The sequence below is a fragment of the Streptomyces sp. MI02-7b genome, assembly GCF_033793585.1.
Classification (GTDB): Bacteria; Actinomycetota; Actinomycetes; order Streptomycetales; family Streptomycetaceae; genus Actinacidiphila.
In genome coordinates, this window is the sequence record NZ_JARAWX010000001.1 from 345,704 (window position 1) to 459,443 (window position 113,740).

Annotated in this window: 105 protein-coding genes and 3 pseudogenes (2 of these 108 cut by a window edge); 64 read left to right on the forward strand and 44 right to left on the reverse strand. The window is 72.1% G+C overall.

Annotation, left to right across the window (positions count from 1 at the left end; all coding sequences use genetic code 11):
- The 3 genes from PV364_RS01390 to PV364_RS01400 all read right to left on the reverse strand — a co-directional run.
- Positions 1–947, reverse strand: the 5' portion of a protein-coding gene (locus tag PV364_RS01390) for an anhydro-N-acetylmuramic acid kinase (protein ID WP_319657677.1). The gene continues 238 nt to the left of window position 1, outside the view; only the first 947 of its 1,185 coding nucleotides appear in the window; its start codon is at positions 945–947; its stop codon lies off the left edge, out of view.
- A gap of 142 nt (positions 948–1,089) precedes the next feature.
- Positions 1,090–2,661: a sodium:solute symporter gene (locus PV364_RS01395; protein WP_319657678.1), complete on the reverse strand. Its 1,572-nt coding sequence runs from the start codon at positions 2,659–2,661 to the stop codon at positions 1,090–1,092.
- Positions 2,662–2,663: 2 nt separating this feature from the next.
- On the reverse strand, positions 2,664–3,692 hold the full coding sequence (locus tag PV364_RS01400; protein ID WP_319657679.1) for an N-acetylglucosamine kinase: 1,029 nt from the start codon (positions 3,690–3,692) through the stop codon (positions 2,664–2,666).
- Positions 3,693–3,909: 217 nt separating this feature from the next.
- Here PV364_RS01400 and PV364_RS01405 point away from each other — a divergent pair, with 217 nt between their 5' ends.
- The 3 genes from PV364_RS01405 to PV364_RS01415 all read left to right on the forward strand — a co-directional run bounded on the left by PV364_RS01405 (position 3,910) and on the right by PV364_RS01415 (position 6,702).
- On the forward strand, positions 3,910–4,854 hold the full coding sequence (locus tag PV364_RS01405; RefSeq protein ID WP_319657680.1) for a MurR/RpiR family transcriptional regulator: 945 nt from the start codon (positions 3,910–3,912) through the stop codon (positions 4,852–4,854).
- A 57-nt stretch (positions 4,855–4,911) separates the two neighbouring features.
- Positions 4,912–5,826 (forward strand): N-acetylmuramic acid 6-phosphate etherase, encoded by a 915-nt coding sequence (gene murQ, locus PV364_RS01410; protein ID WP_319657681.1) that lies wholly within the window; start codon positions 4,912–4,914, stop codon positions 5,824–5,826.
- A 243-nt stretch (positions 5,827–6,069) separates the two neighbouring features.
- Positions 6,070–6,702 (forward strand): hypothetical protein, encoded by a 633-nt coding sequence (locus tag PV364_RS01415; protein WP_319657682.1) that lies wholly within the window; start codon positions 6,070–6,072, stop codon positions 6,700–6,702.
- Here the strand turns inward: PV364_RS01415 and PV364_RS01420 are convergent.
- The 3 genes from PV364_RS01420 to PV364_RS01430 form a co-directional block, all read right to left on the reverse strand.
- Positions 6,660–7,076 (reverse strand): SRPBCC family protein, encoded by a 417-nt coding sequence (locus tag PV364_RS01420; protein WP_319657683.1) that lies wholly within the window; start codon positions 7,074–7,076, stop codon positions 6,660–6,662. The two genes, PV364_RS01415 and PV364_RS01420, sit on opposite strands and share 43 nt — an antisense overlap.
- 48 nt (positions 7,077–7,124) lie before the next feature.
- On the reverse strand, positions 7,125–8,138 hold the full coding sequence (locus tag PV364_RS01425) for an aldo/keto reductase (protein WP_319657684.1): 1,014 nt from the start codon (positions 8,136–8,138) through the stop codon (positions 7,125–7,127).
- A 72-nt stretch (positions 8,139–8,210) separates the two neighbouring features.
- On the reverse strand, positions 8,211–8,981 hold the full coding sequence (locus PV364_RS01430; protein ID WP_319657685.1) for an SDR family oxidoreductase: 771 nt from the start codon (positions 8,979–8,981) through the stop codon (positions 8,211–8,213).
- A 318-nt stretch (positions 8,982–9,299) separates the two neighbouring features.
- Between PV364_RS01430 and PV364_RS01435 the strand changes: the two genes are divergently transcribed.
- Positions 9,300–9,743 (forward strand): SRPBCC family protein, encoded by a 444-nt coding sequence (locus PV364_RS01435; RefSeq protein WP_319657686.1) that lies wholly within the window; start codon positions 9,300–9,302, stop codon positions 9,741–9,743.
- 59 nt (positions 9,744–9,802) lie between these two features.
- On the opposite strand, the gene PV364_RS01440 is transcribed toward PV364_RS01435, so the two are convergent.
- Positions 9,803–10,651 (reverse strand): RNA polymerase sigma factor SigF, encoded by an 849-nt coding sequence (locus PV364_RS01440; RefSeq protein ID WP_319657687.1) that lies wholly within the window; start codon positions 10,649–10,651, stop codon positions 9,803–9,805.
- Between the two features lie 124 nt (positions 10,652–10,775).
- Entirely contained in the window at positions 10,776–11,207 is a 432-nt protein-coding gene (locus PV364_RS01445; RefSeq protein WP_319657688.1) for a response regulator, read from the reverse strand.
- A 40-nt stretch (positions 11,208–11,247) separates the two neighbouring features.
- Between PV364_RS01445 and PV364_RS01450 the strand changes: the two genes are divergently transcribed.
- Positions 11,248–11,547, forward strand: a complete 300-nt coding sequence (locus tag PV364_RS01450) for a hypothetical protein (protein ID WP_319657689.1) — start codon at positions 11,248–11,250, stop codon at positions 11,545–11,547.
- A gap of 224 nt (positions 11,548–11,771) precedes the next feature.
- Complete coding sequence (locus PV364_RS01455) at positions 11,772–12,278, forward strand: DUF6328 family protein (protein WP_319657690.1); 507 nt, start codon at positions 11,772–11,774, stop codon at positions 12,276–12,278.
- Positions 12,279–12,342: 64 nt separating this feature from the next.
- Here the strand turns inward: PV364_RS01455 and PV364_RS01460 are convergent, their stop codons facing one another.
- The 5 genes from PV364_RS01460 to PV364_RS01475 all read right to left on the reverse strand — a co-directional run bounded on the left by PV364_RS01460 (position 12,343) and on the right by PV364_RS01475 (position 16,302).
- Positions 12,343–12,975, reverse strand: coding sequence for a UdgX family uracil-DNA binding protein (locus tag PV364_RS01460; protein ID WP_319657691.1), 633 nt, complete (start codon positions 12,973–12,975; stop codon positions 12,343–12,345).
- 138 nt (positions 12,976–13,113) lie between these two features.
- Positions 13,114–13,698 carry a DUF6479 family protein gene (locus tag PV364_RS41190; protein ID WP_415924515.1) on the reverse strand — a complete coding sequence of 195 codons (585 nt, stop codon included), beginning with the start codon at positions 13,696–13,698 and terminating at the stop codon, positions 13,114–13,116.
- Positions 13,699–13,733: 35 nt separating this feature from the next.
- On the reverse strand, positions 13,734–14,603 hold the full coding sequence (locus PV364_RS01465) for a hypothetical protein (RefSeq protein WP_319657692.1): 870 nt from the start codon (positions 14,601–14,603) through the stop codon (positions 13,734–13,736).
- Between the two features lie 204 nt (positions 14,604–14,807).
- Positions 14,808–15,779: a TIGR03557 family F420-dependent LLM class oxidoreductase gene (locus PV364_RS01470; RefSeq protein ID WP_319657693.1), complete on the reverse strand. Its 972-nt coding sequence runs from the start codon at positions 15,777–15,779 to the stop codon at positions 14,808–14,810.
- Between the two features lie 352 nt (positions 15,780–16,131).
- Positions 16,132–16,302: a DUF5670 family protein gene (locus PV364_RS01475; RefSeq protein WP_319657694.1), complete on the reverse strand. Its 171-nt coding sequence runs from the start codon at positions 16,300–16,302 to the stop codon at positions 16,132–16,134.
- A gap of 243 nt (positions 16,303–16,545) precedes the next feature.
- On the opposite strand from PV364_RS01475, the gene PV364_RS01480 reads away from it, so the two are divergent.
- From PV364_RS01480 to PV364_RS01490, 3 genes are all read left to right on the forward strand, one after another.
- Positions 16,546–16,719, forward strand: a complete 174-nt coding sequence (locus tag PV364_RS01480; protein WP_319657695.1) for a CsbD family protein — start codon at positions 16,546–16,548, stop codon at positions 16,717–16,719.
- 285 nt (positions 16,720–17,004) lie between these two features.
- Entirely contained in the window at positions 17,005–17,352 is a 348-nt protein-coding gene (locus tag PV364_RS01485) for a winged helix-turn-helix domain-containing protein (RefSeq protein ID WP_319657696.1), read from the forward strand.
- A gap of 526 nt (positions 17,353–17,878) precedes the next feature.
- On the forward strand, positions 17,879–18,916 hold the full coding sequence (locus PV364_RS01490) for a magnesium and cobalt transport protein CorA (RefSeq protein WP_319657697.1): 1,038 nt from the start codon (positions 17,879–17,881) through the stop codon (positions 18,914–18,916).
- Positions 18,917–18,980: 64 nt separating this feature from the next.
- Here the strand turns inward: PV364_RS01490 and PV364_RS01495 are convergent, their stop codons facing one another.
- Positions 18,981–20,075 (reverse strand): hypothetical protein, encoded by a 1,095-nt coding sequence (locus tag PV364_RS01495; protein ID WP_319657698.1) that lies wholly within the window; start codon positions 20,073–20,075, stop codon positions 18,981–18,983.
- A gap of 62 nt (positions 20,076–20,137) precedes the next feature.
- On the opposite strand from PV364_RS01495, the gene PV364_RS01500 reads away from it, so the two are divergent.
- The 4 genes from PV364_RS01500 (at position 20,138) to PV364_RS01515 (ending at position 22,813) form a co-directional block, all read left to right on the forward strand.
- On the forward strand, positions 20,138–20,575 hold the full coding sequence (locus tag PV364_RS01500; RefSeq protein ID WP_319657699.1) for a MarR family winged helix-turn-helix transcriptional regulator: 438 nt from the start codon (positions 20,138–20,140) through the stop codon (positions 20,573–20,575).
- Positions 20,576–20,891: 316 nt separating this feature from the next.
- Complete coding sequence (locus PV364_RS01505; protein ID WP_319657700.1) at positions 20,892–21,563, forward strand: hypothetical protein; 672 nt, start codon at positions 20,892–20,894, stop codon at positions 21,561–21,563.
- A 237-nt stretch (positions 21,564–21,800) separates the two neighbouring features.
- The gene (locus PV364_RS01510; protein WP_319657857.1) at positions 21,801–22,283 is read left to right on the forward strand and encodes a hypothetical protein; all 483 of its coding nucleotides are present in this window, start codon (positions 21,801–21,803) and stop codon (positions 22,281–22,283) included.
- Between the two features lie 5 nt (positions 22,284–22,288).
- Positions 22,289–22,813, forward strand: coding sequence for a PP2C family protein-serine/threonine phosphatase (locus PV364_RS01515; RefSeq protein ID WP_319657855.1), 525 nt, complete (start codon positions 22,289–22,291; stop codon positions 22,811–22,813).
- Between the two features lie 3 nt (positions 22,814–22,816).
- Here the strand turns inward: PV364_RS01515 and PV364_RS01520 are convergent, their stop codons facing one another.
- The 4 genes from PV364_RS01520 to PV364_RS01535 form a co-directional block, all read right to left on the reverse strand.
- On the reverse strand, positions 22,817–23,806 hold the full coding sequence (locus tag PV364_RS01520; protein WP_319657701.1) for a helix-turn-helix domain-containing protein: 990 nt from the start codon (positions 23,804–23,806) through the stop codon (positions 22,817–22,819).
- Positions 23,807–24,040: 234 nt separating this feature from the next.
- Complete coding sequence (locus PV364_RS01525; protein WP_319657702.1) at positions 24,041–24,838, reverse strand: maleylpyruvate isomerase family mycothiol-dependent enzyme; 798 nt, start codon at positions 24,836–24,838, stop codon at positions 24,041–24,043.
- 13 nt (positions 24,839–24,851) lie between these two features.
- Positions 24,852–25,760 (reverse strand): NAD(P)-dependent oxidoreductase, encoded by a 909-nt coding sequence (locus PV364_RS01530; RefSeq protein ID WP_319657703.1) that lies wholly within the window; start codon positions 25,758–25,760, stop codon positions 24,852–24,854.
- Between the two features lie 89 nt (positions 25,761–25,849).
- Entirely contained in the window at positions 25,850–27,232 is a 1,383-nt protein-coding gene (locus tag PV364_RS01535) for an NADP-dependent succinic semialdehyde dehydrogenase (protein ID WP_319657704.1), read from the reverse strand.
- 755 nt (positions 27,233–27,987) lie between these two features.
- On the opposite strand from PV364_RS01535, the gene PV364_RS01540 reads away from it, so the two are divergent.
- From PV364_RS01540 to PV364_RS01595, 12 genes and pseudogenes are all read left to right on the forward strand, one after another.
- Positions 27,988–29,055, forward strand: a complete 1,068-nt coding sequence (locus tag PV364_RS01540) for a maleylacetate reductase (protein ID WP_319657705.1) — start codon at positions 27,988–27,990, stop codon at positions 29,053–29,055.
- Entirely contained in the window at positions 29,048–29,935 is an 888-nt protein-coding gene (locus tag PV364_RS01545) for a dioxygenase (protein WP_319657706.1), read from the forward strand. The genes PV364_RS01540 and PV364_RS01545 overlap by 8 nt, the downstream gene beginning before the upstream one ends.
- Positions 29,936–30,088: 153 nt before the next feature.
- Positions 30,089–30,568 carry a flavin reductase family protein gene (locus tag PV364_RS01550; RefSeq protein WP_319657707.1) on the forward strand — a complete coding sequence of 160 codons (480 nt, stop codon included), beginning with the start codon at positions 30,089–30,091 and terminating at the stop codon, positions 30,566–30,568.
- Between the two features lie 131 nt (positions 30,569–30,699).
- A complete protein-coding gene (locus PV364_RS01555) occupies positions 30,700–32,244 on the forward strand; it encodes an AAA family ATPase (RefSeq protein ID WP_319657708.1) in 1,545 nt (514 codons plus the stop codon).
- Between the two features lie 35 nt (positions 32,245–32,279).
- Entirely contained in the window at positions 32,280–32,999 is a 720-nt protein-coding gene (locus PV364_RS01560; RefSeq protein ID WP_319657709.1) for a helix-turn-helix transcriptional regulator, read from the forward strand.
- A 144-nt stretch (positions 33,000–33,143) separates the two neighbouring features.
- Positions 33,144–33,434: pseudogene (locus tag PV364_RS01565) on the forward strand (nitroreductase family protein); the annotation flags it as partial.
- A gap of 48 nt (positions 33,435–33,482) precedes the next feature.
- Positions 33,483–33,662: a hypothetical protein gene (locus PV364_RS01570; protein WP_319657710.1), complete on the forward strand. Its 180-nt coding sequence runs from the start codon at positions 33,483–33,485 to the stop codon at positions 33,660–33,662.
- A gap of 233 nt (positions 33,663–33,895) precedes the next feature.
- Positions 33,896–35,671, forward strand: a complete 1,776-nt coding sequence (locus PV364_RS01575) for a serine hydrolase (RefSeq protein WP_319657711.1) — start codon at positions 33,896–33,898, stop codon at positions 35,669–35,671.
- A 64-nt stretch (positions 35,672–35,735) separates the two neighbouring features.
- Positions 35,736–36,656, forward strand: coding sequence for a MurR/RpiR family transcriptional regulator (locus tag PV364_RS01580; RefSeq protein ID WP_319657712.1), 921 nt, complete (start codon positions 35,736–35,738; stop codon positions 36,654–36,656).
- A 191-nt stretch (positions 36,657–36,847) separates the two neighbouring features.
- Positions 36,848–38,002: a CapA family protein gene (locus PV364_RS01585; RefSeq protein ID WP_319657713.1), complete on the forward strand. Its 1,155-nt coding sequence runs from the start codon at positions 36,848–36,850 to the stop codon at positions 38,000–38,002.
- Between the two features lie 565 nt (positions 38,003–38,567).
- Positions 38,568–39,512: a septum formation family protein gene (locus PV364_RS01590; protein WP_319657714.1), complete on the forward strand. Its 945-nt coding sequence runs from the start codon at positions 38,568–38,570 to the stop codon at positions 39,510–39,512.
- A gap of 221 nt (positions 39,513–39,733) precedes the next feature.
- Complete coding sequence (locus PV364_RS01595; protein WP_319657715.1) at positions 39,734–40,072, forward strand: hypothetical protein; 339 nt, start codon at positions 39,734–39,736, stop codon at positions 40,070–40,072.
- Between the two features lie 23 nt (positions 40,073–40,095).
- Here PV364_RS01595 and PV364_RS01600 read toward each other — a convergent pair whose 3' ends face one another.
- Positions 40,096–40,722, reverse strand: a complete 627-nt coding sequence (locus tag PV364_RS01600; protein WP_319657716.1) for a class I SAM-dependent methyltransferase — start codon at positions 40,720–40,722, stop codon at positions 40,096–40,098.
- Positions 40,723–40,784: 62 nt separating this feature from the next.
- On the opposite strand from PV364_RS01600, the gene PV364_RS01605 reads away from it, so the two are divergent.
- Positions 40,785–41,447: a helix-turn-helix domain-containing protein gene (locus PV364_RS01605; RefSeq protein WP_319657717.1), complete on the forward strand. Its 663-nt coding sequence runs from the start codon at positions 40,785–40,787 to the stop codon at positions 41,445–41,447.
- 16 nt (positions 41,448–41,463) lie between these two features.
- Here PV364_RS01605 and PV364_RS01610 read toward each other — a convergent pair whose 3' ends face one another.
- Positions 41,464–41,847, reverse strand: a complete 384-nt coding sequence (locus PV364_RS01610; RefSeq protein ID WP_319657718.1) for a VOC family protein — start codon at positions 41,845–41,847, stop codon at positions 41,464–41,466.
- A gap of 284 nt (positions 41,848–42,131) precedes the next feature.
- Here PV364_RS01610 and PV364_RS01615 point away from each other — a divergent pair, with 284 nt between their 5' ends.
- The 4 genes from PV364_RS01615 (at position 42,132) to PV364_RS01630 (ending at position 46,991) form a co-directional block, all read left to right on the forward strand.
- A complete protein-coding gene (locus PV364_RS01615; RefSeq protein ID WP_319657720.1) occupies positions 42,132–44,495 on the forward strand; it encodes a glycosyl hydrolase family 95 catalytic domain-containing protein in 2,364 nt (787 codons plus the stop codon).
- Between the two features lie 400 nt (positions 44,496–44,895).
- Positions 44,896–45,327 (forward strand): hypothetical protein, encoded by a 432-nt coding sequence (locus tag PV364_RS01620; protein ID WP_319657721.1) that lies wholly within the window; start codon positions 44,896–44,898, stop codon positions 45,325–45,327.
- Positions 45,328–45,613: 286 nt separating this feature from the next.
- Positions 45,614–46,213: a hypothetical protein gene (locus PV364_RS01625; protein ID WP_319657722.1), complete on the forward strand. Its 600-nt coding sequence runs from the start codon at positions 45,614–45,616 to the stop codon at positions 46,211–46,213.
- 121 nt (positions 46,214–46,334) lie between these two features.
- A complete protein-coding gene (locus PV364_RS01630) occupies positions 46,335–46,991 on the forward strand; it encodes a class I SAM-dependent DNA methyltransferase (protein ID WP_319657723.1) in 657 nt (218 codons plus the stop codon).
- 36 nt (positions 46,992–47,027) lie between these two features.
- On the opposite strand, the gene PV364_RS01635 is transcribed toward PV364_RS01630, so the two are convergent.
- Positions 47,028–48,140 carry a zinc-binding alcohol dehydrogenase family protein gene (locus PV364_RS01635; RefSeq protein WP_319657724.1) on the reverse strand — a complete coding sequence of 371 codons (1,113 nt, stop codon included), beginning with the start codon at positions 48,138–48,140 and terminating at the stop codon, positions 47,028–47,030.
- A gap of 253 nt (positions 48,141–48,393) precedes the next feature.
- Between PV364_RS01635 and PV364_RS01640 the strand changes: the two genes are divergently transcribed.
- The gene (locus PV364_RS01640; protein WP_319657725.1) at positions 48,394–49,170 is read left to right on the forward strand and encodes a maleylpyruvate isomerase family mycothiol-dependent enzyme; all 777 of its coding nucleotides are present in this window, start codon (positions 48,394–48,396) and stop codon (positions 49,168–49,170) included.
- Positions 49,171–49,311: 141 nt separating this feature from the next.
- Here the strand turns inward: PV364_RS01640 and PV364_RS01645 are convergent, their stop codons facing one another.
- Positions 49,312–49,719 carry a transposase gene (locus PV364_RS01645; RefSeq protein ID WP_401975764.1) on the reverse strand — a complete coding sequence of 136 codons (408 nt, stop codon included), beginning with the start codon at positions 49,717–49,719 and terminating at the stop codon, positions 49,312–49,314.
- A 262-nt stretch (positions 49,720–49,981) separates the two neighbouring features.
- On the opposite strand from PV364_RS01645, the gene PV364_RS01650 reads away from it, so the two are divergent.
- Positions 49,982–50,761 (forward strand): IclR family transcriptional regulator, encoded by a 780-nt coding sequence (locus tag PV364_RS01650; protein ID WP_319657726.1) that lies wholly within the window; start codon positions 49,982–49,984, stop codon positions 50,759–50,761.
- Between the two features lie 89 nt (positions 50,762–50,850).
- Here PV364_RS01650 and PV364_RS01655 read toward each other — a convergent pair whose 3' ends face one another.
- A complete protein-coding gene (locus tag PV364_RS01655; protein ID WP_319657727.1) occupies positions 50,851–51,927 on the reverse strand; it encodes a PP2C family protein-serine/threonine phosphatase in 1,077 nt (358 codons plus the stop codon).
- A 1,002-nt stretch (positions 51,928–52,929) separates the two neighbouring features.
- Here PV364_RS01655 and PV364_RS01660 point away from each other — a divergent pair.
- The 4 genes from PV364_RS01660 (at position 52,930) to PV364_RS01675 (ending at position 55,592) form a co-directional block, all read left to right on the forward strand.
- Positions 52,930–53,925 (forward strand): helix-turn-helix domain-containing protein, encoded by a 996-nt coding sequence (locus PV364_RS01660; RefSeq protein WP_319657728.1) that lies wholly within the window; start codon positions 52,930–52,932, stop codon positions 53,923–53,925.
- A 312-nt stretch (positions 53,926–54,237) separates the two neighbouring features.
- Positions 54,238–54,480 (forward strand): hypothetical protein, encoded by a 243-nt coding sequence (locus tag PV364_RS01665; protein WP_319657729.1) that lies wholly within the window; start codon positions 54,238–54,240, stop codon positions 54,478–54,480.
- Positions 54,480–55,145, forward strand: coding sequence for a helix-turn-helix domain-containing protein (locus PV364_RS01670; protein WP_319657730.1), 666 nt, complete (start codon positions 54,480–54,482; stop codon positions 55,143–55,145). Before PV364_RS01665 ends, PV364_RS01670 begins: the two co-directional genes overlap by 1 nt.
- A 138-nt stretch (positions 55,146–55,283) precedes the next feature.
- Complete coding sequence (locus PV364_RS01675; RefSeq protein WP_319657731.1) at positions 55,284–55,592, forward strand: SDR family oxidoreductase; 309 nt, start codon at positions 55,284–55,286, stop codon at positions 55,590–55,592.
- A gap of 582 nt (positions 55,593–56,174) precedes the next feature.
- Here the strand turns inward: PV364_RS01675 and PV364_RS01680 are convergent.
- Positions 56,175–56,612, reverse strand: a complete 438-nt coding sequence (locus PV364_RS01680; RefSeq protein ID WP_319657732.1) for a helix-turn-helix domain-containing protein — start codon at positions 56,610–56,612, stop codon at positions 56,175–56,177.
- A gap of 290 nt (positions 56,613–56,902) precedes the next feature.
- Between PV364_RS01680 and PV364_RS01685 the strand changes: the two genes are divergently transcribed.
- Positions 56,903–57,886: a nitrilase-related carbon-nitrogen hydrolase gene (locus tag PV364_RS01685; protein WP_319657733.1), complete on the forward strand. Its 984-nt coding sequence runs from the start codon at positions 56,903–56,905 to the stop codon at positions 57,884–57,886.
- 95 nt (positions 57,887–57,981) lie between these two features.
- Here PV364_RS01685 and PV364_RS01690 read toward each other — a convergent pair whose 3' ends face one another.
- Positions 57,982–58,857 (reverse strand): PIG-L family deacetylase, encoded by an 876-nt coding sequence (locus PV364_RS01690; RefSeq protein ID WP_319657734.1) that lies wholly within the window; start codon positions 58,855–58,857, stop codon positions 57,982–57,984.
- Between the two features lie 211 nt (positions 58,858–59,068).
- On the opposite strand from PV364_RS01690, the gene PV364_RS01695 reads away from it, so the two are divergent.
- Positions 59,069–60,484 (forward strand): MFS transporter, encoded by a 1,416-nt coding sequence (locus tag PV364_RS01695; protein WP_319657735.1) that lies wholly within the window; start codon positions 59,069–59,071, stop codon positions 60,482–60,484.
- 195 nt (positions 60,485–60,679) lie between these two features.
- Here the strand turns inward: PV364_RS01695 and PV364_RS01700 are convergent, their stop codons facing one another.
- Positions 60,680–61,096 (reverse strand): VOC family protein, encoded by a 417-nt coding sequence (locus PV364_RS01700; protein ID WP_319657736.1) that lies wholly within the window; start codon positions 61,094–61,096, stop codon positions 60,680–60,682.
- A 760-nt stretch (positions 61,097–61,856) separates the two neighbouring features.
- Between PV364_RS01700 and PV364_RS01705 the strand changes: the two genes are divergently transcribed.
- Positions 61,857–62,315 carry a helix-turn-helix domain-containing protein gene (locus PV364_RS01705; RefSeq protein WP_319657737.1) on the forward strand — a complete coding sequence of 153 codons (459 nt, stop codon included), beginning with the start codon at positions 61,857–61,859 and terminating at the stop codon, positions 62,313–62,315.
- A gap of 141 nt (positions 62,316–62,456) precedes the next feature.
- Positions 62,457–62,972, forward strand: coding sequence for a carbonic anhydrase (locus tag PV364_RS01710; protein WP_319657738.1), 516 nt, complete (start codon positions 62,457–62,459; stop codon positions 62,970–62,972).
- A gap of 16 nt (positions 62,973–62,988) precedes the next feature.
- Here PV364_RS01710 and PV364_RS01715 read toward each other — a convergent pair whose 3' ends face one another.
- The gene (locus tag PV364_RS01715) at positions 62,989–64,233 is read right to left on the reverse strand and encodes an MFS transporter (protein WP_319657739.1); all 1,245 of its coding nucleotides are present in this window, start codon (positions 64,231–64,233) and stop codon (positions 62,989–62,991) included.
- A gap of 133 nt (positions 64,234–64,366) precedes the next feature.
- Here PV364_RS01715 and PV364_RS01720 point away from each other — a divergent pair, with 133 nt between their 5' ends.
- Positions 64,367–65,329, forward strand: coding sequence for a LysR family transcriptional regulator (locus PV364_RS01720; RefSeq protein WP_319657740.1), 963 nt, complete (start codon positions 64,367–64,369; stop codon positions 65,327–65,329).
- Positions 65,330–65,752: 423 nt separating this feature from the next.
- Here PV364_RS01720 and PV364_RS01725 read toward each other — a convergent pair whose 3' ends face one another.
- From PV364_RS01725 to rph, 5 genes are all read right to left on the reverse strand, one after another.
- On the reverse strand, positions 65,753–66,316 hold the full coding sequence (locus tag PV364_RS01725) for a hypothetical protein (protein ID WP_319657741.1): 564 nt from the start codon (positions 66,314–66,316) through the stop codon (positions 65,753–65,755).
- A gap of 77 nt (positions 66,317–66,393) precedes the next feature.
- The gene (locus tag PV364_RS01730; RefSeq protein ID WP_319657742.1) at positions 66,394–70,050 is read right to left on the reverse strand and encodes a S8 family serine peptidase; all 3,657 of its coding nucleotides are present in this window, start codon (positions 70,048–70,050) and stop codon (positions 66,394–66,396) included.
- Between the two features lie 457 nt (positions 70,051–70,507).
- On the reverse strand, positions 70,508–73,393 hold the full coding sequence (locus PV364_RS01735) for a helix-turn-helix transcriptional regulator (protein WP_319657743.1): 2,886 nt from the start codon (positions 73,391–73,393) through the stop codon (positions 70,508–70,510).
- A gap of 207 nt (positions 73,394–73,600) precedes the next feature.
- The gene (locus PV364_RS01740) at positions 73,601–73,813 is read right to left on the reverse strand and encodes a dehydrogenase (protein WP_319657744.1); all 213 of its coding nucleotides are present in this window, start codon (positions 73,811–73,813) and stop codon (positions 73,601–73,603) included.
- Positions 73,810–76,452 carry a rifamycin-inactivating phosphotransferase gene (rph, locus tag PV364_RS01745; RefSeq protein WP_319657745.1) on the reverse strand — a complete coding sequence of 881 codons (2,643 nt, stop codon included), beginning with the start codon at positions 76,450–76,452 and terminating at the stop codon, positions 73,810–73,812. The genes PV364_RS01740 and rph overlap by 4 nt, the downstream gene beginning before the upstream one ends.
- A gap of 479 nt (positions 76,453–76,931) precedes the next feature.
- Between rph and PV364_RS01750 the strand changes: the two genes are divergently transcribed.
- Entirely contained in the window at positions 76,932–77,882 is a 951-nt protein-coding gene (locus PV364_RS01750; protein ID WP_319657746.1) for a hypothetical protein, read from the forward strand.
- A gap of 325 nt (positions 77,883–78,207) precedes the next feature.
- On the opposite strand, the gene PV364_RS01755 is transcribed toward PV364_RS01750, so the two are convergent.
- Positions 78,208–78,669 (reverse strand): hypothetical protein, encoded by a 462-nt coding sequence (locus PV364_RS01755; protein ID WP_319657747.1) that lies wholly within the window; start codon positions 78,667–78,669, stop codon positions 78,208–78,210.
- A 176-nt stretch (positions 78,670–78,845) separates the two neighbouring features.
- On the opposite strand from PV364_RS01755, the gene PV364_RS01760 reads away from it, so the two are divergent.
- Positions 78,846–80,255: a S8 family serine peptidase gene (locus PV364_RS01760; protein WP_319657748.1), complete on the forward strand. Its 1,410-nt coding sequence runs from the start codon at positions 78,846–78,848 to the stop codon at positions 80,253–80,255.
- Positions 80,256–80,284: 29 nt separating this feature from the next.
- The gene (locus tag PV364_RS01765; protein WP_319657749.1) at positions 80,285–80,818 is read left to right on the forward strand and encodes a DUF4232 domain-containing protein; all 534 of its coding nucleotides are present in this window, start codon (positions 80,285–80,287) and stop codon (positions 80,816–80,818) included.
- Between the two features lie 102 nt (positions 80,819–80,920).
- On the opposite strand, the pseudogene PV364_RS01770 reads toward PV364_RS01765, so the two are convergent.
- Positions 80,921–81,867: pseudogene (locus PV364_RS01770) on the reverse strand (MIP/aquaporin family protein).
- 393 nt (positions 81,868–82,260) lie between these two features.
- Here PV364_RS01770 and PV364_RS01775 point away from each other — a divergent pair.
- Positions 82,261–83,799: a carboxylesterase/lipase family protein gene (locus PV364_RS01775; protein WP_319657750.1), complete on the forward strand. Its 1,539-nt coding sequence runs from the start codon at positions 82,261–82,263 to the stop codon at positions 83,797–83,799.
- 149 nt (positions 83,800–83,948) lie between these two features.
- On the opposite strand, the gene PV364_RS01780 is transcribed toward PV364_RS01775, so the two are convergent.
- Positions 83,949–84,560 carry a DUF2218 domain-containing protein gene (locus PV364_RS01780; RefSeq protein WP_319657751.1) on the reverse strand — a complete coding sequence of 204 codons (612 nt, stop codon included), beginning with the start codon at positions 84,558–84,560 and terminating at the stop codon, positions 83,949–83,951.
- Between the two features lie 504 nt (positions 84,561–85,064).
- On the opposite strand from PV364_RS01780, the gene PV364_RS01785 reads away from it, so the two are divergent.
- Entirely contained in the window at positions 85,065–86,330 is a 1,266-nt protein-coding gene (locus PV364_RS01785) for an alpha/beta hydrolase (RefSeq protein ID WP_319657752.1), read from the forward strand.
- Between the two features lie 48 nt (positions 86,331–86,378).
- Here PV364_RS01785 and PV364_RS01790 read toward each other — a convergent pair whose 3' ends face one another.
- Entirely contained in the window at positions 86,379–87,086 is a 708-nt protein-coding gene (locus tag PV364_RS01790) for a B3/4 domain-containing protein (RefSeq protein ID WP_319657753.1), read from the reverse strand.
- Between the two features lie 633 nt (positions 87,087–87,719).
- Between PV364_RS01790 and PV364_RS01795 the strand changes: the two genes are divergently transcribed.
- The 7 genes from PV364_RS01795 (at position 87,720) to PV364_RS01825 (ending at position 95,300) form a co-directional block, all read left to right on the forward strand.
- Positions 87,720–88,340, forward strand: a complete 621-nt coding sequence (locus tag PV364_RS01795) for an XRE family transcriptional regulator (RefSeq protein ID WP_319657754.1) — start codon at positions 87,720–87,722, stop codon at positions 88,338–88,340.
- A 709-nt stretch (positions 88,341–89,049) separates the two neighbouring features.
- A complete protein-coding gene (locus tag PV364_RS01800) occupies positions 89,050–89,436 on the forward strand; it encodes a hypothetical protein (protein ID WP_319657755.1) in 387 nt (128 codons plus the stop codon).
- A 224-nt stretch (positions 89,437–89,660) separates the two neighbouring features.
- Complete coding sequence (locus tag PV364_RS01805; protein WP_319657756.1) at positions 89,661–90,878, forward strand: serine hydrolase domain-containing protein; 1,218 nt, start codon at positions 89,661–89,663, stop codon at positions 90,876–90,878.
- A gap of 534 nt (positions 90,879–91,412) precedes the next feature.
- Positions 91,413–92,036 (forward strand): hypothetical protein, encoded by a 624-nt coding sequence (locus PV364_RS01810; RefSeq protein ID WP_319657757.1) that lies wholly within the window; start codon positions 91,413–91,415, stop codon positions 92,034–92,036.
- A gap of 41 nt (positions 92,037–92,077) precedes the next feature.
- Positions 92,078–93,217, forward strand: coding sequence for a lysylphosphatidylglycerol synthase transmembrane domain-containing protein (locus tag PV364_RS01815; RefSeq protein WP_319657758.1), 1,140 nt, complete (start codon positions 92,078–92,080; stop codon positions 93,215–93,217).
- Between the two features lie 222 nt (positions 93,218–93,439).
- Positions 93,440–94,582 carry an ABC transporter permease gene (locus tag PV364_RS01820; protein ID WP_319657759.1) on the forward strand — a complete coding sequence of 381 codons (1,143 nt, stop codon included), beginning with the start codon at positions 93,440–93,442 and terminating at the stop codon, positions 94,580–94,582.
- A 76-nt stretch (positions 94,583–94,658) separates the two neighbouring features.
- Complete coding sequence (locus tag PV364_RS01825) at positions 94,659–95,300, forward strand: sigma-70 family RNA polymerase sigma factor (protein WP_319657760.1); 642 nt, start codon at positions 94,659–94,661, stop codon at positions 95,298–95,300.
- Positions 95,301–95,439: 139 nt separating this feature from the next.
- Here the strand turns inward: PV364_RS01825 and PV364_RS01830 are convergent, their stop codons facing one another.
- Entirely contained in the window at positions 95,440–96,042 is a 603-nt protein-coding gene (locus PV364_RS01830; protein ID WP_319657761.1) for a TetR/AcrR family transcriptional regulator, read from the reverse strand.
- Positions 96,043–96,277: 235 nt separating this feature from the next.
- Here PV364_RS01830 and PV364_RS01835 point away from each other — a divergent pair.
- Positions 96,278–96,934, forward strand: a pseudogene (locus PV364_RS01835) (nitroreductase); the annotation flags it as partial.
- A gap of 37 nt (positions 96,935–96,971) precedes the next feature.
- On the forward strand, positions 96,972–98,081 hold the full coding sequence (locus tag PV364_RS01840) for an acyltransferase family protein (RefSeq protein WP_415924516.1): 1,110 nt from the start codon (positions 96,972–96,974) through the stop codon (positions 98,079–98,081).
- 3 nt (positions 98,082–98,084) lie between these two features.
- Here the strand turns inward: PV364_RS01840 and PV364_RS01845 are convergent, their stop codons facing one another.
- Entirely contained in the window at positions 98,085–98,810 is a 726-nt protein-coding gene (locus tag PV364_RS01845) for a class I SAM-dependent methyltransferase (protein ID WP_319657763.1), read from the reverse strand.
- Positions 98,811–98,820: 10 nt separating this feature from the next.
- Positions 98,821–99,270 (reverse strand): GNAT family N-acetyltransferase, encoded by a 450-nt coding sequence (locus tag PV364_RS01850; RefSeq protein ID WP_319657764.1) that lies wholly within the window; start codon positions 99,268–99,270, stop codon positions 98,821–98,823.
- A 193-nt stretch (positions 99,271–99,463) separates the two neighbouring features.
- Here PV364_RS01850 and PV364_RS01855 point away from each other — a divergent pair, with 193 nt between their 5' ends.
- The 3 genes from PV364_RS01855 (at position 99,464) to PV364_RS01865 (ending at position 101,447) form a co-directional block, all read left to right on the forward strand.
- Positions 99,464–99,934 carry a hypothetical protein gene (locus PV364_RS01855; protein ID WP_319657765.1) on the forward strand — a complete coding sequence of 157 codons (471 nt, stop codon included), beginning with the start codon at positions 99,464–99,466 and terminating at the stop codon, positions 99,932–99,934.
- Between the two features lie 180 nt (positions 99,935–100,114).
- Complete coding sequence (locus PV364_RS01860; RefSeq protein ID WP_319657766.1) at positions 100,115–100,894, forward strand: DUF4241 domain-containing protein; 780 nt, start codon at positions 100,115–100,117, stop codon at positions 100,892–100,894.
- A 13-nt stretch (positions 100,895–100,907) separates the two neighbouring features.
- On the forward strand, positions 100,908–101,447 hold the full coding sequence (locus tag PV364_RS01865) for a hypothetical protein (RefSeq protein ID WP_319657767.1): 540 nt from the start codon (positions 100,908–100,910) through the stop codon (positions 101,445–101,447).
- A 66-nt stretch (positions 101,448–101,513) separates the two neighbouring features.
- On the opposite strand, the gene PV364_RS01870 is transcribed toward PV364_RS01865, so the two are convergent.
- Both PV364_RS01870 and PV364_RS01875 read right to left on the reverse strand, forming a co-directional pair.
- The gene (locus tag PV364_RS01870) at positions 101,514–102,161 is read right to left on the reverse strand and encodes a DUF1707 domain-containing protein (RefSeq protein ID WP_319657768.1); all 648 of its coding nucleotides are present in this window, start codon (positions 102,159–102,161) and stop codon (positions 101,514–101,516) included.
- Between the two features lie 234 nt (positions 102,162–102,395).
- Positions 102,396–103,034: a TetR/AcrR family transcriptional regulator gene (locus PV364_RS01875; RefSeq protein ID WP_319657769.1), complete on the reverse strand. Its 639-nt coding sequence runs from the start codon at positions 103,032–103,034 to the stop codon at positions 102,396–102,398.
- A gap of 110 nt (positions 103,035–103,144) precedes the next feature.
- Between PV364_RS01875 and PV364_RS01880 the strand changes: the two genes are divergently transcribed.
- Positions 103,145–104,008 carry an oxidoreductase gene (locus tag PV364_RS01880; RefSeq protein WP_319657770.1) on the forward strand — a complete coding sequence of 288 codons (864 nt, stop codon included), beginning with the start codon at positions 103,145–103,147 and terminating at the stop codon, positions 104,006–104,008.
- A 21-nt stretch (positions 104,009–104,029) separates the two neighbouring features.
- Here PV364_RS01880 and PV364_RS01885 read toward each other — a convergent pair whose 3' ends face one another.
- A complete protein-coding gene (locus PV364_RS01885; RefSeq protein ID WP_319657771.1) occupies positions 104,030–104,983 on the reverse strand; it encodes a GNAT family N-acetyltransferase in 954 nt (317 codons plus the stop codon).
- Between the two features lie 157 nt (positions 104,984–105,140).
- Complete coding sequence (locus tag PV364_RS01890) at positions 105,141–106,220, reverse strand: hypothetical protein (RefSeq protein WP_319657772.1); 1,080 nt, start codon at positions 106,218–106,220, stop codon at positions 105,141–105,143.
- Positions 106,221–106,336: 116 nt separating this feature from the next.
- Here PV364_RS01890 and PV364_RS01895 point away from each other — a divergent pair, with 116 nt between their 5' ends.
- From PV364_RS01895 to PV364_RS01905, 3 genes are all read left to right on the forward strand, one after another.
- Positions 106,337–107,137 (forward strand): SDR family oxidoreductase, encoded by an 801-nt coding sequence (locus PV364_RS01895; RefSeq protein WP_319657773.1) that lies wholly within the window; start codon positions 106,337–106,339, stop codon positions 107,135–107,137.
- Positions 107,138–107,214: 77 nt separating this feature from the next.
- Positions 107,215–107,793 carry a sigma-70 family RNA polymerase sigma factor gene (locus PV364_RS01900; RefSeq protein WP_319657774.1) on the forward strand — a complete coding sequence of 193 codons (579 nt, stop codon included), beginning with the start codon at positions 107,215–107,217 and terminating at the stop codon, positions 107,791–107,793.
- Positions 107,790–108,377, forward strand: coding sequence for a hypothetical protein (locus tag PV364_RS01905; RefSeq protein WP_319657775.1), 588 nt, complete (start codon positions 107,790–107,792; stop codon positions 108,375–108,377). Before PV364_RS01900 ends, PV364_RS01905 begins: the two co-directional genes overlap by 4 nt.
- Before the next feature lie 43 nt (positions 108,378–108,420).
- Here PV364_RS01905 and PV364_RS01910 read toward each other — a convergent pair whose 3' ends face one another.
- Positions 108,421–109,203 (reverse strand): DUF899 domain-containing protein, encoded by a 783-nt coding sequence (locus PV364_RS01910; protein WP_319657776.1) that lies wholly within the window; start codon positions 109,201–109,203, stop codon positions 108,421–108,423.
- Between the two features lie 645 nt (positions 109,204–109,848).
- Here PV364_RS01910 and PV364_RS01915 point away from each other — a divergent pair.
- Together PV364_RS01915 and fxlM are read left to right on the forward strand one after the other, a co-directional pair.
- A complete protein-coding gene (locus PV364_RS01915; protein ID WP_319657777.1) occupies positions 109,849–111,870 on the forward strand; it encodes an ABC transporter ATP-binding protein in 2,022 nt (673 codons plus the stop codon).
- Positions 111,871–111,943: 73 nt separating this feature from the next.
- A protein-coding gene (fxlM, locus tag PV364_RS01920) for a methyltransferase, FxLD system (protein WP_319657778.1) crosses the window boundary here: on the forward strand, positions 111,944–113,740 show its 5' portion. Its footprint extends 540 nt past the window's final position; 1,797 of the gene's 2,337 nt are visible here — the first part of the coding sequence; the start codon lies at positions 111,944–111,946; its stop codon lies off the right edge, out of view.

A 113,740-nucleotide genomic window follows, 5' to 3' on the forward strand; every position in this document is an offset into this window, starting at 1 on the left:
CCCGGAAGCTCCTCGCCGATCATGCCTGTCAGCACCGGGTTGCGGACGCCCCCGCCCGAGACGACGAGTTCGGTGACTCCGTGGGCGCGGCAGGCGTCGGCCACGGTGACGGCGGTGAGACGGGTCAGGGTGGCCAGCACGTCGTCCGGGCCCGGGCCGGGCGCGGGCAGCGCGTCCAGGGCCCGCAGCAGGTAGGGCAGGTGGAAGAGCTCCTTGCCGGTGCTCTTCGGGGCGGGCCTGCGGTAGTAGGGGTCGTCGAGGAGCAGCGAGAGCAGCTCGGGGACGGTACGGCCGGCCGCGGCCCTGCGCCCGTCCTCGTCGTACGCGGCCGCCCCGCCGGTGAAGTGCCGCACCGCGGCGTCCAGCAGGGCGTTGGCGGGGCCGGTGTCGAAGGCCAGCGGCTCGGCTCCGGGAGCGACGACGGTGACATTGGCGATGCCGCCGAGGTTCAGCGCCGCGGGCGTGCCGGGCAGGGCGCGCAGCAGCAGGGCGTCGGTCATGCCGACCAGCGGGGCGCCCTGGCCGCCCGCGGCGACGTCCCGGCTGCGCAGGTCGGAGACGACGGGCAGGCCGGTAGCCTCGGCGATCCAGGCGGGCTGGCCGAGCTGGAGCGTGCCGCGGACAGTGCCGTCCTCCACCCAGTGGTGCATGGTCTGGCCGTGCGAGACCACGAGGTCGGCGGCGCCGTCGCACAGTTCGCGCAGGGCGCGTCCCGCCGCCCCGGCGAAGGCCTGGCCGATGCCGGTGTCCAGGGCGCAGATGTCCTGCGTCGTCGTGGCCGCCGGGGGCAGCGTGGCGGCGATGAGGTCTCGCAGGCCGTCGGGGTAGGGCACCGAGAGGTGGCCGAGCGGCCGCAGGACCAGGGTGTCGCCGTCCAGGGTGAGGTCGGCGGCGGCCACCTCGATGGCGTCGTAGGAGGTGCCTGACATGAGGCCGATCACACGCACGACGCCTCCTGACGTAGGTGCCGCGGGTGCCGCGGGCCGGGCCGGTTCGGCATGACTTCTCCCTTGTCCCTTCGCTGGTGCTGAACGGGGGCGTGCGGGGCCGCCGGGACGGGCGGCCCCGCACTTCACGGCAGGGGCGTCGTCACTCCCGGCCGACGGCCGCCGCGACGCGGTCCGGGCCGGAGCCCGGCTCGGCGTCGCCCGCGGGGACCGCGGCGGTCTCGGGGGCCCGGTGGAACAGGCTCATCACGCCGCCGACGACCAGGGTGACCACCACGCCGATGGGCACCAGCCACTGGGCGGCGATCGCCGTCGGCACGGTGGCGCCGGCCACGGTGACGTCGATCTTCACACCGCGCACGATGTACGTCATCACACCCACCGTCACCAGGAACGCCACGATGGAGTCGATCTCGTTGGCGCGCCGGATGAGCCGTCCGAGCAGGAACGCGCCGAGCAGGGCACCGTAGGTGTAGCCCGCGATGGTCAGACCGGTCAGATAGACGTTGCCCGTGTTCGCGCTGAAGGCGCAGGCGAAGACGGCCATGAGCACCGCCCACACCAGGGTCATCACCCGGGCGAGCTTGAGCAGGTTCTCCTCGGAGGGCGAGCTGCGGAAGAAGCTGTGGATGATGTCCGACACCGTCGAGTTCGACATCGAGTTCAGCGCCGAGGACAGCGAGCCCATCGCGGCGCCGAGGATGCCGGCCACCAGCAGGCCCGAGATCACCACGGGCAGGCCGTGCAGGATGAAGTTCGGGTAGAGGTTGTCGGAGCTGGCCAGACCCAGGTCCGCGAAGCCCTTGCCCTTGTTGTACGACCACAGGAGCGCGCCGACCAGAGAGAAGGCCGCGAACTGCACGGTGACGAAGACGCCGGAGGCGATCATGGCCTTCTGGCCGTCGCGCAGCGTGCGGGTGGTCAGGATGCGCTGGACGATCAGCTGGTCGGAGCCGTGGCTGGCCATCGCGAAGATCGCGCCGCCGATGATCGCGGTCGGCAGGGCGAACGGGCTGGTGAGGATGTGCGCGAAGTCGAAGTTGGTGTCGAAGAGCTTGAAGTGGCCCGAGTGCAGGGCGCTGGAGAAGCCGGCGCCGCCGACGTGGCCGGAGAGCACGGCGATGGCGAGGATCGCGCCGCCCAGGTACAGGCCCATCTGGATGGCGTCGGTCCAGATGACCGCCTTGATGCCGCCGAGGTAGGTGTAGACCACGGTGATCACCGTGAGCACGATGATGATGACGCGGTAGCCGGCGTGCACACCGAACTCGTCGAGCAGCAGCTTGATCGGGATCGCCGAGGCGAAGAGCCGGACGCCTTCGGCCAGGAGCCGGGTGAAGACGAACGTCACCGAGGCCAGGCCCTGGAGTTTCAGCCCGAATCTGCTGCCCAGGTACTGGTAGGCGCTGACGAATCCACCGCGCTTGTACAGCGGGATCAGCACGGTGGCCACGATGACGCGGCCGATCACGTAGCCGAGGGCGAGTTCGACGTTGCCGAAGCCCTGGCCGCTGTAGGCACCGCCGGGCACGCTGATGACGGTGAGCACGCTGGTCTCGGTCGCCACGACGGAGAACGAGACCGCCCACCACGGCATGTGGCCTTCGCCGACGAAGTAGTCCTTCGCCGTTTTCTGCCGTCCGGCCTTGCGCAGTCCGATCACCGCGATCGCGATCAGATAGACGACGACCACCACGAGGTCGAGTTGGCGCACGCTCACTCCTGAATAACGGCCGGCGAGGTCACCGGCGGGGTGGGGACAGTGGGGAGGGCCGTCGTCCGCCGCAGGCGGGCGACGTGGGGTTCGTGCGGTGCCGAGGCGTCGAGCGCCAGCAGGCGTGCGCCGTCCAGCGGGTCCCCGAGCGGGGGGCGCAGGTGGAGCGGGCGCGGGGAACCGGTGAGTGCCGCGGTGAGCGGTCCGGTGAGCGGTTCGCCGAGACCGGTCAGTCCGCCGGTGACGGTGACCGGGAGGGCGTCGCCGCCGGCAATGCGGCGGGCGGCCGTGAGCGCGGCCTCGCCGAGAGCGGCGGCTGCGTCACGGACGATCGTGGTGGCGATGTCGTCGCCCGCGGCGGCGGCGCGGGCCACCTGCGGGGCGAAGGACGCCGCGGTGCGGGCGGGATTCCCGTCCCGGCCCAGGGCCGCGGGCAGCCGGTCGGGGTCGCCGAAGCGCTCGGCGGCCGCGGCCAGGAGCGCGGTGTGCGGTCCACGGCCGTCGTGGGCGCGGAGCGCGGCCCGCAGGCCCGCGGCGCCGATCCAGGCGCCGCTGCCCTCGTCACCCAGCCAGGGTCCCCAGCCGTCGACGCGGGCGTACGAGCCGTCCTCCCCGATGCCGATGGCGACGGAACCGGTGCCGATCGCCAGCACCACGCCGGTGCGGCCGCCCAGGGCGCCGGCGTGAGCGGTGACGGCGTCGCTGGTGACGGCCACTTCGTCGGCGGGCAGGTCCTCGATGAGCAGTGCGGCCAGGGCGCGGGCCGCCTCCGGAGCGGTAGCCGCCCCGGCCGCGCCCACACAGACCGCGTCCAGCCGGCCGCCGTGCTCGCCCTGGAGGCGCGGGAGCAGCGGGAGGACGGCCGCACGGACGGCGGCACGGGCCGCGGCCACGCCGTTGTCGGCGGCGAGCCCGGGGGCCCCGGGCACCTCGTGGACGTCGTGGGCGAGTCCGGCGTCTGCGGTGCCGCCGGTCCACAGCACGGCACGGCAGCCGGTCTTGCCCAGGTCCACCGCCACTGCTGCTGTCATTCGGCACGCCTTCGTGTCTGCAGGGATCCGACGCGTCGGGCGGTCACGGGACAGCCGGAAGGCCGGGTGACCGGCGCGGATCGCGGTGCAGCGAGTATCGGAAGGCCGACCTCCGTATGTCAATAAGTAACTTCGCGTAATGCGATTCGTAAATTTTTGACGCACCCCAGATGGGTGGTTAATGTGTCGCCCACGCCACCAGGAGGGACCCCGGCCCATGGCCCGCCAGGAACCACCCCGCACACCGGCACAGTCCACGGACGATGCCGCCGGCGGCACCTTGGCGCGCATCCGCGCGGCGCTGCCGTCCCTGGCACCTTCGGAACGCCGGGTGGCCGACGCCGTCCTGGCCGATCCGGGCCAGGCGTCCGAGCTGTCCATCAGCGCCCTGGGCGAGCGGGCCGACACCTCGGTCGCCACGGTGATGCGGTTCTGCCGGGCGATAGGGATCACCAACTACCCGCAGCTGCGCCTGGCGCTCGCCGCGGCCGCTGCCCGCGAGCACGCGCTCGGCGGCGAGCGTCCGGCCCCGGGCACCGACATCAGCGCCACCGACACGCTCGACCAGATCGTCAGCAAGATCGTCTACAACGAGGTCCGCGCCCTGGAGGACTCCGGGGCCGAGCTCGACATCGCGGCCCTGGGCCGCGCGGTCGACGCCGTCGCGGGCGCCCGGCGGATCGACATCTTCGGCATCGGTGCCAGCGCCTTCGTCGGCCAGGACCTGCACCAGAAGCTGCACCGCATCGGTCACATGGCCTTCATCTGGACCGACCGGCACGCCGCCCTCACGGCGGCGGCCCTGCTCGGACCCGGGGACGTGGCCCTGGCCATCTCCCACTCCGGGGAGACCGAGGACACCGTCGAACCCCTCCAGGCCGCCGCCGAACGCGGCGCCACCACCATCGCCCTCACCAACGTCGCGCGCTCCACCCTGGCGGAGAGCGCGGAACTCGTGCTGACGACCTGCGCCCGGGAGACCCCCTTCCGGTCCGGTGCGACCGTCAGCCGGATCGCCCAACTCGCCCTCATCGACTGCCTGTTCGTCGGCGTGGCCCAGCGTTCCTACGACGCCACGACCGCCGCGCTGCAGAAGACCTACGGGGCTGTCCAGCGCCGCAAACGCCCTCAGCCGCCGCGCCGCCCTCCGGCCGCCGACTGACCGCAGGCCATCCCCGAGCACCACCATGAGCACCGCCCCTGAAAGGACGACCGCGCCGTGGACCTCACCGCACTCGGCACTCTCGGCACTCTCGGCACCGAGATCCGCAACGACCGGACCGCCGAACTGGACCGCATGCCGGTCTCCGAACTGCTCTCGGTCATGAACGCCGAGGACCAGACCGTCGCCCTCGCGGTACGCGACGCGCTCCCGCAGATCGGTGACGCCGTCGAGGCGATCACGGAGTCGCTGCGCCGGGGCGGCCGGCTGATCTACCTCGGCGCCGGCACCAGCGGCCGCATCGGCCTGCTCGACGCCGTCGAGTGCCCGCCCACCTTCGGGACCCCGCCCGAGCAGGTCGTGGGTCTACTCGCCGGCGGCCCGGGAGCCTTCATCGTGGCCGTCGAAGGCGCCGAGGACGAGCCCGCGCGGGCGGTCGCCGACCTCGACGGGATCGGCGTGAACGAGCGGGACACGGTCGTCGGCCTCGCCGCGAGCGGCCGCACCCCCTACGTCGTCGGCGGCCTGCAGCGCGCCGCGGCCGCGGGCGCCGTCACGGTGTCGGTGGCCTGCAACCGCGACGCCCTCGTCAGCCGCTACGCCGACATCCCCATCGAGGTCGTCACCGGCCCCGAGGTCCTCACCGGCTCGACCCGCCTCAAGGGCGGCACCGCCGAGAAGATGGTCTGCAACATGCTCTCGACCGCCTCGATGGTGCGTCTGGGCAAGGTCTACGGGAACCTGATGGTCGACATGCGGGCGACCAACGACAAGCTCGTGGACCGGGCCCGCCGCATGGTCTCCCAGGCCACCGGCGCCGACACGGACACCGCCGCCCAGGCCCTCGACGCGGCGGGCGGCCACGCCAAGACCGCCATCGTCATGCTCCTCGCCGGCTTCACCGCCGAGGAGGCCGCCGAGCGTCTCGCCCGGGCCCAGGGCGACACGCGGACGGCCGTCGCCCGCTCCTGACCCACCTGACACGCCAGGAGCGGCGCACCGTGCGGGCCCCCGGAGAACCGGGGGCCCGCACGGTCGGCACGACCGACCAGCAGATCGCCCGTGACCGGCGTTGGGCGGGACGGCGGCGCGGACGGCGGAATGTGGGGACCCCATGAAGGTCACCCCTGCCCCCGGCCTGACGGTGGATCCATGAGCCCTCGGTGGCGCATGATGGGCGGGCCCGTCCCATCGGAAGACAGGTGGCGCGTCCCGATGAAACGCAAGACCGCAATCCTCCTCGCGGGTCTGGCCTCCGTGGGCGGCGCCGTCGGCGCGGGGCTGCTGCACAACCGCCGGTCCGATCGCCGGGAACACCTCCATGTCACGGTCTTCGGCGAGCCGGGCTACAGGGGCCGGAACCAGACGCTGACCTGGACCGGCGGCAAACGCGAGGTCGTCCCGCTCACCCGGGTGCGACTGCCGCGCATCGGCTCGATCAGGCTGGAACGGCTCGTGTACCACTTCCGGCCCGATGTCCGGCTGCCCAACCCGTACATCCTGTGGCACGCCCTCACCGATCGCCCGGACCCGGGGGACCCCGAGAGCGGCCTGCCCAGCTTCATCGCCGTGCACCAGCTCGCCGGCATGTTCTCGTTGGGCATGTGGGAGCCGGTCCGCGAGTCCGAGGCGCGGTCGGGAGTGCGGCTCTGGGCCGGGCGCCCCGGCCGTCCGCCGGCCGCGCACACCGACGCGGACCCTTCCGGTGCCCGGCCCTGGCACGACGTCCTGGCCGACACCCCCGACCTCGGCTCCTGGAGCACCCGCACCCGCTGGCTCGAACTCGGCTACCACGACAGCGGTCCTCAGCCCAGCGCCTTGTCCAGGGCCTCCAGCCCGTCGCGGTAGATGCCGGTGAACAGCGCCACCACCTCGTCGTCGCTCGCTCCCTCGGCGACGAAACGGCCCGACCACTGGACCTCGGCGATGTCGTCGTTGCCGCTGACGGCGTGGACGCGCAGGGTGGAAAGGTAGTCCACGACCGGGAACGGTGCCTGAAGGATGGCGTAACTGTACTGGCGCTCGTCCTCGTTGAACGCGATGAGGCGTTCGACGATGACCTCGCCGTTGGGGTTGGCCAGCCGCCGGGTGCGGCCGCCCTCCTCCAGGGTGCTGCTCGGGATGTAGGGCAGCCAGTCGGGCAACGAACCGAAGCCGCCCACCAGTTGCCACACGCGGTCCGGCGAGGCCGGGACGATCCTGCTCACCGAGGTCGAAGCCATGAGGTACCTCCGGGCTCTGGTCGGAAGGGGGTTGGCGGACTGCGGGGTCTACGCCCCGCCCGGCAGTGGCGCCAGGGGGCTGACCAGGCCGGAGGCACGCAGGGCGGACCAGAAGTCCGCGGGGACGTCCTCGTGGAACGCGGCGCGGTCCTCGACGGTGTGACGGGGCTTGGTCGCGCCGGGGATCACCGCGGCGGAGACGGGATGGGCGAGGGAGAAGTGCAGGGCCGCGGCCTTGATGCTCACGCCGTGCTCGTCGGTGAGCTGCTTGAGCCGCCGGACCTTCTCCACGATCTCGGGCGGCGCCTCCACGTACTCGAAGTGGCTGCCGCCGGCGAGGATGCCGGAGCTGTAGGGGCCTCCGACGACCATCCCCACGCCCTGTTCCTCGGCCATGGGCAGCAGCCGCTGCAGCGCGTGCGCGTGGTCGAGCAGCGAGTACCGGCCGGCCAGCAGGAACCCGTCCGGCTGCGGCTCCTCGAGCGCGAGGGTGAGCTCGATGGGCTCGGTGCGATTGACGCCCAGCCCCCAGGCCTTGATGACGCCCTCGTCACGCAGCCGGGTCAGCACCCGGAAGGCGCCCGTGCGGGCCTCTTCGAACTTCTGCAGCCATACGTCACCGTGGAAGTCCTGGGCGATGTCGTGCACCCAGACGATGTCCAGGCGGTCGGTCCGCAGCCGTTTCAGGCTGCCCTCGATCGAGCGCTCGGTGGCGTCGGCCGTCCACTCGTGGACCATCTTGTTCGGGCGGCCGAACTCGAAGAGGTTGCCCTTCTCGCCCAGGTCCCGTGCGGCGGGATCCTCCGTCTCGTCGAGGATGACACGTCCCACTTTGGTGCTCAGCACGTACTCGTCACGCGGGCGCCCGGACAGTGGCTCACCGAGGCGTATCTCCGCCAGGCCGGAGCCGTAGAAGGGCGCGGTGTCGAAGTAGCGCGTGCCGTCCTCCCAGGCGGCGTCGACCGTCGCCGCGGCCTCTTCGTCGGGAACAGCCCGGAACATGTTCCCGAGCGGCGCACTGCCGAATCCGATGCGCGCCGGGAGGATGTGATCGAGTTTCATGACGTGTCCCTTCACGATGGCCACTTCGTCCCCGCCGGGCGAACCACGGGAGCCTGCGTCGGCCGGAGGGGGTCAGGGAAAGATCGTGGGCGTCAGGCCGCCGTCCACGCTCAGTGCCGCACCGGTCGTCGCCGAGGCCTGGTCGGACACCACATACGCGACCAGGCTGGCCACTTCCTCCGGCCGTATCAGACGCTTCAGGAGCGACGTCGCGGCGCGTCCCGAGGCCACGTACCGGCGTTCTCGCTCGTCGTCGGCCAGGTCCGGGTACAGCCGGGACAGCATGGATTCCACGCCCTTGGTGAGGGTCGGCCCCGGCAGCACGCAGTTGACGGTGACGCCCGTGCCGGCGACCTCCTGGGCCGTTCCCCGTGACAGCGCCAACTGCGCTGATTTCGTGACCCCGTAGTGCACCATGTCCGTCGGCGTCTGGATTCCGGCCTCACTGCTCACGAAGACGACCCGCCCCCAGCCGCGGGAGACCATGCGCGGTGTGTAGTGCCGTGACAGGCGTACCCCCGAAAGCACGTTGACCTCGTAGAACCGGAGCCACTCGTCGTCGGGGATCTCGAAGACCGGCTGGGTGCGGAACACCCCCGCGCTGTTGACCAGGATGTCGACGTCCGGCAGTTGCTCCACGAGGGCCGCGGTCCCGCCGGCGTCGCCGACATCGGCGGCGATGCCGCGCACTCCCAACTCCTCGGCCACTTCGGCCACTCGCTCCGGACTGCGCCCGTTGACGACGACATCGGCTCCCGCCGCCGCCAGGGCGGCGGCGATGGCCTCACCGATTCCGGAGGTCGAGCCGGTGACGAGGGCGCTGCGCCCGCTCAAGTCGGTCATTTTCGGGCTTCTCCTTGTCCTGAGCCCGGCTACCGGCCGCCCATCGCCGCGGGACCGGTGCGCACGGCTTCGTGCCTTCCGCATCGCGCGTGCGCTCCGTGTGGAGGGAGATGCGCCCGTCATCCGGGCAACGGCCTCGTCCGTGGTTCCCCACAGGCCTCTCTGTCATGCTAGGTACGCACACGTCCCGATGCATCCGGAGGTGGCTCCCCACCTCGCGCGGCGAGCCGTTGCGGCGCGGCGGCCGGGCGGACGGCATGCCACCGCGGACGGGCGGGCACGAGGGCCGCAAGGCCTTCTCGAGCTCAGGAGAGCGCCATGGTCCAGATCCGCCGTTCCTTCACCGTCTCCCGGCAACTGACCGACGTGGTCGACTATCTCGCGGACTTCGCGCACGCCGTCGACTGGGACCCCGGCACCCGGGAATGCACCCGGACCCACGGCCGGGGCGAACCGGCCGAGGGCGCCACGTGGCACAACGTCTCGCTGTTCCGCGGTCGCCGCACCCAGCTGGACTACCGGCTGGAACGCCGCGAGGCCGGCCGCCTCACGTTCGTCGGGACCAACAGGACCGCCACCTCCACCGACGACCTCACCTTCGAGCCCACGGACACCGGCACCCGGATCACCTACAACGCCACGATCCGCTTCCACGGCGCGGCACGGCTCGCCGACCCCTTCCTCCGCAGGGAGTTCGAGCGGCTCGGCGACGAGATCACCCGCACGATGCCGGACGCCGTCCATGCGGCCCTGCCGCGATGACGGCCCTGCCGCGCCGCATGAGGCCCCGGTACGGGGCCCCGGCGTGAGGGAAGCGCCGGCTACTGCAGCGCCCGGGTGCGCAGACGGCCCAGGATCCGGGTCAGGAGACGGGAAACCTGCATCTGGGAGACTCCCAGCTCGGCACCGATCTGCGCCTGGGTCATGTCCTGCACGAAGCGCAGCGAGAGGATCAGCCGTTCCCGCTCGGACAGCTGCCGGATCAGCGGCTTGACCGCCTCGATCTCCTCCACCTTGCCGAAGGCGCCGTCGTCGTAGCCCAGCCGGTCCGCCCACGCGCTCCCGTGGTCGCCCTCCTCGGTGGCCGGGGCGTCCAGGGAGGCGGCGGAATAGGCGTTGGCGGCCGTCATCGCCTCCACGACCTCGTCCTCGCCGATCTCCAGCCGGGCCGCGAGCTCGGCGACCGTGGGCGCCCGGTCCAGCTCGACCGCCAGGAGGTCGGTGGCCTTGGCCAGGTCGATTCGCAGCTCCTGGAGCCGCCGCGGTACGTGGACCGACCAGCTGGTGTCGCGGAAGAACCGCTTCATCTCCCCCAGGATGGTCGGCAGTGCGAAGGTCACGAACTCCACCCCGTAGTCGGGGTCGAACCGGTCGACCGCCTTGATCAGGCCGATCGTGCCGACCTGCAGGATGTCCTCCATCTGGTCCGCGCGCTGGGAGAAGCGGCGGGCCGCGAAATGCACCAGCGCCGTGTTCATCTCGATCAGCGTGTTGCGGACGTACTGGTAGTCGGCGGTGCCCTCTTCCAGCGTCTGCAGGCGGGCGAACATCACCTTGGAGACCTGCCGGACCTCCGGGGCCGTCATCGTGCCGGACACCTCGGGCAGCCCGTCGACGGCGTCGAAGTCCTGCGTCGCGCTGACAGCGTTGTCGGCCACTGCGATCTGCATCTCAGCAACCCTCCTCGTCTGTGACGTGCTCCCGTGTGCCGCGCTACCTGCGCTTTACCCGCCTACCCCGTGCGAAGCGCGGCATTCCCCCTCTTTTCCCGCGTGCGAAGTGCCCTCTTCGGTGCTACGCCCGCGGGAGCCTGGTGACGGTGTCGAGGTAGAAGGCGTCGATGCTCTGCACGGCGCGCTCGAAGTCGTCCAGGTTGACGGGCTTGGTGACGTACGCGTTCGCGTGCTCCCGGTAGGCGCCGCTGACGTCGTCGGGCGCCGAGGAGGTGGTCAGGACCACGACCGGGATCGTCCGCAGGCCCTCGTCGCGCTTGACGACGGCCAGCAGCTCGCGGCCGTTCATACGCGGCATGTTGAGGTCCAGCACGATCAGGTCGGGGCGCCGGCTGGCCGTGTCCCGCAGGTAGTCCAGGGCGGCGACGCCGTCCTCCACCTGGGTGAGGTTGCGCGCGCCGCAGGCGGTGAGGGCGTCCTCGATGAGCATGGCGTCAGCGGCGTCGTCCTCCACCAGCAGCACGTCGAAGGGACGGACGGGGGCGATCATCATCGAGGGCTCCGGGGGGCGGGGAGGCGTGGGGGGCGGGGTCTTGGGTGATCAGTCCCGGCCAGCGGCGACGGGCGCCCTGCCGGGTCATGTTGGACGCCCTGCCGATCTGCGGGTAACCGGCACCGGCGTCGGCCGCCTCGTGCGCGGCGGTCTCTTCCAGGCGCTCGATGGCCTGCCGGAGATGGACCAGCATGTGCAGGTGCGCCAGGGCTTCCGACTGAGCTGGCGCCTGCTCGCCCCCGGGCAGGCGCTGGAACGCGCGACCGACGAGTTCGCGGACGAGGCCGTCGACCGCCCCCGCGGTGAGCGCGGCGATCTCCTCCTCACTCATCCGCAATGAGAAGTGAATGCCAGGCATGGGCCACACTGTAGGCGCCCGCGGCACCGGGCGACAACCAGGGTTGTCGACATCTCGATGACGCCCTTCCGGACGGCGCCGCGGTCGGAGCCGCCCGTCGAGGCGGAGGCGGCCCGACGGGGCGACGCCGTGCCTGCGATCGGTATCCGGCCGCATCCGGGTACACGCACCGGACAGGGGCGGCATCGGGCACGCGGGAGGGCGACATGAGTTCCGACGGCAAGGACATTTCCCCCAAGGCATCCGGGCGCGGGCGCGACGAGACCCACGACGAGCGCGCGGACCGTCAGTGGGGCGAACTCATCCAGGAGGTGCGCGTCGCGCAGACCGGCGTGCAGATCCTCTTCGGCTTCCTGCTGACGGTCGTGTTCACCCCGCACTACCCGCAACTCGGCGACACCGAGAAGGTCATCTACCTCGTGACGGTCGTCCTCGGCGCCTCGGCGACCGGAGCGCTGATCGGCCCGGTGTCGTTCCACCGCCTGGTGTCGGGGCAGCGGATCAAGCCCCAGGCCGTGCGCTGGGCCTCCCGGCTCACCTTCGTGGGGCTGGTCCTCCTGCTGGCCACCATGACCTCGGCGCTGCTCCTGGTGCTGCGCGTCGCCACCCACGACGCGTACGTGCCCTACCTGGTGGCGGCGATCCTCGCCTGGTACCTGCTGTGCTGGTTCGTGCTTCCCGTGTGGGCACGGATCCGGTTCTCCGAGGACTGATCCCGCACACCCGCCGGGGTGGGACCCGCCGGGCCGCGGTGCGCTCGGGTGCCGCCCGCGGCGGTCAGGACAACTGCTCGGCGACCACGCGCAGATCGGTCACGAGGCTCTCGTACATGGCCTCCCGGCCCTCGCCGGCGCGCAGCACCGCCGACGGGTGGACGGTCGCGAGCACCTGCGCCCCGTCGAGGGGTGGGTCCGGGGTGAGCAGTTTCCCCCGCTGCCGGGTCACCCGGAAGTCGGGGCCCATCAGGGCCTTGGCGGCGGTGGCGCCGAGGGCCACCACCACCTGCGGTGCGATGAGTTCGAGCTCGGCCGTCAGCCACGGCCGGCATGCCGAGACCTCGCGCAGTGACGGCTGTTGGTGGATGCGTCGCTTGCCGCGCTCCGGCACGGTGAACTTGAAGTGCTTGACCGCGTTGGTGACGTACACGTCGTCCGGGTCGATCCCCGCGTCGTCCAGCGCGCGGGTGAGGACCTTCCCCGCCGGACCGACGAACGGCTCGCCCTGACGGTCCTCCTGGTCCCCCGGCTGCTCCCCCACCAGGACCGCCCGCGCCGACGACTCGCCCCGCCCGAAGACGGTCTGCGTGGCGTCCGCGTACAGCGGGCACCCGCGACATCCGGCCGCCGCTTCCCGCAGGGCCGACACGTCGGCCCCGTCGGGCACGTACGGAACGGCGTCGTATGCGGTCATGACGGACGCATACCCGCGACAACCGGCACAAAGCAGGCGCCGGGAGCGCCGTGGGACAGGTCCACTCCCGGTCCGCCGCAAGGCCACTCCACCGGAGCGGCCCCGCGCGCCCGCGGACCGGAGCGGCCGCCGGCGCCTTTATCGCGGGTCGGCCGGCGGCCGCGGGTCCCGCTCCGCACGGGCGCTCCCGCCCGGCGCACCTGCCTCACCGACACCGTGCGAGCCGAAGTTGCCGAAGCCCTTCATCTCCCGGGGCCGGCGCCGACGCTCCCCCGCGGGCCATTCGTCCGGCTCCCGCCGCTCCGTTCGACCGTGGCGGACGCCGTCCTGATGGCCGGGACCGTGGTCCGACCGCGGAGCCGTCCCTCGCTCTTCACGCGTGCTCCACGCCTTGGCCCGCGGCTGGGCGCCCTGCTCAGGAGCCGGCTGCCGCGCCCGGTACCGTCGACCGACCACGACCGCCCCTACGAGGACCACCACGAGGATCACACCCACGATCAGCTGCACGTGCCGACCACCAAGTCGTGCGAAACGGCGAGCTGGATTTCGTTCAGTGATCGCATGTGACTCGGGTACCCCTGCGGCCGCGTTCAACGCCGCGGCCCCGCCGCCCGGACCGGAGGGCGTCAGGTCCCGACGACCCCTTCGGCCTCGCGTGGGCGCGGGCTGGGACCGTGCCATTCGGGAGCATGGAGCGGATGTCTCCTGTTCCTGCTCGGCCATGCCCGGTCTCCGTCCCGGCGCCCGTGCCCGTCCGGTCAGGACGGGGAGGAAGCCGCCCGCGCCTTGTCGACGGCCCGCAGGACCTCGGGGCGCCTGGCGTGGGCACGTTCATACCCTTCGACCCACGCCAGTTCCGCGGACGACAGGCCGTGCAGCCTTCCTGCGATCTCTGCGCCGGTCATCCGGCCGTAGCGAGCGATGGGCAGGGCCTCCTCCCGGCTCGCGGCCCCCTGCGCCTTGCCCGCCGCCCGCCGCGCACCGGCGACGCCCGCGCCCACCCAGTCCCTCCTCGCGCCGTCCCAGGCGGAGACCGCTTTGCGGGTGACCGCGCCGAGTAGGCCCCCGAACGGCGCTCCCTGGCCCCCGCTGCGGGCCAGGGCCGCGGCGTGTTCGGTCAGACTGGCCCCCAGGACCTTCAGGACCTGCTGGTCCTCACGGCGCAGCGCGGCGAAGAGGTCGAGGGCGACGTCGTCGCCGGTATGGGAGGCGACGGTCTCCCCCGCCTGGCTGGCGGCCAGAGCGCGGGCGGTGATGCCGTACTCGTCAGCCACGTTCCTCAGGAGCCGTCTCCCGTCCGCCGGCCCCCGCCCGCGCCCGCGCAGTGCCGCCGCCCCCATCCGCGACGCCATGGCCACGGGCATCCGTCCGACCAGCACGGCGTCCTGGGCGATGCGGCGGGCGGGGCCGAGCAGGTCAGGCCGCACGCGGCGCCCCCGCAACCGCTGGAGGCAGCCGTCCATCAACGTCATGCAGGCCTGCACGTAGGCCACGTGCTCCTCCAGCACCTGCCGGTGCGGCCCCTCCGGTGTGACCGCCAGATCGGCCACGAAGCGCGCGATGACAGCGGAGTGGGCCCGCCGGGCATCCTCCAGTACGGACGTGAGGGCATCGGTTGTCGCAGCCATCGCATGGTCCTCGCATACGTCGTGCGGCGGGCCGCGGGCCGGGCGGCACCCATGGCACCCTCCGGACCGGGCTGTACGCCGGCCCGCGCCCGAAGGAGCCCGCGGCCGGTTTCGCTCCATCCTGCGGGCACCCGCCGCAATCCGCTCGGTGGGAAGCGCCGGGCAGGCCGTGCCCGGCGCCCCGGTCCTCGCGGACGCCCATGGTCAGCCGGCGGACGTGCCCTTACGCAGCCGGGGAAGGACCTCGGCGCGGTAGAAGTCGAAGAACTGCTTCTGGTCGGGGCCGATCTGGTTGACGTAGACCTCGTCGAAACCGGCCTCGGAGTAGGTCCTGACGGCTGCGACGTGCTCGTCCGTGGCGTCGCCGCAGACGACGGCGTCGGCGATCATGTCCTCGGTGACCAGGGTGGCCGCCTGCTCGAAGTGCTCCGGGGTGGGGAGGATCTGGGCCAGCTCGCCCGGAAGCTGCTCGCTGGGCCACAGCCGGTGCACGGTCCTCACCGCGCGCGCCCGGTCGGTGTCCCAGCAGACCTTCAGTCCACCGATGACCGGCTTGCTCCCTCCGCCGGCCCGACGGAACTGCTCCACCAGTGTCGCGTCGGGCTTCATCGTCACGAAGCCGTCCCCGATACGGCCGGCCAGCGCCGCGGCCTCCGGCCCGAAGCCGGAGACGTACAGCGGAACGGGCTCCTCGGGAACGGTGTAGAGGCGGGCGTTCTGCACCGTGTAGTGCGTTCCGTGGTGGGTGACGCGCTCTCCGGTGGACAGTTTCCTGATGACCTGCACGGCCTCCTCGAGCATCTGCAGGCGCTCCGCGGCCTCGGGCCAGGCGTCGCCGAAGATGTGTTCGTTGAGGGCCTCCCCGCTCCCCAGACCGAAACGGAACCGCCCGTTGGTCAGCACGGCCGCTGTCGCGGCGGCCTGGGCGTTGATCGCCGGGTGGACGCGGACGGTGGGGCAGGTGACCAAAGTCGTGATCGGCAACGACGTCACCTGGGACAACGCTCCGATCATGGACCAGACGAACGGGCTCTGACCCTGTTCGTCGTTCCATGGGTGGAAGTGGTCGGAGATGGCCAGCGCCTCGAAACCGGCCTGCTCGGCCATGCGCGCCTGCTCGAGCAGTTCCGCGGGGACGAACTCCTCCGAGGACAGGAAGTATCCGTAGGCGGTCATGGAATCCCTTCGAACGGGTTGACGATCGGACAGGACCGGGTCGGCGAGCGGGCTGTCCCCGGGGCCCACGGCGCGGCGCCCGCGCTGCCCCCTCCCGATTCTCCTCACCGGGTCCGTTCCGGGGCGCAGGCACGCTTCCGGCGCCGTCCGGTTACGCCGCAGGGGTCAGGCGCCTCAGGGCCGCGGATACGGCGCGGGGCGAGCAGTCGCACGACCGGAGTCCCGTTCCGGTGCTCGCCATCGTTCCGCGCCACCGACTCCACGCCCCAGCAGCCCGCGCTCCGCCGCACCGAACGCGGGCGGGGGCCCGGCCGAGATCGGCCGGGCCCCCATGGCTGGTGGCGTGACACTTCTACCAGCGGTACCAGCGGCCCTTGCGGCCGCCGCTCCCGGTGGACCGCGCGACGAAGCCGAGCAGCCACAGGACGAGAACGATCACCGCGATCCACCACAGCGCCTTCAGGGCGAAGCCCGCACCGAACAGCACCAGGGCCAGAAGCAGAACCAGAAGCAGGGGAACCATCGTTATCAACCTCCTGACCGCCGCCTGCCCTTGTCCCGGCCCGGCAAGCACACGAAGATCACGTTACTTTCACGGGATGCGGGGAAACCACGTGCGCGCCCGCTGCCCCTTTCCCTCGATCCCACGCGCCCGCGCGGCACACTGCGCCCTGTGATTCTCGTTCGAACTGCCCACGTTTGCGGCACGGTTCACCGGTCAGACGAACCAACAGCACACGACGTCAAGCCAGAGAAGGTGAGCACCATGGCCGAGAACGAGAAGGCCAAGGCCAAGACCGAGCAGACCGTCGGCAAGGTCAAGAAGACCGCCGGCGAGGCCGTGGGCAACGAACGGCTGACCGCCGAGGGCCGGGCCGAGCAGGCCGTGGGCGATGCGCGTGAGGCCAAGGAGAAGATCAAGGACATCGGCCGGCACTGACCGCCGGAACAGCGACGCCTTGGGGCGGCCCCGCCGGGGCCGCCCCAAGGCGTTGTCGGCTGCACGGGCCCGTCCGCCACGGGGCGCGCGCCTCCGTTGGAGTGAAAGCGCAGGCCCGGCCGCCGCGCCACACGGCCGCACCGCCACCGGTCGACTTCAGTGGACGGAGCGCATCGGTGTCATCGTCGCTGTCGATGCGCGCCGCGGAGCCCCTCAGGCCGTCACAACCCCGAGCGGGCTCCGCGCCTCATCACCTCGCGCCCCCGGCCCCTTCGCCTGCGGGCGGTGCTCCGCCGGCCGACCGCGGAAGAGCCCTCGCCCCTGATCGCGCACATCGGCGAGTGGACGGTCGACCTGGGCCGCTCCACCGTGCGCCGTGCGGACGGCGACGAGGACGAGCTGCGGCTCACCCCGACCGAATGGGCCGTCCTCGACGTCATGCTGCGGCACCCGCCGGGCAGGCTGGTGACCAGCCGTCAGATCCTGCGGCACGTCCGGGGGCCGGACCACGAGAACAACACGAACTACCTGCGCATCTACTTCGCGAGCCTGCGGCGGAAGCTGGAGCCCGATCCGGCCGGCCCCCGCCACCTGCTCACCGAGCCCGGCATGGGCTATCGCTTCAGACCGTGAGACCTCGTGCCGAACGCCACGACGCGAGGGGGACTGCCCAGGGTGCGGGGGTCACGCCTGGTCAGGCCCGCGAACGTGAGCGCGGGGGAACGGTCCGCCCCGGGCGGGGCAGCGTCATGTACAGCCGCGGACCCGGCACCGGGGCCGCGGCCGGCTCGCCGACGGAAATGGCGGCGGAGGCTGCGACGGCGGCCTCCTCGTCGACGTCCCCGTCAGCGTAGGAGTAGCGGGGCGTGCAGCCGACGGAACCCGACCGGACCGGCACGAGGGCAGACCCGGCCGGGTCCGGTTCGGCAGGCTCGGGGTCTTCCCCGTAGACACGCAGACACATGGTGTTCCTCCCGGAACGAAGGCGGTACGCGACCCGGGCCAACGGCGGCCCGAGTGCAGCAATGACGCTATGCCCGCAGGTCAGGCACCGATCCCGGTCCACACGGAACCCTGACGCCGCCCTGACGCCGGAGGGGCGGCGGCGTGGTCATGATGGAAGGCGCATCCGCCCCCGAGCGGCCCGAGAGGAGAGGTCATGACAGCGCCGGTCCCGGCACCGCGCCCCGACGGCCGCCCGGTCCCTGTGGTCGACTGCGCCCTGTACGAGGACGGCGAGCGCCGTCCGGGGCTCCTGCCCCTCACCGAGGCCATGGGCGCGTGCCACCGGAGCACGGGCAGCTTCGTGTGGATCGGGCTGCGGGAGCCCACCGTCGACCAGCTCCAAGTCGTGGCCGACGCGTTCGGCCTGCATCCGCTCGCCGTGGAGGACGCGGTCCACGCCCATCAGCGCCCGAAGCTCGAACGCTACGGCGACACCCTGTTCCTCGTCCTGAAGACCGCCGCGTACGTCGAGCACGACCGGCTCACGCCCACCAGCGAAGTCGTCTCCACCGGGCAGATCATGATCTTCGCGGGCCCGGACTTCGCCGTGGTCGTCCGGCACGGCGACTCCCCGGACCTCCGCGTCGTACGCCGACAGCTCGAAGCGGAGCCGGAGTTGCTCGCCCATGGCCCGGCCGCCGTCGTGCACGCCATCGCGGACACCGTCGTCGACGGGTACCTGGAGGTGATCCGCGCCGTCGAGGCCGACGTCGAACAGGTGGAGGCCGACGTCTTCTCACCCGAACGCACCGACGACGCGGGGCGCATCTACCAGCTCAAGCGGGAGATGCTGGAACTCCGCCGCGCGGTGCTGCCGCTCGCCCTGCCGCTCCGCGACCTGGCCGAAGGGAGGGTGCCGGGATGCGACCCGGAGATCCGCGCGTACCTGCGGGACGTGCGCGACCATCTCGACCAGGCGTCGGAGCGCATCACCGGCTTCGTCGAACTGCTCGACAGCGTGCTGTCCGCCAATCTCGCCCAACTCGGCATCCAGCAGAGCACCGACCTGCGCCGGATCAGCGCATGGGCCGCGATCATCGCCGTACCCACCATGATCGTCGGCATCTACGGCATGAACTTCGACCACATGCCGGAACTGCGGTGGACCTTCGGCTATCCCCTCGTCCTGGTGGTCATCGTCATCGCCTGCACCCTCACGTACCGCTCGTTCCGCCGCAACGACTGGCTCTGACACGGCGAAACGGCACGGCACGGCGCGGAACGGCACGGCGCGGGTCGGCGCGGCCGGGTGGGCGTCAGACGGCGACGGCCTCGCCGATCTCCTCCTCGGCCTCGCGTTCGGCCGCCGGCAGCGGGGCGGGCGGCGCCCCGGCCCGGCGGGCGCGCCGTTCCGCGGTGTCCGCCGCGGCGAGCGCCACGAGGCCCGCGCCGAGCCACAGGACGAGAGAGGTGACGCGGCCGGCCAGGCCCGCGCCGGAGGGGAAGTAGAGGAGGCTGCGGACGCCCTCGACGAAGCCCGCACCGTTCCAGAAGGCGTGGAGCGCGCCGAAGAAGCCGTTCTGGAGTTCGGGGCGGAAGATGCCGCCCGAGGTGGTGAAGTTGAGCATGACGAAGAGCGTCATCATCGTCAGGGTGGTCCACCGCTTGAGGAAGGTGTGCAGGCCGATGCCGATGGCGACGATGCCTGCCGAGTAGAGCCACGCCATGGCCCACACGCCGACGAGGTCGTGATCGACGATGTGGAACAGCGGTCCCGCGAGCACCGTGCCGATCACGCTCACCACCAGTGAGGTCGCCAGGCCGATGGCGGCCCGGGTCCACAGCCGCAGCGTGGCGCCCGCCGCGCCGATGGCGGCGACACTGGCGTACGAGCCGATGCTGATGGTGACCAGGACGAAGAAGAGCCCCTGCCCGGTGGGGTCGCCCTGCGAGGTGGGCGCGACGTCGGTGACGTCCAGGGCGATCCCCTTCCCGTCGGCCACCAGGCGGAAGACGGTCTCGGCGGCCGTGGCGGTCGTGTCGGAGTTGGCCTTGGCGACCAGCAGTCGCGGGTGCTCCGTGGACGGGAGGTAGGCACCGGCCAGATCGCGGTCCATCAGTTGGTGCACCGCGGCGGCGCGCGTGGGGACCGTCCTGACGTCCAGCGCGTCGCCGGCCTTGTCCTTGAGCGTCTGGGCGAGGACCTGCGCGCGCGGCCCGTTCCCGACGACGGCCACCTTCATCCCGTGCGGCTCGGGGGCGTGGAAGGCACCCAGGTAGGCAAGGCCCATGCCCAGGCACATCAGCAGCGGGGTCACCAGGTGGAGAACGATGTGCCCCGCGCTGTGGCGCAGTCGGGGGGCCGCGTGCGCATGGGCCCCTCCCGAGGCGGCGGCCGGGGATGCGGTCATGGGGAAGGCACCTCTCAATATGATTGGCAAATACAACCTTTTTCATTGTACGATACATCTAAATGAAGGAGGTCCAGATGCCGGCCCGTGACACAGCCATCGACACGATCCAGCGCGAACTCACCGCGTTCGCCCGCCGCGCCCGGACGCGCGCCACGCAGATCCACCCCGAACTGTCCCTGGTGGCCTACGGCATGCTCGACTACATGAAGGAGCGCGGCGGCTGCCGCGGCACGGACCTGGCCTCGCACTTCCTGCTCGACAAGTCCACCGTCAGCCGCCAGATCGCGATGCTGGAACGCGCCGGGCTCATCGCGCGCGGATCCGACCCGCAGGACCAGCGCGGGCAGATCCTCCGCCCGTCCGAACAGGGCCTCAGGCTGCTGGCGGAGGCGAACGAACGACGCCGGATCGCCTTCGCGGGGCGGTTCGCCGACTGGGACGACACGGACGTGCAGCAGCTGGCCGACCACCTCCAGCGCTACAACGCGGCCGGCTGAATCAGGCAAGGCGTCCCCCGGTCGGCTACAGAATGTGCACCGGGTCACACCCAGGGCGACTCTTGTGGTGGGCTCGCTGCCGTCCACGGCATCTCTCCCGCCCAGGGAGGGGAGGCGGCACAGGCCGCTCGTCGAAGAGCCAGCCCCTGGAGGTGGCGTGTTGTACCGAATTGCCGGACCCCGGGTGTCGCCGCGACGGCACCGAGTCCGTGCGCGCGCGTGGACGATTGCGGCGAGTGTGGCGCTGGCCTCCGGCGCCGTGACGGGTACGGCGTCCGCGGGAGCCGTGGAACGTGGGGCCGCGACGGGTGGCGCGGTGCGCGACACGCCCGGGCCGCAGGGGCATGCCGAACCGGTCGATCCGGTCGATCCGGTCGATCCGGTCGATCCGGCGGGGGCCAACGCCGTGCACGGCACGCAGGAGTTCACCACCAGCGGGGCCTTCGTGCCCCCCGGCGGCGTCAGCACGATCCTCGTCCAGGTGTGGGGCGCGGGCGGAGGCGGCGCGGGTGGCGGCGACGACGGCAGCGGGGGCCAGGGCGGCGGCGCCGGCGGATTCGCCTCGTGCGCCGTCCACGTGCAGCCCGGCGAGGCCCACTTGGTCGTCGTCGCCGGGGGCGGCGCCGGGGGCGTGCCCGGGGCTCCCGGCGCCACCGCCGGGTTCACCTACCTGACCGCGCCGCCCTCCGGCGCGGCGGTGGCTGTCGCCCGGGGTGGCGGCGGCGGCTCCGATCCCCGCTTCCCCGGAACCGGCGGCACCGGCGCCTGTGACCCCGCCGCCGGCGACGGCGGCCTCGTCCACCAGGGCGCCCCCGGCCTGACCACCGGCGAAGGGGGCAGCCCCGCGGTGGACGGCACGGTCGCTCCCCCCGGTCCGGTCACCGCCCCCTTGGCACCGCCGCGGAACGCGGGCGTGGGCGGCGACGGCGGACCCGCGGGAGGCCCGGGCGCCGACGGAGGCCCCGGGTACGTCGTCATCCGGTGGTAGCCGGCACCACCTGCCGCGGAACGGCCCGGCGCGTCGAGAGGGGCGCCGGGCCACGCCTGTACGGGCGTTGCGTGGTCGGTCAACGTGTCATGCGCTGCGAGGCAATTCCCCCGTCGCGGCCTCGCCTACGGTCAGGCATCGACCACCACTCGACGCCCGATGTACGGGAGACCCGCGACCACGACGCGCCGCCGCCTCCCGGCCGCGCCGGACGTCACGCACGGCGGGAGGGCAGCCATGACCGACCCGGGAGAGTTCGCGGACAGGTCGGCGAAGCGGCCCTGGGTGCGGCACGTGATGGTCGCGGGGACGCTGCTGGGCACCCTCGCGGTGTGCGCGGCCGTTCCGCCGGGTTGCCACCCGGGTCCCGCTTCCTACGCCCTGCGGCTGGTCCCGGCCTCGGAGGCCGCGGTGGCCTGCGGCTGGCTGCACCGGCGGTGCCGACGGCTGGTGGCGGATGCCTGTGCGGTCTCCGACGCCGTGCAGGACGTGCTGCTGCGGCCGCTCCCGTCACGGGTCGGCGGCCTGGCTCTCGCCTCGGTCTACCGTGCCTCCGGCGGTCGGGCCCGGGTCGGCGGGGACCTCTACGCGGTCGCCCGGGCCGACGCGGCCACCCGGGTCATCATCGGCGATGTGCGAGGGAGGGGACTGTCCTCGTTCCTGGACGTCCCGCCGTCCTCGGGGCATTCCGTGAGTGGGCGCCGCAGGCCCCCAGCCTGACCGAGCTGTCCGCCCGCCTGGAGGCGAGCTTCCTTCGGCACCTCGCCGACGCGCACGACGACGCCGACGAACGCTTCGTGACCGCGCTCCTTCTCGAGGTGCCGGACCGCGAGCCCCTCGCACACATGGTCAACTACGGTCATCCGCCGCTGGTGCGGGCCCGCCGGGGGGACGTGGCCCTGCTTCCGGGGCATCCCTGCCCTCCCCTGGGACTGAGCTCCCTGTGTGACGTCCGGGCGCACGAGAGCGTCTTCGAACTCGGCCCTGACGACACGCTGTTGCTGTACACCGACGGTCTCATCGAGGCCCGTGACCGCGCCGGGGTGTGCTTCCCGTTGCTGGAGCGGGCCGCCACCTGGACGTGGAACGACCGGCTCAGGCGCAGTCAGGACCGTCTGCGCGGCGTCCTCGGGCAGATCCTCGACGACGTCGTCGCCCATTGCGGCGCGCTGCCGGCCGACGATCTCGCCCTGATCGCGCTGGCCCGGCGCGGAGAGGAGGGGACGGCGGCACTCCCCCGCCGGTCGTGACCGTCACCCCGGAAGCCTGGAGTGGCCGGCTCTGCAGCGCCATTCGCCCGGAGTCATGCCGTAGGCCGCACGGAAGATCCGACTGAAGTGCGCCGGGCTCGCGAAACCCCGTCGGTGCGCGATGGCCGCCACCGTCGCCCCGGCCAACTCGGGACGCGAGAGATCATCACGGCAGGCCTCCAGCCGCAGGTGCTGGACCCACCGGCCGACGGTCATGTCCTCGCCACGGAAGAGCAGGTGCAGATACCGGACGGAGATGTGGTGCGCGGCCGCGATCGTCGCCGGGGAGAGTTCCGTTCGGTCCAGGTGCGCCCTGACGTACACGCGGATCTGCCGCAGCAACGCCTCCTCCGCGGTCGGCGTGGCACCGCTGCCCCGTCGTACCTGATGCACGACCAGCGCGTTCAGGACGTCGGCCATCCCCCGCTCCAGGTATCTCTTCGGACCGGGCGGGCAGACGCCCACCTCGGCCGCAGCGGCAAGCCGGCTCATGTACGCGGCGAGGATCCCGCCGATGTAACTGCCGGTGGAGCATGCCCGGCCGGTGGCGAGCAGCAGACACGCGTCGGAGACGTCCAGCAGCCCACGGGGAACGGCGGCGACGTCCTGACGCACATCACTGGGGAAATCCTGGACGTAGGGACGCCGGGAATCCAGCAGGACCAACTCTCCGGCGACCAGCGGTGTTTCCCTCCCGTCCTGGACCACGACACTGCTGCCCGTCTCCTGCAGGCTCACGATGAGCAGGCCGCTGGGGTCATTGGCGATGATCCCGCGGGTCCGCGCCATGCGCTGGGGGCTCGCCTCGACGTGGGCCACATGGATGTCGCCGATGGAGATCCGCCGGAGCGAACCGCGCACCGCGGCGCCGTCGTGCGGCCTGACCTCCAGCCGGGTGAGCGATCGGTGGACGGCGTCCGTCCAGTACTGCGCCCTCTCGTCGGGCGGAAGGATGTCGGTACAGAATGCCTTGATCACGATGTCCCCGCGCACGTCGGAACCACGTCCTCGGCCGAGCGCCGCAAGCCGCGGCACTCGGTGCCACTGCTTGGTTCAGCCGAGTGCCGCGCCGAATAATTTCGGCGCGCCGGGGACGATTCGGAGGCGGCTCAACACTGCGGGATGCCCGCAGGAAAACGCGGCGGGAGCTGCGGAAAGGCCGCGGCGGTCGCGCGTTCTCGCCGGCCCGACGGCTCACCGGCCGGGGCCGGTCCCGCGGTGCCGCCTTCAGATGATGTCCAGTCGGTCGAGGAACGGGGCCGCGGCGGAGGTGTCCCCCGTGATGCGGCAGTGGTCGCGCCAGGATTCGCGGGTGGTGGCCCACGCGATGAAGTCGAGTGCCGTGCTGGTGATCCGGGTGGTGGCGTCCGCGCCGGGTACGACGGTCAGTTGCGCGTCCGGCCCGGCCGCGGGGTAGACGGTGACCGTGGTCGCGCCCGGTCCTGTCAGGTCGAGGACGAGGGGCCGGTCGACCGCCGAGGTGAGCTCGGGGCCCTGCATCTGGGGAAGGCCGGCGAGCATGAACTCGACAGCGGGCGCCACGAGGCCGTCGGTCGGTTCCGGCACCGTGAAGGGGAGCGGGCCGTCCGGGGCGAGCATGTCGTGGCGCAGGTGGCAGAAGACGTTGAACGCCATCGTGTTCGCCAGCAGATGGCGCGGATAGGTGCCGAGCCCGGGCACGTCGACCGGCTCCGTGGCCCTGGGGGGTTCCTGCGCCGCTTCCAGGAGGTCGAGCTGCCGCGGGGTGCTGCGCCGCCACTCGTCGAGGACCTCGCCGTGGCTCCAGGAACGGCGTTCGTCGACCCGCAGGTCGTGGTAACGCTCGCGGTTCTCCGGCAGCGAGGGGTCCGGCGGCGGCGGATCCACCGCCTCGGTGGCGAGAGCCGCGAGGTGGGCCATGACGTCGATGACACGCCAGCCCGCGCACGCCGACGGCAGGTCCCACTGGTCGTCGGCGACGCGCGGGACGATCTCCGCGAGTTGCGCCGTGCTCGAACGCGCCGCGGCGATGCCGGCACGGGTCATCGTTCCTCCCGGGTCAGGACGCGGCCCGGCGGGACGTGCGGTAGGTCGCGGCGACGTCCGCGCGGCCCAGCCCGTCGTCCGCCGCCAGGTGGAGGCGTTCGCGCACGACCTCCGCGATGCCCAGGCGCAGGCCGGCGGCGCGGGCGGCGTCGGTGATCAGACCGGCGTCCTTGGCCGCCGCCTCGAGGGGGAACGAGGGGGTGTCGAGGTCGTCGTCGAGCATCTTCGGGCCCTTGCTCTGCACGTACGTGCTGTTCAGGCCGCTTCCCCCGATGACGTCGATGACCAGGTGGGGGTCGACCCCGAGGGTCTCGGCGAGGGTGAGGGACTCCGCGATGCCCTCGACGGTGGTCAGGACCCAGGCGTTGTAGGCGAGTTTCAGGCCGCTCGGCTGGCCGACCTCGTCGAGCCACACGGTGCGTGAGCCCACCGCGTCCAGGACCGGCCGCACTTCGTCCCGCGCCTCCTTCCGGGGGGAGGCGGCCAGGACGGTCAGGGTCCCGGCGACGGCCGGTTCCTTGGTGCCGAGGAGCGGGGCCTCGACGTAGGCGACGTCCAGGCGGTCGGCCTGCTCCGCGAGACGGCGGCCGCCGTCAGGGGAGACCGTGCAGGTCTGCACCCACACCGGGTGGCCGTCCAGCCCGTCGCGGGCCTGGTCCATCACGTCGGCGACGACTCTCTCGTTCGCCAGCGCGGTCAGGACCACGTCCGCGCCGCGGCAGGCCTCGGCCGGCGTGTCGCACACCGCGGCGCCGACGTCGGCCAGCGGTTCGGCGGCGTCGCGAGCCCTGTTCCACGCACGCAGACCCAGCCCCGCGGCCGCGATGTTGCGGGCCATGGCGTCCCCCATGGTGCCCGTACCGAGCACCGCGACCACCGGTCCTCCCTGCCCGGACGAGGGCGTCCGGACCGCTGTGCTCATCGTCGCGCCTCCCTTGGCTCGGCCCGGCCGCGCGCCCTGCTCCCGGCCGGCGCGCGCCCGTGGTGTCGACCGCGTCAGGACCGGGGGGTTCAGGCGTCCTGGCCGATCCAGACGGTCTTGGCGTTCATGAACTCCCGCATGCCGAGGTCGGACAACTCCCGACCGTAGCCGCTGCGTTTCACGCCGCCGAAGGGGATCTCGGGATAGCTGGTCGTGTTGCCGTTGATGAAGGCCATACCGGACTGCACGTCGCGGACGAAGAGCTCGCGTTCGGCCTCGTCCTCGCTCCACAGATTCGAACCCAGGCCGTAGGGGTGCCCGTTGGCCTCCCGCAGGGCCTCCTCCAGGGAGGGAACCGCCCACACCTGCGCCACGGGGCCGAAGACCTCCTCGTGGTACATCCGCATTTCCGGAGTGACACCGGTCAGCACGGTCGGCGGGTAGAACCAGCCCGGCCGGTCCGGGCGTTCGCCGCCCACCAGCGCCGTCGCGCCCTTGCCGACGGCGTCGTCGACGTACGACTCCACGTCACGCCGGCCGGACTCGGTGGCCAGCGGACCGACGTCGGTGTCCGCGTCCATCGGATCGCCCACCACCAGCGCGCCCATCTTCGCCACGAACATCGCGATGAACTCGTCGGCGATGTCCTGGTGGACGAAGAACCGCTTGCCGTTGATGCACGACTGCCCGTTGTTCAGGCACCGTGCCTTGACCGCGACATCGGTGGCACGGTCCAGGTTCGTGGACGGCATGACGATGAACGGGTCGGAACCGCCCAGTTCGAGGACCACCTTCTTGATCTCGTCGCCGGCGATGGCGGCCACCGACCGTCCCGCCGGCTCGCTGCCCGTCAGCGTCGCGGCCGCCACACGCGGGTCGCGCAGCACCTGCTCCACCCGCCCCGAGGAGATCAGCAGGGTCTGGAACACGTCGTCCGGGAAGCCCGCGTCCCGGAAGAGCTCTTCCAGGTACAGGGCGCACCGCGGCACGTTCGAGGCGTGCTTGAGCAGGCCCACGTTCCCCGCCATCAGGGCAGGCGCGGCGAACCGCATGGCCTGCCACAAGGGCAGGTTCCACGGCATCACCGCGAGCACCACGCCGATCGGCTGGTACGTCACGAACGTCTGCTTCGCGCCCACGCGCTCCGCGTCGCGGTCCAGGTCACGCAGGAACGCGGGTCCTTCGGTGGCGTAGAAGCGCAGCCCGTGCACGCACTTGACCACTTCCTCCTCCGCCGCCCGGAAGGTCTTGCCCATTTCCGTGGTGATCATCTGGCTGACGCTCTCGATCTCCTTCTCCAGACGTTCGGCGGCGTGCTGCAGCCACCCCGCCCGCTCGTCGGCGCTCGTCAACCGGTATGTCGCGGCCGCGGCCGCCGCCCGGGCGAGCTTGTCCTCCAGTTGCTCGGGCGTCAGTTCGTCGAACCTCTCGAGAACCTCGCCCGTCATGGGACTCGTCGTTGCGATAGCCATGAATCAACCGTATGACCGGGGGAGAAGGCGGGCAATTCACCCGTTTGCTCCCATCATGGCCACCGGCGTCACGACGGCAACGGACGGCGGGAGGCCGGCCGGATCCGGCCGCCGCCGCACCCCCCGCGGAGCGGATGACCGCCCCAGGTCGGGGGCGATCCGGGCGCGTCCGGCCGCCTCCGGGCGCGGACTCGCCACTGGTCCGTGAAGTCGGCAACACCCCGCCGCCCGCGCTGCCGGTTCCTGTCCGGACGAAATACGCTACGTCCGGAATACGGTCCGGGTCCGGCATTACGGCAGGACGTTCTCCCGCGCAAAAGAACTGCCGAATCAGCAGCCGGGAGCGGCGACTGCGGGCCGCCCGGCACGAATGCGGCCACGGTCCCCGGCCGCCGGTACGGTGCCAAAGGAAAGGCGAATCGCGGGGCGCATTGCCGTGCCCGCTCCGCCGGGGACGGCGAGGCGGACGACCTCGCCGGCTCTCCCGGTGCGGCCTCCGGCACGTGGAACCCGGTGGCGCACGGGCCATCGGCCTGCCGGAGGACACGTCACCCGTATGAGGGATATCGGGCGACGAGAAGCGCGCCGGTCGTCAGCCGAGTGTCGCGCATACAAGGTAATCGTCGCCTCCCAGGCAATTCGATTCGAAGGATTCATTGACGCGACCCCGGCGGTCTGACGACACTCCAATCGCTGTTGATCATCCTCTAGAGGGCGACGATGAGAGCATTTGTACATCGGGGCCAGGTCAGGAAGTGGTATTCGGCACCGGGACGCGAAACGGAATTGCCGATGAAGTCCGGGCCCTGGGGTGCGACCGGGCGCTGGTGCTGAGCACCCCCGGACAGACCGGTCAGGCCCACGAGGTGCGGGAACTCCTCGGGCCGCTTGCCGCGGGCGTCTTCGACCAGGCGGCGCCGCACACGCCCGTCGCGGTCACCGAGAAGGCGGTCGGCGCGGTCCGGGCAGCCGGCGCGGACTGTGTCGTCGCCGTCGGCGGCGGCTCGGCCATCGGCCTGGGAAAGGCCGTCGCCCTGCGCACCGGGCACGCGCACATCGCGCTGCCCACGACCTACGCGGGCTCCGAGATGACGCCGATCCTGGGAGAGACCCAGGGCGGCGCCAAGACCACCCGGCGGCTGCCCGAGGTGCTGCTGAGAACCGTCGTCTACGACGTCGACCTCACCCTCGCACTGCCGCCCCACGTCGCGGCGGTGAGCGGGCTCAACGCCATGGCCCACGTCGTGGAGGCGCTGTACGCCCAGGATCACGACCCGCTCGCCCTCCTCATCGCGGGTGAGGCCTTGGACGCCCTGGCGACGGCGCTGCCGGACGCCGTGCGCCGTCCCGCCGAGCCCGGCGCACGCGCTACCGCCCTGTACGACGCCTGGCTGGCCGGCACCTGCCTCGGCACCGTCGGCATGGCACTGCACCACAAGGTCTGCCACGTCCTGGGCGGCACCTTCGACCTTCCCCACGCCGAGACCCACGCTGTGGTGCTCCCGCACGTCGTCGCGTACAACGCACCCGCGGCCGCACCGGCCATGGAACGGATCGGCCGGGCTCTGCCCGGCCCCGACCCCGCCGCCGCGGTCTTCGCCTTCGCCGCTCGGCTCGGCGCCCCACGCGCGCTCAGGGACCTCGGCATGCCCGAGTCGGGCATCGCGAGCGCCGCCGACCTGATCGTCCGCGACGGCTACTGGAATCCACGGCCGGTGGACCGGGAAGCCGTGCGCGGCCTCCTTCGCCGGGCCTGGGCGGGCGAGCCGCCGCGGGCCCCTTCCCCTCACCCCGACGACGCGACGGGAGCCCGTCATGCGTGACCTCACGGACGACACCATCACCGAGGCGGTCCTCTCGACCGTGCGCGGCGCGAAGGACGCACGCCTCGCGGAGATCCTCGGCGCACTGGTCAGGCACGCCCACGACTTCGTGCGCGAGACCGGTCTCACCGAGGAGGAGTGGGCGCGGGGCGTGGACTTCCTCACCCGCACCGGACAGCTGTGCACGGCCACACGGCAGGAGTTCATCCTCCTCTCCGACGTGCTGGGGGTGACGATGCTGGTCGACGCCCTCGGCAACCGGCGTGCGGCCGGGTCGACGCAGAACAGCGTCCTCGGGCCCTTCTTCCGCGACGACCGCCCCGCGCTGCCCGACGGGGCCGACATCTCCGAGGGACTGCCGGGCACACCCTTCTTCTTCGAGGGGTCGGTGACCGACGCTCAGGGAGCGCCGGTCGGCGGCGCCCAGGTCGATGTCTGGCACAGCGACGCGGACGGTCACTACGACGTGGACGTCCCCGGTCTGTCCGACCCGGCCATGAGGGCGCTGCTCCGCACCGGCGGCGACGGCGGTTTCCGCTTCCGCTCCGTGCGCCCCTCCTCGTACCCCATCCCCGACGACGGCACCGTGGGCGAGCTGATGCGCGCCACCGGGCGGTCCGTCATGCGGCCCGCGCACCTGCATCTGCGGATCACCGCCGCGGGGTTCCAGAAGGTGACCACCATGCTGTTCCCCTCCGACGACGCCCACCTCGACCAGGACCCGGTCTTCGGCGTCAAGCAGTCGCTCGTCACGGAGTACGCGCGCCACCGGGCCGGCACCGGACCGTACGGCACCAGCACCCAGGAGCCGTACACCCTCCTGCGGCACACCTTCGTGCTCGAACCCGTGGAGCCGGCCTCCGGCGCCCGGCACCTCTGAGGGCGTCGACCCGCCCGGACCCCTGGCACGTGTCGTCCCCCGGCCGCGTGGGACCTGTTGCAGGCCCGGGGCGTCCGCCGGTCCCCCGGCGAACCCCCTGGCGGCCCGATGACGTCGCGGGCACGAAATCACTCCACTCGTACGGAGGCCACCATGCCTGACACCCTCGACATGACGCTCGCGTTCCGGTCCACGATGGGCCGCCTCGCCACCGGGGTCAGCGTCATCACGACGCAGACCGGAAGCACGCCGGTCGGAATGACGGCGAGCGCCGTCGCCGCCCTGTCGCTGGACCCGCTGCAACTCATCGTCTGCATCGGCAACCACCTGTTCACCCGCACCGCCATCGCCGAGCACGGGCGCTTCGCCGTCAACGTCCTGGGAGAGGACGGTGAAGGGCTGGCCCGCTGCTTCTCGGCCCGGGTACCCGACCGCTTCGCCGGCGTGGCGATCGACGAGGACCACGGCGTGCCCGTGCTCAGGGACGCCATCGCGTCGGTCGTCTGCGACGTCTCGCAGGCCCTGCCCGGTGGCGACCACACCATATTCGTGGGCGACGCGCGGCACTTCGAACACAAGGGGGAGGGCCGTCCGCTCCTGTACTTCGCCGGCGGGTTCGGCTTCATGAGGTAGCCCCTCGCCCGGCCCCCGTCCCCCTCTTCGCGCACCGCCGTGAACTTCCCCACGTCCCCCCGGTGCCCGGTGCATCCGTCGTGCCCACCGGGCATCGGGGGCCCATCCTGCCCGGTACGACGGGAGGCACCGTGAGCACCATCCCCGACCACAAGCTCCACCCGCCGGTACGGCCCCCGTGGTTCGTGCCGCGTCCCCGGCTGCTGAGGCTCCTGGATGCCTTCGCCGAACCCGTCGTGGTCGTCTCGGCGCCGCCCGGGGCCGGTAAGAGCGTGCTGCTCGGCGACTGGGCGCACGTGCTGCGGGCCCGTGGCTCCCACGTCGCCTGGCTCGGCCTCGACCGCTACGACAACACGCCGGCACGGCTGTGGGCGGGGATTCTGGCGGCGCTGCGGCCGTTTCGGCCGGGGCTGCCGGTACCCCCGCCCGCCGGGGCCTGGACGCGCGATGTCTGGGCCGAGGATCTGCTGCCGCGAACGCTGGCGGGACTCGCGGGCGAGCGGCCGCTCACCCTCGTCCTGGACGGCGTGGAGCGGCTCACCGACGCCGCACTGCGCAGTCTGGGAGACCTGCTGACGGCGCTGCCCGACGGCCTCCAGGTCGTACTGGCCACCAGGTACGTGCCCGGCGCGCCCGTCCCCGGCCTGCGGGCACGGGGTCTGATCGGCGAACTCGGCCCGGCCGAACTGCGCTTCACCCCCGACGAGGCCGACACGCTGCTGACGGCCCGGTCGGGCGGGCGGGCCATGGACGAGGAGAGGCGCCGCGGGCTGTACGACCTGGCCGAGGGATGGGCGGCCGGCCTGTTCGTCACGGCGAGCGCCGGCGGGACGCCGGAGCACGCCTTCGAGTCGTCCGCGGACGCGCCGGGTTCGGGCCCGGGCGTCTCTGATCGCGCGGCCCACGCGGCCGCCGACTACCTCGTGACCGAGGTACTGGACCGGCTGACCACCGAGCAGCGCGCCTTTCTGCTGCGCACCAGCGTGCTCGACGAACTGCGCCCCGACGCCTGCCGAGCCGTCGCGGACACCGACCGTGCGGGCGTCCTGCTGCGCGAACTGGCCCGCACCGTGCGGTTCCTCGAACCCACCGGCACCGGGCCGGGCGGGTACCGGTGCCACCGTGCGCTGCGCGCCGTGCTCAGCGAGGTCCTGGAGGCCGAGCACCCGGACGGGACGGCCGCGCTGCACCGCGCGGCCGCCGACTGGTACCGCGCGGCGGGACGGACAACCGCCGCGGTACGCCACTTCGCGTCGTGCGGCGATTCCGCCGCGGTGGCCGCGATCGTCCTGGACGCATGGGAGGAGACGATCGCCGCGGGGCGGGCGCAGGAGGTCGCGGGGTGGCTCGATCTGCTGCCCGCCCGAGCGGTCCGCGCCGACGCGCGCTTGTGCGTCGTCGCGGCGATGACGGAGCTGTCGCAGGGCGACGCGGGCGGCGCCGCGCGCTGGCTGGAACTGGCGCGGGCCCGCCCGAGCGGCGTGGACACCGTCGGGGAGGGCAGCTCCGTGAGCGAGGCGGCGTCGGTCGCCCACGCGCTCGTCCGCTGCCTGCGGGGCGAGTCCGGCGCCGCCGGCCCGCTCGGCGCGACGGCCGCCGGGCGACGGCCGCCGGGCGCCCTGAACCCTTCACCCCGTGGCGGGCGCTGGCCTGTGTCGCCAGTGGAACCGCCCTGATGTGGCAGGGGCGTTGGGAGGAGGCTGAGGACCGTTTGCGCGAGGCGGTTCGCGAGGCGCACGGGGCCCGGCACGCACTCGTTCTCGTTGGCGCCCTGGGCTCCCTGGCCCTGTGCGCCTACCTCACCGGGGACCGCGGGCAGGCCGCCGCGCTGGCCGACGAGGCACTGCGCACGGCCCGCTCCGCGGATGTGACGGGCCACTTCGTGGCCGTGGCCGCCCACCTGTGCCGCGCCGGACTTCTCCTGGAGGACGCCAGGGCCCTGGAGGCCGGTGAGTCGCTGGCCCGCGGTGAGGCGGCCATGGCAGCGTGCGCCTTCGGCGGTGAACCGCATCAGCGGGCCCTGGCCCGGGCCGTCCGGGCGGCGCTGCCCCGCGCCGCCGGTGACGACGCCGCCCCCTCGGGTGAGTTCGACGGCGTCGCCGGGGCACCGGCGCTGAGCGGGCTGCTCGCGCGCCTGCGCACGCTCGGCGTCGTTCCGGCCGGCGTCCCGGAGCCGCCGCCGCGGATCCGGGATCTGTCGCCCGGCGAACGCCGCATTCTGCGCGCGCTGTGCGGCCCGCTGACGCTCCGGGAGATCGCCGATGAGCTCCATGTTTCCCGGAACACGGTGAAGAGCCAGGTCAGGGCGGTCTTCAAGAAGCTCGACGCGCACAGCCGCAGTGGTGCGGTGGCCCGGGCCCGTGAGCGCGGTGTGCTGCAGCCCGGGCCCGCGAGCGGCACCCGCTACGAAGCGTCCTGCCGCCGGGCGTAGTCCGCCTGGGCCGTGTACGCGGTGTCCTGCTCGTCCTCAAGGCTCTCGATACCGCACACCCTCCGCGCGAGGCCGGCGGCCGGGCCCCTCGGGGAGAGCTCGGCGCGCTTCATCGTGAGCGTCCGGATCGCCAGCAGGGGCGTCCCGCACTTCCCCCAGGCCAAGGACGTGTTCTTCGCCGAGCGTCCGGTCCGGGAGCGCTCGGCGGCCCTCAACGCCGCGCTCCAGGTCGGCTACTTCATCATCGGCGTCCGTGCCGCCGGCCTCGCTGCCGGCCCGATGACGGGCTTCGACGCGGAGGGACTCACCAAGGAGTTCTTCCCCGACGGGAACCACTCCGTCCTGGCCGTGGTCAACATCGGCAACCCGGGTGAGGACGCCTGGTTCGCCCGCAGCCCGCGGCTCGCCTACGACGAGGTCGTCAGCACGGTCTGACCACGCCGATCAGCGGGTGCCACGGCCCCGACCGCCCGCGTCGGTGCCATGGCGCCCGGCCCTCGCCAGGGCCAGGACTCGCGCGGCGAACCGCCGTCCCGCGCGACCGGCGCCCTGGCCGGGCAACTGGGCACCCGGGTCCGGCACTTCCCCGGCGGCCACATCGGCCCGATCACGCATCCCGGCGCGTTCGGCGCACCCGTGCGGAAGGTGTTCCTCGCCCGGTGACCGTACGTCCGACTCGTCCCGACGGGTTCCGCCGGGGATCCCGGCCTCGTGCGAGCCCCTGGTCGCGCCGCGGCAGGAAGCGGCGGTATGCGTGTTGACCACCCTTCATTCGGTTACTAACTTACGGATATTGCTTCGTGTCAGTAACTTAGTTCCGGCCGCCGGACCGGACCCTTGCCGGTGTCCGGAGGCACGCCGCACAGCGAACCCATCTCCTCACCGACGAGGTACCCATGCGGATTCCAGTCATCGCACTCACCGCGGCGTCAGCCCTGGTGACCGCCCTCGCCCTGCCAGCCGGCGCCACGCCGGTCACAGCCGCCACGGCCGGGACCCGCGACGGCGGCGGCTTCGACCGGCCGCACTCCGGGTTCGCGCCCGCGAGCACCGTGCTGCGACCGGCGTCCCCGCGGGCCGCGGGGCTGCTGCCGGCCCCGATCGCCGCCTTCGAGCGGCAGGTCGCCGCCTGGACCGACCCGGCGAGCGGGACCGGTTACCTCTTCCCCGGTGCCACCACCCTGATGGTCCACGACGGCAAGGTCGTCGAGCGCGGCGCCACCGGGTACGCCATGCGCTACTCGGCCCCGCAGACCGAGTTGCCCGAGGACCAGTGGATACCCGCCCGCACCGACACCATCTACGATCTGGCGTCGCTCTCGAAGCTGTTCACCTCCCTGGTGGCCGTCCAGCAGCTGGAGGCCGGGAGCATCCGGCTCGACGCCCCGGTCGCGGCGTACCTGCCCGAGTTCGCGGTGAACGGCAAGGGCGCCATCACCATCAGGCAGCTGCTCACCCACACCTCCGGCCTCGCACCCGACCCCGAGCCGGCGCTGTGGCAGGGCTACCCCGACATCCCGTCGCGGGTGAAGGCGATCCTGGACACCACGCCGGTGGACCCGGCGGGAACCGCCTACACCTACTCCGACCTCAACATGCTCACCATGCAGCTGGTCCTGGAGGAGGTGACCGGGCGGAGCCTCGACACCCTCGTGCACGAGGGCATCACGGGGCCGCTGCGCATGACCGACACCGGCTACAACCCACCGGCCTCGAAGCTGTCCCGGATCGCCGCGACCGAGTACGAGACCAGCCCCGCGCGGGGTCTGGTGCACGGTCAGGTGCACGACGAGAACGCCTGGGCCATGGGCGGGGTCGCCGGGCACGCGGGCGTCTTCTCGACCGTCGACGACCTCGCCGTGCTGGCCCAGGCCATCCTCAACGGCGGGACCTACCGGAACCACCGAATCCTCAGCCGTGAGGGCGTCTCACTGCTGGAGGAGAACTTCAACCAGGCCTTCCCCGGCGACTCCCACGGTCTCGGCTTCGAGTTGGACCAGATCTGGTACATGGGCGGGCTGTCCGGTCCGCGCACACTGGGCCACACCGGCTTCACCGGGACCTCGCTGGTGATCGACCCCGCGTCGCGGTCGTTCGCCGTCCTGCTGACCAACCGGGTGCACGCGTCGCGCAGCACCCCCTCCACCAACCCCGCCCGGCGCGGTATCGCGCAGGCCCTCGCCCAGGCGATGCCGGTCGAGGCGCCGGGCGGCGGCCGCTCGTGGTTCTCCGGACAGGGCGGCGGTACCACCAGCACCCTGACCACCGGTCCGCTGGACGCCTCAGGAACGGTCGACGTCGACTTCAGGACCTTCGTCAACACCGAGTCGACGGACCTGGTCCGCCTCGAGGCCAGCTCCGACGGCGGAGACACCTGGCTCCCCGTGACGCTCCACGTCACCGGTCCCGGTGCCCCCGTCGACGGCGTCACCGCACTGTCGGGCCAGGACGTACGCGCCTGGTGGCGGGTGCACGCCGAGCTCCCGGACGCCGTACCCGGTCTCGCACTGCGCTGGCGGTACACCACCGACTCGTCCTACGAGGGGCGCGGTGTGAACCTCAGCGGGCTGCGGGTCACCGACGGCTCGCACGTCCTGCTGGACGGCGACAGGCCCGGAGCCCCGCTGATGTCGGCCGGCTGGCAGGCACTGCCGGCGGACGGACGGCGCTGACCCCCGCCGTGGAGCCGTCGTCCGCGCGTTGACCCGCGCGGACGTCCCTCAGTACGTTTCCCGCGTGGTATCCGAGAGCACGGCCGACGACGTGCGGGACTCCGGCCTCCTGGTGCGCATCCGCTCGCTCCTGCCCGGCCTCGCCCGGGCGGAGCAGCGGGTCGCCCGTGCGGTGCTGGACAGCCCCGCCCTGACGTCCCGGCGGAGCATCTCCGAGGCGGCCGCGGCGGCGGGCACCAGCGAGACCACGGTGATCCGGTTCTGCAAGGCGATCGGCCTCGACGGCTACCCCGCGCTCCGGATCGCGATGGCAGCGGAGGCCGCCCGCGCCGGGATACGCGCCGAGAGCCACCCGGGCAGCGACATCACGTCCGCCGACGACCTCGCCGGCATCGTCGGCAAGGTCGCCTTCGCCGACGCCCGGGCGGTGGAGGAGACCGGCGCGCAACTGGACGTGGCGGTCCTCGGCGACGTGGTCGACGCGATGGCGCGCGCGGGACGCGTCGACGTGTACGGAGTGGGCGCGAGTGCCTTCGTGGCGGCCGACTTCCAGCAGAAGCTGCACCGGATCGGACGGGTCGGCTTCGCCTGGAGCGACACGCAGATCATGCTGACCTCGGCGGCGGTGATGGGTCCCGGCGACGTGGCCTTCGGCCTCTCCCACACCGGCGCGACGGCCGACACCGTCGAGGCCCTGCGGGTGGCCCGGCGGCACGGAGCCACCACGGTGTCCCTCACCAACTTCCCCCGCTCGCCGATCACCGAGGTCTCCGACCACGTGCTGACCACCGCGGCGCGCGAGACCACGTTCCGGTCGGGCGCCATGGCCAGCCGGATCGCCCAGCTGACCGTCGTCGACTGCCTGTTCATCGGGATCGCCCAACGGCATCCGGAGCGGTCCGGAGAGGCCCTGGCGGCGACGTACGAGGCCGTGAGCGGGCAGCGCCTCGGCCCCCGCCCGGCCGGCGGCAGGCGACGGGACTGAATGAGATCACAGCCCCGGGTGCGCGGCCCCCGCACTCGTTGCCGTTCCGTGACCGCACGCGCTCACGGCGATCGCAAACGGAACGCAGCCTGGGTGTCGGCCGCCCCACGTGCCCGACCGGGCATGCCCGAGGAGCGACATGTCCCGGGACCCCTGGAACGTCATGAACGAGTCGATCGTACAGTTGTCCGATGCATGAACCGCGCTCGCGCCATGCCGCCCGCCGCACCCGGCAGCGCCGCCGCCGCAGGAACGCCGCGCTGGGCGCCGGCGTGGTCGTCGTGGCTGCCGCGACGACCGCGTACCTGACGGCGGGGCGCGGCGGCACTCCCACCGACGCCGCCCCGGCACATATCAAGGCGTCGACGGTCGTCGGCCCGTCCACCACGGCCCCCGCGCGTCACCGCGAACCCGCCGGCACGGTCACCCTCGCCTTCGCCGGTGATGTCCACTTCACCCAGCGCACCGCGGGACGGCTGGGGGTCGACCCCGCCCTCGGCCCGCTGTCCCCCGTACTGTCGGCCGCCGATTTCTCCATGGTCAACCTGGAGTCGGCGATCACCACCCGGGGGACACCGGAGCCGAAGCTGTACCACTTCCGGACCCCGCCGCAGGCCCTGGACGCGTTGCGCCGCTCGGGCGTCGACGCGGTCACGATGGCCAACAACCACGCGGTCGACTACGGCCCCCAAGGCCTGACCGACACCCTTGCCGCCGCGCACGCCTCACCGATACCCGTCGTGGGCATCGGCGCCGACGACACCGAGGCCTACCGGCCCTACCTCACCGAGGTCAACGGCGTCCGCCTCGCCGTACTCGCCGCGAGCCAGGTACAGGACCTCACGAACGCCCGGTTCCGCGCGGGTCCGGGAAGCCCGGGAATCGCCTCGGCCCTGGACCGGCCCCGGCTCGTGCACGCGGTCCGCGCCGCGCGGGCGCGGGCCGACGTCGTCGTGGTCTACCTGCACTGGGGCACGGAGGGGCAGAGCTGTCCCGGCCCTGAGCAGCGTTCCCTCGCCGCCGAGTTGTCGGCCGCGGGCGCCACGGCCGTGGTCGGCACGCACGCCCACGTCATGCTCGGCTCCGGCATGCTCGGACCGACCTACGTCGCCTACGGTTTCGGCAACTTCCTGTGGTACGGCTCCTCCCCGTACCCGCACTCGGACGAGACCGGCGTGACGACCCTCACCGTGACGCACGGCAGGGTCACCGCGGCCGCCTTCGCTCCCGCGCTCGTGGACGGACACGGCGTACCGGCCCCGCAGACCGGCGCCGCGGCAGAGCGCATCACCACCCGTCACGAGCAGTTGCGGCAGTGCACGGGACTGGCGCCGGCTCCCCGCTAGGCCCCGTCGTGTGTGGCACGGCTGTGGCACGTCGACACGGACCCGCACCCGTCTGACGCGCAGCGCCCCGGCAGATAGCCCGCGAAGCGCGTCATGCATCATTCCTCGGGCGGCGCTGGACGGCCCTGCGGAACGAAGAACCAGAACATGCCCGATCGACCCGGACCCCTTGAGTTCACCGACGGGAAGTGGGTGATCGGTGATCCCGCTGGAGACCATGCAAGGCTGAGGGCGGACGGCCTCTCGCACTGGGTGCAGGGCGTCGAGACTCAACAGATTCCGTGGGCCCGCGTGATGGACATCGTGCTCGATGTCCAGCCCCTTCGACGAGACCACTCGAAGTGGCTGCGTAAGGTAGCGGTGATCCTGTCGTGGCTCGGCCAGCCGACTGAGCACGTAGGGCTCCCGGCTTCCATCGGGGGCTTGCGCGCTTTCCCTATGGCGTTGGTCGTCGTTGTGTGCCCTCGCACGGCCCAGTGACGGTCCAGCGATCGGTCACTCGCCGTGGGAGACCAGCGGGGTGACAGAGACGCCTGGTCGTGTGCGAGGATTCCGGCTCGCTTACGTGTTCGCCGAGTTCGACCGGAGATCCATGTCCGCCATATCGCTGCTCACGTCGTCTGGGACTGGCTCCAAGCGCAACCGGAAGGGCCGCGAACCGGCGATCGCGGGAGTGCTGGCGCTCGGTGGGGTCGCGCTGGCGATGACACTGGTCATCGGGGGTGTCTCCGGTCACGTCGACGAAGATCCGGACCAGCGGATGTCCGGCGCAGGGGACCGGTCGGCCGTAAGCCTCGCGGTGGGCGACTGCTTCACTAGCTCGCAGCACGGAGAGGTCTACTCCGCGGTACCCGTGCCGTGCTCCCAGCCACACGACGGCGAAGTGTTCGCCACGGTCGCTCTCACCGGGTCCAGCGGCGCCGGCGACGCCCTCGCAAAGCAGTCGTACCACCAGTGCAGCGATCGGCTGACCGGCTACGTCATGGACGACTGGTCCCTGCCCCACACGATGGGCGTCAACTACTACTACCCGACCCGTGAGGTCCAGTCGGGTAGCAGGACCGCCACTTGCTTTGCGGCCGACACGGACGGCCGGACCACTGGCAGCGTACGCGAGCGGGAAACCAGCCTGACGGCAGACCAGCTTGCCTTCCTCAGGCTGGAGCTGGCCTCCGCGCGCGTCCTCAAGACTTATCCGCACCTGGGCAGCGTGGCCGACAATCGTGCCTGGGCTGCGAAGATGGCGGCCGCGCTGGACCATGAGGCGGATGGCCTCGAAGCCGTCAACTGGTCCGTCGGCGCCAGGCCCAAGGTCACCGCCTACGTCGGAGAGCTTCGAAGGAGCGCCGAGCTGTGGCGCAAGGCCGTGGCGGCACGTTCGGACAACAATTACGGGGACCGTTCTGACGACGCCTGGGACCACCCTTCCCACGAGTATCAGCGGGAGGTCCGGAAAACCCTGGGGCTGGCTTCGGATGTCCCCGCCACCTCCTTCGGGCCGCCGTTCTAGACGCGGGCACGGTGGTCCGGTCGGCGGACCGGGCACACACGGGCCGGCACGGAGCCGGCGGACCATGACGCAACGGACGGCACCGCGTGGGCCCGTCGGCGGCCGGCCTCCGTCACACTGTCCTGGACGCCGTGCCGTGCGGCGCACCTCACGGGTACGGGGTCGTCGTCCGGCTCGACCACACCGACCCGGCCGCCAGTCGGCCGCGAGGGGAGTTCGGCATGGCCCACCCCATCAGCGACGACGACATGCGCGCCGCGATGGCCGCCGCGAAGGAGTACACCGCGGTGGTCCTGGAGGCCGGACCCGCGTACGGGACGGCCGAGGCGGGCCCGGTGATCCGGGAGCACGGCCGCCGCAACTTCGCCCTGCGTGCCGAAGGCGTTCTCCCCATTGTCTGCCCCGTCACGGACGACGGCGAGGTCCGCGGCATCGGCATCCTCGACACCGATCCCGACACCGCCCGCGCCCTCATGGCCGAGGACCCCGGCGTGAAGGCCGGAGTGTTCACCTTCACCCTCCACCCGGTACGTTCCTTCCCCGGCGACCGGCTCCGCTGACGGCGTGCCGGGAGGCGGCCGGATCAGACCGCGGCGGCGGTACGCAGCAGCGTGAACCAGAACGTCGGGAACGGGTTCGTCCCCGGTGTCACGTCGGCCAGCTCCCACCCGGCGAACCTGGCGCGGAGTTCGTCCGCGGTGACGCCGGAGATCACGTCCTCGGGGCCGTCGGGGCCGTACCCGAACATCAGCAGGCGCGCCCCCGGGGCGGCGCGCGTCGTGAGACCGGCCACGTAGCCGTCGCGGCGGTGCGGCGGGATGCCGCAGTAGCAACTCAGGTCGAAGAACAGGTCGTACGGGCCGGGCACGCCCACCTCGTCCAGCCGGGTGGCGTCCCCGCACAGCACCGTGACGTCCACCCCCGCCGCCTCCGCCTTCTCCCTGGCCTGCCGGACCGCGCGGTCGACCAGGTCGACGGCTTCCACCCGCCAGCCGTGCCGGGCCAGGTACACCGCGTTGGTCCCGGTGCCGCAGCCGAGTTCGAGGACGTGACCGGGCGTCAGCGCATCGGGGCCCTCCACCAGGGCCACCAGCTCGGGCGGGGTGACGCCGCTGTCCCACGGCGGCTTGCCGTCCCGGTAGTAGTCCTCCAACGAGCGGCGTACGGCGGCCTCTTGGTCGAGCTCCGCAGCCGTGCGAGTCTCACTCATCACTGCCCTCCAAGAATCTAGAGTCCAACTCTAGTGACTGACTCTAGAGATAGACTTCCGGCATGGACGCGGTCAAGGGGTCCGACAAGCGGACCGTCAAGCCTCCCGACAAGCGCGCCGAACGCTCACGGCGCACCCGCGAGAAGATCGTCGCGGCGGCCCGGGAGCTGTTCGTCGCCCAGGGCTACGGGGCGACGAGCCTTCAGGAGGTCGCGGACCACGCCGGGGTGGCCGTCCAGACCGTCTACTTCGTGTTCCGCAACAAGCGCGCGCTGTTCAAGGACGTCGTCGACACGTCCATCGCCGGCGACGCCGAACCGGTCGCCACGATGGACCGCCCCTGGTTCCGCGCCGCGTGCGCCGAACCCACCGCGGCCGGCCAACTGCGCGCCCACGTACGGGGGGTGCGGGACATCCTCGGCCGCGTCGGCCCGATCATGCCGCTGATCGCCGCCGCCGCGGCCACCGACCCGCAGATCGCGGCCCAGTGGGGAGCCGACCCGGACCCGCGCTACACCGTCCAGTACGCCGCGGCGAAGGCGCTGACCTCGAAGCCCGACATCCGCCCCGACGTCGACGTCACCCGCGCCGCCGACCTGCTGTACGGGCTGCTCAGCCCAGAGCTGTACCTGGTCTTCGTACGCGACCGCGGCTGGTCCCCCGACACCTGGGAGGAGTGGGCCCGCGCGGCACTGACGGCGGGCCTGTGCACCGGCGACGGGTAGGGCGCCCGACAGGGCCTCAGGAACCCGCCGCGGCCCGGTCGGAGTCGCTGCGGAGAACGCAGAACTCGTTGCCCTCGGGGTCGGCCAGGACCGCCCAGCCGGAGCCGTCGGGATTGCGGTGGTCGGCGACGAATGCGGCGCCGAGCCCCAGGAGACGTTCCACCTCCTGGTCGCGCGAGGTCTCGGGGCGCAGGCACAGATGGATCCGGTTCTTGGCCGTCTTGGCCTCGGGCACCTGGTTGAAGTGCAGCACCGGGCCCTCCGCCAGGAGCACCTGGGTCTCCGGGTCGCCCGGGGCGCTCTCCGGATGCAGGGGACGGCCGGTCACCGCGCTCCAGAACCGGGCCAGTTCGTAGGCATCCGCACAGTCGATCGCCACGTTCTGCACTACCGAAACCATGCGCGCAAGCCTTCCCGACTCCCCCTCCGGACGCCACCGAGTTACGGCCGGCCTTGGGCCATCGCCCGCGCTTGCCGCGACAGACATCCGATCTACTCCGGTCACCGACCCCTCTCGCCTGTCCCACCCATGGGCAAATTGCGGACTAAATAGGCACAACCTCCACCATGATCACAAGAAAGGTCGGGTTAATTCGGTGCCAGCCGTTGACGTGATCGAGACAAGTTGATTATTTATGAATACTTCTTGTGGGCTCCTGCAACCCTGGGAAAGGAACGCTTGCCGTGTCCGCTTCCTCCCGCCGCGACTTCCTCCGCCTCGCCACGGTCACCAGCGGAGGTCTCGCCCTGTCGGGCGGCCTTCCTCCGTTCGCCGCGCACGCCGAACCCGCCCGCCCGTCCAGCGTGGACATCGTCCCGGAGGGCAAGGCCACGACGATCTGGTACCGCACGCCCGCCGACGAGGCACGCGTCATCCAAGAGGCCCTGCCGGTCGGCAACGGCCGACTCGGCGCGCTGGTCGGTTGCGACCCGGCGGACGACTTCCTCTACCTGACCGACGGGGCGTTCTGGACCGGCGGCGCCAACGACACCCTGACCGACGACGGGCAGCTCCCCTACGGTCCGGACGACTTCGGCAGCTTCGGTCTGCTGGCCAAGCTCCGGATCGCGCTGCCCGGCCACTCCGGCGACGCGGTGAGCGGGTACCGCCGCCAACTCGACCTGAGCAATGGTGTGGTCTCGGCGACATACCTGCACAACGGCAACCTCCACCGCCGCGAGGTCTACGCCAGCCACCCCGACGACGTGGTCGTCATCCGGCTGACGGGAGGCCCGCACACCGGGACCGTCTCCCTGGCCGGCACGCACGACGAGACCACCGCGGGCGGCAACGGGCAGCTCTCGTTCGGCGGAACGCTGAAGAACGGCCTGCGCTACGGCGCGGCCGTGACCGCGGTCAGTGCCACGGGCCGGATCGACGTGGAGGGCGACAAGCTCTCCTTCGCCGGCTGCCGGGAGCTGCTCATCGTGGTGTGCGGCGGCACCGACTACTCCCCCGACGCCGCGAAGGGCTTCCGCGAGCCGGCCACCGATCCCCTCGCCGTGGCCCGTGCCAAGGTCACCGCCGCGGCGAAGGTGTCCGGCGGCCGGCTGCTGAAGACCCATGTGTCCGACTACCACCGGCTGTACAACCGGTTCTCGATCGACCTGGGCGAGTCGTCGGCGCTGCAGCGGTCCCTGGACTCCTGGTCCCGCATCGCCGTGCGGTACACCGACACCTCGACACCGGACCCGGAGTTGGAGGCCGCCTACGTCCAGTACGGCCGCTACCTGACGATCACGGGCTCCCGCGACTGGCTGCCGATGAACCTGCAGGGCATCTGGGTGCACAACAACAACCCGGACTGGTACGCCGACTACCACACCGACATCAACGTCCAGATGAACTACTGGCTGGCCGACCCGGCCGGCCTGGGCGAGAACGCCTACGCCCTCGCCCGGTACTGCGTGTCCCAGCTGCCGGTCTGGACCGACGTCACCAAGCGGCTGTACAACAACGAGCGCAACCGGTTCCGCAACAGCACCGGGAAGATCGCCGGCTGGGCGGTCGCGTTCTCCACCAACATCCACGGCGGCAGCGGCTGGGTCTGGCACCCCTCCGGCAACGCCTGGCTGTGCAACTCACTGTGGCGGCACTACGAGTACAGCCAGGACCGCGCGTACCTGGAGCTGATCTACCCCGTCCTCAAGGGGGCGGCGGAGTTCTGGCAGGCGCGCCTGATCGGCACCACCGTCACCGACCCGGACGGGACGTCACGCGACGTCCTGATCGACGACACCGCCTGGTCGCCGGAGCACGGCCCGGACGGGAAGGGCAACACGTACGGGCAGGAACTGGCGTGGGAGCTCTTCGAGGAGTTCACCACCGCCTCCCGGGTACTCCACCGCGACACCGAGCTCGCAGCCGAGCTCGGCGCGATGCAGGCCAAGCTGTACCTGCCCCGGGTCAGCCCGAAGTCCGGCTGGCTCGAGGAATGGATGAGCCCGGACAACCTCGGCGAGGTCACCCACCGGCACCTGTCCCCGCTGATCGGTTTCTACCCCGGCGACCGGATCGCCGCCGACACCAGTCCGGCCGCGCTGCTCGACGGGGTCCGCGCGCTGCTCACCGCCCGCGGAATGGACAGCTTCGGCTGGGCGTGCGCGTGGCGCTCGCTGTGCTGGTCCCGGCTGAAGGACGCGGAGAAGGCCTACCAGCTCTACCTGACGGTCCTGCGGCCGTCGATATCCAACGGCAACGGCACCGCGGCCAACTGGTTCGACATGTACAGCCAGGGCAGCTACACGATCTTCCAGATCGACGCGAACCTCGGCGGCGCCACCGCCGCGCTGGAGATGATCCTCTACTCCCGGCCCGGTGTCATCGAGCTGCTCCCCGCGCTTCCCCGCGCCTGGGCGGCCAAGGGCTCGGTCAGCGGCGTCGGCGCCCGTGGCGGCTTCGAGGTGGACCTGTCCTGGCGGGGCGGGAAGGTGACCGAGGCGACCGTCCGCAGCACCGGCGGAACGACGACCGAGCTGCGCGCGGGCGACTTCCGCAAGCACCTCACCCTCAGGCCCGGCCAGTCCGTGACCCTGCGGATCCCCTGACCCGGGCAGGGCGGCGCGCGTCACGCGCCTCCCCGCGGGGGTGTGCTCCAGGCACCGGATGCCGGAAGCACACCCCCGTGCGCGCGTTCCATGTGCCCGAACGCCCGCGTGCCGCGGGCGCGGCGGCGTGATCCCGGCGTCGGGCCCGGGGCGTTGTCGGACGGGTGTTCTAGGCTTCCCCGCGTGACCACCACCTTGATGCCGTACGCCGGTCCCGTCGAGGGCCGTACGCCGGTGACACGGCTCGGGGGCGTCCCGCTGGTCCCTGCCGGGTCCGCCTGGCCGCGGTGCGCGGCGTGCGCGGGGCCGATGCAGTTCCTCGCCCAGTGGCCGGTGGACGTCCTCGGCGGCGAGGGGGCCGCGCCGGCCGCTGCCGGCCGCGCGTGTCCTGTCGGTCTTCATGTGCCGGAACGACCCGGGTCGGTGCGACGAATGGGACCCGGTCGCAGGCGGCAACCGGGCGCCGCTCTTTCCCCGCACCGGGCTCACGGCCGCCCCGGTACCGGCGGGAGGCGAGACCCTGCTGCCGCAGACCTGCGGCACCGACCGCTCGGTGACCGACACGCCGCCCTACCCCGAGGCGCGCGTTCAGTGGTCGCGTGCGCACGGCCGTCCCGCACGGGACGTGCACGGCCAACTGAGCGGCGTGCCCTGGTGGCTGCAGCACGACGAGGCGCCCATGTGTCCCTCCTGCGCGCGGCCGATGGCCTTCACGGCCCCACTCGAAGAGGGACGCGACCACCGGACGGCCCTGAACTTCGGTGGGGGCGGACATGGATACGCCTTCGCCTGCGGGCCGTGCGAGGAAGGCTCGTTCCTGTGGCAGTGCTGACGTCGAAATCGCCGCCGGGAAAGCCCTACGGGGACCCGCACGGTGTTTTGCACCGGGAATCCGGCGCGGTGCCCCGGGGGAATGCGGCCCACCCGGCCTTTGCCTGTGCGGAGTTGCTGCCCGGGTCCACGTCTGGGATCTTGTCCGGGGCGGCGGCGTCGAGCGACGCGCCCAGCCCCCCACACCACTCGACCCGGGGTCACCGCCAGTCCGGCCGGTGGGCCGTGGCCGAGTCACGAGCAGCGACTCTCCCAGCTGTTCGTGGCATTCAAAGAAAGGTTGCACCGTGAACACCGAAAAGGTTATGGCCCGACGCCTCACGACCGAGGAGGTCTCGGAATTGGGCCTCGGGGAGGAGATCTTCGTCGCGGCGGAGATGGACGATCTCACCCTCGAATGCTTCGCTCCCGCTTCCCTCACGAAGCCGGGCAAGAGTTTCGAGGGAGGTTCCTTCACCGCGAGGACGGTCTTCGGTCAGGAGACGCACGTTCTTCCGGACAATGCCGAGGAACGGGGAATATGGGTCGCCGACAAGGCCGGGCAGGAAATCGAGGTGCTGCAGAGCGCCGGTGTTCTGCTGAACCTCGCCCTCTTCGTCCCCGAGGGCAACCAGGGGTCCCTGGAGTCGCTCTACAACGCCGCGAGGGAGGCGTTCGGCGCGGGAATCGTCCAGCGCTGGAACGAGGAGGTCGTCGCGGTGCCGGACGTCAAGATCGACCTGTACGAAGAGCCGATCCGCGGCCGGAAGAGCGCGGGCGGCCAGAACCGCGACCGCCGCGCCCTGGACATCTACCCGACCCGCGTGCGGTTCATGGAGCCCAGCGTCGGCTGGCGGTTCATCCTGGAGCCGCACCAGGAGACCATCGACGAGACGCCGACGATCTGAGCTGACAGCAGCCCACAGGAGGCACGCCCGCAGCACAAGGCCCCCCTCCCCGCCCGGGAGGGGGCCTTCGCGTTTCCGTGTGCGTGGCCAGGGGACGGGGGACGGGGGTAGCCTGCGGTCGATGGGAAGCCGACCGAACCCGGACGACTGGCTGACGGACATCCGGACGTCGTACGACACCGTCGCCGACAGCTACGCCGACCTGACACGCCGTCTCCTGGACGAGACGCCGGAGGAACGCGCGGTCCTGGCCCTCTTCGCCGACCTGGTGCGCGGCCGAGGCGGAGGACCGGTCGCGGACGTGGGGTGCGGGACGGGAAGGATCACGGGCCACCTGCGGCAACTGGACCTGGACGCCTTCGGCATCGACCTTTCCCCGGGGATGCTCGATGTGGCACGGCGTGACCACCCCGGCGTGCGGTTCGATCTCGGCTCCATGACGGACCTCGCCCTGCCCGACGGCTCGTTGGCCGGCCTGGTCGCCTGGTACTCACTGATCCACATCCCCGACGACGCGATCGGCGCGGTTCTCGCCCATTTCCGCCGTGTGCTCCGGCCCGGCGGGCCGTTGTTGCTCGGCTTCCACGTCGGCGACGGGTCCCGGCTGAAGACCGAGGGCTACGGCGGGCACCCGATGAAGGTCCACGTCCATCGTCGGCAGCCCGGCCGAATGATCGAGTGGCTCGGCGACGCCGGTTTCGCCGTCGAGACGCACACGACGCTCACTTCGGCCGAGAGCAGGCTGGGGGGCATCGTCCTCGCGCGTCGTCGGCCATGAGCGGCGCCTCGGCAGCCGGATCGCCCTGACGGCCCGTCACTGCTCCGCTGCAAGGCCCTGATCCACGATCACCGCCACCTTGCCCACGGTGCCGTGGCCGGACTTGAGCGACCGCAGCGCCGCGTTGACCGTCTCAACGGTGCTGTCGATGGTGTGGTCGATGTGCGGGAGCACACGTCCCTGCGCCGCCCATTCCATCGCCAGCGCCATCCCGCGCTGAAGAAATGCCCGGGCCTCACGGTCGAGCGTGGCGGGCTCGGAGAAGTAGCGCAGCAGATCGACGTTGACGTGCTGGGCGCCGCGCTCGGCCAGGATGGCGTCCACCGGGCTGTGTGTCTCGACCACGCGGGTCGTCTTGCCGGGACCGACACCGAGCACGATCCAACTGCCGCCTCGCCGTACGGCCTTCGCGCTCTCCACGAAGCCCTGCTCGCTGTACGTGGCGTCGAAGACCACGTCGACGCCCCGGCCGCTGGTCAGCCTGGCGATTTCCGCCGGGACGTCCTCGCGCCTGTAGTCGAGAACGTGCCGGGCCCCGGAGTCCCGGGCCAGTGCGATCGACTGCGGCGTGCTGCCGCTGCTGATGACCAGTCCGGCCCCCAGGGCGCGCGACGCCATCTGCACCGCGAGGTGCCCGACGCCGCCCCCACCTCCCGGGACATAGACCGTGTCACCGCCTTGGACGGCCGGGTACAGACCCGCGAAGGCGGACAGGAAGGCCATGGGGAGCGCCGCCGCATCGCGAAAGCTCAAGGACGGCGGCTTGAGGGCGGTGAGGAATCGGCGGGCGACGGCATAGCCGCCCGCACTCGCGCCGCCGCCCGTGGCACTCCAGCCACCGTCACCGTTCAGATCGGCCATGGCGGCCACTGCGTCACCGACGGCCACGTCGGTCACATCCCGGCCCACGGCAACCACCACGCCGGCGAGATCAAGACCGAGAGCGACGGGCGGTGTGCGCCCCATGAAGTTGAGGTCGGCCAGCTTGTATTCCAGCGGGTTGAGCGACGAGGCGGCGACGCGGATCAGAACATGGTCGGCGATCGGCTGCGGGACGGGAACACGTACCGCTTCCAAGGGAAGGCCGACCCGGTCCCTTGTGTAACCGACGCCGAGATACGTCTCCGGAATTGCCTGAGTCTGCTGCATGTTCCGCACGCTTCCCTCTGAGGACGTGCCCGGCCGAATCGCCGGCCCTCCACGACGTACCGCACGGCCCCTGCCGCGAAGTACTCGATACCAGGACAGAACAGCCCCTCTTTCAGCACCATGACACGCACGGGGAAGCCGCTCGTGGGCTCGGCGGGAGCGGTCCGCCGACGATCCACCGCATCGTCCTGAGGCATCCGGGCCAGCGAATATTCGCTGTCCCGTCGCCGGAGCACCGTGATAGACAGCCGCGGTGGACAAGACCCTGGAGTTCCCCGATCTGCTGCGGCTGATCGACGAGCGATCGACCGCCTTCCGTGCCGCGATCGCTTCCGCGCCCAGCCTCGACGTGCGGGTGCCGACCTGCCCCGAGTGGACGCTGTTCGATCTGGTGGAGCATCTGGGCGATGGACGCCGTGCCTGGGCCGCCACCGTCGCCGCGGGGCCCGGCGCCCCGGGCAAGTCCGCACCGGAGGACGCCCCTGCGGTGCCTCAGGAGCGCGAGGCACAGTTGGCCTGGCTGGCCGCGTCGACGCGGGAACTGCTGGACGCACTGCGCGAGGCCGGCCCCGATCGCGGTTGCTGGACGTGGTGGGGTGATTCGCAGTCGCCGCAGACCTGCGGTGCCGTCGCCCGGCACCAGCTCCAGCAGATCGCGGTGCACACGTACGACGCCCAACTCGCCGTGGGCGCGCCGCAACCACTGCCGGACGAGGTCGCACTCGACGGTGTCGACGAGTTCCTGTCCACCTGCTGCTCGACGACGGCCGCCTGGCCGCACGAGCCCGCCACCGTCGAGTACCACGCCGGCGGGGGCCGTTCCTGGCGCGTCCGGCTCTCCGCGGACGGCGCACGGATCGCCCGCATCTCCGCCGCCGGCGAGGGCCCGGACGCGGCCGGCGCCTCCGCGTGGGGCACGGCCCATGAGCTGGTGATGGCCATGTACGGCCGTATCCCCATGGACTCCCTGAAGCTGGACGGCGACCCACGCGTCTTCGACCGGCTCGCGGACTGGGACCCGGACGCGTAGGACCCGCCCCTCACGAACACTTACGGCCGCTTCCTCGTCGGGTCCGGGCCGCTGGACGCGACCCCCGCCCGATTCCGTGGACGCCGCGGGGCGGGCGGGCCCGCCACGCACGGGGAGGAGAAACCCGCCGACCCCGGCGCCCTACGTCGGCGCACGCACCGGCTCCCGGCCGCGCGGGCCCTCTTCCGCCGCACGGACGCCGACGGAGCCGATCGCGAAGCAGGGCCAGTCCAGTTCCCCTGGGCCACCGCACGCGTCGCGGATGATCTCGTGGAGCCGGGACCAGACCTGGTCCCGGCTCCACTGGACGAAGCGCCGGTAGACCGTGGGCCAGGCGGGGCCGAACACCGGCGGGAGCTGCCGCCAGGTACAGCCGGACGTGGCGACGAAGACGATCGCGGCCAGAACCTCACGGTCACCCGCCCGTCGCCGCCCCCCGCCCTGCGTGCGCACCACCTCGGTCGGCGCCACCACCTGCCGGAAAAGGACCCACAACTCGTCCGGTGCCAGCCGCTTCACCAGGCTTTCCCCCTTTTCCACGTCCGTCATCGGCGTCGCTCCTCCACGGCCGTTCCCAGCGCATTCTCCTCAACCGTAAGTACGGGCCCCTCCGGGTTCCGTGCCTCACGGCGCACGGCTTCTTGCCCCTCCGTGCAGGCCCGGGAAAGAATTCCGCAGAGCACCAAAGGAAACAAGACCTGCGGGCTTTCCGCAGGGTAGACGCGGAATACTACGGGCACCATGAAGGCATGGTTCGTACGCCGGGACCAGCACCTCGCTCCCGACGGCACGACACACGGAGGCCGAGAACATGGCAAGCCTGCAAATAGATGACGTGAATTCCGTTGCACAGGTCCTGCAGAGGTCGTCCCGCATCATGGATTGCTTCTCCGTCGACACTCCGTGCTTGCACCCTTCGGAAATCGTCCGCATGACCGGCATGCCGTCGTCGACGTTGACCGGGATCCTGCACGCCCTGGTCGCGGAGAACGTGCTCCAGCACGAGGGGGTCTTCTACAGCGTCGGTCTGCGGGTGCTCCGGTGGTCGGCGTCCGCGGACGTGGCCTCGGACCTCCTGACAGCGGCCAGGCCCGCGGTGGCGGCGCTCCGGGACAGGACCGGCGAGTGCTGCGGGCTCCACGTTCGGCACCACCGCGACCACGTCACGGTGGTGTGGGCCAATTCCCTGGACACGCTCGCCCCTCACGGCTATGTCGGCCAGGTGAAGCCTCTGCGCGGCGGTGCCGCGGGCAAGGTCTTCATGGCCTTTGAACCGAGCGCCCTCAGGCTCGTACTGGACGAAGGACCGACCGCCCTCACCAGCAGCACCGTCGTCGAACCGGAAGCTCTGCACCGGCAACTGGACGAGATCCGGCTGCGGGGCTGGACGTTCGCACGCGAGGAGGAGGAGTCGGGACAGAACGCTCTGGCCGCCCCCGTCTACGCCCCGGACGGCAGCGTGACGGCCGCGGTGACCCTTGGAGGTCCGACACACCGGGTGACCCCTGACCGGGTGGAGGAGCTCGCGGGACAGGTCACGCAATGCGCACGGGACATCTCGTGCTTCCTGGCGACGAGCCGATGGGCCTGACCAGGCCGGCGATGGCAGCAGGGAGGCGCCCCGCAGTGCGCTTCACCGCAGGACGCCTGTCTGTTGCTCCACCACGTCGGTGGTCGGTGTCAGTCCTTCTGCAATTGCCCCTCGCCTTCGCGGCCGGCCTGTCCCGCCGGCCGGGGAAGCGCGGCGGCATCGGTTTTGTCGAGCCGGGTCAGTGCGACCATCGCGAGATCGTCCTCGGGGAGCGCTCCGGCATGGTCGACGAGATCCTGGAGGATCTCCGAGAGCGCGTCCGGCAGGGTCTGGTGACGAGCCGTGTCCTGCCGGATCCAGTTCCATGCCGTCGCGCGGTCCAGCAGCGGATAGCAATGCCCGGAGGGGTCGCGGGCCTCGATCAGCCCGTCGGTGTAGAGCAGGAGCGCGTCCCCTGCCGCCAGTTCGAAGCACTCCTCGTCGGCACCCAGGTCCTGCAGACCGTGCAGGCCCAGCGGGGGCGAGGAGCAGCACGAGACGAGGGCGACGGAACCCCGGTGGGCCCTTACCGGCGGCGGATGTCCGCGATTGACCATGCGGACGTGCCGCTCGCCGTCCGGAACTTCCAGGAGGAGAGCGGTCACGAAGCGTTCGTCCTTGTCGCGGTCCCCGTCCTCGGCTTCCGCCAGGTGGCGCAGGAAGCTCTCCTCCAGACGCACCGACAACTCGGTCAAGGTCGCGGCACGCGGGGCCCATTCGCGGAAGGCACCGAGCACGGCCGCGACGTCGTCGAAGGTGTGCAGCCCCTTGCCGCACACGTCCCCGATGATCAGGCGTGTCGCCCCGCCCGTCCGGGCGACCGCGTACAGATCACCACCGACCTCGCCCCGGCCACCGCACGGACGGTAGACGGAGGCGATTCCCAGAGCGCCGATGCGGCTGGGAAGCGGGCGCAGCAGGACCCGCCGGACGGTGTCGGACACCGCACGCGCCCGCGTCGCCGTGCAGCGGTACTTGTTCTTCAGCCGCGCCAGAACGATGGCTACCGCTCCGGCGGTGACCAGCGGCGCCATGCCGCACGCGAAGCTCGGATGGTGCAACGGCAGGATCGCGCACACCGCGCTCACCGCGCACACGGCCAAGGCCCCCAGGATCCCTGCCGCAGCCAGACGGTGACCCGACTGCTTGTCGCCCCGTTCCTCCTCGAACTCGTCCATGTACGTCATCGGCGTGACTCCTTCACGGTCGTCCCCGGGGCCCACTGAGGGTGGGCCACTGCCGACCGTAGGTGCGGGACGGCTTCCGCCCCTTGCTCCGTGACGCACGGTCCCTTGCCCATTCATGCAGTCCGGCTTTCCGCGGCGGGAGGTGATGCCCGCATCGGGGAAGAGGCCGCCGACGGTGCGTGGGGAAGAGGCGGAGCGATTCGGCGGTCTGCCGGCCGGTCAGGCCGGAGGCCGCGGGATGGGCGGTCTCCGGTTCCGGGGAAGTGGGCGTGACGGGCTCCGGTCCTTCGGCACGGCCGAGGTCCCGAAGGATCGTCCGTGGGTCATCGGCGCCCACCACGACGGCTCCGGGGACTCCCGCGCCGCGCCCGCATCGACGGACCGGCCTCCGCTTCGGGGCCGGCGACGACGTGCCCGACCGCGCCTTCGTCCTCGCCCGGCCCCTGCCGAGACGGTCCTCGCTCCCGGTGCCCGTCGCCTCCGACCGGGCGACCGCCGGTGGTGACCTCTCCGGGCTCCGCACGGGCGGCGGCGTCGAACAACACCGCCGGCGGCCGCGTCCCGAGGGCATGCGAACGTCCACGGAACCGCCACGCCCCCCCCTCGCGCGGGAGCCCGGGGCACGGAAGGCCCTCCGGCTCGCGACCCGCCTTCCGCCGGGCAACACGTGGACGGCACGGGAGCGTTACCGCACGCACGTCGCGCTTCCCCGTGGTGTGACCGGCCGCGAGTGCGGGGGTGCGGCGTGCGGACACGCTGCGCCCCCGGCGCCTCGCGAAGCGCTCCCGGCCTCCACGGACGGCACGTACGCGGTACGCGGGCTTTCCCGCAGTCCCCGTACCGCGTAGCTGCGGGTGTCCCGCAGTCCCGCCCGGCAAGCCGTCGGCGACCGCGGCCGGACTTTACGGTGGCAGGGTAAGGGGTTCCCGGTGCCGCGTGGCACACGGACGCACGGCGCAGGCTCCGGGGACGCAATGGCTCCTGGCACTTCGCGAGGCCGTCGTGATCCAAGCATTCTGCACCGACGCCCAACCGCCCGAAGAGCGGACCGAGTACTGGACGGACGCCGTGGGCAGAGCGTTCATCCAGGTGGAGGTCCGCGCGCCAAAGGAGGCCATGATCCACGGTGCCATCCGGCAGGCATGTGTCGCGGGCGTCCAGGCCGGATTCCTCGAGGCGAGCCCGCAGCGCATGACGCGGACCGCGCCGCTCATCGCCGCGGACGGCGACGACTCGCTGGTCGTGAGCCTGCAACGGGCGGGTGCCGGCGTCGCGACCCAGGACGGCCGGGAGGTCCCGGTCGCGGCCGGCGAGCTCGTCATCCTCGACACGCGCAGGCCCTACGCCATGGACTTCTCCGGCCCGGTACGGCAGCACGTCGCCACGGTCCCGCGCGAGATGCTGGACCTCCCGGACTCGGCACTGTGCCTGGCCACCGGCCGGACCTACTCGACCGGTCAGGGCATCAGCGGCATCCTCGCGTCGTACGTGAACGGGCTCGTCACGGTGACGGACCACTGCATCTGCGCGCCGGCTCCGAAGGAGTTCCTCAAACAGGGGATCGTCGACGTACTGACGGCCCTGGTCGCGCTGGAGGGCGACATCAAGGAAGCGGCCACTCCCGCGGTCGAGGCTGACCTGTTGCTACGTCTGCGCACCTACATCCGCTCCCACCTGCACGACCCCTCGCTCTCCCCCGCCTCACTCGCGGCCACGCACCACATCTCCGTTCGCTACCTGTACCAGCTCTTCCAGGGCGAGCCCATGACCGTCGGCCGGTGGATCCAGCGCCTCAGGCTCGAGGCCTGCCGCAGGGACCTCGTGCGCCCGGAACTCGCGGGCCAGACCGTGGCGGCCATCGCACACCGCTGGGGCTTCGCGAGCCACGCGCACTTCAGCCGCACCTTCCGGTCGGTCTACGGTGTCTCTCCCGCGGAGTGGCGTCAGGCCGGCCTCCTGCACGACGACACCGTCCCGCACGCCATCGCCGGCCGCTGACAGCTCGGCGGGCGATGAGCCCTGCCGCGACACCCCCTTGCACCGTGGCCCCCGCGCCGGGCCTCGGCGTGTCCGCGTGGGCCACGGGGCGGCCCCCGAAAGACGCCGATTCTCCCTCCACGACGACGCCCGGTTCTGATGCCGGGGGCCGCTGTCGGCCCGGCCCAAGTCCTGCGCGGGAAGATGCGCGACCGCGGGTTTGTTCAAAAACAAGTAGCATCGACTCTATGTTTACGAAGTCCTCGTGGGTCGTGAGTCGGGATGCCTGACCGCGGGCGGATGGGAGTGGCCATGGACAGGGGAAGCACGTGGATGGTGGGAGTGCATGTCCGCTCTGCCGCGGGGCGCGCTGTCCGCCACTTCTACCTGGTGCACGGCGCGGCCGACGGCGGCCAGGCCCGTACCGGGGCCGTCGGCGAGGCCTGCTGCGTCTCTCGGATCGCGGGTGGGCACCAGGCCTGCTCCGGCACACCGCGGGTGGAGGTCCAGCGAGTCGTCGAGGACCCGCTGGGCAGGATCGGACTCTCCGCCCCCTTGCCCGCCCAGGAGATGTGATGAGTCGCTCCTACGAACAGATCTGCCACATCGCCCGTGCGCTCGACGTGCTCGGGGAGAGGTGGACGCTGCTCATCGTGCGGGAGCTCACCCTGGGCCCTCGCCGCTACAGCGATCTGCTCGACGCCTTGCCGGGTATGGGGACCAGCCTTCTGGCCGCCCGCCTGAAGCATCTCGGGGCGTACGACGTGGTGCGCCGCACGACGCTGCGCGGCCCGGGGCACGCGGCGGCCTACGAACTCGGTGCGCGCGGTGAAGCCCTCCTGCCGCTGCTGGCCTCCCTGGCCTCCTGGGGCGGAGGCCTCGGGCCACCCCCGGCCGGATACGCCGACCGCGCCGCATGGAGCCTGGTCGCCATGCGGCTCACGGCGCCCGGGCGGGCGGCGGGTTTCACCACGCTCACCGAGCTGGTCGTGGGCGACGAGACGCTGTGGCTGCAGGGTGACGGTGAGCAGGTCCGAGCCGAGATCGGACCCGCGCCGATGAGGCCGGGCATGCGCCTGATCTGCGAGAAGGCCACGCTGTACGCCCTCGCGAGGGGCCGGGTCGCCGTCGATGACGCGATCGCTTCCGGCGACCTGGTCGTGGAGGGCGACGCCGACACCGCGCGCTTGTTCTTCGAGCTGTTCAGCCTGACCGACGGTGACCACGCGACGTCTTCGTGACCGCGTGCGGGGCGACGGCGGCGCCCGGTCGAGCTCGGCCGGACCCGCTCGGCACTCGCTCCCGTCCGACGGATCCGTACACACCGTCTCTCCCCTCCCCCGAACGCGGGGAGGGGAGCACTTCGAGGAGAGGCACCCATGATGACGACCCGTAACCTCCTGGTGATCGGCGCGACCGGCAAGACCGGCAGGCACACCACCGAGTTGCTGCTGCGGCGCGGCCACCGTGTCCGCGCGCTGGTCCGGCGCATCGACGAGCGCTCCGAGGGGCCGGCAGGGCTCGGCGCGGAGGTGATGGTCGGGGACGCCCTCGACCTGGGCCCCATGGCACGGGCGACCGAGGGGATCAACGCCGCCTACTTCACCTACCCGATCCTCCCCGGCCTCTGGACGCCACGGCGAACCTGGCCCAGGCCGCGGAGGAGAACGGTGTGGAGGCGATCGTGAACATGTCCCAGATCTCCGCCCGCCGCGAGGCCGCCGGCAACGCCGCACGACAGCACTGGGTCGCCGAACGCCTGCTGGACCGCTCCCCCTCCGCGGTCACCCACCTGCGTCCCACGTTCTTCGCCGAATGGCTGATCAACATGTGGGACGGAACCGATGAAATGCGCCTTCCTTTCGCGGACGGACGTCATGCCCCCATCGCCGCCGTCGACCAGGCGAGGGTGATCGCGGCGATCCTCGAGGACCCCGCCCCGCACGCCGGCACGATCTACCGGCTCTACGGCGCCGTCGAGCTCAACCACTACGAGATCGCCGAGGCGATGGCACGCGCCCTGGGCCGCGAGGTCACCTACGTACCGATCGGCCTCGAGGAGTTCACCGCCGCCCTGGACAAGCGCGGCGCCTCGCCCCACCTACGACCCGCTCGACGTCGAAACCTTCGTCACCCAGAACCGCGCCTTCTACGACAAGCGTTCGGCGTGAGACCGGCGGCGCTCCGGAACGTTCCCGGGGCCTCGGGCCGCCCGGCCTCGCCACGGACGCCGGTGAACGCCTGGTGCGGGGCCGGCGCCTTGCGGGTCGTCAGCATCCGGGGGACGCGGGATGAACGGAGAACTGCCCCGACCGGACCGGCTCGCCGCACGCCTGGCAGCGGACCTCGGCGACGAACACCGCGCCGCAGCCGTCATGGACGAAGTCGACCCGGGGCACGGCGTCCTCGCCGTGGGTGTCGCCCCATCGCTTGAGCACCAGGACGACGTGCCCGAGATCCCTCCCCTTCCGGGTGAGTTCGTACCCGGCCGGCCGGCCTTTCTCGGGCGGGAGCGGCCGCAGGATCCCGGCTGCGGTGAGCTTCCGGAGCCTTGAGGACAGGACGTCCCTCGGAGCTCCGACCTCCCGCAGGATGTCGGTGTAGCGCGAGGCACCGAAGGCGACCGCGCGCACGATGTGCAGGCACCACCGGTCGTCGATCGCGTCCAGGGCGACGGCCAGCGCATCCCGTTGTGGTTTGGATTTCAAACCGTCAAGTGTATGCTTTGCATGGTTCGACATTCAAACCATGCTACCCGAGAGGGTCGCGGCGGCACGGTGAACGAACGCGGCAGCGGGTCCGCCCGATGCCGCGTCAGCGCCTTCCGCCGGGGTCCTGCCGACCGTCGCACCGCCACCGCCGACGCCACCGCCGACGCCTTCTGCCACACCCCGGACCGGCCGGTGGCGCGTCGAGCGCACCGTGACGGCACCTGCCCTCGTCCACGGAGCTCCTCCGCTCCGCGCTCCCCACCCCAGCCGACAAGGAACCCCCCACCGTGACTCTCGTGAAGGCCGCCGCAGTCCAGATCAGCCCCGTGCTGTACAGCCGGGCCGGCACCGTCGAAAAGGTCGTGGCGAAGATCCGCGAACTGGGAACGAAGGGCGTCCAGTACGCCGTGTTCCCTGAGACCGTCATCCCCTACTACCCCTACTTCTCCTTCGTGCAGGCTCCCTACGCCATGGCCAAGGAGCCCCTGCGTCTGCTGGAGGAGTCGGTGACCGTGCCGTCCGCCGACACCGACGCGATCGCCCAAGCGGCCCGGGAGGCCGGCATGGTGGTCTCGATCGGTGTCAACGAGCGCGACGGCGGAACGATGTACAACACGCAGTTGCTCTTCGACGCCGACGGTACATTGATCCAGCGCCGCCGCAAGATCACGCCGACCTACCACGAGCGGCTCGTGTGGGGCCAGGGGGACGCCTCCGGCCTGCGCGCGGTGGACAGCGCCGTCGGCCGCATCGGCCAGCTCGCCTGCTGGGAGCACTACCAGCCGCTCGCGCGCTACGCCCTGATCGCCGACGGCGAGCAGATCCATGCCGCGATGTATCCCGGTGCCTTCGGCGGCCCGCTGTTCGCCGAGCAGATCGAGGTGAACATCCGTCAGCACGCGCTGGAAGCAGCGTGTTTCGTCGTCTGCGCCACCGCCTGGCTCGACAAGGACCAGGTGGGCCGCATCGCCGAGGACACCGGCGGCCCCGCGTTCTCCGGGGGCTTCTTCACGGCCGTCGTCGACCCCGAGGGCCGCGTCCTCGGCGAACCGCTCACGTCGGGCGAGGGGGAGGTCATCGCCGACCTGGACCTCGGTCTCATCGACCAGCGCAAACGGCTGATGGACGCGCGGGGCCACTACAGCCGCCCCGAACTGCTCAGCCTGCGGATCGACCGCACCCCGGCCGCCCACCTTCACGAGGGCGATGCGCAGGGGCCGCCCCACGGCATCCGGGCATGGGAAGGCGGACAGCCCGCCCCGACTCACTGACCTGCCGCCGGGCCGGATCGCCCGGGAACGCGATCCGGCCCGGCACGGCACGGCGGCGTGACCGTTGCCGCGCCGGCGCGGTCCGCGGTCAGCGGTCAGCGGCCGCCGCCGGTGCCCTCGAACAGGTCGCCCTCCCTTTCGCCGCCCCTCCAGGGCGGGTCCACCAGGATGTACTCCTCGACGGGATTCTCGTGTCCGGTGACGCTCAGCACCCGCAACAGGGCGGCGGCATCCGCCTGGCTGGCGTGTGCCGCCAGGGCACGCAGTTTGTGATCCCAGAAACCGGAGACATCCACCGTCGTGGTGACACTGTCGTCGTCGACGCCTGTCTCCGGGGGCGGCGTCCAGGCACCGGCTCCGAACGCCGCCTCGGCGCGGGCGCGGAGCGCCGTGAGACGGGACCGGGAAAGGGCGATGTAGTACAGCTTCGGGGTGCGTCGGTGAGGAGCCGCACCGCTGTCGCGAGGCGGAAATCCGCCCGCCTCCCGGACGCGTCCGACCGCGGCGACGGTCAGTTCGTGGGTGCGTATGTGATCCGGGTGGTGGGAGAGGCCGTTGGGCGGGTAGGTCACGATCACATCCGGCCGGTACTCGTTCATCAGTGCTTCGAGCCGCCGGACGATCGGCTCGCCCTCGAGTCTGCCGAAGGCGCGAGGGTCGATGTCCCTCACGGACCCGTGCATGCCGGAGTCCGGGTACCCCAGTTGCACCACCTCGCCGATTCCCAGCGCAGTCCTGGACATCGCCAGCTCGCGGGACCGCCGCGCGGCCACCTGCTTCGGCCGGTGGTCGCGGTGGCCCGGTTTGCGACCGTGGGTGTCGTCGCCCTGCCCGCCGTCGGTGCAGGTGACGAGAACGGTCCACATTCCCTCGGCCGCGTACCGCGCGAGGGTGCCGCCCGTCTGGCTCGCTTCGTCGTCCGGGTGCGCGTGAACGACCATCAGCGTCGGCCGGATCTCTGGTGTGTTCAATTACTCGGGCCCTTCCAAGGGAGCGACGAAAGTGGATAGGGATTAATCGGCTCCTGAGCCGCCGGGATTGGGCGGGAAAAGGCCGACATCCCGACGGTTGGACTTTCAAACCATACGTTGTTACGTTACCTGGGCACGCAGCAACTTCACAACACACCAGGAGTGGTGAACGATGATCAATGCAGAGCGAGCGCCCGCCGAGGAGAGTCCGGTGAGCCCCGAAAGCGCCCCTCGCGCAGAGGTACCCGCCGACAATCGAAGGGCTCGGTGGGTACTGGCCCTGGGAAGCCTCGGCGCTTTCGTGGTCTTCCTGGACACCACGATTGTGAACATCGCCTTCGAGACGATCAGCCACAGTTTCCACACCTCGGCCGGTCACCTCGCGTGGGTCCTCAACGCCTACAGCCTGGTATTCGCGGCCATGCTCATCCCGGCAGGGCGAGTGGCCGACCGGTACGGTCGCAAGAACGTATTCATCGTGGGCATTGCCGGATTCGCGCTGATGAGTGCTCTGTGCGGACTGGCGCCGAGCGCGGGCGTGCTGATCACCGCTCGTGCGCTGCAGGCGGTCTTCGCGGCACTCGTCGTCCCGTCGTCCCTGGCGCTCGTCCTCCATGAGTTCCCCGTGGCTCGCCGGCATGTGGCGATCGGCGTGTGGGGTGCGATGGCGGCGGCCGCAGCCGCGGTCGGCCCCACCCTTGGGGCGCTGCTGACCGAGTACGCCTCCTGGCGCTGGATCTTCCTGGTCAACGTCCCGATTGCCGCGGTGATCGTGGCGCTCGGCAGGCGTCTGCTCCATGAGTCCCGGGACCCGCAGGCCTCGGGTGTGCCCGACCCCCTCGGTGCGCTCCTCGTCGCCGTGATTCCCGCGCTCCTCAGCTTCTCCCTCATCGAGGGCCCCTCTCGCGGCTGGTCCGACACCTGGGTCGTGGGCGGCTTCGTCGGAGCGGCCCTCGCGCTTCCGGTCTTTCTGTGGCGCACGTCGAAGGCCGCGCGGCCTGTGATGGACCTCGCCCTGTTCAAGGAGCGTCAGTTCCGGGAAATCAACATCGCAACGCTTCTGTTCTCCACGGCCTTCTTCGGACTGCTGCTGGCCAACTTGATATTCCTGCAGACGGAATGGCACTACTCCGTCCTGCGTGCCGCGCTCGCGAGTTCCGCGGGTCCCATCGTCGTCACGGTCATCGCGCGTTCCACGACCAAACTCGCCACCGTGATCGGCCACCGGCGGGTGCTGCTCGCCGGAGCCGTCACCTGGGCCCTCGGCTGCCTCGGTTTCGCCCTTTTCGTGGACGCCTCACCCCACTGGGTCACTCACTGGCTGCCGTGGACCCTGCTCACGGGCGTGGGCATCGGCCTGACGCTGCCGGTGCAGTCCGGTGCGGCCGTCGCGAAACTCCCGCCGGCGCAGTTCGCCATCGGCTCCGCGATCAACTCCAGTTTCCGGCAACTCGGGGCGGTTCTGGGCGTCAGCATCTTCGTCGCGCTCCTGGGGACTTCCGAACTGGGCCCGGATGTCGGCAACTTCCAGAACACCTGGTGGGTATTCGCCGCTCTCGGCCTCACCGCGGGCATCGTCCAGGCCCTGCCCCGCCTGGGAGCACGCACCACCCCCTCCACACCCTGACAGGGGCGGAGTCCGACCATGCCGAATGACTCAATGCGGCGCACGCGGCGTTGCATTGAGTCACTCGCGCTCGAGCGCCGCGAACCCTGTCTTTCCCCCGTTGGCGCGGCCTTCGCCGGCCGCGCCGCCCGCGACATGACGAAGGGCGCCCATCGGCTCGCGCGTGACCACGAACCCGGACGCCCCTCGCGAGGATCAGGCGGCCGGCTTCCCCGTGACGTTGAGCAGCCAGGCGGTGCCGAACGTGTCGACGCACTGCCCGTGCAGGGAGCCCCACGCGGACGTGGCGAACGGCACGGTGACCGTCCCTCCCTCGGAAAGCCTGGCCCAGTAGTCGGTGAGGTCCGCCTCGTCCCCTCCGAGGGCCACCGAGAAGGAACCACCGGGCCGGTGCTCCTCCGGAGTCGGGGTGTCCGATCCCATGAGGACGACGCCTGCCGTCCCCTTCAGCATCGAGTGAGCCACCAGGCGCTCCTGGGCGGCGGACTCGGCTCGGTGGAGGTCGGCGAACGTGGCGATGTCCAGCGTGCCGCCGAAGACCGACTGGTAGAACTCCATCGCCTCGCGCGCGTTGCCGCCGAAGGTGAGATAGGGCGTGACTCGAGCGGTCATGACCGTCCTTCCATTTGGTTTGCTTTTCAAACCGTAACAGTGCGGGCGGACCGCCTTCAACAACCTCGACCCGCTGTGGTCGGGGCGGCATCACACGCCGAGGCCCGGATCGCCGGCCGCCGTGAGCCGACGGGAGAGGTTCCGCACGGCCCGGATGAGCTCCGCCACGCCCGGGGCGGCTCCGGCAGCCCGATGCCGGTCACCGCCCCCAGCTCGGCGCATCGAGAACAGCGCGCGGAAGCCGGGGAGGAGCTCAGGGGTCTCGGGGGTGGTGCCGAGGCCGACCGTTCCACAGGTGGCGACGGACCCGTGGCAACCCCTGACCGCCAGAGAGATCTTGCCCACGGCCGGCCGTCCAAGCGGTTGTACGCCAGGCGCATGAGCACAGCGCCGGGACCCTGCGGATACCGCTCGAATACCCGCGGCGCAGGACTCGGCCCCCTCGCCTCCCGCGGCACCGACGTCACGAACCCCCGCAGGACGGCCCACTGTTCAGCGGCAGGTCAAGGGCCTGCCGGACGAGTCCGGGAACCACGGTCCAACAGTGGGGTCGACGCGTGCCGGATGGCCGGGCACCTCGGCACCGGGGAACGCGAAAAGGTCCGGGGCCGGGGCGGCAAGGTCCGACTGCCCGCACCCCGCCCACCGCTCCCGCAGCGCGCCGAAGTCCTCGCCCTCAGCCGTCCGAGCGGACTCCCGGGCGTGGGTTGAACAACAGAGGACGGTTTGGTTCACAAACCGTGACTTGGTATACTCAAACATGCCCGAATACCCAGTGGTCCCCGGAAGGCCTTGCGCAGTCGCAGCCACGCTGGAACTGGTCGGCGACCGCTGGTCGTTGCTGATCGCCCGCGAGATCATGTTCGGCAACCGGCGCTTCAGCCAGATCGCCCGCAACACCGGCGCCCCGCGCGACCGGCTCGCCGCGCGGCTGAAGTCGCTCGTGGCCGACGGCATCCTCGAAAAGCACGAGTACCAGGCAACCCGGTTCGAGTACCACCTCACCGAGGCGGGCAAGGAGCTCTTTCCTCTGCTCATCGGCCTCCTCGCATGGGGCGACCGCTGGGCCGTCGAAGAGCCGCCCATGATCGTGGAGCACCACGGCCACCAGGTCCAGCCGACCACCGTGTGCGGCACCTGCGGGGAGACCGTCGACGGCCGCGGACTGCACTGGACGCCCAATGCGCCGGGCTGGTCGATGGCCGGGCCCGAGGCGTAGCGCATCCGGAGCGTCGCGGACTCGCGCGATCGCTCCAGGGTTCGCGAATCAAACCGCATGAGGCTAGCGTGAGGGGTGGGACGCGGGCACCGGTGGCTGCGATCCCCCGGATCGTTCAGTGACTGCCTCAAGGGACCGACCATGGATGTAGTCGAGATGCTGACCAGCCGCAACGCGGACTACGCCCCCCACCGGTACACGCCGGGCCTGCGGATGATGCCCTCGCTCAGGACGATCGTCATCGGATGTGTGGATCCGCGTGTCGAGCCGACCGCGGTGCTCGGCGTGGAGCAGGGCGAGGTCGCCACCATCCGCAACGTCGGTGGCCGCGTCACGCCGGCGACGCTGAGGGAACTGGCGATGCTGCGCAAGGTCACTCAGGCCGCGGGAGGTGACCTCGGGCCGGGCTGGGATGTCGTCGTCCTCCAGCACACCGACTGCGGGATCACCCGGCTGGACGGTGAACTCGACATGCTCTCGGGCTACTTCGACGTCGACACGGACCACGTGGCCGCACAGGCCGTCACCGATCCGCGCCGGGCCGTCGCCCTGGACGTCGATACTCTGCGTGCCCAACCCGGGCTAACGGGCGTACGGGTGTCCGGACTCGTGTACGACGTGGCCACCGGGGAGGTGGACGTCGTCACGACGTCGTAGGGCCGGCGGAGGTCGGTCAGGGACGGCTCGATGCCGGCTCGCGCGCGGGCGGTCGCGCCGCCGCGCGACGCGGCAGCAGCAGGGGGGTCGCCAGCAGGAGTACACCGGCCAGGCCGATGGCGGGGCGCGGGCCGAGCAGGCCGCCCAGCACGCCCCAGACGCCGGTCAGCAGCGCGGTCGAGGCCTTGGTCGTCACCGCCCAGGCGGACAGCGTGCGGGCGACCCGGTCCGCAGAGGTGCGTTCGAGGCGGTAGGTGGCACAGACGGGGTTGAAGATCCCGCAGCAGAAGATGAGCCCGAGCTCGACGCCGATCACCAGCAGCAGCCCTCCGGTGCCCGGCCCCAGGAAGGCCAGGCCGACGGGCCAGACCGCGCGCAGCGCGCCCGCCGCGACCAGGACCTGGTGCTGTCCGAACCGGGTGACCAGCGGGCGGGCCAGCCGTGAGCCGATCAGCCCGCCGATCGAGGGCGCGGCGAAGGCGAGGCCGTACTGCCACGGGGCGAACCCGAGCCGGCCGAGCATCAGGACGGCCAGCAGTGGCTCCGCGGCCATCACCAGGCCGTTGAACAGGGCGGCGTTGAGGAACAGCGGACGCAGGCCGGCGTCAGCGAGGAGGTACCGCCAGCCGTCGAGCAGGTCGCGGGCCCGCATCCGCGGCGCGTCCTGGCGGACGGGCCGCACTTCGTGCCCGCCCGTGGCGCGGATGCCCAGGGCCGAGAGCAGGTAGCTGACGGCATCGGCCACCACCGTCACCACCGGACCGAGCAGGCCGATGGCGGCGCCGCCCAGCGGTGGTCCGATGATCGTGGTCGTCCAGGCCGTGGACTCGAACCGGGCGTTGGCGACGAGCAGGTCCTCGGCGGGCACCAGCGTCTTCAGGAACGCGCCGGAGGCCGCGCGGAAGGTGATGTCGCCCGCCGCGACGACGACCGAGACCAGCAGGAGCTGGAGGAAGGTGAGCACGCCGAGCGCGAACGCGGCGGGGACGGTCAGGAGCGCCGCGCACCGCACCAGGTCCATCGCGATCAGCACGGGCCGCTTGCGCCGGAACTCCACCCACGGGCCGAGCGGCACCGCCACGGCCGCGCCCACCGCGGTACCCGCGGAGGCGAGTGCGGCGACCTCGGCCGGGCCGGAGTGCAGCACCTGGATCGCGATGAGCGGGAACGCGCCGAAGGCGAGCCAGGTGCCGAGCGCGCTGGTCCCGTACGCCCCCCACATCCAACCGAACCGGCTCCCGAGCCGGTGCCCGCTCCTCATGTCCGACGCCCCTCGCCACTCGCCCGCACAACCGGTCCGCGATCGGTGACATCAAAGCGAGCACCGCACCCGGGGATCAAACAACCGCAGGGCCAGCGGGCACAACCAATGGTTGTGGCTCTAGGGTGTCGGCATGGACCTCGACACCGTCCGGACCCTCGTCGCCGCCGCCGACGCGGGACAGTTCCAGGAGGCCGCCGCCGAGCTGGGGGTCACCCAGCAGGCCGTCTCCAAGCGCATCGCCGCGCTGGAACGCGCCCTCGGCGTGCGGCTGTTCACCCGCACCGCGCGCGGTGTCGAGCTCACCATCGACGGGCAGGCGTTCCTGCCCCACGCGCGCGAACTGCTGCGCGTGGCCGAGCGCGCGGTCGCGTCCGTTCGCACCGGCCGCCGCGCGCTGCGCGTCGACATCATCGCCTCGCGCGGAGCGGCGTCGAAACTGATGCGCGGCTTCCACCGCGCGCGGCCCGAGATCGATCTCGACGTGGTGATGCTGTTCGACATAGAGACGGCCGTCGCCGCCATCCGGTCCGGTGAGATCGACGCGTCCTTCCGTGCCGTCGGCGCGCCCGGCCGGCCCCTTCCCGAGGACATCGAGTCCGTCCGGGTGCTCGACGAGCCGCTCGAACTCCTGACGGGCCCCGCCCACGCGCTGGCGGGCGCACGGTCGGTGACGGTCGCTCAGCTCGCAGGGCACCGGATCTGGATGCCCGGCATCGTTCCCGGCACCGAGTGGGCCGCCTACTACGACGCCCTGGTAGCCGAGTTCGGCCTCACCATCGAGGTGACCGGCCCCAACTTCGGTTCCGACGCCCTGCTCGACACCATTGCCGACACCCCGTCCCTGGCCACCTTCATGGGCAGGCACACCCTCCCCCAGGTCCCGCCGGCGAACACCCCCGGCGCCGGGCCCGGCGGCCAGGGCCTGCGCCGGATCCCGGTGACCGACCCGACGCCCGTGTACCCGCACTCGCTCCTGTGGCACCGCGACAACCCCCACCCGGCGCTGGCCACCCTCCGTACCCACCTGGCCGCCGCGGCGGCCGGCCGCGACGCGTCCGGGACCTGGGTGCCGGGCTGGGTGCTGCCGCGCTGAACCAGTCCTCATTGAGCCGCTCGACGAGCCGCGGAGTGGCGTACGGATGGGAGAAGCCGCCACCCGGATCCTCGGCACCGTATCCGTGGACGAACGGCACCGTGCCGTCCGGGACGGCGTTCGGGATCACCTCCAGGCCGGCCCGCCGCAGCGGCCGGTACACCTTTCGGTCGCGCTCCCGGATGCCCATCGGCGGCTGTTCTACCAGGCCCCGACCTCCCGTCACGCGGGTTCGGTGCCGACGACCACGACGGCCGGCTCCCGTCCGGCACCCCGGGAACCCCGGAGCCGTGGATCGCCGCACCGGTCGCCAGGGGCTGCCGCCGGCAAGGGGGCCGGCACGCGGTGCGGCCGGGGCGAGAGTCGGGTCTCGCCCCGGCCGCCGGCCGTCCGCTCGGTCCGCCGTTCACGACGGCGGCATCGTCACCGCAGCGTGTACACCGTGGGGATGGTCTGCCGGACGGTGTTGCCCTGGCTGTCGGTCGCGCTGATCCTCAGTCCGACGCCCTTGGCGGCCTGCTCCCGCCGCGGGTTCTCGATCGTCGTGGTGAAGGTGTTCTTCGCCGTGGCCCTGGTGGTCGCCGGGTGCCAGGTCCTGCCCCCGTCGAACGTGGTCTCCGCCTTCAGGGACGTCACCTTGGGAAGGGCCGCGAGGCTTTCCTGGTAGTAGCCGACGACGGTGACCTCGTGGGTCTCCCCCGCCCTGACGGTGTTGTCCAGGGCGAGACCGAAGTCGTAGCGCAGGAAGATCAGCGGCTCCGGACGGCAGGCCGCCGTGTTGCTGCCGGCCACGTCGCCCATGCAGGGGCTCAGCTCGGGGGCGTCGCCCTTGGCCGGCTTGGCGGAGGTGTACTGCCACACGGTCTTGACGTCGTTGGTCTGCGTCTCGAACGTGTACCGGGCCGACTTCGCCGGCAGGTCGTAGGAGACGAGGTCTCCGCCCTTGCAGCCGGAGAGCGCCAGCATCACTGCGGCTGCGAGCACCATGAGGGCCCCTCCGCGGCGCCGCGCCGATGGCACACGGGTGTTCATCGTGTTGGTCTCCTTAGCGGGTTCGCGTGCCGTCACTGGCTCGTGTAGCTCTGGTCGGCGAGGTGCTCCGTGCGACGCCCGATCTCGTCACCGGACGCGTTCAGCAACCTGAAGTCGCAGGTGGAGTCGAGGTTCGGCAGGGTGGGCGAGGCGACCGGGCCGCACGCCGGGACATCGGCGAAGTCGTGCGAGATGAGCTCGTCGTCGACGATGCCGATCAGCCCCTGGCGGCCACCGCCGCTGCCCGTCAGGTACACGGTGGGGTAGAAGGTGTCGCCCTGCCGGCATCCCGAGCACGGTCCGGCCTTGACCGTGAAGCCGGACGCGGTCCGCACCTGCTGAGCCGCGCCCGGTACGGCCGGCCCCGCGTTCCAGTGGATCGCGTCCCTGCCGGTGAGGACCAGGTCGTTGACCTCGGTCCGGTTGTGGGCCAGGAAGGAGTCCGCTCCGTGCTCCGCCCAGGAGGCGGTGAAGCGGCTGATCGCGTTGTCCTGCCGCCTGACGAAGGTGGTCAGGGTCTGCCGCGTGGACGGGTGCGGCAGGCCCACCTGCGACGTGGCGGACGTGGCCGGGAACTGCTGCATCCAGCTCAGCTGGTGGACCTCGCCGGGACGTGCCGCGTGGAAGTACAGGTCGACCCGGTCGAGGTCGTGCTTCCCGACCCGGTAGGCGTTCGGCCGGATCTGCCCGTCGTCGTGGTAGGTGGCGGCGTACGCCCTGGGCACGACGCTGCCGCCGAGACGGATCCCGACATGCGACCGGGTCTTGAGCCGCTTGATCAGGCCCTCGGCCTCGGCGTAGGGCACGCTCACGATCGGCAGCGCGGCGTACGGCTGGATCTCCGGGCAGCTCTGCGGCCCGTCCGCGCACTGGTCGAGGTCCGAGGGACGGCCCAGCGAGGTGAGGTCCGGTGCCGCGACCAGCACACCGACGGCACCCGCGGCGGCCGCGGCCGCCACCCGCTCGTCCCGGAGCCTCGGGAAGTCGCAGGTGCCCTGGCAGAGGTCGGTCGGTGTCAGGAGTACGAGCTTGCCCCGGACATCGGCCTTCGCGAGTTCGGCGGCGGTCCCGGTGCCCGCGTCGACCACCGGCAGGTGGCCCTTGACCGGCAGCCGGGGAACCGGGATCGCGGCTTCGCGGAAGCTCGGGTCCCCGTCGTCGTGCAGCCACATCTGCGTCTCGGTGAGCGCGGCGTCCGGGGTCGCATAGCGGGCGGACAGGGTGGAGGAGGCACCGCCGCCGGTGGTCCGCAGGGTGACGACGGGAGTCGTGCGCACGCTGTAGAAGTCGTGGGTGAAGGTGCCCTCGCTCACCTTGCCGGTGGGCAGCACCCACCAGTTCGGTTCGGCGGCCCTGTACTCGGCCGAGAGCGCCGTGCCCATCGTCCACGCCCCGGTCGCCGAGACCCGGTTGGCGAAGTCGGTCGCGTTGTACGTTTCGGTGGCCTCCGGATACCGCACGCTCAGCGGCTCGGCCTTGCGCAGGTCCAGCGTGACCGTGGTCGCCTTGGTGAGGCTCACCTCCGGTGCGACCGGTTGGGCCTGCTGCCACTGGCCGGCCGCGTTCCGCCAGCTGACCGGCATCTGCACCGCGTAGCTGCCGCGGAAGAGCTGCTCGGTCATGGTGTCCGCGCCGACTTCGAAGACCTGGCCCGCGTGCAGGTGCACCTGGTCGTCGACCGGCATGAACGCGGCCGTGCCGTACCGGACGTCGGTGGCACCCACCGGGGGGACGACGTTCAGGGTCAGCGGGAACTTCTGCGCCTCGACGAAGGTGTGGATCCCCGAACTCAGCCGTATCGCGCCGGAGTCGTCACGGGCGCTCAGCAGCCCGTTGTAGCCGCCGTAGGCCCCGTCGGTGCCGAGCACCCTGCCGTCGAGCGTCACCGACACCTCGGCGGACCCGCCCGCGGGGACGACCACCTTGTCGGTGCTGAGGGTGAACAGCCCCGCCGCGGCCGGCCTGCCGTCGGCGAAGGAGACCGGCATCGTCAGATGCAACGTGGCCGCCTCGTCACCGCGGTTGGTGTACGTGATCTTCTTTGTCACCGGCGCGTGCGGGTAGGCCAGCCGGTCGAAGTTCAGGTTTCCCTTCGGGACGATCCGCGGGTTGGTCGCGGTCGCGAGGTCCACCCGGCCCCTGCCCTGGGCGTACATGTCGTGTCCCAGGTCGGCGGCCGTGTCCATCAGCAGCGCCTTGATCTGCTGACCGGTCAGCTCCGGGTGCTGCTGGGCGACGATCGCCGCGGCGCCGGCCACGTGGGGCGTGGCCATCGAGGTCCCGCTGGCCGTGGTGTAGTACTGGTCCACCGGCGTGCCCATGGTGGTACCGGCGGCGCGCGCCGCCACGATGTCGACGCCCGGAGCCGCGATGTCGGGCTTGGCGGCGCCGTCCCCGATCCGCGGCCCGCGGTTGGAGAAGTCGGCCATCGCGTCGCTCTTGTCGACGGCCGCCACGGTCAGGGCGTCGTCGGCGGAACCCGGCGCGACCACCTTCTGGTGGACGAAACCGGAGTTGCCGGCCGCGACCACGAACAGCGTGCCGGTGCTGCGGCTGAGCTCGTTGAGCGCCTGGCTCATCGGGTCGGTGCCGTCGGTGGGATCGCCGCCCAGACTCATGTTGACGACCTTGGCGCCCGAGTGGGCGGCCCAGTCCATGGCCGCGATGATCCCGTCGTCCGGGCACTGCCCGTTGTCGTCGCAGACCTTGCCGACCAGGAGCTTGGCGCCGGGGGCGACACCCTTGCGCAGCCCCTTGGACGCGGCGCCGCTGCCGAGGACCGTGGACGCCACGTGGGTGCCGTGTCCGTGCCCGTCCTTGGCGCCCGTGGGACTGCCGGTGAAGTCGACCTGCCCGACGATGCTGCCGGACACGTCCGGGTGGGTGGCGTCGATGCCGGTGTCCAGCACCGCCACGGTCACGCCAGTGCCGTCGTACCCGCGTTCCCACGCGACGGGAGCGCCGATCTGCGGTACGGACTGCTCCAGGTCGACATGTGCCAGGCCGTTGAGCCAGACCTTCTTGACCCCCGCCAGGGAACCGGCGGACCGGGCGGCGGACGTCGAGTCCGTCTTGCCCTGTACGCTCTGCCACCACTGTCCGTTGTCGGCGATGTTCAGCGAGCGGCCGTTGATGCTCGGCAGCGACCTGCCGCCCGACGCCCCGGCGACCTTCCGCGACCTGTCCGCCCCGGCCGTGCCGGTGTACGTCACGAGCACCGGCACCGCGTCGGCCCTGCCCGCCGCGACGAGCGTCACCAGCTGGCTCAGGTCGAAGAGGCCCCAGTCGAGCAGTCCCTTGCCGACCAGCGCGAGGGCGTCGTCCGGTACGACGTACACCTTGCCCTGGCGGGTGAGGGTGTGGAACACGACCGGCGGTCCGTCGGGCCGCGTCGCGCCGACGATGTCGCGGACGACCGGCGTGCCCTTGTCGTCGACGCCGACGCGTACCTTGTCGCCGGTGATCAGCGTCACCTGCACGGTCCCACCGGACGCGGAGACGATCCGCGCCAGGTCGCCGTCGGCGGTCACCGTACGGCCCTTCGGCTGTACGACACCGGTGGACGGCGTCTGCCGGGCCGGCTCGGCCGCGTGGGTCGCGGTGGTCGACACGACCATGCCGAAGACGGTCAGACCGACGGTCACCGCGCCAAGGCGTCTGCTCAGACGCTTCCTTGCGCTGCGCCTCATCTATGGGCCTCCTGTGAGCTGAATGACGGTGTATCGGGGGGAGGTTCGGCGTGGAGACGTGCGGGCCGCCGGCGATCGGGCTTCCGGTGCGCACGAGGACCGCGCCCCTCACCGGCGGACCGGATCGGGTTGGGCCTCGCGCCTTCGGCGATCGCGGTCCGACCCTGGGCCCCCGCGCTAGAGCGGTTCGTACTCGCCGGCAACAGCGGCGTCACCCGCGTCCTCGGTGGTCGGGGCGTGAGCCGGGTCGGCCTGCGGTACTGCCGGTACCGGTTCGTCCTTCGCACGGTGTGCTGAAACGGCCGGGCCGTCTGCCGGTTCGGGTGTCAGCGGTTCTGCGGGCAACATGGGCACGAGTGTGCAACCGGGCCCCGCCGCGGCTCGATTGGTCAGATGCGGGAATTAACTCGCCGTTCGCTCGCGTGTCTTTCTTTCGTCCACGGCGACGGCGGTGAATTCACTCGTCGCCCGGCGGCGTTCTCCCCTGCTCTCCGACGAGTCCCAGTTCAACGACCCTGAGCGCGAGTCCGGTCCGCGACGTCACCCGCAGTTTGCGCATGGCCGACCTCAGCTGGCTGGCCACGGTCTGCGTCGACACCACGAGCACGTCGGCGATCTGACGGTTCGTCCGGCCGTCGAGCAGCAGGCGGGCGACCTCCAGCTCGCGCGGGGAGAGCCGGTTGCCGTAGCCGGGCCGTCCGCGGCCGCGCGTCTCGCGGGCGTCCCCTCCACCCCGCTCGTCCAGGAACGCCGTGACCCGGTCGGCGTCGTTGCGGGCGCCGAGCTCCGACAGCGCCCGCGCGACGCCGGACAGCACCGTCAGCCCGGCCTCGTCCCGGCCTTCGGCGAACAGGCAGCGGGCGTGGCGCTCCCGCGCGAGCAGCGCGTCGTAGGGGCGCGGCAGTGCCTGCCAGGCGTCGGCCGCCCGGGCGAACAGCGAGGCGGCCTCGGCGAGCCGGCCGTCGGCTTCGGCCAGGAGGGCGCGGCACAGCACCAGGGAAGCCTGCGGTGCCGGGGCGTCCTTGCCGCCCAAGGCCCTTTCGAAGCCGCTCACCAGGTCCGCGGCGTCGCCGAGGCGATCCGCGGCGACCAGGGCCGCCACCCGTACCGGGGCGAACTCGACGGCCCTGGTCCAGATCCCACTGCCGAGGGCGATCTCGGCCACCTCGTCGGTGAGCCGGATCGCCTCGGCGGCATCTCCGTCACGCAGACGCATCTGTGCCAGCGCGGTCGTGGCCTCGATCCGCTGCTGGTCGTCGCGTCCGGCGAACCGCAGACGTTCCTCCGCCGCTCCGCGGTCCCCGGCGGCGCCCTGGATCAGGCCCGCCACGAGGGCGGCCTCGCACCGGTCCTTCAACCGCACCCCCTCGTCGTCGTCGACCAGGCGCGCCGCCCGTTCGGCGAGTCCCGTCCAGGCACCGGTGAACCAGTCGAGATGGGCCCGGGACGAGGCGATGCTGGCGAGGTACTCCAGGAACTCGTGGCGCTCGGCGAGCGCCGAGGCCTTGGCCAGTCGTGACCTGGCCTCCTCGTACCGTCCCCAGCGCATCGCCTCCTCGCCGACGTTCGTGTGCCCGACCGCGACCATCGCGGCCTCACGCGAGCTGGCGACGTCGTCCGGGATCCGCCGGGCCGCCTCCCACCCGGCTTCCTCACCGAGCATGAGCAGCGCGAAGGCCCGCTCCACCGAGAGGCGCATGCGGTCGTGGGGCGCGATCGACGGCGCCATCTCGGGTGCCTCGTGCAGCCAGCGCAAGTGTTCCGAGACCGGCCGCGCGTTCCCGAGGGGGAGGGCGAGGAGGATGCGGGCCCGCGCCCCTTCCAGCGAGTCCGGCGTCAGGTGGGGCACGGCTCTCAGCAACTCGGTCCGGCCCGCCTCGATCTCTCCTCCCACCATGAGCACCCGGCCGATCTGGAAGCGGACCAGGGCCTGCTGTCCCGGCGTCAGGGCCTGGGTGCGCAGGGCCGAGCGCAACAACTCGATGATCTTCGAATGAGGGTCGGAGCCGGGCAGCGACTGGAACTGGATCTTCGTCACCATCGCCACCAGCGGTTCCACCGGCAGAGTGACGCTGGTGACCAGGCTGTGGAGCAGCAGTGCCGAGGTGGCCACGTCGCCGGACTGCGTGGACAGGTCGGCCGCCCGCTCGGTCCACCGGCACGCCGCACCGGCCTCGCCGGCCAGCCGGAAGTGCCGTGCCAACTGTGCCACCGGCGGGAGCGGCCATTTCTCCAGCGCCCGGCCGGCGCGCAGATGCATGGCACGGAGTTCCTGGGCCGGGATGGTCTCGTACACGGCGTGGCACGCCAGGGAATGACGGAACGACCACTGCCCCGGCCCGGCCTCGCGCAGCAGGCCGGACCCCATGGCCTCGGCCGCCTGCGCGGTGAACCGGTCCTCGGGCAGCCCGGTCACCGCCCGCAGCGTCGGGTAGTCGGCCGGCCCGGAGAGCACGGAGACCGCGTACAGGACCGCACGGGTGTCGGGCCGCAGGCGCCCGACGCGTTCCAGCATGGCGTCGCGGATCGTGGGGGGTACCTCGATGCGGTCCAGCCGGCGGCGCGCCCACCCCCCGTCCTGCCGGATCAGGTCGGCGCGGTCGTGCAGCAGCCGCACCGACTCCTCCACCGCCAGCGGCACACCCTCCGTGCGTGCGTGCAGGAAGGCGGCGAACTCGGTCGACACGTGCTCGCCGGCGAGCATCGAAGAGATGACTTCGGCGGTCTCGCGGACGTCCAGCGGTTGCAGGGTCATCCTGACCAGGCGCGCGTCGGCGGGTGGCCGGGAGGTGAGCCGCAGCAGCAGGGAGCCGGGCGCCACCTCCTCACGCCGGTACGTGACGACCACGCTCACCGGCTGGGGCCGGCGCGAGACCAGGAACAGCAGGAACTCCAGGGTGGCTTCGTCCGCCCAGTGCACGTCCTCGAGCACCAGCACGGCCACCCCCAGCCGGCTGAGCACCTCCACGAAGGCGCGGAACAAACGGTGCCGGGCGGCGGTCGGGTCCTCCAGCGGTTCCGGTGCCGGAGGCAGGTCGGCGGCCCACTCGGGGAACAGCGGCCGCAGCGCGCCGCCCAGGCCGCTCAGGCGCAGCCCGGACACGCCGCCGACGCCGTCGCGCACCGCGTCCACGACCGCGCCGAGCGTGTACGGCACGCGCAGCTCCGGGCAGGCACCGACCAGGGCACGACGCCCTCGCTCGGCCTGGGACGCCAGCATCTCCCGTACCAGCCGGGTCTTGCCGATGCCCGCCTCACCGTCGATCAGGACCACGGCGGGCGGTTGCGCGAGTGCCGCGCCGAGCGCGCCGACCTCACGGTCGCGCCCGACGAACCGCGGCACGGAAAGCGTCGGGAGCGGACCGCCACCGCTGTTGGCCCGTCCCACCCACACCCGTCCCCTCGGTCGACCAGCCTGCGCCTGCGCCGACTTTAGCCGTGAACGATCACGTGGGAAGCGGTTCGGGCCAGATATTTGACCCGGCAAGTGCTCGGTCGGGACCTTCGGTCGGACCGCCTCCGGGGGCGGTCCGACCGAAGGGCCTGTGCGTCAGCCGTCCATCAGGTCCGGGTAGGGGCAGGGCTCCAGCGGGGCGGACGGCCGGTCCGCCCACTTCCACCAGACATGCCGGTTCGCGCAGCCCCAGACGATCCGGCAGATGCGCCGGTCGTCCTCCTCGCGGTGGCAGAGCGCCATCGCACCGGCCACCAGCCGACCGCCGCACCGGGGACAGACGGGTCCCTTTCCTGCGCTGTCGGTCACGACAGGATCTCCACGAACCCGTCGGTCCCGTGCACACGGATCCGCTGCCCGTCCCGGATCAGCCGGGTGGCTCCCGCCACGCCCACGACGGCCGGCAGGCCGTACTCCCGGGCGATCACCGCGCCGTGGGTCATCACGCCGCCGACTTCCGTCACCAGGCCCGCGACGGCGACGAACAGCGGCGACCAGCTGGGGTCCGTGAAGGCCGTGACCAGGATGTCGCCCGCCTCGAGATCGGCGTCCCCGATGTCGAGGACGACGCGGGCCCGTCCCTCGACGGTCCCGGCGGAGACCGGCACGCCGGCCAGGGCGCCGGCCGGCACGTCGTCGCGCCGGTACGCCCCGGTGAGGGCCTCGCCGTCCGAGGTGAGCACGCGGGGCGGTGTGAGCGCCTGGTACGACCGGAACGCGTCCTTGCGCTGCCGGATGAGCCGGCCGTCCACCTGGTGCGTGCGCACGACCTCGTGGAGTTCCTGGAACGTGAGGTAGTGGATGTCCTCCTTCTCGGCGAGCACACCGGCCCGCACAAGGCGCTCGGCCTCTCCCAGCAGGGCCCGCTTGTACACGAAGTAGCGGCTGACGATGCCGTACTTCGGGTACTCCCGGTACCCGATGAAGGTTCTCACCCGGTCGATCATCCGCTGGGTCTCGTCGGCCTTCCGGTCCCCGTCCGGCAGCGCCCGCAGGCGTGACAGCACGTCCTGTTCCTTCTGCCGCGCCTTCCGGCGCCCTTCCTCGAAGCGCCGCCGGGCGGCGCCCGGCTCGAAGTTCCTGACGTTGTCGAGGATCACGGGCACGAGCGTGGCGGGCCGCTCGCGCCAACGTGGCCGCGTGATGTCGATCTCGCCGACGCAGCGCATGCCGTACCGGTCGAGATAGGTCTCGATGGCGTCGCGCGCTTCGGTCCCGCCCGCGAGCTTCGGCAGTTCGTCCAGGAATGCATGGTCCTCGATGTCGTGGACGCCCTGGACGCCCTGGACGCCCTGGACGCCCTGGACGCCCTGGAGGAACGCCACCACCTCCGGCAGGGGGCGGATCACGTCCGCGACGTCGAGCAGCGCCAGTCCCATCTCCGACGTGATGTTGTCGGGGGCGGAGAGCGTGAGCGTGTCAGCCGCGTTCTTCTCGCCCAGCCACTCCCGCAGCTTGTCGTTGAGCCACCAGGTGGCCTCCATCCCCGCCATGATCACCTGCATGTTCAGGGGATCGCCGAGCGCCCGCTTGTGCTCCTCGAAGGCCTCCAGCAGGAAGTCGAACAGCGCCGGGCCGGTCTTCGCCCGGATGTCGCGCTCCAGGGCGGCGACGGATACCTCGCTGCGCTCGATCAGCTCGGTGACGATGGCCGGATCGGTCTCGATCGGGGCGGCGGCAGCACCGAACGGGGGCCCGCCGGGACCCGCGTCCGGGAGGGACGGCACGAAGTCGTCACGGTCGAGGACGGTCTCCAGGGCGTCCCTGACCAGCGGATCGCCCTTCCCCATGATGTCCAGGAGGGCGGCGCGGCTCGCGGGCGAGGCCAGGCGCCGGGTGGCGTCGACGAAGAGCCTCCCGCCGGCCGCGTGCATCGGCGCCATGGCCGTCAGCTGCCACATGGACAGCCCCAGGGGCTTCATGGGGTCGGTCATCATCTGCTGATGACCGACGGAGACGTAGACGTGGTTCTCCTCGTCGTCCGCCTCGGGAACAGGGAAGAGCGTCGTGATGGGCCGGCTCTGGACGATCCGGAACCCCTCGTCGTCCAGGCACCATTCGATGTCCTGAGGGCGGCCGAAGTGGGCTTCGATCCGGCGCCCGAGCTGCACGAGCCGTACCACCTGCTCATCCGTCAGCGCCGGTTGCTGCTGCCGCCACGCGTCGATCGCCACTTCCTGCGTACCGCCCGCGGGAAGGGCCTGAACGGCACGCCGCTTGGCGGCGATCGCCCTGGTGACGACTTGGCCGTCCCGCACCGTGTGGACATCCGGGTTCACCAGGCCGGAGACCAGGGCCTCACCGAGGCCGAAGCCCGCGTCCACGGTGGCGACCTTCCGGTTGCCCGTGACGGGGTCGGCCGTGAACAGGATGCCGGACGCGTGCGGGACGACCATCCGCTGCACGACCACGGCCATGTGGACCGCACGGTGGTCGATGCCGTTCCGCCGGCGGTAGATCACGGCCCGCTCGGTGAACAGCGAGGCCCAGCACCGGCTGACGTGCCGGAGGACCGCCGCCGGCCCGACGACGTTCAGGTACGTGTCCTGCTGACCGGCGAAGGAGGCCGTCGGCAGGTCCTCCGCCGTCGCGCTGGAGCGTACGGCCCAGGCGGCCTGCTCGCCGAGCCGCGCGAGGGCACGGGTGATCGCCGCCGCGAGATCACCCGGGATGGCGGTCTCTTCGATGTCCCGGCGAATCCGCGCGCTGAGCGCGCGGATCGCCTCCCGGTCGTCCGGGTGCGAGCGCGCCAGCTGATCGAGCCGATCCTCGATCGACGGCGCCTCCGCCATGATCCGCCGGAAGGCGTCCGTCGTCACGCAGAAGCCGGCCGGCACGCTGATGCCCTCGATCCGCGACAGCCCACCCAGGTGCGCGCCCTTGCCGCCGACGAGCGCGACCTGCGTCTCGTCGACCTCTTGAAGATCCCATACGTACTGCTCAATCACTGCGATCCCTCCGAGGCAGCCGTGCTCCGCCGCACCGCGGTGACCGGTCGCATCGCCGGCGCCTCCCACTCCGTCACTCCGTCGAACCTCTTGCCGAGCACGTCCTCGTCCCTGGTCGTCCCGCGTCCCCCGTCGTGTCCTCGTCTCCGCCGAATGCGGCATCGGCCGACGATTGTGCGCCCTGACCCGGGCCTTGCGGCAAGGCCCCCCGTGCGCTATAAGTTGAGAGTGGCAAGGAGAGAGCGCTCCTTGCCTTTTCCTTTTCCGTCCCACGGCACTGAACAGCCGCTCGCGAAGCGGGTATCCGGGCGTCCGCGGCCCGGTGAGCTGCGCTGCGGGGTGCGGTGTCCCCCCGACATCCCCTTGCCGCCCCGGCGCGGGCCTGGTGGGATGCCGGGGCTCAGAGGGCGGGAGGGGACGGCTTGGCGGTGTTCGGGTGTGCGCGCTGCGGCGCGGTGCTGACGGCGGCGGTGTCGCGAGTGGCACTGCCGATCCATCTGCGCGACGCCCACTGGGAATCGCTGCACCCTCCGCTCCTGGAGACGGGGACGTACGCCGTCGACCCCGTGCCGTACGGGCCTCCGTGGCGGCCCTGGGAGGAGGCCGGACCGCAGGCGGTCGCGGCGCAAGGGTTCTTCGTGCCGCCGGGCTCCCTGTCCGAGGGACCGTCCGGCACCGTCCTGCTCGCGCCCGGCGACCTGCGCGGCACCGGACTGATCGCGGGCCGGACCGGGGGCTACTGCTTGGGGATCAACGGCGGCGACGGGCCGAACCTCGCCTGCCTGGACTGCGCGGCGCCGGTCGGATCGCGGATCGACGACTGCGGGGCGTGGCAGATGGTCCGGCTCCTCCCGCAGGCCGTGGCGGAGTTGCCCGGGCCGCCGGAGCGGCCCGTCATGGACTGGGCGGAACTGCCCGCCGACGGTGTGCTGCGGCACCGGCTGAGTGCGTACCTGGACATCCCCGCCGGCGCGGCCCTCGCGCATGTGGTGGTGAGCTCCGGAGGCGGGCCCGTCGAGGTGACGCCCGGGCCGATCGCCGAACTCCTCGGCCGGGCCCTCACCACGCTGCTGCCCTCAGGGAAGGATGCGAAGCGGCTGGACCTGGCAGGGCCGGGGCTGGGCCAGACGACCGCCGGACTGGTGCTGGTACCGGTCCATCCGCAGACCGGAGAGGTGTGGCAGCCGGGCGGCGGCGCGGTGGGCGTGCCCGTGGAGGCCGCGCTCTGGGCCGAGTTGGCCTTCCCTGCCCATCGAACGCGGCTGCCGGTGGTCGGCGGCCTGCCCGAGGGCGTGGAGCGGGACGATCCGCTCCCACCGCACCCGAACGGTCCGTTCCGGCCGTCACTCACCGCGTTCCGGCGCACTCTCGCGCGCACGCCCGTCGTCCGGGAACCGTGGCTGCGGGCGATCTACGACCGCGGGTACTGACACGTCGCGGGTACCGCCCGAAGGGTTCGGCGGCTGCCCGCCGGAGCCGCCCCGATCCATGCCCGCACGATCGCCCCGACGTCAGGCAAAGGTTCTTGCCCGCTTCGCATCCATACACCCGGCCCAGCCGACCGGCCGACGCACACCGGGCCCGCGCCCGGGTCCGGCCTGACCGAGTGCCGGGCGGCGCGAACGCGGTCCTGGCGGTGCTCGGGCGTACGCGGGGCAGCGGTACGCCGAGACGGCGTGACGCCGGCCGGGACGACCCGGCCCGCACTGACAACCCGTCACCGACAGCGGCGACGCACGGTGGCAGGCGAGGCGATCACCTGTCGCCCTGGAGGAAATCGTCGACCCGGAGGTCCAACCACACACGGCACGCCCACGTCAGTCCGGCGAGCACGACCGCGGCCGCCCCGCCCGCCAACGCCGTCCGCGCGCGTGCCGCCGCCCGGCGGCGGAGCACACCACTCGCCACCGCACAGACCGCCAGCGTGATCGCCGGCACCCCGAGAAGCATGGACGGCAGCTCCACATACAGCAGGCTCCAGTCCCGGCGGTCCTCGAAACCCCCCTGAAGACCGGGGCGGGCACCCTGCAGCCACACGCCGAGCCCGACACACGCACTGACCGCCGCCACACAACAGCCGACGGCACCGGTGGGTTCACCCCGCTCCCTCATCCCCCTACCGACGCATCCCGCGCGATCGCAGTTCCCGTTCCGCGTCCTCCCCACCGGACGCCCGCCCGCGTCGGCGGTCGCCTCGGCGGTCGCGTCGGCGATCACCCGAAGTTCTCGCTCCCACCGTGAACTTCCGCCTCTCCAGGTGCATCTCAACCGCGACGACAGGACGTGCTCACGGCGCGTCCGCTGCGTCGCGCCGGGCCGATCGGCCCGCTTCCCGACCGGAGAGGACTCATGAACGCGTGAACAGATTCACAGCGCGAGGCCGCATCGCGCGCATGACCGCGAAGATGTCGAGCCGCATAGCCAAGATCTCGGTGGCGGTCGCGGCGGGCGCGGCGCTCACCGCCGCGGCCCTGCACCCCGGTCTCGCCGCCCACCCGGCGTCGTCGGCGTCCCCGGCGCCGACCGCCGCGGCCACGGCGGGCGCCGCGGACACGCCATCGAACGCCCGCGCCGACACCGGTGAGACCGTGGCCGCTCTGCGCAAGGCGGTGAGCAGCGGACGGCTGCTGGACTCGCACGGCGTGCGCTCGGTCTGCCCGCGGTGCCACAGCGAGGTAGTCACGGATCACAAGGGCAGCAGCTCGCCGCTGCGGTCCGCGCTGCCCGCCGGATACGGTCCCGCCGACCTGGACAAGGCGTACCGACTGCCCGGCACATCGACCGGCAAGGGGATCATCGCCGTCGTCAACGCCGGCGTCGACCCCGCGCTGGAGGAGGACTTGGCCGCCTACCGGCGGACATACCACCTGCCGCCCTGCACGACGGCGTCCGGCTGCCTGCGGCTTCTGGACTACACCGGCGGCGCGCAGCCGGCCCCGCGGGACCCGAAGAAGGATCCCCACGGGGCCTTCGTGGAGGAGGAGGTGTCGCTGGAGACCTCGCTCGACCTCGACATGGCCTCCGCGGCCTGCCCGTCCTGCCGGCTGATGGAGATCTCGGTGCCGTGGCAGGACGCCGAGGACGACAACGACGTCTCCACCGGTGACTTCGCGCGGGCGGTCAACACCGCGGTGGCCCACCACGCTTCGGCGGTCAGCATCAGCTACGGGTACTCCGCGGACGTGACGAACACCAGCGGTGGCCTGCTGGCCGCCCTCCGCCACAAGGGGGTGGCGATCACCGCCTCGACCGGGGACTCCGGCTTCAACGGCGGCATCCACCAGTCCTGGCCGTCCGACCTGCCCTCGGTGATCAGCGTCGGCGGGGTCACCCTGCCGGCCACCGGCCCCGCGACCGCCTGGTGGAGCGGTGGCAGCGGGTGCGAGACCCGCTTCCCCGCCGCCCATGGGCAGCCGTCCTCGGTGACCGGGGCGTGCGGCGGGCACCGTGCCGCCGCCGACGTGTCGGCGGACGCCGACGCCGCCACGGGCGTCGCGGTCTACGACACGTACGCGCCCAGCACCGGCGAGCCCTACAACTGGGTGATCGCCGGCGGGACCAGTGCCTCGGCGCCGTACATCGCGGGCCTGTTCGTCCGGGCGGGCCACCTGGCCCCGGTCGACGGACCCCGGACCCTCTACCGTGCCCCGGCCGCCGCCTTCACCGACATCACCGCCGGGAACAACGAGACGTACCACCTGTGCGCCGACTACCCCGGGCTCAGCACGTCGGTCTGCTCCGCGGGCAAGGGCTGGGACGGCCCGACCGGTCTGGGCATGCCGCACGGCCTCGCCGCTTTCTGACACCCCTCTCCCACCCCGAGGAACAACCCATGCGCAGAACAACCCTGATGGCCGCCGGCGTGGCCACGATCGCGGCGGCCGTGCTGGCCACGACCGCCCCCGGCATCGCGAGCGCCAGGGCCACCGGCACGGCGCCACGCCCCTGCCGCACCAGCGACGTCTCCTTCTACTTCGGCGGCTACACCGCGGACCTCAGCCGTCGTGCCTTCGACGTGACGCTGCTGGCGCACGACGGCATCGCCTGCACGCTGAGCGACACCCCCCAGGTGTCGCTGAGCGGGCCCCCCGGTCAGACCGCTGCCATTCCCGTGTACATCCGCGGACGCGGCGGCCGGCTGGTGCTGCGCGCGGACTCCCCGCTGCACGCGAGCGTTCGCTTCAGTGCTCCGGACCTGCCGGAGCACACGCTCCAGGTCACCACCTTCAAGCTGTCGATGCCGGACCACAGCTCGCTCGCCACGAACTTCTACGTTCCCGGGGAGACCGACGTGAGCCTGGGCGGTGTGACGATCACTTCCTGGACGACGGGGATCGGTCTGGGCCAGGGCGAGCAGTTCCTGTGACCGGGCCGCGCGGCCGGTAGGACGCGAGGACGCGTGCCGGGCGCCGGGCCGGCAGACCGGCTCCGGCGCCCGGGCGCCTCGTCGGCCGCCCTCACGCCGCCGTCACTCCTCGGCGGCGGTCGCCACGGGGCGGGTACAGCCGATCTCCGGCGGCTTGGACATGCGCGTGCGGATGTGCAGGACGTCACCGATGAGGAGGTCGTAGACCAGGACCCCGATCACGCCACCGACCAGGGGTCCGACGATGGGGATCCAGAAGTAGCCGTGGAAGGAACCGGCCAGGGTGCCCGGCAGCGCGAGGTCCTGCCAGCCCGCCGCCCAGGCGAACAGGCGGGGGCCGAAATCACGGGCGGGGTTGATGGCGTAGCCGGCGTTCGCGCCGTACGACAGGCCGATGGCGGCGACCGCGAGACCGATCACCACGGGCCCCAGACCGGCCCGCACCGCCGGGTTGCGCAGGTCGATGACCGCCATCAGCAGCATGAGCATGAACGCCGCGCCGACGGTCTGGTCCACGAGCGGGCCCCACACGCCACCGTGGAAGTACTGCGCCGGGAAGGTACCGAAGATCGAGAAGGTGGCCAGGGTGTGCCCGTTCGTCTTCGGCCCCTTCGTCGCCTGGTCCAGGGCCGCGATGGCGTCGTGGTAGACGACGTACACCAGCACCGCCCCCACGAACGCGCCGACCACCTGCGCGACCACGTACGGACGACCTTGCGCCAGGGGAACCGGCGGCGCACCGCGAAGGCGAGCGTGACCGCCGGATTGAGGTGCGCGCCGCTGACGCCGCCGGCCACGTAGATGCCGAAGGTGACGGCCAGCCCCCAGCCCAGCACGGGCATGACCCAGTCCCCGGCGCCGACGAAGCTCATGGTGGCTCCCGCGGTGCGGCCGGAACCCGGCAGCGCGGCGACCGCCATGGCGGCCACACCGCATCCGAAGGAGACGAGCACGAACATCCCCAGGAACTCCGCGAGGCACTCGCCGAGGAGCCCCCCTCGGCGCCTGAGCCGGGAAGGGCTCACCAGGGGCGGGATGTCAACGGCCATCATGGCTCCTCAGGGACGCCCACGTCGCGCCCGACGGGGTCGGTGTCGGGCGGCCGGCTCCTGTCCGCGGCGGCCACCGCGGGGCAACCGGCTACGTCCTGTCGGAGCCGGGGCGGTACTGGAACCGCGTCACCCGGTCGGGCAGGTCCCGTTCGACGTCGCCGCGTTGCTGGAGCCCCGCCTCGAACAGGTGCTTGGCGACGTGTTGCTGGGCCGGCCGGGTCGTCGCGGCCCAGAAGGCGTCCGCCTCGCCCGGCGGGGGACGACCTTCACCCGGATGTCCGCGGCGGTCGGCGCCGGGTAAATCGCTGGCGCGACGGCGAGCGGCGATGGATGATCCGCAGGGCCCGCGGCCGCGGCGGACCCCCTTCGCGCGCCTGAGAGGAAATGGTCATGACCAGCGCCGAATCCCAGTCGTCCGGGTCCCGGCCCGAAGTGCGGGCCGCGGCGGGAAGGCTGCGCGGCAGCCGCGAGGCCGGGACGGCGGTGTTCCGTGGCATTCCTTTCGCCGAGCCCCCGGTGGGCGCGCTGCGCTTCGGCGCGCCGCGGCCGGTGCGGGGCTGGACCGGGGTGCGGGAGGCCGTCTCGTACGGGCCGCCGCCCCCGCAGGGCGGCCACTTCGGCATGGACGCGCAGGCGCGGGACACGGCGGACGGCGACTGGCTGACGGTCAACGTCTGGACGCCCGCGACCGACCCGGCCGCGGGCCTGCCGGTGATGGTGTGGATCCACGGCGGTGCCTACGTCATCGGCGCGTCCGGCCTTCCCGAGTACGACGGGGGCCGGCTCGCGCGGGACGGCGGCGTCGTCGTGGTGACGTTCAACTACCGCGTGGGGATCGAGGGTTTCGCCCGGATCGGGGGTGCTCCTGACAACCGGGGTCTGCTCGATCAGGTCGCCGCTCTCGAGTGGGTGCGCGACAACATCCGGGCCTTCGGCGGGGACCCGGCGCGGGTCACCGTCTTCGGCGAGTCGGCGGGTGGCGGATCGGTGGCCGCGCTGCTGGCGATGGACCGTGCGGCCGGGCTCTTCCACCGGGCCGTCGCCCAGAGTGTGCCCGGCACGTTCTTCGCACCGGAGCTCGCCGCGGACATCGCCGCCGCCTGCGCCGCCGAACTGGGCCTGCGGCCCACGGTGGCAGACCTGTCCACCGTCGCCCCGCACGAGCTGTCCGGCGCCGGTGACACGGTCAGCGCCACGATGGAGCGGTGGGCGCAGCGGTGGGGCAGGCCGGCGCTCAAGGCGATCCCCTTCTCCCCCGTCGTCGACGGCGATGTCCTGGCCGCCACACCGTGGCAGGCGCTGAGGGACGGTGCCGGCCGCGGCGTCGAACTCCTCGTCGGCCACACGCGCGACGAGCAACGGCTGTTCACCGTCGTCGAGGGCCTGCTCGGCGAGGTGGGCGAGGAACAGGCGGCGGAGGCCCTCCATGCCTTCGCACCCGGCCCGGACGGGGCCCGCCGCTATCGTGCGGCCCACCCTGCGGCGGGCCCGGAGGAACTGTACGAACTCGTCCACTCCGACTGGCTGTTCCGCATGCCGTCGCTCCACCTCGCCGAGGCCCAGACCACCGCCGGCGGCCGCGTGCACGTCTACGAGCTGGCCTGGCCCGCCCCCGGCATGGGGGGCGTCTTCGGCGCCTGCCACGGCCTGGACGTCCCCCTCGTCTTCGGCAACCTGGACCGCGGCCGGCCCGCCGTGCTGATCGGTGAAACGCCCTCCCCGGAGGCGGAGGCCCTGTCCACCCGGATGCGCACCGCATGGACCTCGTTCGCCACCCACGGCGACCCCGGCTGGCCCGCGTACGACACCGGCCAGCGCCTCGTCCAGGTCTTCGACACGCGGTCGGCCGTCACCCCGTACCCGGAGGAGGCCTCCCGCCTCATCTGGCACGACCACGCCTTCCCCGCGCTGCCACTGCTCGGCCAGTAGCGGACGGTGACGCGGGCCGTCCCCGGCCGCCTGTGGCTCCCCCCACTTCCCGGGGCGGGGTCACCGACGGCAGACCTGCCGGGTCGTACGGGTACACCGTCGGCCCGGTCGCGCGCCCGGGCCACCCGCACCGCCGGACGGGTCGGCCGTCACCGCGTGTCGCGGGCCTTCCGGCGACCGCCGGCGGAACGTCGCAGGGCATGGGCGCCCCGGAGCAGAACGGCCGCCAGGACGGAGCCGATGGCCCAGTGCTTCCACGGACCGGCTTCCAGCACGACCATGCCAAGACCGACATGGCCCGCCACCACCAGCGTCACCACGGCCGCGGCGCCGATCGTCGGACCGCGGCGTGAACGGACCACCGCTCCCTCCAACGGCTCGGGACCGTCGCCGAAGCGATCGGCGGTTCCTGCCGGATGCCAGATCACGTGCGGGGCACCACCCTTGCTGAGCTTCCGCAGGCGCTCGGCCGCCCAATGCTGGACGCTCTCCAGCCCGTCCCGGTCGCCTGCCTCGGCCCGCAGGTTCAGTACGCCGGGGCCGGCGTGCACGGTGCACCTGCCCGAGCCGACGTCGACGGTCCTGCGGGCACCGGAACCTTCGACGCGGTGAACCCGGGGTGCCGCCCCGCCGCCGTGCGGCACGTGCAGCACGTGCAGCAGATGCGGAAGCCGGCCGCCCGCCCGGCCGGGGCGCCGGCAGAACCGCGCCAGGAACAGGTGCGGACGGTCGGTCCGGATGCGGGTCTCGGTGATCAGCATGCAGGTCCCTCTCCCGGGGTTCGGTCCCCGGTCTTCGACGAAGAGGGCGACGAACCGGCTGGGGAGGATCGGCGCTCGTGACAGGGAACCCGCCTCGTGCGGCCGTGGGGATCCCGACTACCGACCGAGCGGCACCCCGAGCTGTGACAGCCGACGCTGACGGCGGCTCAGTGCCGGAGCGGACCGGGGCTCGCCGGGGGTGGTTCCGCCGCGACGGGGGAGACACGGCGGAACCACCACGGCCAGTGTGCGGCGGAGTCCTTCCGCCGTGGGTGGCAATCGGCCAAGTGCCTGGTCATCGCGCCTTCAGCAGGTTGACGCGGGGCACATACCGCGCCGACCGCACCAGAGGGAGGCAGAAGCGGCAGAACGCTCGCCCCGCACACCACTCCGGCGTGCCGGGCGAGCCGGAAGTCCCAGGTGACGCCTCGACCTCAAGGGCGATTGGTGACGACAACCACACTTTCCTGTGCTTGTGTGAGGATTTTCGAGAGGGGAAGCGTCATGACCGCGCGCTCCACCGGACAGGGCTGGGTCCTCGACATCGCCCTCGCCGAAGACGGCTTCAACGCGCTGCACCCGGCCGGCAAGGGCTACATGGAGCAGCTCGGCCACGACCACACCGATTTCGACAAGGTCTTCGCGCAGGTCCAGAGCGGCGCGATGCTCCTGAAAGCCTGGGCCACCGTGGCCGCCGAGGCCGAGGAACGGGCCACCGACCACGAAGCGGAAGGCTTCGCGCAGACAGCGGCGGACTTCTATCTGCGCGCCGCGGTGATGTGGGGCCGGGCGCAGTACTCGATCCACGACGCGGAAGACGTGCGCAAGACCGCGTTCCGCGACCGCTGCAACCACTGTGTGGAGCGCCTGGGCGAGCTGCGCGGCAACCGCGTGCGCCGCGTGGTCCTCGACTTCGAGGGCAAGCACCTGTACGCCCTCCTCCACCTCCCGGCGGGTGAGGTGCGGAACGCTCCGGCCGTCGTACTCGGCCCCGGAATGGACATGATCAAGGAGGACTACATCCATGCCGCGGAGCGCTACTTCACCTCCCGCGGCATGGTCGCCCTGTCCGTCGAGGGCCCCGGCCAGGGCGAGACGCGGGCGAAGGGTCTGACGGTCGACCTGACCAACTACGAGCGGGCCGTCAGTCGTTGCATCGACCACCTCGCGGAACTGCCCGAGGTCGACGCCGGGCGCATCGGCATGTTCGCGATCAGCATGAGCGGCTACTGGGGCATGCGCACGGTGGCGACGGACCCCCGCCTCGGCGCCCTTGCGGGCTTCGGGGCCGTCTCCGGCGACTTCGAGACGATCTTCGACCGCGCGCAGCCCTCCTTCAAGAACGACTACATGTACATGTCCGGGTACACCGACGAGGACCGCTTCACCGCGGAGTTGGCACAGCATCTGCCCCTGGGCGACCTCGTCACGGAGATCACCTGCCCGCTGCTGCTGGGCATCGGGGAGATGGACGAGCTCACGCGACTGGAGCAGGCCCTCGCCACGTACGAACGGATCCGCGCGCCCAAGGAGATGCGGGTCTACGAAGGCGAGTTCCACCCCCTGGGCGGCGTGGCGGCGGAGACCTTCCGCTACGGCGCCGAGTGGATCGAGCGGGCCCTCGCGGGAGAACTCGGCACTCCGGGGCGCGACGAGCGGTACTACGTCCACAGCGACGGGCGCACCACCAAGGGATGCGCGAACCCGCCCTGGTGGCTGGGGGCCGTCCCGCACGAGATCACCGATGCCGCGGCCATGGCCCCCTCGTGACCGGCGGGCATCGACCGTCGCAAACGCGGACGTCAGCCGTACGGGGAGTCAGGCTTCGAAGCCGGGGTGGGCGGGGCTGAGGTAGTGCACGGTGACCTGTTCGGCGTGCGGGGCGAGCAGGCCGCGCAATTCGTGCGCGGCTGACGCGAGGCGGTCCCCGTCGCGGGCGGCGTCCAGCGTCTCGAGGACGAAGACGACGTGGGTCGCGTCCTCGGTGACACGGGTGCGGTGGGCGTCGCGGTGGTTCCAGTGGCGGGTCAGGACGCCGGTGCCGTCCGCGTAGACGATCTCGCCGGGCCTGGGGTTCTCGATGGTGCCCGGTTCGCCGAGCGGGGTGAACTCCTCGCTGCCGTCGGCATAGCGGATGTCGACGTCGCCGGTGACCTGGTCGAGGTCGAAGGCACCCGCGGGCAGGCCGTGGCGGACGGAGACGGCGTTGTAGGAGTCGACGGCCGGGTTGATGCGCGGCAGCACGCCCCTCTTGGCCATGCGGCGGCCGAGGGCGTCGACGCTGGGCCGGACACGGCGGGGATTGGTGCCGAAGGACCTGTAGGCGGTGTGCCACGTCCCGATCAGCGGGTCGGTCTCGTCAGCGGGCCGCCAGGTGTTGTCGGCGAGCCGCTGCTCAAGGCCCTCCAGGGCGGCGGCGGTGCCGGGCCAGGGTTCACGGCCCCGCAGGCCTGCCGCGGCGACCAGGGCGATGAGCGTGCCGGGGAAGGCGTCCGCGACGGCGGGGGTGATCCGGAAGGCGGTCATGAGGCGGGGTCCTGTCTCGTACGGGCGGGGCGGGGGTGGCGGGGCAGCGGCGGTTCAGGCGAGGGCGAGGAGCCGACAGCGGCGGCGACGCCCGCGCCGACGAGCCGGAGCGGTCGAGGCGTTCGGCCGGCACAGTCCGGGCGGCGAACACCGACAGCACGTTCGCCGGCGCGTCGAGCACGCCCGCCGTGGCGGCCGCGGCAGTGTGGTGCGGTGCGTGAGGGACGTGCCGGTCGCGCTCCGGGCGCGGCGCGGACCAGGACCACCCCCGCGAGGGTGAGCGGCAGGCCCGGAAACCCGGCCACGCGGCGACAGGACGTCCACCGGGCCGATCGCGAGTGTCTTGCGGGAGCAGGGCGTCCGCCGCGACGGACGCCGCACCGCGCACCGCGCGCCCTCCGACGCCACGACACCGGCCCAACGCGGCACGTGCGCCGTGCCGGCGCCGACGCCTCCGAGGAAGCCGGCACATCCGAGGGCGAGGGAACTGCCCGGGGCCGGCAGCGGAGCGATCACGGTACTCCCCTCACCTCACATTGGAACGACTCGACCGTACAATGAAACGACCGCCCGTTGTCAACCAAACGACCGGGCGGTACATTCCAGCGATCCACAGGTCAGGACGGTGATCAGGTGCCCGAGGCAGAGGCGGCGCTGCGTGCGCTCGCCCACAACGTCAGGGCCGCACGCACACGCGCGGGACTGTCCCTGGACGAGCTGGGCCGGCGCGCCAAGGTCAGCAAGGGGGCCCTGGTCGGGCTGGAGAAGGCGCAGGGCAATCCGAACTTCGCCACGCTGATCCGGCTCGCCGACACCCTCGGCGTCTCGGTGTCCGCCTTGCTGGAGGGACCGGCCGAAGGCCGCGTCCGAGTGGTGTCCGCCGACACGGTCATGCCGCTGTGGGCCGGCGAACAGGGCGGAGAGGCCCGGCTGATGCTGACGACGGCGGGCCCCGCACCCGTCGAGATCTGGCGCTGGACACTGGAACCGGGAGAGCACCACTCCAGCCACCCCCACCAGGGCGGCGTCGTGGAGACCGTCAGCGTCACCTCGGGCCGGATGACCCTGGTCGTCGACGGCATCGAGCACCCTGTCGAAGCGGGACAGACGGCCTCTTTCGACGGCGACGTTCCCCACGCCTACCGCGGCTCCGGCGACGGGACCTGCTCCTTGATCATGACCGTCCACATCCCGCCCGGCCCTGTCCCACCGCACCCGACCGACGCGGTCCGCGGAACTGACGACCCGTCCTGATGACGCCCCGCCCCGTGCCGTTTCCCGGCGGATCACGCCCCTGACGGTGCCCTGGCGGGACAGCCTCCGCCCCGGAGGAGGTGCGGGTGCGTGGACGTCATCGACTGGCTGCCGGACAGCGACCCGGCGATCCGCTGGCAGGTGATGCGGGATCTCACCGACACGCCCGCGGAGCAGATCGCGGCCGAACGCGCCCGCGTCGCCGACGAGGGCTGGGGTGCCCGGCTGCTGACCCTCCAGCAACCGCACGGCCAATGGCCCTCCGGCGTCCCCTCGTTCACCTCCGGCGCCGCGGAGACGTGGTGGCACACGCTCGGACCCGCACGGCAGGGCACGCTCTTCCCCGCATGGACCTCCACCACCTGGAGCCTGGTGCTGCTGCGGGCGTTCGGCGTCGAACCGGACAGCCCTGCGGCGCGCCACGCCGTAGGGCTGGTGCACGAGAGCGTCCGGTGGGAGCACGACGGCGAGCCGTTCTCCTCCGGGGAGGTGGAACCGTGCGTCAACGGCCGGACCGTGGCGCTCGGGGCCTACTTCGGCATGGACGTCACTCGGGTCGTCGAGCGGCTCCTCGGCGAGCAGACGGCCGACGGCGGGTGGAACTGCGAGCAGGAGAACGGCTCCACCCGGGGGGGGTCGTTCCACACCACGATCGACGTCCTGGAAGGGCTGCTGGAGTACGAGGGGGCGGGCAGGACCGGTTCCCGGTGTGGCCGGCGCCCGGCTCCGCGGCCAGGAGTACCTCCTGGAGCGGCGGCTGTTGCGGCGCCTGTCGACCGGCCGGGCCGTCGGCCGGGACCGCAAGACCGGCGGCCCGTCGGCCTGGACGCGGTTCTCCCACCCGGCCTTGTGGCACCACGACGTGCTGCGCGGGCTCGACCATCTGCGCGCGGCCGGTGGCGCCCCCGACGACCGGCCGGCCGAGGCGATCGACCTGGTCCGGTGCAAGCGCGACGCGGACGGCCGCTGGCCGCTGGAGAACCCCCACTGCGGCGAGCTGCACTTCCCCCTGGACGACGGCGAGGGCGAGCCGAGCCGGTGGAACACTCTGCGAGCCATGCGCGTGCTCCGGTGGTTCGAGCAGGGGCCGACGTAGGGCGGGGCTGACGTGGAGCACGTCCCCGCCGCCGACCACCCCGTCGTGATGGCGCGTCAACTGCCGTGCAATGAAGCACTGTTGGGGGTTCGGGTCAACGTGTCCAGCGGGTGTGTCACACAACGGAACCGGGCTCGGTCAATCGGTATGGTGCGGCGAGCGCCGCGGGCCGCGAGCCCGCGTGCGGCCGCTCCATCCCCCCAACTGACGACGGAGAGAACCGGATGCGCTTCACCATAGCGAGCACCACGCTCGCGAGCACCGCCGTGATCACCACCCTGGCCGGCTCGCCGGCCGTCGCCGCGACGCCGTCCCTTCCCGCCCCCGACATCGCGGGCGTGCTCGCGGTACAGAAGCAGGCCATGGCGAACGGCGCCCCCGGCGCGCTCACCCGCATCGACTCCGGCAACACGACGTACCGGATCTCCAGAGGACAGGCGGACACCGTCGCCCGCACGGCGATGGACGCCGACCGCCGCTTCCGCGTCGGCAGCGTCACCAAGTCCTTCACCACAGTGGTGCTCATGCAGTTGGTCGCCGAGGGACGCATCGACCTCGACGCATCCGCGAACACGTACCTGCCCGAGCCCCTGCCGGACGACCGCATCACCGTGCGCCACCTGCTCAGTCACCGCAGCGGTCTGTGGGACTACACCAACGACATGTTCTACTACACCGTTCCGGGCTTCGAAGCGGTCCGGAACAAGGTGTTCGGCTACCAGGAGCTGATCGACCTGTCGACGGCCCACGAGCCGACCAACGAGCCGGGCGCGGCCTACAGTTACTCCAACACGAATTTCGTGGTGCTGGGCGAGATGATCGAGCACGTCACCGGCGTGCCGATGGCCACGCAGTACCAGGAGCGGATCTTCGAGCCGCTGGGTCTGACGCACACCTCCTACGTCCACCCGCAGACCGCGATCTCCGGCTCCTCCGCCCGTGGTTACCTGCGTCCTGACGACACCACGCTGCCGCTGGTGGACTCCACCGAGCAGACCGTCTCGTGGGCGCAGTCGGCCGGCGCGGTCATCTCCGACGCGGCCGACCTGAACCGCTTCTTCTCCGCGCTCGTCACCGGGCGGCTCGTCCCCCAGGCGCAGCTGCAGCAGATGATGACGATGGTCCCGGTCACCGCGGACGGCACGCAGTTCTACGGACTGGGGCTGCGGGCCAGGAAACTCTCGTGCGGCGTGACGGTGTACGGCCACACGGGCACGGTCCAGGGCTTCTACACCTACGCGTTCACCACCGCCGACGGCAAGCGCAGCATGACGTCCATGGCGAACACCTCCAACAACGGAACGGTCAACACCGTCCTCGGCGGCACGTTGGAGGCCGCCTTCTGCGGCACCGGCGGGGCCAAGGCCTCCTTGGCCAAGTCCACCGAGGGCGAGACCTTCACCGAGGACATCGCTCCCCAGGTCGCGCGCCCCAGCCAGTAGCCCCGTCCCGGTCGACCGGGACCGCCGCCGCGCACCTCCGCCACCCCGGCGGGGTGCGCGGCGGTGGCGCGCCGGGCCACCGAGCAAGAAAAACGAATGTTCGTCTTGACGATTCCGGCCCCATGGCGAAGGATGGGCCCCGCCCAACAGAACGGTTGTTCCCGGAAAGAAGGAGGCGGCATGAGCACCGTGCAGACCCCGGCGACGACCGCCCCCCGCATACCCACCGGGCGCACGCACGGTGCCCCGACGGTGGGCGGAGTTGCTGCTGGTGCCCGTGGTGTACGGGAGGCACGAGAGCACCCGCGGGCTGCAGCGGCGCCCGAACGCCGCGGCGGACCGCCACTGCCGGGTCGTCCGGGGCGGGGAAGGCGCACTCGTCACTCCGGTGCCCCTGCCGGCGGACCCGCACCCGGACCGCCCGCACCGACCCGTGACCCCGGCCCGTCCGTGCCCGCCGCCCGCGACAGTGCCGACCCCACCAGGGCAGACCGTCCGAGCCCCCACCCCGAGCTTCCCCCCAGGTAGTCCACGATGATCCACTCCCCCCAGCCCCCGCGTCCGGACGACGGAGACCACGCGAGCGCCGGCCGCAGGTCGATCGGCGGCGACGGCCGCAGGTCGATCGGCGGCGACGGCCGCAGCGGCAGCGACCGGTCCGGCAACTGGCTGCGCAGCCGTCGTCGCGGTCGGGTCTCGTCACTTCTGCCGCTGCACCTCGGAGAGGCCTTCCTCATCGGTCACGGCGGCAAGAGGCCCACGGGAGCCCTGGTGCGTTTCCGGTTCCCGGACGTCGCCGAAGCGCGCCGTCCCCGACGCCCCTGGCGGCGCCGGACGGACGTCGGGCGTCAACTCGCCGGATCCGGTGGGGAACTGCGACTGGTCGGCGGCCGCACCTCTGACGACACCACCACCCAGGCCCTCATCGCCATGCTCACGCTGAACGGCATCACGGACGTCGCACCGCTGCTGCGCCTCAGCATCGCCGAGCCGCTCCCGTACACCGCCGGCAGGGAACGGGGCCGAGCCGCGGCCGTCGGCCTCGACGTGCACTTCCTCGCGGGCTTGTGGGGTCTGGCGGTTCCGCCGCACACCCGGTGCCGGGTCCACCTGGAAGGCCCCGCCCGCCTCCTGCCCGAATGGCCGGTGCCGCGATGAGCGGCTCGACCGCGACCGGGCCCCATGGCGACCTTCCGGACATGGACGCGAGCGCGGACGCGGACGCGGACGCGGGAGGACGGACGGAACAGACGCACCCGAGCGGTGGGTTCCCGGGCATGCCGCGACCGCGCCGCCGCACGGTGCTGACCGCGGGGGCGGTCGTGGTCGTGCTGGGCGCCGAATTGGTGGTGGTCGTGCCCCACGCGGGCCGGGCGGCAGGGGAATTGAGCCATGCCCGCTTCGCCTGGCTCCTGCCGGCCCTCGCCTGCGAGATGGTGTCGATGATGATGTTCGCCCGCCTCCAACGCCATGCGCTCGGCGTCGACGGACTGCGCGTCGGGCTCGGATCCTCGGTCGCCATGGTGTTCGCCGGCAACGCGGTCGGCGCGACCCTGCCCGGCGGATCCCTGGCCGCGATCACCTATCGGGCCTACCGCATGCGTTCCTGGGGCGCCAGTGTGTCGCAGATCGGTTTCGCCCATGCCGCGACGGGCGTGCTGGGCACGATCGCGCTCGTCCTGCTCGCCGGTGTCGCCCACCTGCTGGCGGGCGACAGCTCGCGGATCCTCCCGGCCGCCCTCAGGATCGCGGCCCTCTGCGCCCTCACCAGCGGCGCACTCGCGTTGTTCCGCCGGCCCGCCGTGCTGCGACGGCCGGTGCACGCGCTGTTCCGCCTGGTGCACCGACTGCGCCGCGGCGCCGTGGGGCGGACATCCGCCGACGGCGCGCTCACCCAACTGGCCGCCATGCGCACGTCGCCCCGCTTCTGGGGGTACGGACTCGGTTTCGCCCTGTCCAACTGGGGCGCCGATTTCGCCTGCCTGCTGGCCGTGTGCCACGCGGTCGGAGCGCGGCCCACCTCCAGCACGGCGCTGTTCGCCTACGTCGCCGCGATGACCGCCGCGTCGGCCATGCCGCTGCTGCCCGCCGGGATCGGCACCGTCGACGCGGCCCTGGTCCCCACCCTGCACCACGGCGGAGTGCCCACGGGCGCCGCCACCGCGGCCGATCTGCTCTACCGGACGATCACCCCCGGGCTGGTCGCCGTCGCCGGCTGGATCCTGCTGATACGGCAGCGCAGACGGCCGGCCCGCCCCGAGCAGCCGTACGACCCCGGCAGCGGGCCCCGCGCCGATCCGGCGGGTTCGCCCGCACCCGGGACCATCGGCACCGCATGACCGGTACGACCGGCTCGAAGACCTAGTCGGACAGGGCCGCCCTCGACGACGCGGCGGCGGCCCCGCCGCGGGGGTCCGCACCCGGCTCCAGCAAAACGAATATTCGTCTTTATCTACCACTTCCAGGACTGGAGCAGCAGAAAAATGATCGCTCGTCTTTCAAGGGGCCCGGCGCCGGCGAAGGATTCGGCGGGCCTCCGCTCATGGCACCGGACCGTCCTCGTGACAGTGGCGCTGCCGCTGGTGATCTCGCTGGCGGTGATGGCATACGCCTGGCCCGCCTCGCGCATCGCGCCACGCGATCTGCCCATCGGGGTGGTGGGGACGAGCACCGCCAGCCAGAAGGCGGTCGAGGGCCTCGCACACAGCAAACCGGGCGGATTCGACTTCCACCTGTACCCGGACCAGGCGTCGGCCAGCTCGGCGATCAAGAGCCGGGAGGTCTACGGCGCCTTTGTCGTCACCCCCGGCAGGGTGAAGGTGATGGAGGCCACCGCTGCCAGCACGTCCGTGGCCCAGTTGCTGACCACAGCCGGTCGGCAACTCGCCGCCCACGCACCGAAGTCGCCCGTGCGGCACACCACGTCGTCGGACGGTCGGCCGCCCCGGTCCGGCGCCTCGAAGTCCGTTCGCAAGACGGCCCCCAGGGTCGAGGTCGTCGACATCGTCCCGATCGCGGCGAGTGACCCCCGAGGAGTCGTCTTCAGTTCCGCGCTGCTCCCCCTCACCATGTGCGGCATCGCCATCGCGGCGCTGATCGCGCTGTCCGGTGGCCGGATTCCGGTGTGGCGCCGGCTGATCGACCTGGTCGCCGCCTGCGCCGTGACAGGTTTCACCGCATACCTGATCGCCCAGGGACTCCTGGGTGCCCTGCCGCACCAGCACGTGGCCACCTGGGCGGCGCTGTCCCTCACCATGCTGGCCATCAGCTCGACCGCCGCCGGACTGATCACCCGCATCGGCTCCCCGGGGCTCGGGCTCAGCGCCGTCCTCATGGTCTTCGTCGGAAACCCCTTCTCCGGCAGTACGTCCGCACCCGAACTGCTGCCCAAGGCCGTGGACGACATCGGGCAGTGGCTGCCGCCGGGCGCCGGCGCGAATCTGCTGCGCGGCACGGCGTACTTCGACGGCAACGGATCCGCGGGCCCCGTCGCCGTGCTCGTCGTGTGGAGCGTGCTGGGCCTGGCGAGCGTCGCCGTCGGCCGCCGGAACCCCGCCGCCGGGAACGGCGCATCCGCGGAGGACCTTCCGCGGTCCGGGGCCGCGAGCGCGCCCTCCCTCGCCGTCAGCGGGGCCGCGACGGCCTTGTCGCCGGCACCGGTGGACCACCCTCACGCGCACGCCCGGCACGCGGCCCACGAATGAGGCAGCCGCTCGTCCTCGCGTTCGGGTGCGAGGCCGCGGCAGCCAGTCACCGTAGCGAACAACAAGGAAGACAACCATGCCCTGCAAGTCCGTGGACTGCGCCGACGACCTCCGGGAAGCAGAGGCGGCGTTCCATGACGCCCGCAGGCTCACGTTCAAGGTCGCCTACCGGATGCTCAGCAGTGCCAGCGAGGCCGAGGACGTCCTCCAGGAGGCCTGGATCCGCTGGCAGGCCTGCGACCGCTCCCAGGTGCGGAACCCGCAGGCCTTCCTGACCACGATGGTCACCAGGCTCGCGGCCAACGTGCTGCAGTCCGCGAGGGTCCGACGGGAGAACTACGTCGGCAGCCCGCTGCCGGAACCGGTCGACAGCCAGGGCGACCCCGCGCTGCGCACCGAGAACGGGGAAGCGCTGGAGGTCGCCGTGCGGATGCTGATGGAACGACTCACGCCCGCCGAACGGGCGGCGTACGTCCTGCGCATGGCGTTCGACTACCCGTACCCGCAGATCGCCGGCATCCTCGGCCAGTCCCAGGCCAACGCCCGTCAACTGGTCAGCCGCGCCCGCAGGCATCTGGCCGCCGAGAAGCGTGCCCGTGTCCCGGCGGCCGACCACCAACGATTCCTGGGGGCATTCCTGACGGCGGCCCGGGCCGGGAACGTGGCCGTGCTGGAGAAGCTGTTCGAGGAAGAGGTCGTGCTGCGGAGGAGCGCGTGACAGCCCGCCGTCAGGCGTTCGCCGCACGCTCGGCGACCGTGCCGTGACGTGACGTCGCTTCCGTGGACGGCTGCCGTACCCCGGCACCCCTCCCGCGGAGGACAGGACGTGCGAACATCCCGCGCCCTGCCGGGTGGTGTCAGGACGCCGCCATGTCCGGCCACAGTGCGCGCAGGGCGTCGGGAACGCCCTCCAGCGACTCGGTGTCGCCCATGGCCAACTGGAGGATGTAGCCGGGCAGGGTGCACATCAGCGTGGCCGCGATGGCCTCGGCGGACACCGTGCGCGTGAGGCGGCCGTTGCGCTGGTGCTCCCTGATCACGTCCGTGAGAGCGGAGCGCATCTGCTTCATCAGGTCGGCGAACTGCTCGGCCAGCAGGGGGTTCCGAAGTGACTCCGACCAGGCCAGCACCGACAGGCCGGCGATGTTCTGATCGGCGGTCTTGACCCTCACGATGTCGATGACATCGGCCATGAGGTCGCCGATCGAGCTGCTGGGCCGGTCCTTGGCGACACTGTGGGCCATCGCGAGGACGTCCCGCATGTTCTCCTCGACGATCGCCGTGATCATCTCGTTCTTGCTGGCGAAATGCCGGTACACCGCGCCGGCCGACAGGCCCGACTCCGCGAACAGGTCCTGCATGGACGTCGAGTGGAAGCCGTCGCGCAGGAAGCAGCGGCGCGCCGCGTCCAGGATCTGCTCGCGGCGAGCCTCCATGTACTCCTGCGTGACCTTGGGCATGGGACCCGTCCTCTGCGCAAAAAACGAACCTTCATGTTAACTTAGCACGCCGGTGGCGCGGGGGGATGTTCTCCGGCACGCGATATCCGCTGCTCAGCGGCCCGGCGCCACGGCCGGTCCGGCCCACCCCCGCGACTCCCAGGACGCGCCTCGCGCACGAGACAACCGCGGCGCCTTGTCACACGACGGACGCCGTCACGGTCGACAAGATGAGAGCCGATGGAGGTGGGCAGTTGTGGACGTCTACGAGGCGGTCGCGAGTCGACGGGCAGTGCGCGCATTCACCGATCGGCACGTCCCCGGCGAGGTGTTCGAGCGCGTGCTGTCCAGAGCGGCGCGGGCGCCGTCCGCGTCGAACCTCCAGCCCTGGCACGTCTACGTCGTGACGGGCGGGCCTCTGGCCCGGCTCAAGCGGCTTGCCGGTGCACGGGTGGCCTCGGGTGACGCCTGGGACGAACCTGAGTACGAGCAGTACCCGCCGGAGCTGAAGTCCCCGTACCGCGAGCGCAGGGCCGCCTTCGGCGAGCAGCGCTACGGCGCGCTCGGCATCCCGCGCGGAGACCTGGAGGCCCGCCAGAGGGCCGCGGCCGGCAACTGGGACTGCTTCGGCGCCCCCGCCGCCCTGTTCTGCTACCTCGACCGCGCCATGGGCCCGGCGCAGTGGTCCGACGTCGGCATGTATCTGCAGACCGTCATGCTGCTGCTCCGCGCCGAAGGGCTGGACAGCTGCCCGCAGATGGCGTGGGCGAAGTACCGCAGAACCGTCGCGGAGGTCCTGTCGCCGCCGGACGAACTGATGCTCTTCTGCGGCATGTCGATCGGGTTCGAGGACGTTGCGGTGCCCTCCCCCCGTACGGACCGGGCGCCACTCTGCGAGACGGTCACGCTCGTCGGGGACGAGCGGGCCGCCGCCGCCCCGCCCCCTCGTCATGGGTGCGCGGCCGGCGCCGGACCCGCGCGGGCTCCCTTTCCCCGGCCCCGGCACGTGTTCGCGCGCGCCGTCGCGGCCCCGAGGCTGCTGTGGTCTCTCATCACGGGCCGGCGGACCCTCCGGACGGGATCGTTCTGAGCGAGAGCGGCCGCGGTCTGTTCCCGGTCGCCGAACCGTCCCGCAGAGGGCGCTACCGTCTCCTGCCGGAGGGGAAGGCCGTCCGGTCCGAACAGGGCCCGCCCTCATTCTGCCCCCGTACTGGGCGGCGCTGGCCATGAGCCTGGTCATCTCCTGGTTCGTGGTGCCGGCTTCGCACGTCGGACCACCCACCGGCGCGTCACTTCTGGTCTACGGCCTCGTCGCACAGGACGTGCTCACCGCACCCACGCCGAACGGCGCCTTCTGGTCGATCGGCGTGGAGGCCGAGCTCTACCTCCTCTTTCCCCTTCTCCTCCTCGTCCGGCGGCGGTTCGGCGCGCCGGCCCTGGCCGCGTGCATGACGCTTCCGGTGGTCGCCCGCGGGCTCATGGCGGCCGACGCGTCCCCGGTGGAGGGCGCCAACGGGCTCGCCCCGCATCTCGCTCCCGTGTTCGTCGCCGGCATGATCGGCGCGGGAATCGTCGCCGCGCCGGACAGGGTCCGGCGTCTGCCGTGGGGATGGTTCGCCGTCCTGGCAGCCGTGCCCGTCCTGGCGCTCGGTGTCGCCCAGGGGTCCGTCTGGACGGTGAACCACTACTTCTGGGTGGACCTCGCCGTCGCTCCCGCCATGGCGATGCTGCTCGCCGCGGTCGCCACGGGCCGACCGGCCCTGCTCGTACGGCTCGTGACGACCCGGCCGGTCCGGGAACTCGGGGGCTTCTCCTACAGCCTCTACCTGATCCATCTGCCGCTCGTCATGGCCGTGATCCGCCGGGTGGCACCGCACTTCGTCTCCCCCGGCCTGCCCACGTTCTGGTTCACGCTCCTGGTGGCCCTGCCGGCTTCGGTACTCGGGGCGTGGCTGTTCTCGCGGATCTTCGAGTCGCCCTTCAAGCGGAACAGATCCTGGACGTCCCTGATCGCACCGGTCCGCGCCCGCTGGACCGTGGGGCGTACGCCGGTCCGCTGACGGCTACGGACGCCGCGCCACGAAGACGAACTCCCTCCCCGGACGGTCAGGCGCGTCACGCACGTCCTCCGTCACGAAGCCGCACGTGGCGAGTTCCCGCTCGACCTCGTCCCGCTCCCGGAAACGCAGCGTGGAATCCGACGTCAGCACCTGGCCGTCCGCGGCGAAGACGTACGTCCACCGGAAGGTCACCAGCGGCCGGCTCACGTCGAGCAGCTCGACCCAGCTCTCGACGGCGCCCACGCCGGGGACCTCCGTCACGCGGTGGGAACTCTCGCGGTTCCACTCGTCCCAGGCGCGCCGCGCCGGATCGCGCGTCTCGAAGACCAGACGCCCTCCCGGCCGCAGTGCCTCGTGGGCTTTGCGCAGGGTCTGCCGCCATGCCGCTGGATCGACGATGGCCTGCGCGACGTTCGCCGTCATCGTGGCGAGGTCGACCCGCAGCGGCGGGAGTGCCGTGGCGTCACCGTGGATCCAGCGCACCCGGTCACCGCCCGGTTTCCCCCGGGCGACGTCGAGGGACGCCCGGGCGGGGTCGACGCCGACGACCTCGATCCCGCGATCAGCCAGTTGGAGGGCGAACACCCCCGTCCCGCAACCGATGTCCAGCACGCGGCGCGCCCCGAACTCCTCCACCAGCCGGACGTACGCGTCAAGATCGCTGCGGTCGGGGTCGAGCGGGTCGTAGACCGCGGCGAGCCGTGGATGCCCGAAACACTCGTCAGTCATGCCGGCGAAGCTACGGCGCCCACGTGGGAAGGGCCACTCGATTACGCGGGACGGCGTCGGTCCGCTCGTAGAACCTCGGCGCCGGCAGGTCGCCGGAGCCGGACGTCCGCTCGAGATACGTGCAGCCGAGTTCCCGGACCGCGACGAACACGGCGTCCAGGAGGTGCAGCCCGGTGCCACGGCCCCGGATCGAATCCTTCCGGAGGAACAGCTCCTTCAACCAGGCTCCGGTCCCGCCGCCTGCTGCCGCCGGCAGAACGGAGAAGCAGGCCATGCCCAGCACGTGGTCGCCCTCGCGGGCCAGGAGCACGGTCGCCCCGGGGACCTCGCCGAACAGGGCGGCGCGGATCCGGTCGACGTCGCCGGGGGCGTAGGTCCCGCCGCGACCCACCTCGATCTCACCGACGAGCCGGGAGATCTCCTCGACGTCGGCCTCGGTCGCCTCTGTGACCTGAACCATGGGTCCCCGCCCCTCCAGTACCTCGCGCGGCATCCATGCCTGCGCGCCCCGGGAACCCTAGCGGTCGCGGTTCGCGCCACGGCTCCGGGAGCCGGCCGCCCGCCACAGCCGGCACCCCACCGGTCTGCGAGACTGCCCCTCACCGTCGCCCCGGTGGCGGAGCGGTTCGGAGCATCCAGGAGGTGCGCGAGGCATGCGACGGTCTCCCGGTCGCGGCACGGCGTGGCGTGGGATCGCCGTGGTGGCGGCGGTAGCTGTGCTGAGCGGGTTCTCGGTCCACGAGATGCACAAGCGCCGAGAGTTCGCCGCGATCGACGCGCGGCTCACGCAGTTGCAGGCGGACCGCATCACCGCCACGCTGGACGCGGCGGTGGGCCCCCACGCGTCGCTCCACCGGTACCGCACCTGTGCGGGCGAGGACACGCCGTCCGTGGAACTTCACTACACGGTGGCCGCCACCGATGCCGTTCGCACCGAGGTGGCGCGGGCCGCACGGCTCGCGGGGTGGAATGCCGGGTCGTGGGACGACACCGGCGGGGGCTACTCCGCCCTGAACATCGACAAGCGATTCAAGGGTTGGCACAGCAGCCAGTCGTTCATGAATCTCCACACCGGCGACCTCATGGTGAGCCTGGCGACCTCTGATCACTCGGGATGCCTGTAGCCGGACGGCGGCGTCCCGGTCCCGGCCGCTTCGGCAGGGCATGGACGAACCCCGCCATGCCGCGGGGGGAGTTGGTGACACTCCTGCTCACCCCACACCGTGCGGAGCGTGCGGTCTGCAGCCCGGTGATCCCCGTGCCCGTCATGCATCGCATGGTCACGCTCGCCGTGCCCTTGGTCGATGCTCCGCTCCCGCCACGACCCGGCTGCCGAGGCGATGGGGCTTGATCGTATCGTCTGCTTGTTTCCATGCGGTCCGAATCCGGGAGCTGATCCAATGCCGCTTGCTGCGCCTGACGTCGAGCGCTTGTTCACGCTCGGCAGCGTCTACGACTGCGGGGAAGGCCGCTCCGCCGAAGTGACACGGCTGCCGGAAGCCGAACTGCCCCTCTCGAGTGGCCGCGTCGTCGCCCACGACCCGTTCTGGGGGTTCGAGGACGAGCCCGCCCCGTTCACGGTATCCGTGAAGCCGGGCACGTACACCGTCGTGGTGTCCGTCGCCGAGGTCGCGTGGGAGACGGACCCCGAATCCCGTCACGAGCGCGTCGCCGCCGCCTGGCTGAGGACGAGCCAAGAGCCCGCGGCCACCTGGGAACTGGCCCTGGTCGACGGGCAGGACATCGGCGAGCTGTCCGCAGAGCAGTTCTTCGGCTACGGCGTGGACGCGGGAACCGGCTGCTTCGTGGATGCGGCCGCGACCCCTGCTCTTGCCGAGTTCCTCGGAGAGGACTGTGTACCGCTCGAGAACGCGATGATCCCGGACGACGGCGACGAGGCCCCCTGCGGACCGGTCGTGCTCTCCGATCCGGCGAGCGGCCACTCCTTCGTCGCCTTCTGGTCCGGTTGGGGCGATGGCGCCTACCCCACCTGGATCGGCCGGAGCACGACGGGTGAGGTGACCGGCTTTGTGACCGAGTTCCTCGTCGTGCCACAGCCGGGCCGGGCGCAGGCCGGCGAATGACGATCTGATCGACATGGCTGCGTCGCTCCGCCTCTTCGCCGACCACTGCCGGATTGACCTCTGCGACGACTCCTCGGAGGGTGATCTCAGCCGGGCTTGGACAGCCCGGGCCACTGCCGACCATGTGGCGGTCACCGAGGACGCGCTGGGGATCGGCACTGTCGTCAACCTCTGTGTCGCCGTCGACATCGAGATCCTCCTCCAGCCGCCGAGCGACGACAGCCCGCGGTTCGATCATGTGGCGGAGGCCGGCGTCCACGTGCCCTCCGGTTCCCTCGTGGTCCTGGGGTGCGGCGACTACGGCCCGGGCGCGGCGAGGTTCGCCGTGGCTCCGGGGTGGAACCGCGTCCGCGTCTCCAAGCGGGACATGGCCCTCGCGTCCCGCGCCCACGCCGGGTCGCAGGAGGATTCCGACGACATGGACGCCGCGGAACGGATTCGCGTGCAGCAGTTGCCCGGACCACGGACTCCGACAAGGGTGATCAAGCGGTGGAACAGGTCAGGCGCCGCCAGCCCCCCTCAGGTCGGGACCGCGCGCACGGCCCGCACGTGAGGCACCTGCTCCACCCGTCGGGTCCGCACCGGACGCCTGCCACCGGGGCGTGACAAGCCCACTGCCCTACCGGTGCGTGGGCCTCCGCCGCAGCCACTGCCCGAACGTCCTGCGCGGGGGGCGCACCACCACGCGGCCGTGGGCCTTCCGGCCCACCAGCTCCACGCGCAGGGCGACCGGCGCGTCGGGCCCCGGCGGGGCGTGGCGGTGGGTGACCCTGCTGTGCACCAGTCGCAGACCATCCGTGTCGACCACGACACCCGGCCTCGTGACCAGTGTCAGCGTCTTCCCCGTCATGCCCACCTCGATCCGCAGGGTGTCGTGCGTGATCACGGCGTCCGTGAAGTCGAGCACCACGTCGCAGTACGTCACCGCGAGCTCGATCCGCCGCGGCACCACCCAGCGCCCCCCGCGCTCGATCGTGCCGCTGTGGACCTGCTCGATCCGGACCACGTCCTTGACCTCTGCCGTGGACACGGCACCCCTGGCCGACACGGGCGGCAGGTCGGCGGTGAGCGGGGCCAGTTCGCTCACGGTCCGTGCGGACAGGGCGGCTTCCAGCCGCTCGTCCAGCTCCTCCGCGGTCAGCAGGCCGTCCCCCGCCGCGATGCGCAGCAGGTCCACCACGCGGTCCCGGTCGGCGTGCGAGGCCCGCAGCTCGGGCGAGGGCCCGGGGCCGGAGCGCTTCCCGGTGGGCGAGACATCTGCCGACATGCTTCCGTCCTGACCTGTCCAACGGCTCCGCGCGGCACGGACAGCGGCGCGACCGCCGCACTAACGTTATATCGCGTTATGCATCGCGACCAAGTCCCCGCAGCCCCTCGACGAGGAGACCGATCAGCCGCGAAGGGATCAGAGGCAGCTCGATGAACGAGACCCTTGCCGCGACCTCGGCCCGTCGACCCGGGCGGCGGATGCCGATCGCCACTGGAGGAGCCCTTGCCCGCGCTATCCGGCCGCGGCACGAGGGCCGGGGGCGGTGATACGGCGGACCGCCTCGATGAGCGCGGCGCGGTGCTCCGCCAGCCGCTCTTGGGTGCGGGGCTGCTCGCCGGCGACCGCCAGCAGGGCGGGCGGCGCGTCGAGCCAGCTTTCGGTGATGCGCAGCACCATCGCGAACAGATCCACGGCGGGAAGGCTGTCGTTCACCCGCCCGGCGCGCTGGGCGGTGGCGACGGCCTCGACCTTGGCCCGGTAGCCCTCGATCTCGGAGGCGGTGTGATGGTCGGCCTCGAAGCGCCGCCAGGCAGCGAGCCGGGCGGTCTCGGGGTGGGCGAGCAGGTAGTCGAAGCGCGTGCCCGCGTAGGTGACCAGGTCACCGTCGACCAGAGGGGTCTCCGCGGCGAGCCTGCCGACCTGATGCTCGAGGACCGCCGTGAAGAGCGCGTCCTTGTCCCCGAAGTAGACGTACAGCAGGCGCTTGTTGGCGCCGGCCCGTTCGGCGATGCGGTCGATGCGCGCCCCGGCCAGGCCGTACTGGGCGAATTCCGCGGTGGCCGCGGTGAGCAGGAGCTCCGCGGTCGCGCGGGAGTCGCGGGGGCGTGAGGCCTTGGGGCCGGGGTCCGGGCCGTTCGTTCGCGTCACCATGCGGCCACCCTAACCCAAGTAACTAACTTTTGACTTACTTGGGTGCCCGGACTAGGTTGTATCTATCCAGTTACATACCACTGCGATCCCCGACCCGAGAGGACCCCGCGATGACGACACCCGCGCTCCAGACGCTGACCCTGTCCGACGGCCTGACCATCACCCGCATGGGATACGGCGCCATGCAGCTGGCAGGCCCCGGCGTCTTCGGGCCGCCCAGGGACCGGGACCAGGCCGTCGCCGTGCTGCGCGAGGCGGTGGGGCTCGGCATCACGCACATCGACACCAGCGACTTCTACGGCCCGGCCGTGGTCAACGAACTCATCAAGGAAGCCCTGCACCCCTACGCCGACGAATTGCGCATCGTCACCAAGGTCGGCGCCCGGCGCGACGAGAAGGGCGGCTGGATCCCCTCCCTGGACCCCGCCGACCTCAAGGCCCAGGTCCACGAGAACCTGGCCCACCTGGGACTGGACGCGCTGGACGTGGTCAACCTGCGCACGGCCGCCCTGGACGGCGGCAGCGACGACTCGATCGCCGAACAGTTCGGCGCGCTCGCGGACTTGCGCGAACAGGGGCTCATCCGCCACCTCGGCCTGAGCGGGGTCACGGAGTCCCAGCTCACCCAGGCCCAGGCCATCGCCCCCGTCGTCACCGTGCAGAACCTCTACAACCTGGCCCACCGCGCCGACGACGCCCTCGTCGAGCGCTGCGCGAGGGAGAACATCGCCTACGCCGCGTTCTTCCCCCTCGGCGGCTTCAACCCGCTGCAGTCCCAGGTGCTGAACGACGTTGCCCACCGTCTCGGGGCCTCCCCGCAGCAGGTGGCCCTGGCCTGGCTCCTGCAGCGCTCGCCGTCCATGGTCCTCATCCCCGGCACTTCGTCCGTTGCCCACCTGCGGGAGAACGTCGCCGCCGCCGGGCTGGCACTCCCGGCGGACTCGCTCGCCGAACTCGACGCCATCGGCCGGTAGGCGGCCCCGAACGACGAACTCTCAGCGCACGGACCGCGTCCTGATGAGCGGCGCGTCCCGCGACAGCTCACGGAATCCGACGCCGTGGTACAGCCCCCGCGCCTGGGGGTGCCCCGGCGCCCCCAGACAGGCGACGGTCGTCCGGGTGGCCCCGGCCGCCCGCGCCAGACGCATCCCGTGCAGCAGCATCGCCCGTCCCAGCCCTCGGCGCCGGTAACCGGGGTGCGTCCCGACCGGCTCGAACTCCGCGGTCCTGTTCGCCGGGTCGAGCCACATGATCGTCGAGGACGCCATCGTCCCGTCCGGCGCCTCGACCAGGATGTGCAGGTCGCCGCGGTACGCCGGCGTCCCACGCACGCCCTCGTACGCCTCGGCGGTGTACGTCGAGGGGGCCCAGGCGTCCACATGGGCCTGGACCGCGGCCTCCGACCCGGCCTCGTCGGCGGTGCGGAACCGGAATCCGTCCGGCAGTACCGGCGCTTCCACGTCGGTGAGGTCCCGCACGGTGAGCTGGGTCCACGACCCGGTGTCGCCGAGCGAGGCCGGGTCGGTGCCGTAGCCGTGCGCGGCCCACCGCCTCAGGGCGAACTCGTCGGCGGCGCTGGGCATCACCGTGCGATCGACGTCCCCTGCCGTGCCGTCGTACCAGTCGATCACCTCATCGACCAGTTCGGCGTGGCCGGGATGGACCTGATACGCGAGATAGGCGCTGGTGATGTCCTTCACCGAGCCGTCGCTCCGCCGCACCTGGCGCGGGAGTTGGGCCCAGCCCCATGCCACCGGGTCCCCGCCGGCGAGCCACAGCCGACGCGGCCAGCCTGCGCGCTCGCTCGCGTGCCCCCTGCCCCAGTTCCAGGCCAGCTCGCCGAAGGTCGCGTCGCTGTTGACCAGCTCCGGACGGAGGGCGGTGACACGCTGCGCGAGACCCTGCATGAGCCGCACGTCCGCGGCGGTCAGAAGCTCTGAGTGCGCCATGGTGCGTCACTGTGCCAGGCCTCCGCGAGACCGTCGAACCGTTTTCCAGGCCCCCGCCCCCTGTCCCTCGTCGCCGCGCGGCCCACGACCGGCAGCAGGCCGCACGTCTCCTGCCGCGGCCGCGGCCGCGGCCGGACCCGGGCCGGCGTCCGCCCGGTCAGGACGTCCTGGACGTCCCGGCGCCGGAGGAGGTGCGGGCGAACCAGGTCCGCGCATCGTCCGCGGACAGGACGCGGGTGAGCTCGGCCCTGCCCGGGAGCAGCGGGAAGAACCGGTCGGCGTTCCAAGTGCGCTGGTACACCGGCTCGTCCAGCACCAGTAGGCGGCGTCCCTCCACCACCGGGATGTCGTCGGGCAGCCCCTCGTTCCAGATCCGCTCGCCGTCCGGGGCGAGGAGTTCGAAGGCTCCGGTCGCGACGATCTCGGAACGTCCCCGGGCGGGTCCGGGTTCCGTGGCCAAACGGACGCTCTCCGCCGAAGGGGCCGTGCCGGGCACGTGTCCGCCGCCGACCAGGACGTGGGCGAGCAGCGTGTGCAACTGGAAGTTGTCCCCGATACCCCCGATACGCACCTCGAACCCGGTCCCGCTGGGCCTGTGCAGCACCACCAGGGGCTCGTCGTCCAGGACCGCCAGCGCGTAGGCCAGGCACTTGAGGTCGTGCCGCTCCAGGGCCGCAAGCTCGCGGCAGGCGGGGAGGATCACGGAGGCGTACCGGCGGCGCATCTCGGCGCTGCGGCACAGCACGGCCAGCGCGGGCGGCTGCCACTCCTCGACCGAGCACCAGGCGAGCGCGAGCCGCGTGGCCTCGTACTCGTCGCCGCCCAGACGGGCCAGGAACGCGTCGTCGACGATCTCCTTGTCCGGCTCCGGCAGCTCGTCCTCGGCCCCGTCGGCCGCGGTCCAGCGGCGGGCGAACTCCATGGCGTCGACCAGGTCCTGGCGGACGCCACTGAAGATCGGATCCGCGCAGGCCGCCGGATCGGCTCCGCTCTCGACGCAGAAACCCGCCGCCATCGCCAGCAGCGGGCGCGGGCCCGTGGGCGGGAAGGCCGGGATCAGCGCGGCCAACCGGGGTCCTGCCAGGACGCGTTCATCATCCTTGGCGGTCTGGAGCGCGTTGATCGTGGCGGTGAAGGCGCGCTCGGTGCGGGCACCGTCGCGAGCGGCGACACCCTGCTCCAGCTCGGACACGGCGGCGTCGAGGCCCGCGGCCCCCTGCTTCCTCTTGAAGATCACCAGCACACCTTAGGCCCGAGGACGACCCGCCGTCATACGGTCGGTGACCCGATGTCAGTGGCGGCCCCTAGGCTGCCCTGGAGATCGATACGGGCTGCGACCGAGGGGACCGGGACATGCTGCTGGAGAACAAGACGGCCGTCGTCTACGGCGCGGCCGGGGCCGTCGGCCGCGCCGTGGCCCGGACCTTCGCCCGGGAGGGAGCACACGTCTTCCTCACCGGTCGCAGGAGTGCGGGACTCGAAGAGCTGGCCGAGGAGATCCGGTCCGCCGGTGGCAGAGCCGACGCCGCCCAGGTCGACGCACTCGACCCGGAGGCGGTCGAGCGGCACGCCGCGGCCGTGGTCCGGACGACGGGACGGATCGACGTCTCGATCAACGCGGTCAGCATCCGCGGCGACCTGCAGGGCACACCGCTGACCGGCATGTCCGTCCAGGACTTCCTGACGCCGATCACCACGGCGGCCACCGCCAACTTCGTGACCGCGACAACCGCCGCCCGGTACATGGCCGAACAGGGCTCCGGCGTGATCGTGACCCTTTCCACCTCGGCGTCGCGGCTCTCCGGCCGCGACCAGGGCTTCCACGCGACGGGGGGCTTCGGCGTCGCCTGCGGCGCGGTCGAACTGCTCTCCCGGCACCTCGCCGGCGAGGTCGGTCCGCGCGGTGTCCGCGTCGTCTGCCTGCGTCCGGACGGCATCCCTGAGGCCTGGGTCTCCTGGGGCATGATCGACGACGCCGAGCCCGATCCGGAGGGCAGTTCCACCGTCAAGGCCTACATGGAACGCGGCACCGCGCTGCGCCGGCTGCCGAGGCTGGCCGAAGTCGCGGACACGGCGGCCTTTGTGGCCTCGGACCGGGCGGGCGCCATGACCGGAACGGTGGTCAACCTCAGTTGCGGAGCCGTCCACGACTGAACCGATCCCGCGGAGGCGGTAAGAGATCCGGCTCGGCCGGACATCTCCTGGTCGACGGACGAAACCATGGAGGTGCAGTGCAGCGACGACGAACAACCACCGGCGGTCCAGCCGGGCACCAGGTAGTGGAAGCCCTCTACACGGCGCACGCCGACCGGGTCCTCGGTTACCTGCTTCACCGCACGGACCGCGACACGGCCCAGGACATCCTGTCGGAGACCTTCGTGCTGGCCTGGCACAAGTCCGACTCCGTTCCCGATGACGCCCTGCCGTGGCTGCTCGCCTCCGCCCGGCGGCTGCTGGCCAACCGCGTACGGTCCGACCAGCGGTACCGCGCGGCGACCGCGCGCATGGCGACGTTCGCCGACCGGCCCGGGACGATCGAGATCGGCGACGCCATAGGGACGCGCTCCGAGGTGTTCGCCGCCCTGCTGGCGCTCTCCGAACCGGACCGCGAGGCGCTTTTGCTGAGCGCCTGGTACGACCTGACGGCCCGGCAGGCCGCCGTCGTCATGGGCTGCACCGCCACCGCCTTCGCCGTACGCCTGCACCGGGCACGGAAACGCTTCAAGGCCGCTCTGACGGACGCGGACCAGACACCTGCCGTCCCCGGCACACACCGGCATCCTCACTTCGCCCAGCGGGAGTCAGCGTGAAGAAGAACGTCAGCGAGCAGGAACACGCACCCGATCTCGCCGCCGTGCGGGCGGTGCGTCCCGCCGAGGACACCGCCGGCTGGGCGGCGTCGCCGGCGGGCCGGCGCGTACTGGAAGAGGTTCTGCGACGCGCCGAAGTGCCGCCCCCCACCCCGGGGTCCCGGCGGCGTCGCCGCCTGCTCCTGGTGACGGGGGTCATGGCCGCGGTGTTCGCGGGCATCAGCACGGCAGCCGTCGCGACGCTCGGACCGTGGGGCAAGGACGGCGACAGGGTCATGTGCGCCCGCACCTTGGCGGTCGAGGCGGACCTCAGCGAACCGCCCGCGGAGGGCATGAAGGACTTCGATCCGCGGGACCCCGCTCGTTCCTGCGCCGCGACCTGGCACCGGATGTGGCAGGGCACTCCGCAGCCGACCCGCTTCGCGGCGTGCTACCACCCGCTCGCGCGGCCCGACCACGGCGCGGCCGCCGGCTCCGTCGGGCGGCCGCGCCTCGGCGGACCGGTCGTCTACCCGGCCGACGGCTACCCCACGGATCAGGCGGCCTGCGCCGCCATCGGCTCCAAGCCCGTCGCGGGCGGCTGAGCACACCGGGCACCACCACCGACGCCCTCGTCAACCACGCGCGTCAGTGGTGGTGCCCGCGCCGCCCGAGGGTCTCCACGGGGCCCGCGCCGGGCCGGGTCCACTGCGGCACGGGACGGCTGGTCGGGCCCCAGGTGGCCTTGCCGTCCGCGTCGGAGCGCCAGTACCAGCACGCGTCGAGCCCCTCGGGCCGGCCCTCGGGGTTGTCCTCCCACGCCTCGCCGCGGCCGTAGGGCGTCATGTCCAGGAGACCGAGCGCGCCGTTGACCCGCTCGTTGCCACGGCCGGTCGTGGAGTACGTGAGGAACACCCGGTCGCCGTCACGCAGGAAGCTCGTGAGGTACCCCATCCGGCCGCCGACCGGCGCGTCCACGTCGCGCACGGAGTACCAGGGCTGGGTGTAGCCCATGAACTCGACGTAGTCCGCCACCTCGTCCCACCGGCCCGGGGTCAGGACGGCGAACGAGACGCCGCGGGCATTGAGGTAGACCGCGTCCTGCAAGTGCCAGGCCGTGGTGGTGCAGCCCTCGCACTGGCCCTGGTGCGGCGCGCCGTCGTGCCACATGTGCTGGTAGACCACGAGCTCGTCGCGCCCCTGGAACAGGTCGAGGAACGGAACCGGACCGTCGGGCCCGACGATCTCGACCGTCCCGTCCAGCTCGACCATCGGCAGCCGTCGACGGGCCGCCGCGATGGCGTCGCCCTCGCGGGTGTGGGCCTTCTCGCGCACCAGCAGCTCGTCGCGCGCCGCCTGCCAGGTGGCCAGGTCGACGACAGGCGGGCGGCCGGGCAGAGCGGTGGCCGGGTCGTCGGGCGTGGTCGTCATGGTGTCCTCCGTGATGCCTCGTAGCGGGCAGCGTCCTGCAACGGTCATCGGTACAGACCCGCGGCCCGGCCGGAACTCATCGCAGCGCCGCCTTTTTCGGCAGAGGAAGCCGTACGACTGAGCCCGCGCCCGGCGGCCCGGCTCAGTCCCCGACTCCGCCTGGGACGAGGACCAGTGGTGACCGGCGACCCGTCAGCCGACCGGCGGCAGGCCCTCCCCCGCGAGCGGACGCACCGCCTCCCCCGGAGGACACCGCGACACCGTGCAGGTCCGCCGAGCCGCAGCAGGCCGCGCCCCGCCACGCCCCGTCCACTCGCGCGCGGACGGCCGCCGCAGCGGTGACGGCGATCCCTCAGCCAGGTGGTGTCCCCCAATCGAACGAGTTTGAGAACCGAGTGCCGCGGCCCGCGCCCCCGATCCGCCCCCGCAGAACATACGTTCAGCAACTGCCCCCGGCAGCAGCCGTGACGGGACCTGATCCGGCGCGTTTTTAGAGCACCAGTGCCACGTCGCCGCCCAGATGGAGGACGCCATGCATCCCGTACCCGCCCCCGCGTCTCAGCCCTCCAGATTCGAACATCGGCCGCAGCCCGTGGCGGGCGTGCACGCCCTCGGGTCGGCACGACCGGATACCTGGAGGCGGGCATGAGCGAGCCGGCCGAACCGGCATCCGACCGCGTCCCGGGGCCGCGGACCGCCGTGCTCCCGCTGCCGTCCCCGCCGGTGACACCGGCCGGACGGCCGGACGGCGACCACGACGGCGACGTGACCGAAGAGCTGGAGGAGACGTACTGGTCCGTGCACGACGGCGCGGCCGCCAGTGCCAGCGTGCGCCAGGTCGCCGTCCGCCTGCCGAAGATCACCGCCCTGATCGGGCGGCTCGCCTGGCGGGCCGACCGCGCCGCCACCACGACGGTCGTCGCCTGCCAACTGGCGTCCGCCGCCATGAGCGCCTTCGGCCTGCTCGCCTCGGTCGCGGTCCTTCAGCACCTGTTCGCCGAAGGCCCGACCCCCGATCGCGTGCGCGCCGCCCTCCCGCAGATCCTCCTCGTGGTCGGCCTCCTCGCCACACGGGCGCTGCTGGAGGCGGCGGTCGCCACGGCCCAGGCCCGTGTGACCCCCAAGATCCGTACCGCACTCGAATGCGACTTCCTCCGGCTGACCGCGCACGTACGGCTGGAGGCCGTCGAGGACGCCGACTGGCACGACGAGGTCCACCGGGCGAACGACCGCGGCCTGTTCTACGCCCGGCAGATCGTCGGACAGGTCGTCTCCCTCGCCTCCGCGGCCCTGGGTCTGGTCGGCACCGCCGGCGTGCTCAGCGTCCTGCACCCCGTGCTGCTGCCCCTGCTCCTGCTGTCCGTCCTGCCGGTGGGCGCGGCAGCGGTACGCAGCGCCCGCGCGCGCTTCCACTCCTTCAAGCGGTGGAACGCCCTGCAGCGCCGGGTCCGGGTGTTCTCCTGGCTGCTGCTCGATGTGGAGGCGGCGGCAGAGCTGCGCTCGGACACCGCGCAGGGCGCGCTCCTGGACGAGCACCGCCGGCTGACCACGAGGATCGCGGAGGAGGACACACGGCTGGGCGTGCACTCCGCCCTGCTCAACCTGGCCGGCCGCTCCCTGGGCGGTGTGGGTACCGGCGTCACCTACGCCGCCCTCGCGGCGATGCTGATCGCCGGCTGGCTGCCCCTGGCGGCGGGCGCCGGCGCCGTGCTGGCCATCCAGGCCGGACAGACCTCCCTGATCCGGCTCGTCGAGGTCGCCCATCTCGTCTACGAGCAGGCCATGTGGGTCGACGACCTCCTCGCCGTCCAGGAACGGTGCCGGCGGCTCCTGCCCCGTGAGGCCCGGCTGAACGCACCGGACCAGGTGGAGACGATCACCTTGCACGACGTGCACTTCACCTACCCCGGCAAGACCACGCCCGCCCTCGACGGCATCACGATGTCGCTGCGCGCCGGGGAGACGGTGGCGTTCGTCGGTCTCAACGGCTCGGGCAAGAGCACCTGCGCCAAGCTCCTGGCCGGGCTGTACGAGGCCCACAGCGGCAGCGTGTGCTGGGACGGCGTCGACGTCCGCGCCATGGACTCCCCCTCGCTCCACCGCCAAGTGGCCTGTGTCCTCCAGGACCCGGCCCACTTCCCCTTCAGCGCCCTGGCGAACATCACCGTCTCCACCGGCGAGCTGGCCACCACCGACCCGCAACGCGCCATGGACGCCGCACGGGCCTCCGGTGCCGACGCCGTCATCGCGGACCTGCCCCGCCAATGGCACACGACGCTGTCCAAACGGTTCAAGGGCGGCCAGGAACTGTCCGGCGGTCAGTGGGCCAAGGTCGCGGTGGGCCGCGGCCTGTACAAGAAGGCCCCCCTGCTGCTCCTGGACGAGCCGACGGCCAGCATGGACCCGCCCTCGGAACACGCCGTGTACGAGGCGGTGCTGCGCGGCCGGTTGCGCGAGGACCAGATCACCGTACTCATCTCGCACCGGCTGGCCAGCGTCGTCGACTGCGACCGGATCTACGTCTTCGACGCCGGCCGCATCGTCGAGTCCGGATCCCACGACGAACTCATGACCCTCGGCGGCGCCTACGCCGGCATGTTCACCCTGCAGGCCGGCGGCTACCGACCCCGCAGGGCTGCCGCGCCCGCGGGGGAGGCCGCGCCGTGAAGGACGCCGCCTGCCGGTGGACCTCGCCTTCGGCACAACGGCTGCCGCACCACGAAGAAAGGTAGGGCGATCTGTGGAACACACCCGGGCCCAGTGGTCCGAGTACTACGCCGGCGGCCGTGGATTCATGTCCCTGGGGAACGAGGAGAAACGCCTGCTCGTCGAGCGGGTCCCGGTGCCGGAAGGCGGTGGGCGGGCACTGGACGTGGCATGCGGCACGGGTGAACTCGCCGTGTTCCTGGCCTCGCAGGGCTACAGCGTCGACGCCGTCGACTTCGCCGAGGGCGCCCTCAACCGGGCCAGGGCGGAGCACTCCGAGGTGGAGGCGGTGCGCTGGCTGTGCCTGGACGTGGAGCGGGACGACCTCGGCGGCCTCGGTGCGCGCTACGACGTGATCACCATGCGGTTGGCCGTCGCCTTCCTCCGCGACCGGACCCGTGTGCTGCGCCGCCTGGCCGCGCGCCTGCGGGAGGACGGGGCTCTCGTGGTGGTCACCCCGGTCGCGGAGCGCACCCCGGCGGAGCGCCGGCACATCGCGCTGGACGAGGACGAACTCGGTCTGCTCGGCGAGGGCTTCGATCACGTCGAACGGTGGGACACCGGGCGCCTGGCGGCGTTGGTCCTACGGGGCCCCGGCAAGTCGTTCACGCCGGTGGAGAAGGGCCGGCCCACCCCGCAAGCGGTGTTCGGCGCCGCGGTGGCGGTCACCGATCACGCCGGGCGGGTGCTGCTGGGGCGTTCCACTCGGGGCATGTGGGAACTGCCCGCGGGGCGGATCGAGACCGGCGAGTCCGCGCCTGCCGCGGCCGTACGCGAACTGGCCGAGGAGACCGGGCTGCTGGCGCGCGAGGAGGACGCGTACGTGCTCACGATCCTCCACGACGACCACACGGACGTGCGTCGCGTCACCGCCGTGGTCCGGGTCACCGGCTGGGAAGGCGAACTCGGCCTGCCGGAACCGCACGCGTTCCTGCGCTGGGAGTGGCACGACCTGCACGCCCTGGCCGGCATCGGTCCGCTGTTCGCTCCGTCGGCCCAGGTGCTCGACGCGGTCTGGCCCGGGGTGCTGCCCGGTCTCCCCGCCGTCCACTCCTACGGGCCGGGCGCCGGTCCCCCGCCGGTGCCCGGCGAGCCCGCCGAGGCCGTACGGCTGCGCGAGCGGATGGCCGACGCCGTGGTCGCGGGCGGCTGGGCGCCCTCCGCGGCGGTGCGGGACGCGCTGCGCGCGGTACCACGGCACCGGTTCGCTCCCGAAGCGCCTCTGGAGGCCGCGTACGCCGAGGACCGGACGGTGATCACGGCACGCGACGACGCCGGTGCGGCGGTCAGTTCGGTCTCCGCGGCGTGGCTGCAGGCCGACATGATCGAACAGCTGCGGCCGGCGCCGGGGACGACCGTGTTCGAGGCCGGGTCGGGCGGCTGCAACGCCGAACTGATCGCCCATGTCCTGGGCCCCCGTGGCCGGGTGATCACCGTGGACATCGACCCGTACGTCGTGCACCGCACCGAGCGGTTGTGCGCGGAGGCCGGCGGCGGCCGGGTGACGGCCGTGCTCGAGGACGGGGCTTCCGGCGCACCGGGCCATGTCCCGGCCGGTGGCTTCGGGGGCATGGTGATCACCCACAGGTGCTGGGACGTCGCCCCGGCCTGGCGTGAGCAACTGGCCGAAGGCGGTCGGCTCGTCCTGCCGCTGGAGATCGGCGGCTACACGCGGTCCATCGCCCTGGAGCGCCGCGGCGACGTCCTGTCGGCCGTCCACTGGACCTACTGCGGTTTCGTACGGGACCGCGGCGCCGCGGCCCGCGCCGCGCCGAGCCTTTCGCTCGCCGACGGCGCGCTCACGATCCGGTGGGAGGAGGGCACCCCGCGG

Coding starts and splice junctions, on each gene's coding strand:
- PV364_RS01400 (WP_319657679.1), bottom strand. CDS start 3,692: ATGACAGCAGCAGTGGCGGTGGACCTGGGCAAGACCGGCTGCCGTGCC.
- PV364_RS01405 (WP_319657680.1), top strand. CDS start 3,910: ATGGCCCGCCAGGAACCACCCCGCACACCGGCACAGTCCACGGACGAT.
- PV364_RS01415 (WP_319657682.1), top strand. CDS start 6,070: ATGAAACGCAAGACCGCAATCCTCCTCGCGGGTCTGGCCTCCGTGGGC.
- PV364_RS01420 (WP_319657683.1), bottom strand. CDS start 7,076: ATGGCTTCGACCTCGGTGAGCAGGATCGTCCCGGCCTCGCCGGACCGC.
- PV364_RS01425 (WP_319657684.1), bottom strand. CDS start 8,138: ATGAAACTCGATCACATCCTCCCGGCGCGCATCGGATTCGGCAGTGCG.
- PV364_RS01430 (WP_319657685.1), bottom strand. CDS start 8,981: ATGACCGACTTGAGCGGGCGCAGCGCCCTCGTCACCGGCTCGACCTCC.
- PV364_RS01435 (WP_319657686.1), top strand. CDS start 9,300: ATGGTCCAGATCCGCCGTTCCTTCACCGTCTCCCGGCAACTGACCGAC.
- PV364_RS01440 (WP_319657687.1), bottom strand. CDS start 10,651: ATGCAGATCGCAGTGGCCGACAACGCTGTCAGCGCGACGCAGGACTTC.
- PV364_RS01445 (WP_319657688.1), bottom strand. CDS start 11,207: ATGATGATCGCCCCCGTCCGTCCCTTCGACGTGCTGCTGGTGGAGGAC.
- PV364_RS01455 (WP_319657690.1), top strand. CDS start 11,772: ATGAGTTCCGACGGCAAGGACATTTCCCCCAAGGCATCCGGGCGCGGG.
- PV364_RS01460 (WP_319657691.1), bottom strand. CDS start 12,975: ATGACCGCATACGACGCCGTTCCGTACGTGCCCGACGGGGCCGACGTG.
- PV364_RS41190 (WP_415924515.1), bottom strand. CDS start 13,698: ATGGCCGAGCAGGAACAGGAGACATCCGCTCCATGCTCCCGAATGGCA.
- PV364_RS01465 (WP_319657692.1), bottom strand. CDS start 14,603: ATGGCTGCGACAACCGATGCCCTCACGTCCGTACTGGAGGATGCCCGG.
- PV364_RS01470 (WP_319657693.1), bottom strand. CDS start 15,779: ATGACCGCCTACGGATACTTCCTGTCCTCGGAGGAGTTCGTCCCCGCG.
- PV364_RS01475 (WP_319657694.1), bottom strand. CDS start 16,302: ATGGTTCCCCTGCTTCTGGTTCTGCTTCTGGCCCTGGTGCTGTTCGGT.
- PV364_RS01480 (WP_319657695.1), top strand. CDS start 16,546: ATGGCCGAGAACGAGAAGGCCAAGGCCAAGACCGAGCAGACCGTCGGC.
- PV364_RS01490 (WP_319657697.1), top strand. CDS start 17,879: ATGACAGCGCCGGTCCCGGCACCGCGCCCCGACGGCCGCCCGGTCCCT.
- PV364_RS01495 (WP_319657698.1), bottom strand. CDS start 20,075: ATGACCGCATCCCCGGCCGCCGCCTCGGGAGGGGCCCATGCGCACGCG.
- PV364_RS01500 (WP_319657699.1), top strand. CDS start 20,138: ATGAAGGAGGTCCAGATGCCGGCCCGTGACACAGCCATCGACACGATC.
- PV364_RS01510 (WP_319657857.1), top strand. CDS start 21,801: ATGACCGACCCGGGAGAGTTCGCGGACAGGTCGGCGAAGCGGCCCTGG.
- PV364_RS01525 (WP_319657702.1), bottom strand. CDS start 24,838: ATGACCCGTGCCGGCATCGCCGCGGCGCGTTCGAGCACGGCGCAACTC.
- PV364_RS01530 (WP_319657703.1), bottom strand. CDS start 25,760: ATGAGCACAGCGGTCCGGACGCCCTCGTCCGGGCAGGGAGGACCGGTG.
- PV364_RS01535 (WP_319657704.1), bottom strand. CDS start 27,232: ATGGCTATCGCAACGACGAGTCCCATGACGGGCGAGGTTCTCGAGAGG.
- PV364_RS01545 (WP_319657706.1), top strand. CDS start 29,048: ATGCGTGACCTCACGGACGACACCATCACCGAGGCGGTCCTCTCGACC.
- PV364_RS01550 (WP_319657707.1), top strand. CDS start 30,089: ATGCCTGACACCCTCGACATGACGCTCGCGTTCCGGTCCACGATGGGC.
- PV364_RS01570 (WP_319657710.1), top strand. CDS start 33,483: ATGGCGCCCGGCCCTCGCCAGGGCCAGGACTCGCGCGGCGAACCGCCG.
- PV364_RS01575 (WP_319657711.1), top strand. CDS start 33,896: ATGCGGATTCCAGTCATCGCACTCACCGCGGCGTCAGCCCTGGTGACC.
- PV364_RS01585 (WP_319657713.1), top strand. CDS start 36,848: ATGCATGAACCGCGCTCGCGCCATGCCGCCCGCCGCACCCGGCAGCGC.
- PV364_RS01595 (WP_319657715.1), top strand. CDS start 39,734: ATGGCCCACCCCATCAGCGACGACGACATGCGCGCCGCGATGGCCGCC.
- PV364_RS01600 (WP_319657716.1), bottom strand. CDS start 40,722: ATGAGTGAGACTCGCACGGCTGCGGAGCTCGACCAAGAGGCCGCCGTA.
- PV364_RS01605 (WP_319657717.1), top strand. CDS start 40,785: ATGGACGCGGTCAAGGGGTCCGACAAGCGGACCGTCAAGCCTCCCGAC.
- PV364_RS01610 (WP_319657718.1), bottom strand. CDS start 41,847: ATGGTTTCGGTAGTGCAGAACGTGGCGATCGACTGTGCGGATGCCTAC.
- PV364_RS01620 (WP_319657721.1), top strand. CDS start 44,896: ATGTGCCGGAACGACCCGGGTCGGTGCGACGAATGGGACCCGGTCGCA.
- PV364_RS01630 (WP_319657723.1), top strand. CDS start 46,335: ATGGGAAGCCGACCGAACCCGGACGACTGGCTGACGGACATCCGGACG.
- PV364_RS01635 (WP_319657724.1), bottom strand. CDS start 48,140: ATGCAGCAGACTCAGGCAATTCCGGAGACGTATCTCGGCGTCGGTTAC.
- PV364_RS01645 (WP_401975764.1), bottom strand. CDS start 49,719: ATGACGGACGTGGAAAAGGGGGAAAGCCTGGTGAAGCGGCTGGCACCG.
- PV364_RS01650 (WP_319657726.1), top strand. CDS start 49,982: ATGGCAAGCCTGCAAATAGATGACGTGAATTCCGTTGCACAGGTCCTG.
- PV364_RS01655 (WP_319657727.1), bottom strand. CDS start 51,927: ATGACGTACATGGACGAGTTCGAGGAGGAACGGGGCGACAAGCAGTCG.
- PV364_RS01665 (WP_319657729.1), top strand. CDS start 54,238: ATGGTGGGAGTGCATGTCCGCTCTGCCGCGGGGCGCGCTGTCCGCCAC.
- PV364_RS01670 (WP_319657730.1), top strand. CDS start 54,480: ATGAGTCGCTCCTACGAACAGATCTGCCACATCGCCCGTGCGCTCGAC.
- PV364_RS01675 (WP_319657731.1), top strand. CDS start 55,284: ATGATGACGACCCGTAACCTCCTGGTGATCGGCGCGACCGGCAAGACC.
- PV364_RS01700 (WP_319657736.1), bottom strand. CDS start 61,096: ATGACCGCTCGAGTCACGCCCTATCTCACCTTCGGCGGCAACGCGCGC.
- PV364_RS01705 (WP_319657737.1), top strand. CDS start 61,857: ATGCCCGAATACCCAGTGGTCCCCGGAAGGCCTTGCGCAGTCGCAGCC.
- PV364_RS01710 (WP_319657738.1), top strand. CDS start 62,457: ATGGATGTAGTCGAGATGCTGACCAGCCGCAACGCGGACTACGCCCCC.
- PV364_RS01715 (WP_319657739.1), bottom strand. CDS start 64,233: ATGAGGAGCGGGCACCGGCTCGGGAGCCGGTTCGGTTGGATGTGGGGG.
- PV364_RS01720 (WP_319657740.1), top strand. CDS start 64,367: ATGGACCTCGACACCGTCCGGACCCTCGTCGCCGCCGCCGACGCGGGA.
- PV364_RS01725 (WP_319657741.1), bottom strand. CDS start 66,316: ATGGTGCTCGCAGCCGCAGTGATGCTGGCGCTCTCCGGCTGCAAGGGC.
- PV364_RS01730 (WP_319657742.1), bottom strand. CDS start 70,050: ATGAGGCGCAGCGCAAGGAAGCGTCTGAGCAGACGCCTTGGCGCGGTG.
- PV364_RS01760 (WP_319657748.1), top strand. CDS start 78,846: ATGACCGCGAAGATGTCGAGCCGCATAGCCAAGATCTCGGTGGCGGTC.
- PV364_RS01765 (WP_319657749.1), top strand. CDS start 80,285: ATGCGCAGAACAACCCTGATGGCCGCCGGCGTGGCCACGATCGCGGCG.
- PV364_RS01775 (WP_319657750.1), top strand. CDS start 82,261: ATGACCAGCGCCGAATCCCAGTCGTCCGGGTCCCGGCCCGAAGTGCGG.
- PV364_RS01780 (WP_319657751.1), bottom strand. CDS start 84,560: ATGCTGATCACCGAGACCCGCATCCGGACCGACCGTCCGCACCTGTTC.
- PV364_RS01785 (WP_319657752.1), top strand. CDS start 85,065: ATGACCGCGCGCTCCACCGGACAGGGCTGGGTCCTCGACATCGCCCTC.
- PV364_RS01790 (WP_319657753.1), bottom strand. CDS start 87,086: ATGACCGCCTTCCGGATCACCCCCGCCGTCGCGGACGCCTTCCCCGGC.
- PV364_RS01805 (WP_319657756.1), top strand. CDS start 89,661: ATGCGCTTCACCATAGCGAGCACCACGCTCGCGAGCACCGCCGTGATC.
- PV364_RS01810 (WP_319657757.1), top strand. CDS start 91,413: ATGATCCACTCCCCCCAGCCCCCGCGTCCGGACGACGGAGACCACGCG.
- PV364_RS01815 (WP_319657758.1), top strand. CDS start 92,078: ATGGACGCGAGCGCGGACGCGGACGCGGACGCGGGAGGACGGACGGAA.
- PV364_RS01825 (WP_319657760.1), top strand. CDS start 94,659: ATGCCCTGCAAGTCCGTGGACTGCGCCGACGACCTCCGGGAAGCAGAG.
- PV364_RS01830 (WP_319657761.1), bottom strand. CDS start 96,042: ATGCCCAAGGTCACGCAGGAGTACATGGAGGCTCGCCGCGAGCAGATC.
- PV364_RS01840 (WP_415924516.1), top strand. CDS start 96,972: ATGGGTGCGCGGCCGGCGCCGGACCCGCGCGGGCTCCCTTTCCCCGGC.
- PV364_RS01845 (WP_319657763.1), bottom strand. CDS start 98,810: ATGACTGACGAGTGTTTCGGGCATCCACGGCTCGCCGCGGTCTACGAC.
- PV364_RS01850 (WP_319657764.1), bottom strand. CDS start 99,270: ATGGTTCAGGTCACAGAGGCGACCGAGGCCGACGTCGAGGAGATCTCC.
- PV364_RS01855 (WP_319657765.1), top strand. CDS start 99,464: ATGCGACGGTCTCCCGGTCGCGGCACGGCGTGGCGTGGGATCGCCGTG.
- PV364_RS01860 (WP_319657766.1), top strand. CDS start 100,115: ATGCTCCGCTCCCGCCACGACCCGGCTGCCGAGGCGATGGGGCTTGAT.
- PV364_RS01865 (WP_319657767.1), top strand. CDS start 100,908: ATGGCTGCGTCGCTCCGCCTCTTCGCCGACCACTGCCGGATTGACCTC.
- PV364_RS01870 (WP_319657768.1), bottom strand. CDS start 102,161: ATGTCGGCAGATGTCTCGCCCACCGGGAAGCGCTCCGGCCCCGGGCCC.
- PV364_RS01875 (WP_319657769.1), bottom strand. CDS start 103,034: ATGGTGACGCGAACGAACGGCCCGGACCCCGGCCCCAAGGCCTCACGC.
- PV364_RS01880 (WP_319657770.1), top strand. CDS start 103,145: ATGACGACACCCGCGCTCCAGACGCTGACCCTGTCCGACGGCCTGACC.
- PV364_RS01885 (WP_319657771.1), bottom strand. CDS start 104,983: ATGGCGCACTCAGAGCTTCTGACCGCCGCGGACGTGCGGCTCATGCAG.
- PV364_RS01895 (WP_319657773.1), top strand. CDS start 106,337: ATGCTGCTGGAGAACAAGACGGCCGTCGTCTACGGCGCGGCCGGGGCC.
- PV364_RS01910 (WP_319657776.1), bottom strand. CDS start 109,203: ATGACGACCACGCCCGACGACCCGGCCACCGCTCTGCCCGGCCGCCCG.
- PV364_RS01915 (WP_319657777.1), top strand. CDS start 109,849: ATGAGCGAGCCGGCCGAACCGGCATCCGACCGCGTCCCGGGGCCGCGG.